Annotated in this window: 107 protein-coding genes, 1 tRNA gene and 1 riboswitch (2 of these 109 cut by a window edge); of the genes, 63 read left to right on the forward strand and 45 right to left on the reverse strand. The window is 37.6% G+C overall.

Annotation, left to right across the window (positions count from 1 at the left end; translation table 11 throughout):
- Both radA and DHW03_RS10820 read left to right on the forward strand, forming a co-directional pair.
- Window positions 1–375, forward strand: partial view of a DNA repair protein RadA gene (radA, locus tag DHW03_RS10815; RefSeq protein WP_109925801.1) — the end only. The gene continues 1,002 nt to the left of window position 1, outside the view; only the last 375 of its 1,377 coding nucleotides appear in the window; its start codon lies beyond the left edge, outside the window; the stop codon is at window positions 373–375.
- A gap of 338 nt (window positions 376–713) precedes the next feature.
- A complete protein-coding gene (locus DHW03_RS10820; RefSeq protein ID WP_109925802.1) occupies window positions 714–1,178 on the forward strand; it encodes a DUF4920 domain-containing protein in 465 nt (154 codons plus the stop codon).
- A 72-nt stretch (window positions 1,179–1,250) separates the two neighbouring features.
- Here DHW03_RS10820 and DHW03_RS10825 read toward each other — a convergent pair whose 3' ends face one another.
- Both DHW03_RS10825 and DHW03_RS10830 read right to left on the reverse strand, forming a co-directional pair.
- A complete protein-coding gene (locus DHW03_RS10825; RefSeq protein ID WP_109925803.1) occupies window positions 1,251–2,315 on the reverse strand; it encodes a branched-chain amino acid aminotransferase in 1,065 nt (354 codons plus the stop codon).
- A 127-nt stretch (window positions 2,316–2,442) separates the two neighbouring features.
- The gene (locus DHW03_RS10830) at window positions 2,443–3,408 is read right to left on the reverse strand and encodes a tryptophan 2,3-dioxygenase family protein (protein ID WP_109925804.1); all 966 of its coding nucleotides are present in this window, start codon (window positions 3,406–3,408) and stop codon (window positions 2,443–2,445) included.
- A 62-nt stretch (window positions 3,409–3,470) separates the two neighbouring features.
- Window positions 3,471–3,533, forward strand: a riboswitch (Fluoride riboswitch).
- 17 nt (window positions 3,534–3,550) lie between these two features.
- On the opposite strand from DHW03_RS10830, the gene DHW03_RS10835 reads away from it, so the two are divergent.
- Entirely contained in the window at window positions 3,551–4,840 is a 1,290-nt protein-coding gene (locus DHW03_RS10835; RefSeq protein WP_109925805.1) for a voltage-gated chloride channel family protein, read from the forward strand.
- A gap of 116 nt (window positions 4,841–4,956) precedes the next feature.
- On the opposite strand, the gene DHW03_RS10840 is transcribed toward DHW03_RS10835, so the two are convergent.
- Window positions 4,957–6,258: an HAD-IB family phosphatase gene (locus tag DHW03_RS10840; protein WP_109925806.1), complete on the reverse strand. Its 1,302-nt coding sequence runs from the start codon at window positions 6,256–6,258 to the stop codon at window positions 4,957–4,959.
- Window positions 6,258–7,220 (reverse strand): NAD-dependent epimerase/dehydratase family protein, encoded by a 963-nt coding sequence (locus DHW03_RS10845; RefSeq protein ID WP_109925807.1) that lies wholly within the window; start codon window positions 7,218–7,220, stop codon window positions 6,258–6,260. The genes DHW03_RS10840 and DHW03_RS10845 overlap by 1 nt, the downstream gene beginning before the upstream one ends.
- Before the next feature lie 172 nt (window positions 7,221–7,392).
- On the opposite strand from DHW03_RS10845, the gene DHW03_RS10850 reads away from it, so the two are divergent.
- Both DHW03_RS10850 and DHW03_RS10855 read left to right on the forward strand, forming a co-directional pair.
- The gene (locus DHW03_RS10850) at window positions 7,393–8,574 is read left to right on the forward strand and encodes a formimidoylglutamase (RefSeq protein WP_109925808.1); all 1,182 of its coding nucleotides are present in this window, start codon (window positions 7,393–7,395) and stop codon (window positions 8,572–8,574) included.
- Between the two features lie 89 nt (window positions 8,575–8,663).
- The gene (locus DHW03_RS10855; protein WP_109925809.1) at window positions 8,664–9,809 is read left to right on the forward strand and encodes a TlpA disulfide reductase family protein; all 1,146 of its coding nucleotides are present in this window, start codon (window positions 8,664–8,666) and stop codon (window positions 9,807–9,809) included.
- A 62-nt stretch (window positions 9,810–9,871) separates the two neighbouring features.
- On the opposite strand, the gene DHW03_RS10860 is transcribed toward DHW03_RS10855, so the two are convergent.
- The 7 genes from DHW03_RS10860 to dcd form a co-directional block, all read right to left on the reverse strand.
- Window positions 9,872–10,378 (reverse strand): SMI1/KNR4 family protein, encoded by a 507-nt coding sequence (locus tag DHW03_RS10860; protein ID WP_109925810.1) that lies wholly within the window; start codon window positions 10,376–10,378, stop codon window positions 9,872–9,874.
- 24 nt (window positions 10,379–10,402) lie between these two features.
- Window positions 10,403–11,674 carry a phosphoribosylamine--glycine ligase gene (purD, locus tag DHW03_RS10865; protein ID WP_109925811.1) on the reverse strand — a complete coding sequence of 424 codons (1,272 nt, stop codon included), beginning with the start codon at window positions 11,672–11,674 and terminating at the stop codon, window positions 10,403–10,405.
- Between the two features lie 76 nt (window positions 11,675–11,750).
- Window positions 11,751–12,632 (reverse strand): SDR family oxidoreductase, encoded by an 882-nt coding sequence (locus DHW03_RS10870; protein ID WP_109925812.1) that lies wholly within the window; start codon window positions 12,630–12,632, stop codon window positions 11,751–11,753.
- Between the two features lie 49 nt (window positions 12,633–12,681).
- On the reverse strand, window positions 12,682–13,446 hold the full coding sequence (locus DHW03_RS10875) for an enoyl-CoA hydratase/isomerase family protein (RefSeq protein ID WP_109925813.1): 765 nt from the start codon (window positions 13,444–13,446) through the stop codon (window positions 12,682–12,684).
- Between the two features lie 104 nt (window positions 13,447–13,550).
- On the reverse strand, window positions 13,551–16,241 hold the full coding sequence (locus DHW03_RS10880) for a carboxypeptidase-like regulatory domain-containing protein (protein ID WP_240618514.1): 2,691 nt from the start codon (window positions 16,239–16,241) through the stop codon (window positions 13,551–13,553).
- Between the two features lie 145 nt (window positions 16,242–16,386).
- A complete protein-coding gene (locus tag DHW03_RS10885; protein ID WP_109925814.1) occupies window positions 16,387–19,140 on the reverse strand; it encodes a carboxypeptidase-like regulatory domain-containing protein in 2,754 nt (917 codons plus the stop codon).
- Window positions 19,141–19,182: 42 nt separating this feature from the next.
- Window positions 19,183–19,719 (reverse strand): dCTP deaminase, encoded by a 537-nt coding sequence (gene dcd, locus DHW03_RS10890; RefSeq protein WP_109925815.1) that lies wholly within the window; start codon window positions 19,717–19,719, stop codon window positions 19,183–19,185.
- A gap of 72 nt (window positions 19,720–19,791) precedes the next feature.
- Here dcd and DHW03_RS10895 point away from each other — a divergent pair, with 72 nt between their 5' ends.
- Genes DHW03_RS10895 through DHW03_RS10905 form a run of 3 tightly spaced genes read left to right on the forward strand, consistent with a single transcriptional unit; the run spans window position 19,792 to window position 22,024 of the window.
- Window positions 19,792–20,442 carry a 4'-phosphopantetheinyl transferase family protein gene (locus tag DHW03_RS10895; protein ID WP_109925816.1) on the forward strand — a complete coding sequence of 217 codons (651 nt, stop codon included), beginning with the start codon at window positions 19,792–19,794 and terminating at the stop codon, window positions 20,440–20,442.
- A gap of 38 nt (window positions 20,443–20,480) precedes the next feature.
- Window positions 20,481–21,254 (forward strand): lipoyl(octanoyl) transferase LipB, encoded by a 774-nt coding sequence (lipB, locus tag DHW03_RS10900; protein ID WP_109925817.1) that lies wholly within the window; start codon window positions 20,481–20,483, stop codon window positions 21,252–21,254.
- Window positions 21,255–21,298: 44 nt separating this feature from the next.
- Window positions 21,299–22,024 carry an SGNH/GDSL hydrolase family protein gene (locus DHW03_RS10905; protein WP_109925818.1) on the forward strand — a complete coding sequence of 242 codons (726 nt, stop codon included), beginning with the start codon at window positions 21,299–21,301 and terminating at the stop codon, window positions 22,022–22,024.
- Between the two features lie 58 nt (window positions 22,025–22,082).
- On the opposite strand, the gene DHW03_RS10910 is transcribed toward DHW03_RS10905, so the two are convergent.
- Window positions 22,083–22,817 (reverse strand): RDD family protein, encoded by a 735-nt coding sequence (locus tag DHW03_RS10910; RefSeq protein WP_109925819.1) that lies wholly within the window; start codon window positions 22,815–22,817, stop codon window positions 22,083–22,085.
- A gap of 96 nt (window positions 22,818–22,913) precedes the next feature.
- Between DHW03_RS10910 and DHW03_RS10915 the strand changes: the two genes are divergently transcribed.
- Genes DHW03_RS10915 through DHW03_RS10940 form a run of 6 tightly spaced genes read left to right on the forward strand, consistent with a single transcriptional unit; the run spans window position 22,914 to window position 28,999 of the window.
- Window positions 22,914–23,867, forward strand: coding sequence for a stage II sporulation protein M (locus DHW03_RS10915; protein WP_109925820.1), 954 nt, complete (start codon window positions 22,914–22,916; stop codon window positions 23,865–23,867).
- Complete coding sequence (locus tag DHW03_RS10920; protein ID WP_109925821.1) at window positions 23,868–24,761, forward strand: hypothetical protein; 894 nt, start codon at window positions 23,868–23,870, stop codon at window positions 24,759–24,761.
- A gap of 2 nt (window positions 24,762–24,763) precedes the next feature.
- Window positions 24,764–25,489, forward strand: a complete 726-nt coding sequence (locus tag DHW03_RS10925; protein ID WP_109925822.1) for a hypothetical protein — start codon at window positions 24,764–24,766, stop codon at window positions 25,487–25,489.
- Window positions 25,486–26,667: a DUF4350 domain-containing protein gene (locus DHW03_RS10930; RefSeq protein ID WP_109925823.1), complete on the forward strand. Its 1,182-nt coding sequence runs from the start codon at window positions 25,486–25,488 to the stop codon at window positions 26,665–26,667. Before DHW03_RS10925 ends, DHW03_RS10930 begins: the two co-directional genes overlap by 4 nt.
- Window positions 26,668–26,669: 2 nt before the next feature.
- Entirely contained in the window at window positions 26,670–27,647 is a 978-nt protein-coding gene (locus DHW03_RS10935) for an AAA family ATPase (RefSeq protein WP_109925824.1), read from the forward strand.
- Window positions 27,648–27,652: 5 nt separating this feature from the next.
- Complete coding sequence (locus DHW03_RS10940; RefSeq protein ID WP_109925825.1) at window positions 27,653–28,999, forward strand: DUF58 domain-containing protein; 1,347 nt, start codon at window positions 27,653–27,655, stop codon at window positions 28,997–28,999.
- A gap of 19 nt (window positions 29,000–29,018) precedes the next feature.
- Here the strand turns inward: DHW03_RS10940 and DHW03_RS10945 are convergent, their stop codons facing one another.
- The 4 genes from DHW03_RS10945 to DHW03_RS10960 form a co-directional block, all read right to left on the reverse strand.
- Window positions 29,019–30,077 carry a nucleoid-associated protein gene (locus DHW03_RS10945; RefSeq protein WP_109925826.1) on the reverse strand — a complete coding sequence of 353 codons (1,059 nt, stop codon included), beginning with the start codon at window positions 30,075–30,077 and terminating at the stop codon, window positions 29,019–29,021.
- 193 nt (window positions 30,078–30,270) lie between these two features.
- Window positions 30,271–30,840 carry a TlpA family protein disulfide reductase gene (locus DHW03_RS10950; protein WP_109925827.1) on the reverse strand — a complete coding sequence of 190 codons (570 nt, stop codon included), beginning with the start codon at window positions 30,838–30,840 and terminating at the stop codon, window positions 30,271–30,273.
- Window positions 30,841–31,046: 206 nt separating this feature from the next.
- Window positions 31,047–31,373 (reverse strand): 2Fe-2S iron-sulfur cluster-binding protein, encoded by a 327-nt coding sequence (locus DHW03_RS10955; RefSeq protein WP_109925828.1) that lies wholly within the window; start codon window positions 31,371–31,373, stop codon window positions 31,047–31,049.
- A 66-nt stretch (window positions 31,374–31,439) separates the two neighbouring features.
- Window positions 31,440–32,450 carry an NAD(P)/FAD-dependent oxidoreductase gene (locus tag DHW03_RS10960; RefSeq protein ID WP_109925829.1) on the reverse strand — a complete coding sequence of 337 codons (1,011 nt, stop codon included), beginning with the start codon at window positions 32,448–32,450 and terminating at the stop codon, window positions 31,440–31,442.
- Between the two features lie 313 nt (window positions 32,451–32,763).
- On the opposite strand from DHW03_RS10960, the gene DHW03_RS10965 reads away from it, so the two are divergent.
- The 5 genes from DHW03_RS10965 (at window position 32,764) to DHW03_RS10990 (ending at window position 38,151) form a co-directional block, all read left to right on the forward strand.
- Entirely contained in the window at window positions 32,764–33,507 is a 744-nt protein-coding gene (locus DHW03_RS10965; protein ID WP_109926031.1) for a UDP-2,3-diacylglucosamine diphosphatase, read from the forward strand.
- Between the two features lie 500 nt (window positions 33,508–34,007).
- Window positions 34,008–35,081: a peptide chain release factor 1 gene (gene prfA, locus DHW03_RS10970; RefSeq protein ID WP_109925830.1), complete on the forward strand. Its 1,074-nt coding sequence runs from the start codon at window positions 34,008–34,010 to the stop codon at window positions 35,079–35,081.
- A gap of 106 nt (window positions 35,082–35,187) precedes the next feature.
- Window positions 35,188–35,261 (forward strand) — tRNA-Asp (locus DHW03_RS10975).
- 593 nt (window positions 35,262–35,854) lie between these two features.
- Window positions 35,855–37,366, forward strand: coding sequence for a 2Fe-2S iron-sulfur cluster-binding protein (locus tag DHW03_RS19630; RefSeq protein ID WP_317046811.1), 1,512 nt, complete (start codon window positions 35,855–35,857; stop codon window positions 37,364–37,366).
- A gap of 17 nt (window positions 37,367–37,383) precedes the next feature.
- Window positions 37,384–38,151: a hypothetical protein gene (locus DHW03_RS10990; RefSeq protein ID WP_109925832.1), complete on the forward strand. Its 768-nt coding sequence runs from the start codon at window positions 37,384–37,386 to the stop codon at window positions 38,149–38,151.
- Between the two features lie 265 nt (window positions 38,152–38,416).
- On the opposite strand, the gene DHW03_RS10995 is transcribed toward DHW03_RS10990, so the two are convergent.
- Together DHW03_RS10995 and DHW03_RS11000 are read right to left on the reverse strand one after the other, a co-directional pair.
- Window positions 38,417–39,271, reverse strand: a complete 855-nt coding sequence (locus tag DHW03_RS10995; RefSeq protein WP_109925833.1) for an EamA family transporter — start codon at window positions 39,269–39,271, stop codon at window positions 38,417–38,419.
- 141 nt (window positions 39,272–39,412) lie between these two features.
- The gene (locus tag DHW03_RS11000) at window positions 39,413–39,760 is read right to left on the reverse strand and encodes a hypothetical protein (protein ID WP_109925834.1); all 348 of its coding nucleotides are present in this window, start codon (window positions 39,758–39,760) and stop codon (window positions 39,413–39,415) included.
- A 120-nt stretch (window positions 39,761–39,880) separates the two neighbouring features.
- Between DHW03_RS11000 and DHW03_RS11005 the strand changes: the two genes are divergently transcribed.
- Together DHW03_RS11005 and DHW03_RS11010 are read left to right on the forward strand one after the other, a co-directional pair.
- Complete coding sequence (locus DHW03_RS11005; RefSeq protein WP_240618515.1) at window positions 39,881–40,414, forward strand: superoxide dismutase family protein; 534 nt, start codon at window positions 39,881–39,883, stop codon at window positions 40,412–40,414.
- Window positions 40,415–40,690: 276 nt separating this feature from the next.
- The gene (locus DHW03_RS11010) at window positions 40,691–41,218 is read left to right on the forward strand and encodes a biopolymer transporter ExbD (RefSeq protein WP_109925836.1); all 528 of its coding nucleotides are present in this window, start codon (window positions 40,691–40,693) and stop codon (window positions 41,216–41,218) included.
- A 106-nt stretch (window positions 41,219–41,324) separates the two neighbouring features.
- On the opposite strand, the gene metK is transcribed toward DHW03_RS11010, so the two are convergent.
- On the reverse strand, window positions 41,325–42,575 hold the full coding sequence (metK, locus tag DHW03_RS11015) for a methionine adenosyltransferase (RefSeq protein ID WP_109925837.1): 1,251 nt from the start codon (window positions 42,573–42,575) through the stop codon (window positions 41,325–41,327).
- Window positions 42,576–42,728: 153 nt separating this feature from the next.
- Between metK and DHW03_RS11020 the strand changes: the two genes are divergently transcribed.
- From DHW03_RS11020 to DHW03_RS11165, 29 genes are all read left to right on the forward strand, one after another.
- The gene (locus DHW03_RS11020; protein ID WP_109925838.1) at window positions 42,729–43,682 is read left to right on the forward strand and encodes a diacylglycerol/lipid kinase family protein; all 954 of its coding nucleotides are present in this window, start codon (window positions 42,729–42,731) and stop codon (window positions 43,680–43,682) included.
- Between the two features lie 26 nt (window positions 43,683–43,708).
- Window positions 43,709–44,059, forward strand: coding sequence for a translation initiation factor (locus tag DHW03_RS11025; RefSeq protein ID WP_109925839.1), 351 nt, complete (start codon window positions 43,709–43,711; stop codon window positions 44,057–44,059).
- 260 nt (window positions 44,060–44,319) lie between these two features.
- Window positions 44,320–45,915, forward strand: coding sequence for a phosphoenolpyruvate carboxykinase (ATP) (gene pckA / locus DHW03_RS11030; RefSeq protein WP_109925840.1), 1,596 nt, complete (start codon window positions 44,320–44,322; stop codon window positions 45,913–45,915).
- A 296-nt stretch (window positions 45,916–46,211) separates the two neighbouring features.
- Window positions 46,212–47,042 carry a MotA/TolQ/ExbB proton channel family protein gene (locus DHW03_RS11035; protein WP_109925841.1) on the forward strand — a complete coding sequence of 277 codons (831 nt, stop codon included), beginning with the start codon at window positions 46,212–46,214 and terminating at the stop codon, window positions 47,040–47,042.
- Window positions 47,043–47,120: 78 nt separating this feature from the next.
- The gene (locus DHW03_RS11040; protein WP_109925842.1) at window positions 47,121–47,735 is read left to right on the forward strand and encodes a biopolymer transporter ExbD; all 615 of its coding nucleotides are present in this window, start codon (window positions 47,121–47,123) and stop codon (window positions 47,733–47,735) included.
- Between the two features lie 3 nt (window positions 47,736–47,738).
- A complete protein-coding gene (locus tag DHW03_RS11045; protein ID WP_109925843.1) occupies window positions 47,739–48,245 on the forward strand; it encodes an ExbD/TolR family protein in 507 nt (168 codons plus the stop codon).
- Window positions 48,246–48,265: 20 nt separating this feature from the next.
- Entirely contained in the window at window positions 48,266–49,087 is an 822-nt protein-coding gene (locus DHW03_RS11050; RefSeq protein ID WP_109925844.1) for an energy transducer TonB, read from the forward strand.
- Between the two features lie 231 nt (window positions 49,088–49,318).
- A complete protein-coding gene (locus DHW03_RS11060; protein ID WP_109925846.1) occupies window positions 49,319–50,221 on the forward strand; it encodes a PstS family phosphate ABC transporter substrate-binding protein in 903 nt (300 codons plus the stop codon).
- Between the two features lie 146 nt (window positions 50,222–50,367).
- Window positions 50,368–52,077, forward strand: coding sequence for a tetratricopeptide repeat protein (locus DHW03_RS11065; RefSeq protein WP_109926033.1), 1,710 nt, complete (start codon window positions 50,368–50,370; stop codon window positions 52,075–52,077).
- Window positions 52,078–52,159: 82 nt separating this feature from the next.
- Complete coding sequence (locus DHW03_RS11070) at window positions 52,160–52,531, forward strand: NADH-quinone oxidoreductase subunit A (protein WP_090984401.1); 372 nt, start codon at window positions 52,160–52,162, stop codon at window positions 52,529–52,531.
- A gap of 209 nt (window positions 52,532–52,740) precedes the next feature.
- On the forward strand, window positions 52,741–53,283 hold the full coding sequence (locus DHW03_RS11075) for an NADH-quinone oxidoreductase subunit B (protein ID WP_029282020.1): 543 nt from the start codon (window positions 52,741–52,743) through the stop codon (window positions 53,281–53,283).
- Window positions 53,283–53,783, forward strand: coding sequence for an NADH-quinone oxidoreductase subunit C (locus DHW03_RS11080; protein WP_109925847.1), 501 nt, complete (start codon window positions 53,283–53,285; stop codon window positions 53,781–53,783). Before DHW03_RS11075 ends, DHW03_RS11080 begins: the two co-directional genes overlap by 1 nt.
- A gap of 3 nt (window positions 53,784–53,786) precedes the next feature.
- Window positions 53,787–55,001, forward strand: coding sequence for an NADH-quinone oxidoreductase subunit D (locus tag DHW03_RS11085; protein WP_109925848.1), 1,215 nt, complete (start codon window positions 53,787–53,789; stop codon window positions 54,999–55,001).
- Window positions 54,994–55,509, forward strand: a complete 516-nt coding sequence (locus tag DHW03_RS11090; RefSeq protein ID WP_109925849.1) for an NADH-quinone oxidoreductase subunit NuoE family protein — start codon at window positions 54,994–54,996, stop codon at window positions 55,507–55,509. Before DHW03_RS11085 ends, DHW03_RS11090 begins: the two co-directional genes overlap by 8 nt.
- A 127-nt stretch (window positions 55,510–55,636) precedes the next feature.
- Window positions 55,637–57,007, forward strand: a complete 1,371-nt coding sequence (gene nuoF, locus DHW03_RS11095) for an NADH-quinone oxidoreductase subunit NuoF (protein WP_109925850.1) — start codon at window positions 55,637–55,639, stop codon at window positions 57,005–57,007.
- A 173-nt stretch (window positions 57,008–57,180) separates the two neighbouring features.
- Window positions 57,181–58,191 carry a 2Fe-2S iron-sulfur cluster-binding protein gene (locus DHW03_RS11100; protein ID WP_109925851.1) on the forward strand — a complete coding sequence of 337 codons (1,011 nt, stop codon included), beginning with the start codon at window positions 57,181–57,183 and terminating at the stop codon, window positions 58,189–58,191.
- Window positions 58,191–59,228 carry an NADH-quinone oxidoreductase subunit NuoH gene (gene nuoH, locus DHW03_RS11105; RefSeq protein ID WP_109925852.1) on the forward strand — a complete coding sequence of 346 codons (1,038 nt, stop codon included), beginning with the start codon at window positions 58,191–58,193 and terminating at the stop codon, window positions 59,226–59,228. The genes DHW03_RS11100 and nuoH overlap by 1 nt, the downstream gene beginning before the upstream one ends.
- Window positions 59,229–59,230: 2 nt before the next feature.
- Window positions 59,231–59,734, forward strand: a complete 504-nt coding sequence (locus tag DHW03_RS11110; protein WP_109925853.1) for a NuoI/complex I 23 kDa subunit family protein — start codon at window positions 59,231–59,233, stop codon at window positions 59,732–59,734.
- Window positions 59,735–59,820: 86 nt separating this feature from the next.
- Window positions 59,821–60,324, forward strand: a complete 504-nt coding sequence (locus DHW03_RS11115) for an NADH-quinone oxidoreductase subunit J family protein (RefSeq protein ID WP_109925854.1) — start codon at window positions 59,821–59,823, stop codon at window positions 60,322–60,324.
- Complete coding sequence (gene nuoK / locus DHW03_RS11120; RefSeq protein ID WP_109925855.1) at window positions 60,324–60,653, forward strand: NADH-quinone oxidoreductase subunit NuoK; 330 nt, start codon at window positions 60,324–60,326, stop codon at window positions 60,651–60,653. The genes DHW03_RS11115 and nuoK overlap by 1 nt, the downstream gene beginning before the upstream one ends.
- 20 nt (window positions 60,654–60,673) lie before the next feature.
- Window positions 60,674–62,566 (forward strand): NADH-quinone oxidoreductase subunit L, encoded by a 1,893-nt coding sequence (gene nuoL / locus DHW03_RS11125; RefSeq protein ID WP_109926034.1) that lies wholly within the window; start codon window positions 60,674–60,676, stop codon window positions 62,564–62,566.
- A gap of 20 nt (window positions 62,567–62,586) precedes the next feature.
- On the forward strand, window positions 62,587–64,044 hold the full coding sequence (locus tag DHW03_RS11130; protein ID WP_109925856.1) for a complex I subunit 4 family protein: 1,458 nt from the start codon (window positions 62,587–62,589) through the stop codon (window positions 64,042–64,044).
- 8 nt (window positions 64,045–64,052) lie between these two features.
- On the forward strand, window positions 64,053–65,426 hold the full coding sequence (locus tag DHW03_RS11135) for an NADH-quinone oxidoreductase subunit N (RefSeq protein ID WP_109925857.1): 1,374 nt from the start codon (window positions 64,053–64,055) through the stop codon (window positions 65,424–65,426).
- 47 nt (window positions 65,427–65,473) lie between these two features.
- Window positions 65,474–66,127, forward strand: coding sequence for a DedA family protein (locus tag DHW03_RS11140; protein ID WP_109925858.1), 654 nt, complete (start codon window positions 65,474–65,476; stop codon window positions 66,125–66,127).
- A gap of 7 nt (window positions 66,128–66,134) precedes the next feature.
- Window positions 66,135–66,686, forward strand: coding sequence for an inorganic diphosphatase (locus tag DHW03_RS11145; RefSeq protein WP_109925859.1), 552 nt, complete (start codon window positions 66,135–66,137; stop codon window positions 66,684–66,686).
- The gene (locus tag DHW03_RS11150; protein WP_109925860.1) at window positions 66,686–68,113 is read left to right on the forward strand and encodes a hemolysin family protein; all 1,428 of its coding nucleotides are present in this window, start codon (window positions 66,686–66,688) and stop codon (window positions 68,111–68,113) included. The genes DHW03_RS11145 and DHW03_RS11150 overlap by 1 nt, the downstream gene beginning before the upstream one ends.
- A gap of 8 nt (window positions 68,114–68,121) precedes the next feature.
- Window positions 68,122–68,826 carry a 16S rRNA (uracil(1498)-N(3))-methyltransferase gene (locus DHW03_RS11155; protein ID WP_109925861.1) on the forward strand — a complete coding sequence of 235 codons (705 nt, stop codon included), beginning with the start codon at window positions 68,122–68,124 and terminating at the stop codon, window positions 68,824–68,826.
- An 86-nt stretch (window positions 68,827–68,912) separates the two neighbouring features.
- On the forward strand, window positions 68,913–69,536 hold the full coding sequence (locus DHW03_RS11160; protein ID WP_109925862.1) for a DUF4159 domain-containing protein: 624 nt from the start codon (window positions 68,913–68,915) through the stop codon (window positions 69,534–69,536).
- A gap of 2 nt (window positions 69,537–69,538) precedes the next feature.
- Window positions 69,539–70,039 carry an acetyl-CoA carboxylase biotin carboxyl carrier protein subunit gene (locus tag DHW03_RS11165; RefSeq protein WP_109925863.1) on the forward strand — a complete coding sequence of 167 codons (501 nt, stop codon included), beginning with the start codon at window positions 69,539–69,541 and terminating at the stop codon, window positions 70,037–70,039.
- Between the two features lie 245 nt (window positions 70,040–70,284).
- Here DHW03_RS11165 and DHW03_RS11170 read toward each other — a convergent pair whose 3' ends face one another.
- Complete coding sequence (locus tag DHW03_RS11170) at window positions 70,285–71,946, reverse strand: SUMF1/EgtB/PvdO family nonheme iron enzyme (RefSeq protein ID WP_109925864.1); 1,662 nt, start codon at window positions 71,944–71,946, stop codon at window positions 70,285–70,287.
- 475 nt (window positions 71,947–72,421) lie between these two features.
- Here DHW03_RS11170 and porV point away from each other — a divergent pair, with 475 nt between their 5' ends.
- Window positions 72,422–73,612, forward strand: a complete 1,191-nt coding sequence (gene porV, locus DHW03_RS11175; RefSeq protein WP_109925865.1) for a type IX secretion system outer membrane channel protein PorV — start codon at window positions 72,422–72,424, stop codon at window positions 73,610–73,612.
- 65 nt (window positions 73,613–73,677) lie between these two features.
- A complete protein-coding gene (gene ispF, locus DHW03_RS11180) occupies window positions 73,678–74,157 on the forward strand; it encodes a 2-C-methyl-D-erythritol 2,4-cyclodiphosphate synthase (protein ID WP_109925866.1) in 480 nt (159 codons plus the stop codon).
- 73 nt (window positions 74,158–74,230) lie between these two features.
- Here ispF and DHW03_RS11185 read toward each other — a convergent pair whose 3' ends face one another.
- The 10 genes from DHW03_RS11185 to DHW03_RS11230 form a co-directional block, all read right to left on the reverse strand.
- On the reverse strand, window positions 74,231–77,638 hold the full coding sequence (locus tag DHW03_RS11185) for a glycosyltransferase (RefSeq protein WP_109925867.1): 3,408 nt from the start codon (window positions 77,636–77,638) through the stop codon (window positions 74,231–74,233).
- 221 nt (window positions 77,639–77,859) lie between these two features.
- Window positions 77,860–78,735, reverse strand: coding sequence for a pirin family protein (locus tag DHW03_RS11190; RefSeq protein ID WP_109925868.1), 876 nt, complete (start codon window positions 78,733–78,735; stop codon window positions 77,860–77,862).
- A 59-nt stretch (window positions 78,736–78,794) separates the two neighbouring features.
- Entirely contained in the window at window positions 78,795–79,325 is a 531-nt protein-coding gene (locus tag DHW03_RS11195) for a YceI family protein (RefSeq protein WP_109925869.1), read from the reverse strand.
- A 229-nt stretch (window positions 79,326–79,554) separates the two neighbouring features.
- A complete protein-coding gene (locus tag DHW03_RS11200; protein WP_109925870.1) occupies window positions 79,555–80,142 on the reverse strand; it encodes a Crp/Fnr family transcriptional regulator in 588 nt (195 codons plus the stop codon).
- 11 nt (window positions 80,143–80,153) lie between these two features.
- Window positions 80,154–80,312, reverse strand: coding sequence for a FeoB-associated Cys-rich membrane protein (locus DHW03_RS11205; RefSeq protein WP_109925871.1), 159 nt, complete (start codon window positions 80,310–80,312; stop codon window positions 80,154–80,156).
- Between the two features lie 90 nt (window positions 80,313–80,402).
- Window positions 80,403–81,590: a hypothetical protein gene (locus tag DHW03_RS11210; RefSeq protein ID WP_109925872.1), complete on the reverse strand. Its 1,188-nt coding sequence runs from the start codon at window positions 81,588–81,590 to the stop codon at window positions 80,403–80,405.
- Window positions 81,591–81,661: 71 nt separating this feature from the next.
- Entirely contained in the window at window positions 81,662–82,489 is an 828-nt protein-coding gene (locus tag DHW03_RS11215) for a type 1 glutamine amidotransferase (RefSeq protein ID WP_109925873.1), read from the reverse strand.
- Window positions 82,490–82,496: 7 nt separating this feature from the next.
- The gene (locus DHW03_RS11220) at window positions 82,497–83,597 is read right to left on the reverse strand and encodes a carboxylate-amine ligase (RefSeq protein WP_109925874.1); all 1,101 of its coding nucleotides are present in this window, start codon (window positions 83,595–83,597) and stop codon (window positions 82,497–82,499) included.
- A 26-nt stretch (window positions 83,598–83,623) separates the two neighbouring features.
- Complete coding sequence (locus tag DHW03_RS11225) at window positions 83,624–84,679, reverse strand: ATP-grasp domain-containing protein (RefSeq protein ID WP_109925875.1); 1,056 nt, start codon at window positions 84,677–84,679, stop codon at window positions 83,624–83,626.
- An 80-nt stretch (window positions 84,680–84,759) separates the two neighbouring features.
- Complete coding sequence (locus tag DHW03_RS11230) at window positions 84,760–85,467, reverse strand: esterase family protein (RefSeq protein ID WP_109925876.1); 708 nt, start codon at window positions 85,465–85,467, stop codon at window positions 84,760–84,762.
- 175 nt (window positions 85,468–85,642) lie between these two features.
- Between DHW03_RS11230 and DHW03_RS11235 the strand changes: the two genes are divergently transcribed.
- On the forward strand, window positions 85,643–86,452 hold the full coding sequence (locus DHW03_RS11235) for an alpha/beta hydrolase (protein WP_240618516.1): 810 nt from the start codon (window positions 85,643–85,645) through the stop codon (window positions 86,450–86,452).
- A gap of 4 nt (window positions 86,453–86,456) precedes the next feature.
- Here DHW03_RS11235 and DHW03_RS11240 read toward each other — a convergent pair whose 3' ends face one another.
- Window positions 86,457–88,220 carry a caspase family protein gene (locus DHW03_RS11240; protein WP_109925878.1) on the reverse strand — a complete coding sequence of 588 codons (1,764 nt, stop codon included), beginning with the start codon at window positions 88,218–88,220 and terminating at the stop codon, window positions 86,457–86,459.
- 44 nt (window positions 88,221–88,264) lie between these two features.
- Here DHW03_RS11240 and DHW03_RS11245 point away from each other — a divergent pair, with 44 nt between their 5' ends.
- A complete protein-coding gene (locus DHW03_RS11245; RefSeq protein WP_165825408.1) occupies window positions 88,265–89,659 on the forward strand; it encodes a tetratricopeptide repeat protein in 1,395 nt (464 codons plus the stop codon).
- A 10-nt stretch (window positions 89,660–89,669) separates the two neighbouring features.
- Here the strand turns inward: DHW03_RS11245 and DHW03_RS11250 are convergent, their stop codons facing one another.
- Both DHW03_RS11250 and DHW03_RS11255 read right to left on the reverse strand, forming a co-directional pair.
- On the reverse strand, window positions 89,670–89,900 hold the full coding sequence (locus DHW03_RS11250; protein WP_109925880.1) for a hypothetical protein: 231 nt from the start codon (window positions 89,898–89,900) through the stop codon (window positions 89,670–89,672).
- A gap of 137 nt (window positions 89,901–90,037) precedes the next feature.
- Window positions 90,038–91,177 carry a retroviral-like aspartic protease family protein gene (locus tag DHW03_RS11255; RefSeq protein WP_109925881.1) on the reverse strand — a complete coding sequence of 380 codons (1,140 nt, stop codon included), beginning with the start codon at window positions 91,175–91,177 and terminating at the stop codon, window positions 90,038–90,040.
- Window positions 91,178–91,490: 313 nt separating this feature from the next.
- Here DHW03_RS11255 and typA point away from each other — a divergent pair, with 313 nt between their 5' ends.
- The 4 genes from typA (at window position 91,491) to DHW03_RS11275 (ending at window position 96,986) form a co-directional block, all read left to right on the forward strand.
- Window positions 91,491–93,296: a translational GTPase TypA gene (gene typA, locus DHW03_RS11260; RefSeq protein ID WP_109925882.1), complete on the forward strand. Its 1,806-nt coding sequence runs from the start codon at window positions 91,491–91,493 to the stop codon at window positions 93,294–93,296.
- Between the two features lie 408 nt (window positions 93,297–93,704).
- Window positions 93,705–94,622: a lysophospholipid acyltransferase family protein gene (locus tag DHW03_RS11265; RefSeq protein ID WP_109926035.1), complete on the forward strand. Its 918-nt coding sequence runs from the start codon at window positions 93,705–93,707 to the stop codon at window positions 94,620–94,622.
- A gap of 29 nt (window positions 94,623–94,651) precedes the next feature.
- Window positions 94,652–95,842 carry a serine hydrolase domain-containing protein gene (locus DHW03_RS11270; RefSeq protein WP_109925883.1) on the forward strand — a complete coding sequence of 397 codons (1,191 nt, stop codon included), beginning with the start codon at window positions 94,652–94,654 and terminating at the stop codon, window positions 95,840–95,842.
- A 100-nt stretch (window positions 95,843–95,942) separates the two neighbouring features.
- Window positions 95,943–96,986: a hypothetical protein gene (locus tag DHW03_RS11275; protein WP_109925884.1), complete on the forward strand. Its 1,044-nt coding sequence runs from the start codon at window positions 95,943–95,945 to the stop codon at window positions 96,984–96,986.
- A gap of 62 nt (window positions 96,987–97,048) precedes the next feature.
- On the opposite strand, the gene DHW03_RS11280 is transcribed toward DHW03_RS11275, so the two are convergent.
- The 3 genes from DHW03_RS11280 to DHW03_RS11290 form a co-directional block, all read right to left on the reverse strand.
- Window positions 97,049–97,609, reverse strand: a complete 561-nt coding sequence (locus DHW03_RS11280; RefSeq protein ID WP_109925885.1) for a type 1 glutamine amidotransferase domain-containing protein — start codon at window positions 97,607–97,609, stop codon at window positions 97,049–97,051.
- A gap of 127 nt (window positions 97,610–97,736) precedes the next feature.
- Window positions 97,737–98,483 (reverse strand): glycosyltransferase family 2 protein, encoded by a 747-nt coding sequence (locus DHW03_RS11285; protein ID WP_109925886.1) that lies wholly within the window; start codon window positions 98,481–98,483, stop codon window positions 97,737–97,739.
- A gap of 88 nt (window positions 98,484–98,571) precedes the next feature.
- Complete coding sequence (locus DHW03_RS11290) at window positions 98,572–99,843, reverse strand: glycosyltransferase family 4 protein (protein ID WP_240618518.1); 1,272 nt, start codon at window positions 99,841–99,843, stop codon at window positions 98,572–98,574.
- Between the two features lie 82 nt (window positions 99,844–99,925).
- Here DHW03_RS11290 and DHW03_RS11295 point away from each other — a divergent pair, with 82 nt between their 5' ends.
- The 3 genes from DHW03_RS11295 to DHW03_RS11305 all read left to right on the forward strand — a co-directional run bounded on the left by DHW03_RS11295 (window position 99,926) and on the right by DHW03_RS11305 (window position 105,501).
- Complete coding sequence (locus DHW03_RS11295; protein ID WP_109925888.1) at window positions 99,926–103,117, forward strand: S41 family peptidase; 3,192 nt, start codon at window positions 99,926–99,928, stop codon at window positions 103,115–103,117.
- Between the two features lie 104 nt (window positions 103,118–103,221).
- The gene (locus DHW03_RS11300) at window positions 103,222–103,968 is read left to right on the forward strand and encodes a class I SAM-dependent methyltransferase (RefSeq protein WP_109925889.1); all 747 of its coding nucleotides are present in this window, start codon (window positions 103,222–103,224) and stop codon (window positions 103,966–103,968) included.
- A gap of 9 nt (window positions 103,969–103,977) precedes the next feature.
- Entirely contained in the window at window positions 103,978–105,501 is a 1,524-nt protein-coding gene (locus tag DHW03_RS11305) for a rhomboid family intramembrane serine protease (protein WP_109925890.1), read from the forward strand.
- Window positions 105,502–105,518: 17 nt separating this feature from the next.
- On the opposite strand, the gene DHW03_RS11310 is transcribed toward DHW03_RS11305, so the two are convergent.
- The 9 genes from DHW03_RS11310 to DHW03_RS11350 all read right to left on the reverse strand — a co-directional run bounded on the left by DHW03_RS11310 (window position 105,519) and on the right by DHW03_RS11350 (window position 113,728).
- The gene (locus DHW03_RS11310) at window positions 105,519–106,421 is read right to left on the reverse strand and encodes a glycosyltransferase (protein WP_109925891.1); all 903 of its coding nucleotides are present in this window, start codon (window positions 106,419–106,421) and stop codon (window positions 105,519–105,521) included.
- Between the two features lie 385 nt (window positions 106,422–106,806).
- Entirely contained in the window at window positions 106,807–107,568 is a 762-nt protein-coding gene (locus DHW03_RS11315; protein ID WP_109925892.1) for a class I SAM-dependent methyltransferase, read from the reverse strand.
- An 18-nt stretch (window positions 107,569–107,586) separates the two neighbouring features.
- Window positions 107,587–108,234: an O-methyltransferase gene (locus DHW03_RS11320; RefSeq protein ID WP_109925893.1), complete on the reverse strand. Its 648-nt coding sequence runs from the start codon at window positions 108,232–108,234 to the stop codon at window positions 107,587–107,589.
- Window positions 108,231–109,559, reverse strand: coding sequence for a flippase (locus DHW03_RS11325; protein WP_109925894.1), 1,329 nt, complete (start codon window positions 109,557–109,559; stop codon window positions 108,231–108,233). The genes DHW03_RS11320 and DHW03_RS11325 overlap by 4 nt, the downstream gene beginning before the upstream one ends.
- A gap of 19 nt (window positions 109,560–109,578) precedes the next feature.
- Window positions 109,579–110,103, reverse strand: a complete 525-nt coding sequence (locus tag DHW03_RS11330; RefSeq protein ID WP_109925895.1) for a DinB family protein — start codon at window positions 110,101–110,103, stop codon at window positions 109,579–109,581.
- Window positions 110,104–110,124: 21 nt separating this feature from the next.
- On the reverse strand, window positions 110,125–110,823 hold the full coding sequence (locus tag DHW03_RS11335; protein ID WP_109925896.1) for a YjjG family noncanonical pyrimidine nucleotidase: 699 nt from the start codon (window positions 110,821–110,823) through the stop codon (window positions 110,125–110,127).
- A 77-nt stretch (window positions 110,824–110,900) separates the two neighbouring features.
- On the reverse strand, window positions 110,901–111,545 hold the full coding sequence (upp, locus tag DHW03_RS11340; protein ID WP_109925897.1) for a uracil phosphoribosyltransferase: 645 nt from the start codon (window positions 111,543–111,545) through the stop codon (window positions 110,901–110,903).
- A gap of 96 nt (window positions 111,546–111,641) precedes the next feature.
- The gene (locus DHW03_RS11345; protein WP_109925898.1) at window positions 111,642–112,898 is read right to left on the reverse strand and encodes a DUF7033 domain-containing protein; all 1,257 of its coding nucleotides are present in this window, start codon (window positions 112,896–112,898) and stop codon (window positions 111,642–111,644) included.
- Between the two features lie 317 nt (window positions 112,899–113,215).
- Complete coding sequence (locus DHW03_RS11350; RefSeq protein ID WP_109925899.1) at window positions 113,216–113,728, reverse strand: DUF6702 family protein; 513 nt, start codon at window positions 113,726–113,728, stop codon at window positions 113,216–113,218.
- Window positions 113,729–113,818: 90 nt separating this feature from the next.
- Here DHW03_RS11350 and DHW03_RS11355 point away from each other — a divergent pair, with 90 nt between their 5' ends.
- Window positions 113,819–114,403 (forward strand): HupE/UreJ family protein, encoded by a 585-nt coding sequence (locus tag DHW03_RS11355; protein WP_109925900.1) that lies wholly within the window; start codon window positions 113,819–113,821, stop codon window positions 114,401–114,403.
- 12 nt (window positions 114,404–114,415) lie between these two features.
- Window positions 114,416–115,343, forward strand: the 5' portion of a protein-coding gene (locus tag DHW03_RS11360; protein WP_109925901.1) for a M1 family metallopeptidase. The gene runs 1,445 nt beyond the window's last position; only the first 928 of its 2,373 coding nucleotides appear in the window; it begins with the start codon at window positions 114,416–114,418; the stop codon falls past the right edge of the window.

The following is a 115,343-nucleotide window of genomic DNA, read 5'->3' on the forward strand; positions in this document are numbered from 1 at the left end:
ATGAATATGCTGTTAGCGGTGCTAGAAAAGCGCTGTGGTTTTAGATTGAGTACACAGGATGTATTTTTAAATATTGCGGGTGGAATTCGGGTGGAAGACCCTGCAATAGATTTAGCGGTGCTTATTGCGATTATATCATCGCATCAGGATATCGCTGTTTCATCTAAAAACTGTTTCGCGGCTGAGGTGGGTTTATCGGGAGAGATTAGAGCGGTAAATAGGATTGAGCAGCGTATTGCCGAGGCAGACAAATTGGGCTTTGAAACCATTTATATTTCGAAGTACAATTTAAAAGGGGTTGATTTAACAAAATATAACTTAGAGATTAAAGCTGTAAGCAAAATTGAAGAGGTTTTCGGCTTGGTTTTCGGTTAAAGTAATTGAGGAATTCGGGGTTTCAAATCAACAAGTTTACCCAATTTGGGGAAAAATATACCCATAATAAAAATTGTTGAAAATGTTGGTACAATACAGGAAGCTTATTAAATATCTATTAATCAATACGTTAACAATGTTTGGCATACCTGTTGGATTTTTGGATTAACATTTGCCTAAGGTAATATGTTGTACATCATGGGATGTGATCTATAACAATAGGGATGATTTTCCTCGTTAGTGAGAGCTAGCGAGGATTTTTTTTGCGCTAACAATTTAAAGAAATTTAGATAACTTTGTTTTAATCAGAACTGGAACAAAAATTAAAATCATAATCAATGAAAAAGATTCTCTTAAGTTTAAGCTTTTGCTTACTTGCTGCAATAGCATTTGCACAATCAGAATATAAAGGTCAAAAATTTGGCGAGGATGTTAAACCTGGTGATGTTAAGCCAGCAGCTAAAATGGAAGTTGCTATGGGTGATAAGCCTGCCGTTGATATGAAGATAGAAGGTAAAGTGGTTGATGTATGTAAGAAAAAAGGTTGCTGGATGACTTTAGAAATGCCAAACGGCGATCCGATGAGGGTAACTTTTAAAGATTATGCCTTCTTCATGCCAATGGATATTGTTGGTAAAAAGGTAGTCTTGGATGGCGTAGCAAAAAAGCAAACCATCTCTGTAGAAACTTTGCGTCATTACGCGGAAGATGCGCACAAATCTGCCGATGAGGTTGCGAAAATCACAGATCCGAAAAAAGAATTGGCATTTGAAGCTAAAGGCGTTGTAATCTTGGATAAATAATTTGCCGCAAATGCAAAAAAAATGCCCCACACTCTAAAAAGGTGCTGGGGCATTTTCTTGATGGATGTATTTTTATAATACCCAGTTCCAGCCAAACTGATCAGGAGCTAAGCCGTAGCGAATATCGTTTAGTTTTTGTGCAATTCCATTTGATACTGTCCTGCTTGCAGAATCGGTTAGGGTATAGATATTGCCTTTATAACCTATTTCGCCGATTTGAGTTACTGTAGCGGCTGTACCTGCAGCAAATGCTTCTGTTAAACTTCCGTTTTCAATACCTTCAATTACTTCTTTAACGGATACTCTGCGTTCTTCAACTTCGATACCGGCTTCTTCGGCCAATTTGATAATGGTATCGCGTGTAACACCATCTAAAACGGTACTGCGTATGGAAGGCGTAACTAATTTGCCATTGATGACAAAAATTAGGTTTGCCGTTCCTGCTTCCTCAATAAATTCATGGGTTACCGAATCCGTCCAGATTAATTGATCGAAGCCTTCTTTTTTAGCCTGCTCAAATGGATATAAAGAGCGAGCGTAATTTCCTGCGGTTTTGGCAAAACCAACTCCACCTTCATCAGCTCTGGTAAATTCTGTTTCGATTTTTACTTTTAATGGTTTGCTGTAATATGGGCCTGTTGGGGTTGTTAGTAATACAAACTTATAACTATCTGATGCTTTAACGCCTAAATAAGGATCCATAGCAAACATCACCGGACGAATGTATAATGAGTAGTTTTCTTGTGAAGGAACCCATTTTTCGTCGATTTGGATTAATGCAGACAAACCTTGCATAAAGATTTCTTCTGGAACGGCTGGCATAGACATTCTATCGGCTGATTTGTTAAAACGCTCGAAATTTTTATTGGCTCTGAAGACACTAATTTTACCGTCTGGCTGGCGATATGCTTTTAAACCTTCGAAAATTGCCTGGCCATAATGTAGTGCAGAAATGGCAGGACTCATCGGAATTGGTCCGTAAGGAAGGACTTGCAAATTTTTCCATTCGCCATTTTCAAAATCGGCGGTAAACATGTGGTCGGTAAATACTTTACCGAAAGGTAACTCTGAAAAATCAGTAACAGCTAAACGGGTTTGTTCTGCTTTGGTGATTTTTATATCTAATGTCTCGGTCATTATATTAAAATTTTGATTTGGGGTTAATAGCTTGTTGTAGTGCGCTAATGATTAACCTCTAAATCCATCTGTAATTATTTTTCGCAAAATAAGCAAAATCGAGCTTTTTTAATAGCTTTTTGTAATATTAATCTTTGTTTTTGAGTGTTTTAAGTACACTAAGAACCCATCCTTTACCCCATTCATTCATTTGTTCTTCGGTCCATAAAAACGGATAAAAAATTCTCTTTTGGAAACGTGGGGGTAGGTACTTTTGCCAGTTTGTTCCGCCTGTTGCGGCAACATCAATAGGGTCTTTCTCCAAATAACGAACGGCCGATTTATAGTGAGATAAGGGCCATTCTACGTTAACGTACAAATCCACTTTTCGGAGTTCTTCTGCTAATATAGAAACGTCACTTCCGCTGGCTTGAAATTGTTGGTAAAGGCTGGCAAAGTTGGTTGAAACCCTTTCTTTTGCCAGTTGCAGAAATTGATCTGCATATTTTTTAATAAATTGTTTTAGGGTTAGGGTTTGTTTTCCTGAGGCTAATTCTGTAGCGCCGAATTTCCAGTAAATGTGCTCAAATTGCGCTTCGATGGTTGCTGTGCTTAATTCTGCTCTTTTGCTTTTGTCTATCAAACGAATAAAATCAGTTGCACAAATTTCAATCATTCTATATTGCCCTGACTGAAAGCCACTTGCTGGGAGTAACGACATTCGGAATTTCAAAAACTGATCTTTTTCCATCCCATCTACCATAACTTCGAAAGAGGTGGTAAGGGCATTGAAATAGGCATTAATTCTTTTAACGCGAGCCGTGAAAAATTCTACTGTTAGGTTTGGATGTTCGGCAATCTGTTTACATTCGTGTAAACTAAGCTTGAAATAGAGTTCTGTAATTTGATGGTACATGATGAAAATTTCTTCATCAGGAAAGGGTGTTTTTGGGCTTTGTAAACTTAACAGTGTATCTAAGTGAATGTAATCCCAATAGGTTAAAAAATCTGCATACAGCAATCCATCAAGGTAGGAGGCCATATCTTGCCCCATTGCGGTATATTTCTCTTGTAATTGACTTATTTTATCTTTGATTTCGGGTGTAAAATCCATTATACGAGGTTAGCTGTACAAAGGTGATAAAGATTTTGGAACAAATGGTAATTTTTATACTTTTGAACAATGGCGATGGGGTGCCGCCAAAACCGCCAAAACAGGCTGATGACTCCTACGATTTTACTTAAAAATTGATTAAATGCCTGTTAAAAAATTAACGGAAGGCTTGCTGTCTTCTACCTACCGCTTTATTAAATTCGACTTTGGCTTAGTATTGTTTAGTACGCTTAAATGGCTTTTCTTTTCTGTAGCGCTCGGTGCTGTTGTTGGTTCGGCTTCTGCTCTGTTTTTAGAAACGTTAAATTTAGCTACCAATTGGCGTGAGGCACATGTATGGATTATTGGCTTTTTGCCCATTGCGGGTTTAATTATTGGCCTATCTTATTACCATTTTGGCGAAGGCGTGGTTAAGGGAAATAATTTACTGATTGAGGAATTGCAAAATCCGAAAAAGGTAATCCCTTTAATTATGGCGCCTTTAATTTTTGCTGGGACTATTATAACTCATTTATTTGGCGGCTCTGCGGGTAGAGAGGGCACGGCAGTACAAATTGGTGGGGCTTTTGCCGATCAATTTACGAAGCTGTTTAATTTTAAGCCCCGCGATCGAAAAATTATCCTCATTTGTGGCATAAGTGCTGGTTTTGCTTCTGTTTTTGGTACTCCATTGGCGGGCGCGATATTTGGTTTGGAGGTGTTTGTGGTTGGAGCCGTTTTTTACAATGCAATTCTACCTTCATTTCTTACGGCTGTAACTGCCGATTATGTTTGCAAAATGTGGGGCGTTGGCCATACGCACTATTCTATTGCTTGGGTGCCTGAAATGGATTCGATTAACTTAATTTTATCGATGGGTGCGGGCATTATTTTTGGGCTGATAGCCCGGTGTTTTTCTGCCTTAAACCATTTTATTTCGAAAATGTTTAGTAACATAAGCTATCCTCCGCTAAGGCCTTTTGTTGGTGGCTGTGTTTTGATTTTAATAATCTATCTATTAGGTACTACGCGATATATTGGCTTGGGGATTCCCGTTATTTCTGAATCTTTTACCCAGCAAGAGCCTTATTATACTTTTTTAATTAAACTTTTTCTTACTGCACTTACTTTGGGTGCTGGTTTTAAGGGTGGAGAGGTTACGCCTTTATTTTTTATTGGGGCTACTTTAGGGAGTTTTTTAAGTTTTTTTATCCCCTTGCCTTTCGGCTTGCTGGCAGGGATGGGCTTTGTTGCCGTTTTTGCTGGTGCTGCTAATACGCCTCTAGCTTGTATTTTTATGGGTGTAGAACTTTTTGGCGTACACTCTGGGCTTTACATTGCCATTGCCTGCGTTACGGCCTATTTGTTTTCTGGACACATGGGAATCTACCGATCTCAAGCCATTGGCAGCCCAAAGCATTTATTGCTAAAAAGGCATCAGTTTTTAAGGTAACAGGGAAGTTTAAAACTTCGAACAAGGGAGGCAATAAAGAAGAAACCTTTGCGCTTTGGTACAAAGATTTCTCCCATTGATTTAAATTAAAGTGTGTTTTAGTATTAAATTTTTGACTAATACAGCACTCTAAATTTAATTGTATTTTCTATTTTTTTGAGTGATTTGAACAACTGCTTGTCGTATTCTGTATTGATGTCTGTAATGGCATAACCAATTTCTGGGTTCGTCATTAAAAACTGGCTTACAATGTTAATGTCGTGTTTGGCAAAAACGGTATTAATTTTAGCCATGATACCGGGTACGTTTTTATGAATGTGAATTAATCTGTGCGACTTATCAATTTTTGGGAGCTGCAAATTTGGGAAATTATTGCTCAGATAGGTTGCGCCGGTATTCATAAAATCGGCAACGCGTTTGGGGATAAAATCGATGTTCCTCGGGTTGTTTTTTGGATCATCAAAAACCACGATGCCTTGTTTGGTGCATAAATCGAAATCGATTTTATTTTTTGCATTGCCTAAATAGCCGATGGTTTTAAGCTTAACGGCACTTTTTAATTGTGCTTTATCAATCTTTTCGCCGTCGGCTAGAATGAGTATGCCAACATCTTTAACATATTTTTCTTCGAATGTGGTTTTTTGTCTGATGGAAAGACCATCATTTTTTAAAATACTAACGGTTAATGGATCCGCATTACCAATTACTAAGCATAAAATCCTGTTTTTTGGATAGGAAATGGCTCGGGGCAGATCATTTACATACAAAAATTCATCAAAACTGGGCGTAACGTGATCTGCTTTTGAAACGATACTTTCTCTTGCGATATTTTCTGTAAAGGCGAAAAACTTATTGATCATTCCGCTTTCGCGAAGCTGAAAATCAGAATAGCCGTCTCCAATGCCAAATAGCTGGCCTTCTAGCTTTAAATGTTGTAGTAATTTTACTTTTCCGCCTTCTTCGCTTAGCGGGTTGGCATGATCGTAATCTATAATTTTCCCGTCGCCTGTGGTTACAAAGGTATTGGCGTAAATGTTTTCTTTTTTAATGTGGTATTGACTTACAACTGGTGTAATAAATTCTTTAAATCCTCCTGATACGATTAAAACTTCATCGGCATGCTTTTTAAAAAATGCTGCGTTGCGGGAGAAAGAGGTTGATACCTTTTTCTTTAAGTGTTTGATAAGTTGTTTTAGGTGTTCTTCGTCGGCCTCTAAAAGTTTTACACGTTGTGCTAAGCTTTCTGAAAAAGATAGCTTGCCTTCCATCGCCAAATTGGTATAATCTTCTATCTTTTGAAAAATTAATTCTTTATCTGGATGGTTTTTTAGTGAAATACGTGCCAGTTCATCTAGCGCTTCCACCTGTGTGAAAGTGCTATCGAAATCGATAATGTAGTAAGCTTTTTGTTTGGGCATTATTTTAAATATTGGGTAATCTCTTTTATACTTTGGGCCACAGGTTTAAATGCAATTCCTGTTTGGGCTATAATTTTTGAGTTGTCGTAATAGCTGTGTACGGTACTACTTTGTGCCGCATCTTTGGTTATGGATGGTTCTGCACTTGTAAATAAGGAGAAGAATTTAAGTGCTCGCCATGCAATTCCGAGCATCCAGGGCTTGGCTTCTTTTGATGGAGGTTTAACGGAAAAGCCGTTTGCAATTTCTGTAAATAAATCTTTGTACTGATAATCGCTAGAAGAAATGATAAAGCGTTCTCCTGTGGCTTCTCCATCCATTAACAAAATCATTGCTTTTGCTACATCTTCAACATCTACCAAACCCGTTGCACCGTTGGTATAAAATGGAAAACCACCTTTTACCAATTTAAAAATTGCTCCACTTCCTTCAAAACCGGCATTTTTACCGATAATAACGGATGGATTTACAATAACAGCGTTTAAGCCTTCTGTTATGCCTCGCCAAACTTCCATTTCGCCTTCATACTTTGATAGGCCATAAGCATGGGCTTTAGAATCATACTCCCAGAAATCTCGTTCGGTAATTTTTTTTCCTTTTTTGGCATCACCAAGTGCTGCAACCGAGCTTACGTGCACGAGCCTGCAATTCCTATCCGTGCAAAGATTCACGATATTTGAAGTGCCATCAATGTTTACATGAAACATTTTCTTTTTGTGCTTGGGGTTAAAGGAAACAAATGCGGCACAGTGATATACTTGCGAAATGCCTTCAAAAGCATCTTCTAAGTTAGAAAGGTCGTTTATATCGGCGGTAAACCATTCTATTGCATCAATATTTTTTATTAAATCGGGGATTGTAGATTTTTCTCGCCTTAACGCCCGTACAACTAGTCCATTATCGGTAAGCTGTTTTAATAATTCAGATCCTAAAAATCCCGTTCCTCCGGTTACCAGTATCATTTTTTTATTGGGCTATTCATTTATTTTCTTGCAACAAAAAAGATAGGTGCAAAAATTTAAAGCTTAAAACGAGTTAATTACAAAGTCCTGTCAAAAAGAAATCAACAGAAATCTTATTTTTATATAATATGTGCATCCAAAAATAGATATTTGAGCCGATAGTTTTAAAAATATGTCATTAACGGATTTCTTTTCCCCAGTAAACCCCGATAGTTTTATTCCAAAGCAAGGTTTTTTTACTAGCCAGCTTGGTTTAAAGGCCGAAATACACACAGAATCATTTCCTGATTTAGAAGAAAATAAATATGATTTGGCAATTATTGGCGTACTTGATGGAAGGAGTGCAATTAATAATGAAGGCTGCGCGCTCGGGCCAGACTATTTCAGAGAGAAATTTTATAAGCTAAATGAGGGTGGCTTTACCAGCAGGATTGTTGATTTGGGGAACATAAAGCATGGTGTTACCCTTGCGGATACCTACATCGCCGTAAAAATGACAGTGTCGGAACTTATTAAGAAAAACATCATACCAATTATTATTGGTGGCGGCCAAGATTTAACCTATGCACAGTATTTGGGTTATGAAGATTTGGAACAGAAGGTAGATTTGGTTATTGTTGATAATCAGTTTGATATTGATGATGATAGCCATGATGGAATTGCAACCCGATCGGACTGTTATTTGAATAAAATTTTTCTGCATCAGCCCAATTACCTTTTCAATTTTAGCAACATCGGCTACCAAACCTACTTTGTTAACCAAGAGAGTTTAACCGTTATGGATAAGCTTTATTTTGATGTACATCGATTGGGTGAGTTTGCGCAGGATATTACTTTAACGGAGCCAATTATCAGAAATGCCAACATGATTAGCTTTGATATTGGTGCGATACGTTCGGCCGATGCCGCTGCAAATGCCAACACTACACCCAATGGCTTTGATGGTGAGGAGGCTTGCCGGATTGCCCGGTACGCGGGGATGAACGATAAACTTACATCAATTGGCTTTTACGAGTTTAATCCAGCTTACGATAACAACGGACAAACGGCTTTCCTTTTGGCCCAGATGGTTTGGTATTTTATGGAGGGATTTTATGCTCGTAAAAAAGATTTCCCATTAACGCCAAAATCTCAGTTTATGATTTATCGCACCAGCCTAAAAGATGGCTCTGGCGAGATGGTTTTTGTGAAAAGCAAGAAATCAGACCGATGGTGGATGCAGGTTCCTTATCCATCTGGTCAATCTAAAAACGAAAGATATCACCTCGTTCCTTGTCGGTATGATGATTATCAAGTTGCTGTTAGCGGAGAAATGCCAGATTTATGGTGGAGGACTTATCAAAAACTATCATAATTTTACCGTGCTAATTACGTTATTAGGCAGACGATTATTTATCTTTGAAATAATCAATTAGCAAAATTTACCATTAAAATTAAACTCTAATGAAAAAAATATTATTATCTGCAATGGCACTTTTGCCGTTTGCGGCGCTAGCTCAGAAGCCATTCGCTTTAAATGGTAATGTTAAAAGCTTAAAAACTGGCGACAAAGTTTACTTGATTTATAACGATGAAGGTAAAAATATTACCGATTCTGCAACTGTTGCAAACGGCGCATTTGCATTTAAAGGCACGGTTGCTGCTCCTGCTCAGGGTAACTTGTTTTTAAACATAAACCCTTATGTAAAACGCCCAGCACCAGGTGAGAAATTTGATGCATTGCCATTATATATTGAGCCTGGAAATTTAAAAGTTGTAGCGGCTGATTCATTAAAAAATGCAACCATTTCTGGATCATTGGTTAATGATGACAATAAAAAACTAAAAGCCTTAACCAAGCCTGTTACCGATAAAATAGCGGCGATAAACGCTGAATTTGCCGCTTATACGCCAGAGCAAAAAAAGGATAAGGCATTAATGGAAGCATTAGGTGCTCGCTATGAAAAAGATGTTGCTGCTATGCCGGCTCTTTTGTTAGAGTTTGCTAAAAGCAATCCAAAATCGTACATCAGCTTATCTGCCATTGGCCAATTGGCTGGCGATCCTGATCAAGCGCTTGAAGCTGAAAAAGCTTTCGTAGCATTATCTCCCGAATTAAAGGCAAGTAGTATGGGTGTTAAGCTTGCGCAGCTTTTTGATGCGGGCAAAAAAACCGCTGTTGGGGCAATGGCCATGGACTTTACACAAAATGATCCAGACGGTAAACCTGTTAAACTATCTGATTTTAAAGGTAAATATGTGTTGGTAGATTTCTGGGCATCGTGGTGTGGCCCATGTCGCCAAGAAAATCCTAACGTAGTAGTGGCTTATAATAAATTTAAAGATAAGGGCTTTACTGTTTTAGGGGTTTCATTAGATCAGCCTGGTAAAAAAGATTCGTGGGTAAAAGCGATTGCTGATGATAAATTGACTTGGACACATGTATCGGATTTAAAGTACTGGGATAATGAAGTAGCCAAAATGTATGGCATCCGTTCTATTCCTGCAAATTTCTTGATTGATCCAACAGGTAAGATTGTTGCAAAAGGCTTAAGAGAGCAAGCTTTGCAAGATAAACTACAAGAATTATTGGGTAACAAATCAAAGTAGAGAAATTCCTAACCATAAAAAAGGCCCAATCTAGATTTTAGATTGGGCCTTTTTTTATAGGATTATGCTGATTTTAAAAAATCGAGTGCGTTGATGAAATAGTTTTCCATCCCTTCATATGGATCTTCGCCTGGAATCCATGACGCAAATTTCCAGTATTCCCATTTTTCGTGCTCTAATAATGGTGGTACCAATAGGAAATATTGTTCTTGATTGATTCCGCCTACCACAATGCTTCTGGATAATTTTATCGCAACTTCCAACAATTCGTCGTTATTGATCCAAATTTCTATTAATTGGGGATCGATGTCTTTCAAAAAACCTACATTTCCTGTGGCTTCAAACGATGGTTCGATGTTTTCGTTGGGTGTGGAAAATCCGTTCGTGATTAACAAAAAATCTTTATAATCTTTGGGTAGCGCAATTTGCAATCGCTCTTCTAGTTGTTTAATATCTTCGCTGGTAGCGGGTGCATTTCCCAACCATTTAGATTCGATCTGTTCGTCGGTAAAAGTAAATTCACCTTGACGGATGGCTATTTCGGAAATCTTTTTGAGTATTTTTTTCACTTTATCTTATTTATGTCCGAGCTGTTAAACCAAATCGAAACCAATATCTTCTCTAAAATATTTGCCATCGAAATAAATACGACCTGCATCTGCTGTAGCACATTGTAAAGCCGTAAATAGATCTTTTTGTAAGCTGGTTATAGCTATAACCCGACCGCCATTGGTTTTAATAACATCATTTTCTACAAGTGTTCCTGCGTGAAATGCGTTTGAATGGCGCAAATTTTCAATTCCAGAAATGGCTTTGCCTTTTAAATACTCGCCAGGGTAACCACCCGCAACAATCATTACGGTGGCAGCCGTTTGGTCTGAAATTTTTAGGTTTACGGTATTCAATTTCTTTTCGGCAGTAGCCATAAATAATTCTACCAAATCGTTTTCTATTCTTGGAATTACACTTTCGGTTTCTGGATCGCCCATACGAGCATTATATTCAATTACGTAGGGCTCTTCGCCCACTTTGATTAGGCCGAAGAAGATAAAGCCAGTGTAGTCGATATGATCTTTCTTTAAGCCTTCAACGGTGGGTTTGATGATTCTTTCTTCAACTTTCTGCAAGAACTCGTCCGTAGCAAATGGTACAGGAGAAACAGAACCCATACCGCCAGTGTTTAAACCCGTATCGTTTTGGCCGATTCGTTTATAATCTTTCGCAGAAGGAAGGGTGATGTAATTTTCTCCATCTGTTAAAATGAAAACCGAAAGTTCGATACCGCTTAAAAACTCTTCGATTACTACTGTTGCTCCTGCGGCGCCGAATTTTCCACCAAGCATGAGCTTAAGTTCCTCTTGTGCTTCAATGGTTTCAGTGCAAATTAGAACTCCTTTTCCTGCTGCTAAACCATCTGCTTTTAAAACGACAGGCAGTGCATGATTTTGAAGGTAAACCAAGCCATCTTCTAAAGTTTCTGGGGTGAAGGATTTGGATGCAGCGGTTGGAATGCCGTGGCGCTCCATAAATTGTTTAGAAAAATCTTTACTCCCTTCCAAAATGGCACCTTCTTTTTTTGGTCCGATAACGGGAATGTGTGCAATTGTTGGGTCTGCAAGAAAAAAGTCGTGAATGCCATTTACTAATGGTTCTTCTGGGCCTACAACAACGAGGTCAATTTTTTCGGTTAAAACTACTTTCTTAATCGAATCAAAATCGTTTACATTAATGTTGATGTTTGTACCATAAACGCCTGTACCACCATTTCCTGGTGCAATAATGAGTTTGTCGCAGTGGGATGATTGGCTCATTTTCCAAGCGAATGCGCTTTCTCTGCCGCCTGAACCTAAAAGTAAGATATTCATATGGGCAAAGATAATATTTTAGTATAAAGTAGTGCGCATGAAGCGGTAAGACTTTAAGCTTTGATTGAATTCTGATTTAGCTCCCTTTGGCACTTCTAGTCATTTGCTCTAGCATATCCCACATCTCGTTTGGAATGGCTTCTAATCCATTCATCTGTCCTGCGCCTTGAAGCCATTCCCCACCATCAATTGTAATGACTTCTCCATTAATGTAACCTGAAAAATCGCTTACTAGGAATGCTGCTAAATTGGCCAATTCTTGATGTTCGCCTACTCGTTTCAATGGCACCCGATTTTTAAAATCGAATTTCTTCGCTAAATCGCCTGGTAATAATCGTTCCCATGCACCTTTGGTTGGAAAAGGGCCAGGGGCTATCGCATTGGTTCTAATTCCATATTTACCCCATTCTACTGCTAGTGATCTGGTTAGAGCCAATACCCCGCCTTTGGCACAGGCTGAAGGCACAACGTAAGCAGAGCCTGTAAAAGCGTAGGTGGTGATGATATTCAATACGGTAGCCTGTTGTTTTTCTTTGATCCAATGTTTACCAAAAGCCAAGGTGCAGTTCACCGTTCCTTTTAATACAATATCGATGATAGATGAAAATGCATTGGCAGATAGCCGTTCGGTTGGAGAGATAAAGTTGCCGGCTGCATTGTTGAGTAAAACATCTACTTGCCCAAATCTTTCTATTGATTTAGCCAATACGTTTTCCACTTGTTCAATTTCCCTAACATCGCAAGCTACTGCTAAAACCTTGCCTCCGGTTTTTTCTTCCATTTCGTCGGCTGTTTTTTGGAGCACATCGGCCTTGCGACTTGTGATGACCAAATTTGCACCCAACTTTAGGAAATAAACACCCATGGCTTTGCCTAAACCTGTACCGCCTCCAGTAATTACAATGGTTTTTCCTTTTAGGGCATCATCTCTTAACATGGGTTGGTTAAATGCGAACATAATATTTGGTTATGGTTAAATTTGAGTAGTTGTTATTTGTATCCGTTATTTATGATTTTCTTTGCAGGCTGGCTATTATGGTCTTTAAAATATGCCGTGTTGCTGGCGACCACCATTGAGCAAGCATTTTTTCTAATGTTGCAGATTGATCTGTGTTTACGGCTGCAATAAGTTCTTCGCGAATATTAAGTTTGCTTTGCGACCAGGTGTTGGTTTCGAGCTCCATGAACTTTTTGATTTTTCTTTCTGCTGCGGTTAGTAAGCTTTCATTCTTAACCACATCATCTACTAAGCCCACTTTTAAGGCTTCCTCTGGGCTATAAAGTTTACCGGTGAGTAAACTGCGGGTTGCTTCGGCTTTGCCAATCCAGAAGGAATACAGTTGGAAAATGCTATTCGGAACAATAATCCCCACGGGAACTTCATTTAAGCCGATAATGTAAGGCCCTTCGGCCATTACACGGTAATCGCAGGCCAAGGCCATTACGCAACCGCCTGCTGGGCTGTGTCCGCTTATGGCGGCAACCATTGGTTTTTTAAATGCGACCAGATTGGCTGTAAAACTCAAGAATAAATACCAAAAAGATTTTGCTTCTTCCTCGTTGTAGTCGTATAGCTCCACTAAATCTAATCCGGCAGAAAAAAATGGGGCTGTTCCTGTTAGGATTACACCACCAACATTTTCATCAGCAGCAATATTTTTAAGCATTTCATCCAATTCGGTTAGCAGCTCGCGATTTAAGGCGTTTGATTTTCCTCTATTTAATGTAATGGTTGCTAAACGATCTTTTACGCTTACTTTTATCGTATTCATATCTTCGGTTCAAAGGTGGAAATTTAAGTAATTTAATTAGAAAGCCAAATAATAGCACATGGTCTGATTATTTGGCTTTCAATATCGTGTTGAAAATTAAATTCCTATTTCACTTCGTAGGTATATACTTTTCTAGCCAAGTGGCCAAAAGCATCTACCCCTTCAATTACTACTCGATAATTTGCAGGTTCATCTGCATTATAGAACTCGAATTTCGCTTTTCCATCTTTATCGGCAACCACTTGCGGATTCCAATAAATGGTTGTCCTTAAATCAGGTTTGTTGCTTGCGTTATCTGCATCATATTTCGGCGCATAAAATTCTCTAGAAATTGATATGCCACTTGGATTGTAAGTAACCACTCCCGGGGCGTAACGGTTGTAATTATTACCCCCATCGCCTCGTTTTGTGGTAATTACCAGTACGCCTCCACCGCCGTTCATGCCATAAATTGCGGTGTTGCCAATCGTTTTTAAAAGTTCAATTGATTCCACATCCATAGGTGCAATGTTGTCTAAGAACTCGGCATCCACAGGCATTCCGTCTACAACAATATGCATTGGCGTGTTCTGACTTCTCATCAAATAAGGCACATTGCCTCTAAAAATTACATCTGGCAAGCGGCCCTGCAAGCACATGGATAGCGTTACACAGGTAGAAAGATCAGCAGCTGTCATGATATAATCTGCTCTGCCGGCTCCATTTAGGTTGGATGAATTTTTTGCTGGATTTTTTTTCTCCGTTATGGTTACTTCTTCGAGTTTAATGGTGCGTTCTAATAAACCTAATCGGGCCATTTCGTTAAAATAATTGTCGCTTTCCTTAATATACTTCATTAGGGTGTTGTTCACATTAATATCTATATCTGCGCCGTTTTTGTTTTTGGTTACAATTTGGCCGGGTATCACATCTAAATTAATATCTACAAACTTACGTTCGGTTTTGGTTCTGGCCTGCACTACAAATTTGGTGCTGTCTCCGAAACTCAGATTATCAAACACAAACCTGCCGTCGGCATTGGTAACAGTATCTATAATAATCATGGTGCCTTTAGTTGCCATCAGCATCACTTTACCCCCTGCTACGGGTTTATTTCCTTTGGTAACAGTTCCGCTTATTTTTAAAGATTCTTCGGGCTTGTAGGTAATGTTTGGGTTAGTGTTGTTGATTGCATTTTTCCAAGTAAACCTTCTCCAGCCTTGGGTAAGCATGAGGTTATCCAACTCTTTTTGTGTTTTGGCATCATCATTTAAGAAATAATGGTTCGGTTTTTCGATATATCCAACCAAATCTGAAGTGAGTAACAACGAGGTTAAAATGTTGGTTTCATTATCTTCATCGGGTACTACTTTTGTTGCATTGGTTACGGCTACAGAGAAACTGCCCAATACAGGTTTTTGCTGGTTGGTGGCATCAAAGCTGAAAGTAGATTTGCCTCGTTTGGTGGTGGAAACCGCACTGCTGTTGATGGCAACGTTGATTAAATCATTTTTCGGACTAATGAAAACGAGTCGCTCGGCAATAGGTTGATTGTCTGCAGAGAATAAAGTAAATTGAACGATTCCTTCGGGTAAGTTTTTTCTCGCGATGTTTGCAATTAAAACTTGCTTATCCATTTTGGCTTTTGAAACATAATAAACATTCCCGCCCTGTTGTGCTACAACTTTTAATTCAGCTCCGTTTAGTAAGCTTTCACTTGCCATGATTTTAACGCCCACTTTTGCGGTGTCGGTATTGTTTATCGCGATGGCGTAACCACTTTTTTGGGCGAGGGGCAATTTGATTTCTTTTGTAGAACCATCTTTAAAATCAATTTTTGCACGATATGTTTTGCCAGATTGCATGTTAAACACAAAACTTCCCATCCCCAAGTAACTGGTTTCAAAAGCTGTAATGGTATTTCCAGCATCATCAAATACAGTTCCTTTCACATCCTCCCCATGTCCGGTTGAATTTACGGCCTTAACGGCTATCCTTTGTGGTAATTCTTCTACTAATGTTCCGCCTTCGGGCATAAACTGAACATCTACATCGTTTGAAGTTGATGTTATGGGGATGGATTTCGTTACCTTTTGTTTATTCTCTAAAGTTATGGTGGCTATAATTTTTCCAGTTTTGTTTTGGAAACTTTGATTGTTTACGAAGCTGATTATGGCATCGCCCGTTAAATTGGTTTTTACTTTTCCTTTTGATACCGACCTGTAATCCAGCTGAACATCATAACTTACCTCACTTTCTTTGTAAGCAATGCCGTTTTTATCTTCAAAATGTACGGTGGCGGTTACTTTGTCGGTATTATTTTCCTTTTGAAAATCATATTTTGTTTGCGTAAATACTTTGTTTGCCCAACTATTGCCAATTTTTATGGTTTTGTCGAAAAAGAAATCTGTTCCAAAGTTGCGCATGTAGGCAGTGTAAGCTCTTATTCGATAATTGCCTTCACCAAGCGAATCGGTGAGTTTAAAATCGCCCCAGGTTATGCCAGCCATTAGAGGCAACCTAAGTTGTTTTTTTACTGAATCCTTTTCGTTAATAAGCTCTACATACAAGATTTTACTAATGTTTGATGGAGCGGAGGTTTTGGTATTAAACACATAAGCTTTAAGCCAAATATCATCGCCAATGGCATAGTAAGGCTTATCGAGGTGAATGTGTACTTTTTCTTGCGGATATTTTGAAGTATATTCTTCGAGTTTCTTCAGCAATAAGCTAAATGGATCGTCATCCATTTTGAAGGCCGTAAAACCTAAAAGGATAAATAACACACTTATTGGGAGGATAATTTTGAGTTTCATGTGTGGCTAGATAAAATAAAATATGCCTCAAGGTACAAAACATGAGGCATATTTTAATGAAGTTAGTATGAATATTACCATTTGATTTGATCGGTAACAAATCCGCTTTCAATCTGGTAATGTTGTAATTAGAGTAGTTAGATAACTATTTCACCTTGTATCTGTAAACACTTCTTCCGATTAATCCAGAACCATTAATGCCTTCTACCACCACCAGATAGTTCCCTGTTTGATCGGAGTTGTAAAAACTGATTTCTGTTTTGCCTTCCTTACCTGTTATAACAGATGGATTCCAGTAAACGGTACTTCTAAGATCAGGCAAGTTGGTATTCTGACCATCGTACTTAGGGCTGTAGAATTCTTTCGCATTATCGTAGCCTTTAGGGTTATAATCGAGCACAGATGGGTCGTAACTTCTTCTAAAATTTCCTGTTCTGGTAAAAACAGCCATAATTGGGCCTTCGTTACCCCCACTTGCCTTTGAGTTTACGCCCTTACTTTCGTGAAGGAAATAAATCTTATCAATATCGGGCGGATTTTCGCCCGTGAAAAATGTTTGATAATCACATGGATCAATGGTCATACCATCTATGATAACGGTGTATCGTACTCTTTTAAACATCGGAACATACATTTGCCCGCATTCATCTTTCGGCGTTCCGAAAACGTATTCAAAATTTACCCTGCTTCCATCCATTCGCGAAATACACTCCATTAAACTACTGCAAGGAGGACGTCTGCTATCAGGGCGATAAATTTCATCAACCTGACTTTCTTTAATGGTGTTTCCATAGGCCATTTTTTTGTTGGCTCTAATTTTAACTTCTTGCAGCTGCTGCACGCGGCTGAGCATCCCGCTTTTTTCCAGTTGCTGATCCAGTTCTCTACTGCTTTCCAGCGATTTTTTAACCAATTGCTGGATGTCTTGATTCAACTCGCCCATGTTCGGATTTGGCGTAACCATTTGTTGGTTGGGCTGATCAATAAAAGTGGTAACCAGCTTACTGCCTTTTTCATTTCTACCCTGAACGGTAAATTGCATGCCATCAAGTATTACCAGATTATTAAAACTATACCGCCCTTGTTGGTCGGTTAAGGTATCTCTAATCAGCCCGAACTTATTATTCAGTAGAGTTACCTTTCCGTTAACAATTAGTTTTTTACCCAATGACGTTATTTTTCCCGAAATGGTACTGGTTATCTTTTCCGGACTAAAGGCTGGTGCAACTTGTTGTGGCGAAAGTACATCCTTCCAAACAAACCTTCTAAAGCCTTGGGTAAGCATAAGTAAATCTAAATTTTCTCTGGTTGCGGCGCTTGGGTTGCTGAAATAGTAATTTGGTTTCTCTACAAAGCCTTTAATATCTGCACTGAGTAAGAGTTGTGAAAAGATGGTGTTGATTTTTGTTTCATCGGTCGGAACAGCATCCTCACTAATTACGGCTACAGATAGGTTTCCACTTACGGCATCTCCAGATGGGGCTGAAGAAGCTATTTGTAAAGCAACCTTTTCCCTAACGCCATATTCTTTTGGAGAAACTTCACTGATTTTCACTTGCAGCGCATCGTTTCTTTGTAGAAAGAAAACCCTTTCATTAAGGGCTATGCCACCAGAAAACAGCGATATTTGCACGATGCCACTTGGTAAATCGTTTAACGGGATGAATACAGAAGTTGTTGGTTTAGAAACTGTAACCTGCACAGCTGAATATACTTTGCCTCCAGATTGAGCAACTAGGCTTAAGGATTGTGAGCCCTTTTTTAAAGTTTCTGCATTTGTATTAATGCGGACTAAAACCGTATCTGACTGTTGCCCACTAAGCTCATTCTCTCTTGGATAAACAGAAAGGGTTTGTCCTTCGGCTTTTGCAAGAGGTAATTTAATGAGCAATTCAGCGCTATCTTGCAATTTAACTTTGGCGGTATAAGTTCTTCCTTCTTCGGGCATCAGATTGAAAAATCCCATGCCTAAATGCTTGGTTTCTATGGTGGCTACTTCCTTTTGTTGATCGTCTATGACAATGCCCTTTACATTTGCGCCAAGTCCTGAAGTTTCTGTTGCTTTAAATGCTATCCTGCTCCACACGCCATTAACCAAATAACCACCTTCTGGAAACAACTGGAAATCGGTTTTCAGCAATGCTGTTTTCAAGGGAAATGTTTTTGGGATGGACATATCCTCATTTAAACTAAAATTTGTAACTAGATAGCTGGTTTGGGCTGCCTCTGCCTTTGGAGTTGGAATATTCACGATGATTTGACCGAGCGCATCGGTTTTACCCCTGCCAGCAGCAAGAGTTTTATAACTTTCTTTTAAGCTATAACTTACATTGTTATTGGCGTAAGGTTTGCCACTTACATCTGTAAATTTAAGTACGGCCTTTATTTTAGTTTTGTCGCCATCCTTCTCGTAAATGTAATCGATTTTTGCAAAAACCGTATTGGCTACGGAATTGCCAACACTAAAAGTATGATCGTAAAAATACTGTGGGCCAGCATTTCTCATCCATTGAGTGTAGGCTCTTAATCGGTAATTTCCCTCCTTCATTGTACTATCATTTAATAAAAAATCACCTTTTGCCATGCCGCCCATAAGTGGGAGCTTAATTGTTTTAGTGGTAGAATCGCCTTCGTTGAGGAGGTCTATATAAACTGCGCCACTAATTTGAGAGGGCTTATGGTCGTAACCGGAAGTTACATAAGCTTTAAGCCAAATGGTATCTCCAACGAGATAGTAAGGCTTATCGGTATGCAGATAAATTTTTTCTTGTGGATTTGTGTTGATCCATTTTTCTAAAGAAGTTACAATGGGGGCGAAGGGTTCATTTCCTTTTTGGGCGAATGCTAAAAGAGAAAAGAAACACAGGCCCAAACTAAAGAGAGTGCGTTTAATTAACATATTTGGTTAGGTATTTGTTAAACGCAATTTAGAACAAATTTGTTAAAATTTGTTCTTCCACATCATACTTTCTACTGGGCGTGTTGTTTTGTTATTGTACTTGGCGTTTCCCTTGGTGTTGTACATCGTTTCAATATTTCCTTCTACTGCGAAGTAAATAAGTTGACCAATTGGCATACCGGCATAAATTTTAACCGGTTGTGCTACCGATATTTCCAGTGTCCAAGTGTTGCAAAATCCCACATCGCCTTTCCCTGCGGTAGCATGGATGTCGATTCCAAGCCGACCGGTACTGCTTTTGCCTTCCAAAAAAGGAACGTGCGCATGCGTTTCCGTGTATTCTAAAGTTACGCCTAAATATAAAGTTCCGGGGTGGAGGATATAACCATCCTTAGGAATTTCAAAATGCTCAATTTCGTTATGGGCTTTGGCATCAAGCACACGACTTTTGTATGTAGCCAAATACTTACCCAAATGCACATCGTAAGAGTTTGTACCTAAACACTCGCGCTTAAATGGCTCGATAATGATTGTCCCCTTATCAATTTCCTCCAAAATCCTTTTATCCGATAATATCATTTTTATGCGTAATTTTGGCCTAAATTATCATTTATTTAAGATAATTTTGCATGTAAATCTCCAATTTTATAAATGCCAATAGTTTATAATAAAAATATCGAAGATCATTCTGCTCTGGCAATCTGGAAAATTGAAGAAACGGAAGAAGAATTGTTTGCCGGCCTTCAGCTTAAACAGCATGAACTGGATTTAATTGCTTCCTTTAATAATGGTAAGAGACTGTTGCACTGGTTAAGTACTAGGCTTTTACTGAGGACAATGCTGAACACCAAAGATTATATCGATTGCCAATTTGATGAAGATGGTAAACCCTATCTGGTTAATTCTGAATATCACATTTCATTAAGCCATTCGTATGATTATGCTGCGGTAATGATTAGTAAAGATTTTGCGTGTGGTGTGGATATCGAACTCATTAAGCATAAAATAAAGAGCATTAAACATAAGTTTTTGAGTGATGTAGAGCTTGCCCAAAAGCAAATTGGCGACAATACAGAAGGCTTATATGTAGCTTGGTGTGCCAAAGAGGCCATATACAAATGGCATGGTAAAAAAGGCTTAGAGTTTAAACAGCACATTCACATCAAACCCTTTAAATTAAAACCAGAAGGATGCCTAAATGCGCTGGTAGAATTGCCGACCGGAACAAGAGAACTAGCCGTTAATTATTTCAAAACTAAGGATGGATACATGCTTGGTTATGTGCTCTCTACCCCAGATTAAAACCTGTTTAACGCTCAGCTTAATTTTAATTCTACTGTATGCAAAACGAAATCAATATTGGCTGTTCGAACGTTGCCGGATTTAATGGCAAAGCCGATGAATTGCCTAAACCCACCAAAACCGTTCCTGTGCAATTTATGGATTGGGGCTTAACCGATTATCAGCAAGCGTGGGATAGGCAAGAAGCCCTGCTCAATAGTACAGTTGCTGTTAAAACCAAAAACCGAATCGAAAATTCGAAGCTGCCTACTCCCAATTATTTGGTTTTTTGCGAGCATCCACATGTTTACACTTTAGGCAAAAGTGGGCATCCGGAAAATCTATTGTTAGATGATGAAGGCTTAAAGGCAAAGCAGGCCACCTATTATAAAATTAACAGAGGTGGAGACATCACTTATCATGGGCCAGGTCAGATTGTGGGCTATCCCATTTTAGATTTGGAAAACTTTTTCACCGACATTCACTTATACCTCCGTACGCTGGAAGAAGCTGTAATTTTAACCTTAAAAGATTATGGTATAGTTGCAGGGAGATACCCCGGTTATACAGGTGTGTGGTTAGATGCAGAGCAAGACAGTGCCCGTAAAATTTGTGCAATGGGTGTGCGTTGTAGCCGATGGGTAACTATGCACGGCTTTGCTTTTAATGTAAACGTAGATTTAGATTATTTTAAAAATATTGTGCCTTGCGGGATCGACGATAAGGCCGTAACTTCATTGCAGCAAGAGCTTGGTTATCAACTTGATTTAGATGAAGTAAAAGATAAATTGAAAAACCACATTGCCCATTTGTTTCAAATGGAACTGATTTAGTTTTGCCATAAATCTATTAGGCTAATTTTATCGTAAATTGAATCATGAAAACTTTATTTGCAGCCCTTTTATTTTCTTTATTAACTTCGGGATGTACAAAAGAGAAAGATATGTCTGTTGCTAAAGATCCCGATAATTCATTCGTTGCCCCAAATCAGAAGACTTCATTTACTTATTTGGCGCTTGGCGATTCTTATACCATTGGCGCATCGGTAACAAAGGCAGAATCTTTTCCGTATCAACTCCAAAGTGCGTTAAAGGCTCAAAACACTACCCTTGCTGATCCAAAAATTATTGCAGTAACTGGCTGGACTACAGACGAATTGAAAGGAGCCATAAAGCAAGCGAAACTGACAGAAAGATACGATTTTGTAACCCTTTTAATAGGTGTAAACAATCAATATAGAGGGTACCCTCTAGATACCTATAAGAAAGAGTTTTCAGAATTATTGCAAACCGCAATTGATTTTGCCAATGGCAGTAAACGCAGAGTTTTTGTGATCTCCATTCCCGATTGGGGCGCTACTCCATTTGGAAAAAACGCCGCAAAAGGCCCTCAAACCATAGCTGCTGAAATAGACGCTTTTAATGCGGCAAATAAAGAAATAACCCTCGCTGCAGGCGTAAGTTATACAGACATTACTCCGGGTTCTCGCAATGCTAAAACAGATCCTGCATTAATTGCAGCAGACGGTTTACACCCTAGCGCGAAAATGTACGCAGAATGGGTTAATGCATTACTTCCAAAAGTTACCGAAGTATTAAAGTAATTTAAGATTTTACCCTTTTGCGTTATCTAATGAAAATGTTTTCTAGCGAATAGAAAAGCTAATCTACTCTTGACGTAGCAAAATTATAATCAGCCATTATGGTTTCTAGAAACTTCAGTTCGTGCATTCCCTCCGGAATAGCAATATGAAGATGATTAGAAATTCTTGCCGCCATCTGGTAAATCAGCGTATGGTTGCCCGTTTTATAGTAGGTGCTAATCACTTCGTGAATCAATTCAATATCTCTATCGCTCAATAGATTTACCTCGTTAAAAATTGGCGTATATTCCTCATCAACGGGATGAAAAGCAATTTGATTCAACTGTGTTTGGGGTTGGGTTTTGATCAGTGTTGTGCCTGCAACGAGGTCGCCTAAACGTTGCTTATTTTCGGTAACAGCAACGAAAATTAAAGCACCCAGCCACGATGTTAGCGTAAAATCTACAATCCTAAAAACCCAGCGCATAAAGTACTGCCCAAGGCTTGCCTGAGAACCATCTAAGCTAATTACCCTGATTTTAAGTAAGCGCTTACCAATGCTTTGGCCATTCATAAATATTTCGCAAAGCAAATCGTAAAAAACAAAGCCAGCCCCATAAATAACCACCAAAACAATAAAGGTTATGCTACCTGCCTGTAGCAATCCTGTCATCGCAAAAAGGAGCAGAAAAACCAAAAATAAGCCCACAAATAAGCCAAAGTCAATTAATCTGGCCGCAACCCTTTCGCCCAAGCCCGCAACAGCGTAATCTATATCAATGTGTTGGCTCGTACTTACTTTTATCGTTTCCATGTTATTCAAATATATAATATGCTTTTTTATTTTTTGTTGACTAATAAAAATTTTGTTTTATTTTAACGGAAAATTAAACGCGACACAAGTTATTTTATGAGAGAGGCGCTTTTTGTAAAGCAAAATTCTGAGAAGTGGAAAGATTACGAAACTTTACAGACTGAAAATCCAGATGAATTGGCGCATCGTTTTATCGATATCACCAATGATTTGGCCTACTCTAAAACATTTTACCCAAAATCTAAAACCACTGCATACCTAAATGGGATTGCATCTGTACTGCACCAAGCCATCTATAAAAATAAAAAGGAGGAGAAAGGGCGCTTCATAAAATTTTGGAAATACGAATTGCCAATGCTTTTCTTCAACTATAGAAAGCAGCTATTGTATTCGATGATTTTCTTTGTGATTTCTGCCGCCATCGGCGTCATTTCCGCGAAGTATGACGATTCTTTCCTTAGAATGTTTTTTGGCGACGACTACATCAACATGACCAATGAAAACATTGCAAAGGGCGACCCCTTTGGTGTTTATAAGCAACAAGGCGAGATTATGATGTTTATTCAAATTGCCTCAAACAACGTATTTGTAATGTTGATGATGTTTGTGTCGGGTGTTTTCCTGTCCGTCGGCCCGATTTTTTATTTGCTAAGAACAGGAATTATGATCGGTGCTTTCGAATATTTCTTCTATAGCAAAGGTTTGGGCACACAATCCATATTGGTTATTTGGATTCATGGCACCTTGGAAATACTTTCGGCAGTTATTGCAGGTGGAGCGGGCTTGATTTTAGGAAATGGAATTTTATTTCCGAAAACGCTGTCCAGGATGGCTTCCTTTAAAAATAGTGCAAAAGATGCTTCTAAAATTGCAATGGGCATTGTTCCCATTATTTTATTGGCCGCATTTTTCGAAAGCTTTGTTACCCGCCACACCGAAATGCCAATTTGGCTGAGCTTAAGCATATTAATTGGCTCATTCATTTTTATGGTTGGATATGTAATAGTTTATCCGGCCCAATTATTTAAACGCACTCAAACACAACTATAAATGGCAGAAAAAATAGAATTCAAAAAGATACGAGAATTCGGAGAAATTATTGGAGATACCTTTTTGTTCATCAGACAAAATTTTAAGCCCTTAATGAAGGCTTTTTTATACCTCTGTGGTATTTTTATTCTAGGTGGAATCCTTACCATGATTATGACCCAGTTGCAAGTAGGCGACATGCAAGAGAATTTCAGGAATAGTTATAATTTTTCGGGCGAATCGGTTTGGAGTAGGCTATCAAAATTTGTAATTCAATATCTCTTTATGATGATGTTTATGATGTTGAGTTATACGTCTGTTTACGTTACCGTTTTAAGTTATGTTGCGCTCTATATTCAGAAAGGCAATGTTGCACCGAATGTTGAAGAGGTTTGGAGTTACTATAAATACTATTTCTTTCGCATGTTTGGTAGCGGAATCGTGATTTCCATTTTTTTAGTATTCTGTTTTGCATGTTGTTTCTTTCCAGGCGTATATGTTTTTCCAGCCGTTTCCATCATGTCAGTTATCATGGTTATTGAAAATGCAAGTTTGGGCTATTCTTTTAACCGATCCTTTAAACTTTTGCGCAACGAATGGTGGGCCACGGCTGGTGTTTTAATTGTAGTCTCCATCATCACTTACGCTTGTACCCTATTAGTACAATTACCGGCTACAATAATTGCAATGGTTAGTGCATTTACACATGCAGAACAACGCATCACAAAAACCTATGCCATTGTAGCTTCCATTTCTCAGTATTTATCTCAAATCTTTTTAATTATTCCAATACTAGCGGCAACATTAATTTATTTTAACCTGGTTGAGCGTAAAGAAAGTACAGGGCTACTAGATCGGATTGATGGACTGGGAAAAGGCCCTGAGCAGTTTAATTCTACTCCAGAAGAATATTAGAAATGCGTTTATTGCTTGCCTTATTTCTGTTCTTATCTGCCGCGTCGGTTCATGCACAAACTGGTCAAAAAACCATTGTATATAAGAAACCTATTGCTGTTAAAATTTACAGCACTAAGGTTGAACTGCGCAAAATTGACAGGGAAGCCATTAAAACCTACAGCAAGCAGAAAGATTTTATTTATGAGGATGCAGCACCAGAAACTTTAACTTGGTGGGATAAATTCTGGAATAAGTTTTGGAAACTGATAGATAAACTTTTAGGCAATAAAATTAGTGGAAGCGTTTTAAAGGTTGTATTAATTGCAGTAGCCATTGCTGCGGTGGTTTTCATCGCAATTAAACTTATTGGTTTAGATTTTAGACTTCTGTCGGGCAAATCGAAATCGTTAGAAGTGCCCTTCGAAGAAAGTTTGGAGAACATCCATGAAATTGATTTTGATGACCAAATATCGAATGCCTTACAAACCCAAAATTATCGATTAGCCGTTCGTTTGCTCTACTTAAAAACACTAAAAAACCTAAGTGATAAGCAACTTATAAACTGGTTACCCGATAAAACAAATCAGGCTTATGTTTTAGAAATTGCTGATGAGGGCAGGCGAGACGAATTCTCTAAGTTGACCAATCAATTCGAATACATTTGGTATGGGGAGTTTTTTATCGATAAAACCACATTCGAAAATGTGAACCAATCTTTTCATGATTTTAACCTGAAAAAAGCATGAGGGGAATAAAAAAATATTTAATTATTAGTGGGATTTTACTGGTAGCGTATTTGGTTGCACAGTATTATAAACCAAAGCCAACCAATTGGTTTGCAAGCTATTTAACAGAAGATAAAATTCCTTTTGGAACCTATATTTTACATCAGCGAATTCAGGATATTTTTCCAGGAACGGTTGTTAGAAAAAGCAAAGACCCAATTTACAATACACTAAAAGCAAATGCAGCCACAAACACAAATTATTTAATTATTGCATCAGGTGTTAAGGTAAATAAATTGGATTTTAAAGAAATGGTTCGCTTTATGCAAAGGGGAAACAACATATTTGTTTCTGCTTTTCAAATGCAAGGGATGCTTTTAGATACCTTAAAGCTTAACATTAGCGCCGATTTTGATTTTAGTAAAAAGCGAAAATCGTATGTAAACTTTTCCAATCCGAATCTGCGAGTGGCAAAGGGCTACACTTTTGAGAAGAGCATTAGCGAACAATACTTCAGAAAGATAGATTCCTCAAAAGCCATTGTTTTGGGTAATAGAAATAACAAAGAGGTTAACTTTGTTCAATATAAATTTGGCAAGGGCTCGCTTTTCCTTATGCCCAATCCGCAGTTGTTAACCAATTATAGTTTACTTACAGCTAACGGAAGCGAATATGCATCGAAGGCATTATCTTACTTGCCAAAAGCAAAAACATTAATCTGGGATGAGCATTTTACCCGTCCGAGCACAGTTGACACCTCCCCACTCCGACTAATTTTCAGATATGACTCCCTACGTTGGGCTTATTATATTTCCGTTTTTGGATTGCTCATTTTTGTGCTCTTCGAAATTAAAAGAAGGCAAAGGATTATTCCCTCCATTAGCAGATTAACCAATACATCGGTAGAATTTGTAAAAGTAGTAGGCAGGGTGTATTACCAACAAAGAAATAATAGAGACATTGCCGAGAAAAAGGTTAAATATTTACTCGAATACATCAGAACGAAATATCGGCTAAGAACGATTGATCTGAACCAAGAACTCAAAGAAAGTTTAATTCATGTTTCTGGCGCATCAGCCGAAACGATAGAAAGCCTTTTTATTGAAATTACACATTTAAAAAGAGGACAAATGGTTCATGATAAACATTTGATTGAGCTGAACAAAATTATAGAACAATTTTACAAGGAAGACCAATAAATATGGAACAGGAAATGTTTAACCAACGCACCGATTTAACGCAACTAAGCGCCGCGGTAGATCATATTAGGCAAACATTAGGCAAAATAATCGTCGGGCAAAAAGATGTAATTGATCTTTTAATTGCTGGCCTCTTGGCCGATGGGCACCTTTTGTTGGAGGGCGTGCCAGGTGTGGCTAAAACTTTGAGTGCAAAATTGGTTGCTAAATGTATTTCAGCCAGCTTTTCTCGTATTCAATTCACACCAGATTTAATGCCATCTGATGTTTTAGGAACGGCAGTTTTTAGCCCCAAAACCGCCGAATTTCAATTTAGGCATGGACCCATTTTCGGCAACATCATTTTGGTTGATGAGATTAACCGAGCACCGGCAAAAACCCAATCTGCGCTTTTCGAAGCGATGGAAGAACGCCAAATTACAGTTGATGGAAATACCTACAAACTCGAAGAGCCCTTTATGGTTTTGGCTACTCAAAATCCAGTAGATCAAGAAGGTACCTACCGTTTGCCAGAAGCACAGCTCGATCGTTTTTTGTTTAAAATCGAAGTCAAATACCCATCATTAGAAGATGAAATCCAGATTTTAGTTAATCAGCACCAGCAAAAATCCGACGATCAACTGTTAAATATTGTACCAGTTTTATCGGTAGAACAGGTGAAAGCAGTTCGTTCTACGATAAAAGCATTGTTTGTGGAGCCAAAGCTGTTGGCCTACGCAGCACAAATTACACACGAAACCAGAAACAATAAATCATTGTATCTAGGCGCATCGCCGAGGGCTTCTTTAGCAATGATTAATGGCGCAAAGGCGATAGCGGCAATGGCAGGAAGAGATTTTGTTACACCTGATGATATCATTAAGGTAGCAATACCCGTATTGGCGCACCGCATCATGCTAAGCCCAGAAAAGGAAATGGAGGGCTTAACCCCTGCCGATATTATTACACAAATCATTAAGAAAATAGAAATTCCTAGATAAAAGAAATGATGCGCCTTTTTGGAAAATATTATACAGATTTATTTTTGAATAAGCGATTATTCATAGGACTTGGCCTATGCGTAAGCCTGTTTGTATTTTCCTTCTTTCTTTCCTTTTTGGGCGATTTGCCGTACTTTTTCCTAGGCGCATTGGTGCTGCTCGTTTTTATCGATTTATTCTTGCTATACCGACATGAAAAGGGCGTTTTTTTGCGTAGAGATGTGCCAGAACGATTGAGTAATGGAGACGATAATGAAATCAAAATCTACTTAGAAAATTTTTATCCTTTTGAAGTGAAAGTTGGGATTATTGATGAAATCCCGTTTCAATTTCAGAAAAGGGATTTATGGTTTAGCACCACACTTGCATCTAAAACCCAAAAAAGCATTACGTATGCGCTGCGGCCCACTAAACGAGGCGAGTATGATTTTGGTCAAACACGTCTCTATGTTCAGTCGCCTTTACGATTCATTAGCAGAAGATTTAATGTTGGAGTGCGCAAATTGGTGCCGGTTTATCCATCCTTTCTAAAGTTAAGGCAGTACGAATTAATGGCCATTTCTAACCGATTAACTGATTTTGGAATAAAAAAAATGCGCAGAATCGGTCATAGCATGGAGTTTGATCAAGTTAAAAATTATGTTGCTGGTGATGATTACAGAACCGTAAACTGGAAAGCTACCGCTAGAAAAGGCGACCTAATGGTGAACTCCTATACCGATGAAAAGGCTCAGCATGTTTACTGTGTGATAGATAAATCGCGAGCCATGAAAATGCCATTTGAGGGATTGAGTCTGCTCGATTATGCCATTAACGCCAGTTTAATTTTGAGCAGCGTAGCCTTAGTAAAAGAAGATAAAGCAGGCTTAATTACAGTAGCAGAAAAAACAGGTAGCATCATTCAAGCAGATCGCCGACCGGCACAGCTCAATAAAATTATGGAGGTTTTGTATAAAGAAAAAACCCGCTATCTGGAAACAGACATGGAAGCTTTATACATCAGCATTCGGGCCACATTAAAGCAAAGGAGCTTGGTGGTGTTTTTTACCAACTTCGAAAGCATGTCGGCCTTAGAAAGACAACTTCCCCACCTTAAACGAATTTCAAAATTTCATTTGTTGCTGGTTGTTTTCTTCGAAAATACAACCCTTAAAACTTTAAGTGAAGAGCCAGCAAAAGATATTGAAGGAATTTACATTAAAACCATTGCCGAAAAATTTGCTTTCGAAAAGAAATTGATGGTGAAAGAGCTTGCCAAACATGGCATTTTAAGTTTGCTTACCGAGCCGCAGAATTTAACCGTTAATGTTGTTAATCAGTACTTGGCATTAAAAGCCCAGCAGCGAATTTAATGTACAAAATAGAAATTCCCTATTCTTCCTCTCTAAAGTAAACTTTATAGAAATTCATCGATTTATCATCATCATAACCCTTTTCAATCATGTCCTTATTTCCATGAATATAGATGTGGAAGTTCTTATCCAATTTTAAAACACTTTTATAAGCTCTGGCCTGTTTCTTAACGGCTGATTCGGCAATTTCAAATTGATCTGCAATTGGCGATTCGTATTCCTCTTCGTAGTTTTTCTTGTAGTTTTTAAACGATTCAATTCCCTCAGCGTTGCCAATTACCTCGTTTCCAAACTCCTCAATATCAAAGGATTCTTTCTCTTTAAAATATTTCATCGAGCGGTTCAAGAGGTCAATTTTATCCGCTTTGCTAATTTCATAATCACTATCAAGCTTTTGCGTTACAAAGTTTTTATATACGCCTAAAACATTATTGGTTTGGTTGTAACTGTCGTTTCTGATTTTCAATTTCAGAAACTCGTCTTTCCAATATACAGCACTTTCATTGCTGCTTTTTGCCTGATCGAGCACAACCACTTTATAGCCTTCTTGCTGATCCACATTAAAAATTAAACAGCCCTTATCGAGTTTGTTAATACTGATGGCGTCTTGCTCATAACTCATGTTAAAGCCATCCTGCTCTGGGTAAACCTTTAAGTAAGTATCTTTTGTTTCCGATTTGAAAATGCCAAGGGCATCCAATTGCTCCCCTTCAATCTGAACTTTTTCAAAATAGGCAACATATAACTCCCCCGATTTTATTTTGGGGTGATTGGCTACATCGTATAAATATTTAGCCAGCTGTTGAGAGTCTTCATGGAAAAGATCGTTATTTTCAAAAATCTCATTCGCAAAATGGAAAACTTCGTTGAGCTGAAGATTGTCGTTTGGATGATAGAAACGGTAAACCTCATTTACTTTTTCGAAAGGCTTTAAAAAATATTGCATCAGCAAATTGCCCAGAGTTTCGTCCTCAATCTTTAAAGGTGCATCAGATAATTTATAATATTCTTCAAGCAACTTATTGCCTGTATGGTGGATAGAGAGTTGTTTAAGGGAAGCCTCGAAAAATGAAATCATAGGCGCAAATTAAGTAAATAATCAGCTTAATTAATTGTCAAGTTTTAAACAGAAAGTTTGTTAGAATTTGGGCGATGCGTGCGGTTGTTTAGGTGGATTTAGATTAGTCGGGATTTGCAATCCCGTCTTTTTGAGCTAACGATTTGTAATCCTCGAAACAATTGCAAAATCTATAGCCCTCGAAGTATCTAAACTACATTGATTTAAGCTTTTCAATAAAATCTATAAACTTTTGGTCTGAATAATCGGCTAAACCCTCATGTTTAAAGCTTAGCCTGCCCTGTTTATCAAATATCACTGTAGTAGGTAACGAACTTTTAAATATTTGTTCTGGAATGCTGCTTTCTGCCTTATAAATAGGCAATTCAAATTTCTTATTGAGCATAAACTGGCCAGCCTTCGGTAAGTCTCCATCTGCATCAGCGAAAATGAAGATTACATTTTTATCATTTTTAAATCGGCGGTAAAGCGTATTGAGCGAAGGCATTTCAGCCCTACATGGCGGACACCAGGTAGCCCAAAAGTTTAAAAAAATTACCTTCCCCTTCAAGTCACCCAAATCAATTATTTTGCCTTTTTCATCCTTAAATCTAATCCCTTCCAAGCCAACGTTTACAGGAGCTGCAACCTCAGTTTTTGGAGCATACAAACCAATTTCCATTAAGCCTCTCAATACAAATGCTTTGGCATCTGGCACTAAAACGATCACTAAAAGCAACGTGATGACTATAATATTGAAGATGTTCTGCTTAATTAATTTCATATAGCTAAGATTGATTCATTGATAAGAATTACAACGGATTTACTGCATAAAAATTCCTTTGAGCAATATTGTGGCTTTAATCTGAAATGGCGATTGTTAGCTTGAGAGTAGATTACAAATCCCCATTCAATTTAACGATCTCTAAAACTACAGCAAACAAAAAAGGCGATACTCTTCAGCATCGCCCTGTGTATGTTGTTTACATGTTAGCTTACGCCATGTAATTTAACTTTCAGGCCATCCATGTTGCTGTTCAATTGCAACTGGCATGATAATCTCGAATTTGGAAGTAAGTCAGGCAGTGTATCAAGCATTGCATACTCATCGTCCGTCATTTCATTCAGTGTTTCTTCACCTTCCAAAACATCTACACAACAGGTTGCACAAAGTGCCATGCCACCGCAGGTAGCCAAAATATCGTATTCAGAAGCCTTTAAAAATTCCATCAAACTTAAGCCCATATCAGTAGGTGCCTCGTGAGATGTAACTGAACCATCCGGTTCTTGCATGTGTATTGTAATGTTGTTTTCCATTTTGCTCGCTTATTAGCGCAAACTTAGATAAAAAGTTTTCTTTTAAAAACTATTTTAACTTAAAGCTTAAAATTCTGAAACGCCGTTAACAGTAGTGTATTTCATGGTGTACTTAACACCAGGATTCATGTAAGAATAGGCACTATGGCTCATCAAGGCCGCTTCGTGGAACCCACACAAAATCAATTTCAATTTATTGGTGTAAGTATTTATATCGCCAATAGCGTAAATGCCTGGTATATTGGTAGAATAATCATCCGTATTTACTTCAATAGCACTCTTGCTGATGTTTAAATTCCAATCCTCAATCGGACCTAATTTAGGGCTTAAACCAAACAAAGGAATTAAATGATCGGCCTCAACTACCGATTTTTCCATGCTGCGGTTTTGTACAATTTCAACTTGTTCAAGCTTATCGCTGCCATGTACTGCATGCAAATTGCTGTTTAAAACCAAATTGATTTTTCCGCTTTCGGCCAAAGCCATTACTTTAGCAACCGAATCTGGAGCACCACGGAAGCTCTCACTTCTGTGTACCAAAGTTAATTCAGAACAAACATCAGCCAAATAAATGGTCCAATCCAAGGCAGAGTCGCCACCACCAGCAATAACCATTTTCTGATCACGATATTTTTCTGGATCAAGAATCATATAATTTACGCCCTTACCGTTCTCGAAATTTTCTAGATTTTCAACAGCAGGCTTACGAGGTTCAAAACAACCCAATCCGCCAGCAATTACCACAACCTTAGCTTCGATAATGGTACCCATATTGGTAGTCAAAACGAAATCGGCTTCTCCGCGTTTCTCTAAGCCCTCAATACGCTCGCCTAAAGTAAAGGTAGGATGAAAGGGTTTTGCCTGCTCCATCAAATTATCTACAAGTTCCTGAGCCAAAACAGAAGGATAACCCGGAATGTCGTAAATCGGTTTCTTAGGGTAGATTTCAGAAAGCTGTCCACCAACTTGTGGAAGATAATCAATTAAATGGCAACGCATTTTTAATAAACCGGCTTCAAAAATGGCAAACAAACCAACCGGACCAGCGCCTATTACGGCTATATCAGTAGAAATCATTCAAAAAAATTTGACGCAAAGTTACAAAATAAACTATTATCTATTCCTCTATTTAGAAATATTCTAGATAATTCTGTAATGCCATTGTAATCAGTATTTTATATGCTTTTATGCCACTTAAAACAAAATATATTAAAATTTAATGTCAAAAGGCAAATTATAATTGGTCTATGGGCTTAGTCGATATTGAATTTTTACTTTCAGATCCTCGATCTTTTTATCCAGAAGCACTTATGGATTATGGGTTCTATAAATTCCAAGCCATTGCCGTATTTTCTCCTTTCCGCTTTTTGAACTACCTTTGATGTTGTACATGGCAAAAAACATTTATTTCGCTTCCGATTTTCACTTAGGCACACCAAATTATACAGAAAGCCGTACCCGCGAGGCACGCATTTTAAGGTGGTTAAATTTTATTGAGCCAACCTGTGGCGAGCTCTTTTTAATGGGCGATATATTCGATTTTTGGTTTGAATACGCCAAAGTTATCCCAAAAGGGTTTATCCGTTTGCAAGGCAAATTGGCAGCAATGGCCGATTCAGGAATTAAAATCTACTTCTTTAAGGGCAATCATGATATGTGGGTTTTCGATTACTTTAAACAAGAAATCGGGATGGAAATTATTAGTGATGAGTTAATTATTGAGCGAGGAGGCAAGAAATTTTATTTGCACCATGGCGATGGCTTGGGCCCGGGCGATAGAAAGTACAAGTTTCTCCGCAAGATTTTTAGAAGCAAAATTTGCCAATGGCTTTTTGCCCGCCTACACCCAAATTTAGGTATTGGCATTGCAAACGGCTGGAGTAGAAGCAGCAGGGCAGCAAGCAATCCAGAAGAAGTTTTTTTTGGTTTAGAAGGCGAATGGCTCGCCATTTACGCACAAGAACAACTTAAAAAAGAGCATTTTGATTACTTTATTTTTGGTCACAGGCATTTGCCAATGGATCTAGATCTCGGCAACGCGAGTAGGTACATTAACACTGGCGAGTGGCTCAGATACAACTCTTATGCCGTGTTCGATGGCATAAATTTGAAGTTGGAATACTTTAAACTTTAATTTTTATTGTTTTTGAAAAGCAAAACCAACAACCCGGTTTAACGTTCGCCGGGCTTTACATTGTAGCGCCAATAAAAAATTGGCGGCTGCCATTTCAATCCCGTTTAAACCAATCAGTCCGTACAACTATCCACGTTTAAAACCCAAAGCCTAATATTTCCGCCTTAAAGGCTTGCTCACACTTCCAATTTTAAGCCAGGCAAGCGAAATTATTTCTTAATGGAGCTAGGCTTCTACTAGGGTTAAAGCGCTGTTTATAAACGTGATGGAACGGAAAGCCCGCAGCTAGCAAATGGCAATTGTGCTTTTGGGCAAGCGAGGACTTGCAGAGAGAGCAGGGCTGCCCGCCGCCACAAGCACATGTCCCATCATTTCCAAAAATCAAACAATAAAAACCTAAGGCGCTCTTTCAAAACTAATTCAGCTTTTTTCCTTATTTTTGCATTTCCTAAATTTTAGAGAGAAGCTAAGGATCTAGGAATTTCAATACGAATATTATTATGTTAGATAAACTAGAGGCTATAAAGCAGCGTTGGGAAGATGTAGAGGAGCAATTGAGCAATCCGGATGTAATTCAGGATATGAAACGTTTTGCTGCTTTAAACAAAGAATATAAAGATTTGGGCAAAATTGTAGATGAATATAAAATCTACAAAAACGTGATGAGTAATATTGATGCCAATAAGGAGATTTTAGCAGCAGAGAAAGACCCTGAAATGCGTGAAATGGCAAAAGAGGAGTTGGATTTGTTGCTGAAACAACAAGAAGAAATGGAAAGCAATATCCGTTTAATGTTGATTCCTAAAGATCCGGAAGATGCTAAAAACGCAGTTTTTGAGATTAGAGGTGGTACGGGTGGCGATGAAGCCGCATTATTTGCCGGCGATTTGTATCGTATGTACACCCGCTTTTTCGAAACTAAAGGCTGGAGAGTAGAAACGGTTGACGTTACCGAAGGCACCGCCGGCGGATATAAAGAGGTAATTTTAAAAGTAAGTGGCGATGATGTTTATGGTCAATTAAAGTACGAAAGTGGCGTACACCGTGTGCAACGTGTGCCTGATACAGAAACACAAGGCCGTGTACATACCTCTGCCGCTTCAGTTGCCGTTTTACCAGAGGCAGAAGAAATTGATTTGTACATAAACCCTGCAGATATTGAACTCCAAACCTCACGCTCGGGTGGTGCAGGTGGACAGAACGTAAATAAGGTTGAAACGAAAGTTCAACTAACGCATAAACCATCGGGTTTGGTAGTTGTATGTCAGCAAGAACGTTCACAATTGGGTAACCGCATTATTGCAATGGAGATGTTGCGTAGCAAATTATACGATATAGAGTTGCAGAAGAAAAATGGCGACATTGCTGCGAAGCGTAAAACAATGGTATCAACAGGAGATCGCTCAGCCAAGATTAGAACTTACAATTACCCACAAGGCCGAGTTACTGAACACCGCATCGGTTTAACCTTGTACAACCTCCCTTCGATCATGGATGGAGACATTCAAGAGATTATTAGCGCCTTGCAATTTGCCGAGAATGCAGAGAAGATGCAAGAAGGTGCTGTAGGTTAACGAGTTATAATTATTTTAAAAAAAAGTTTGCGAATAAGGATAATGTCTCTATATTTGCATCCTCGAAAGGGGAAAGAGGTTTAAACTTTTAAAAAGCAAACAAAACGGAGTGGTAGTTCAGCTGGTTAGAATGCCTGCCTGTCACGCAGGAGGTCGCGGGTTCGAGTCCCGTCCATTCCGCTGAGAACACAGATCAAATCATTTAAAAGCCTAGAACATATATTGTTTTAGGCTTTTTTTTGCTCAACTATAATCTCGCTTTTTTAGGGATTAAGGGGGATCAAGGGGCAAGCAGAAAAGTTAGGGGAAATCGAATATTTCTTAGTTCTATGCATTATGAGAACTTCATATCCCGTAATTCAAACCGTACAAGCTTCAATAAAAGTAGAAAACCTGTTGCATTCGGCTTCAAATTCGTTGTCGGGAACTCTAGTGCAGAATATGGATAGTATCTTCCTGGATTCATATATTCATTTTTTTTTATGATCTGGATTTTTAATAATCCAAGAATTCCAAAACCTGTAAGCATTCGCATCTCGGTTAAGATAGTATAAAATAAATGACTCATTAGATACGAAATCTGCTTCTGAAGGTTCTATGTATTTCATTTTCATTTTAAATCGAGGAAGTTTTAAATGTGTTATGTTAAGTTTTTCAATTAGCATGCTCAGTTAATCGGTAATGGCACTAACATAAGTAATTATTCCAAAAAGTTGTAAAAGTAGGAATTTTTCAATAGTATTGTCGTATAACTAATATTTAAATGTAAGATAATGGGACACAAAATTAACCTTTTTATTGCCTTGCTTTTGTTCTTGCTCTCAGGCTGTGCAAAAGAAACCTTGAACAAAAATCAAATTAAGCCGGAAGTGCAATCTGCCTTTGAAAGAAAAAAAACAGTTTCCAAGTTCGGGAATTTGCTTGATAGAGTTGAGTATTTGTATTACTCTAATGACGACAAACTTAGTTCGATTAATCAATTTGTCAAACTAGTTGCTTCTGACCAGAATATCAAAGATTTTTCGACCATTAACCAGAATTTTATTTCTCTTAAAGGGCAGCAGGCTGTGGCACTTGAACTTACAAAATCCATTTACTCAAACTCATATTTAAATAATAAAACGGACTCTAAAACTGTAAACCATCACCGTACTATTGTGGCAGAATTCAGGCAAATGATCCTTCAGAACTTCATAGAAGATCAAAAATTCGATATCGCCAAGGCGGTTGGTACTTATGCTAAAGCAGTTTATGGTATCAAAAATGGGGTAGCCGAATACTCCCAAATTAAAGCAGTAGAATTTCCTATAACCTCTAGAATTTATCAAAGTGATTATGAAGACAGATCATCTTTAAAAAGTAAACTAAAAGCTTCAACAAGTGCAGGAAAAAAATATAAAGTTCAGCTTGCTTTCCCCAATAATAGTGGTGAGGTCTCTTTTGATTGCCCCGAAGATGTATATATTTTGGATGCCGCTTTAGCCGAGGGTATAGACCTACCTTATTCAGGACGAGTTGGCGTTGATGGAGCATCAGCCTGTAGGTTAATAACTGGATCGGTCGACCAATCAGAACAGAGTTTTCTATCAGACTGCTTAATCAACAATGGTTTTATTCTTTTGGAAGTTGCATATGCTAAGTCCGACGTAAGAATACTCGTTAATCAACAGGAGGAGCTTAGTACCAACTGTTTGGACGGGGTAAACATTTATCCTAACCAACTAGTCACGGATTGGACACCTCCCCTCATACCTCCCTTCACCCCTGCGGGACCTTCTAGCCCCCCAACTGGAGGAGGAGGCCCTGTAAATCCCATACCTAGCCCACCCACAAACCCACCAGCTACACCTAGTGAATGTGAACTCGCGGCCACTGAACAGGCGGGTGAACCAATAACCGATAATATTTCTCCCGTAACAGAAATCTTTAGAATTTCAACAACCTCAACAACCAGAACGAATCATTACCGATGGCCATTTCATAAAGACAAATTCGGGATGTGGTTTTTAAGAAGTACTGAAGTAGGAAAGCATAAAAAAGTGGATGGAGAATGGGTTTGGGATTCTATCGAGCATATTCCAAAATCAGAAGAAGTTCGTGGAACTATACTACCTGGTGGAACTATAGAAATTGTATTAAATGCCTATCCAGCAAAAGGGAAAAAAGTTGCAGGGGTTTACTTGGATTATTATTTAAATATGCATATTATTTGTAAGGGTTTGCAACTAATGCCATTACAAACAACTGACTTTACTAACATTGCATTTTGGACCGTAGATAACTAAATCAAAATTATAAGATCATGAAAACTTGGTTATGCGTTATACTCGCAACTGGCATCTTTTCGTTATGCTATTCTAACATCGAAGTTCAAGACGAAAATATCGTCGCTATTGACATAAAAAGTAAAATTGAGCTTGTGCACCTACCAGACGGGCAATTATTGAAATATGACTTTGAGTATCAGCATTTGTATCTTGATAGTTTAAATATTGTCAGAGAAATAATAACCAGAACTACCCCAACGGAAATAATGAAGATTACTGATTCTCTAGTGAATGAAAATTCATTAATAGTTGATACACTTTACAAGTACTTCCTCTTTAATCAATCCCGAAAACATGGCCTTCTAATTGATTCTTTAAGATCAATAAATGGCAAAGTGTTTTCAGTCGATTCGCTAAGGAACGTCAAACGGTGGGGTAATTTTAATCTGGATAGCTTTAAGCTGGTTGCAGTAATAAATAACCCCAATTTACATCAAGTAATCGCTGAAAAATATCACAAGCCAAATAAAGACTTATCGGATGAGAATGACCCTGATTCTCTTTATCTATTCTACGATAAATCCCTGAACAACATTCCATTCTCATTTTCATCGAAAATTGATGAAGAAAAAAAAGCTAAACTTTCAAAAATTCAAGTTGTTTTTAACTCTAGAAAGTCTGATAAATTTATGCTTACGCTGCCCAGAAGAGCGTACTCTTTTGAAATTGTTAGAGCGCAAATTAAAGATCGAAAAAAAATTCTTGATTTTTTTAATTTAATTAGAACCAAGAATTTGGATTAACAATTTTTTTTAAACATTTGTTATAAATCTTAATGAAAAATAAGATGCACATTGTTTTTAGAGGAGGCTGTGTACATAACTCAATTTGACCTTTAAGCCACCAAATGATTCTTTTTGCGGCGAACATAATCAGGATTAAAAATGGCAATTTTCATGAGCGAAAATTGCCGTTTTTTTGATCTTAAATTTTTTAGTTGATTCAAAATTAAACTTGGTTCGTTTAAAGTGATTTTGATGTAATTAGACACCTTCTTTCTTGGCCCAACTACAACCTTGCTCTTCTTGCCGTAATTGCCGATCCGGCTGAAGCAATAACAACAAATGCAACGGCTAAACATTCTTGTATGGATAGAAATTCTTGAAGGAAAACAAAAGCGGCCAATGAAGCCACGGCTGGCTCTAAACTCATTAAAATACTAAAGGTTCTTGCAGGAAGTTGCTTTAAGGCTTTAATTTCTAAAGTAAAGGGTATCGCACTAGAAAGCAATGCAAGTGCGGTGCCTAAGCCCAACAATTGAGGGGTTAAGCGCATCAATCCGCCGCTGAAAACACCAAAAGGCAAAATCAATAGAGAAGCAAATAACATTCCAACCGCTACAGCCTCTCCACCATTCATAATTTTTGAAATTCTACCACCAAGAATAATGTAAGCAGCCCAGAATCCGCCTGCAAGCAATGCAAGCAAAACACCAATTAAATCCAATCCATTATGGCTTGTCCAGGGCGCAATTAGGGCAATTCCAATAGCAGCCAATAATACCCAAATAAAGTCTATTGCCTTTTTTGAAGAAAAAATGGCCAAAACCAATGGTCCAACAAATTCAAGCGTAACGCCCAAGCCAATTGGAATTCTCTCAATTGCCAAATAAAAAACCATGTTCATGGCCCCTAAAGCAAAGCCATATAGAATGACATATTTCCATTGCTTTGCGTTGAGCTTAGCCAAATTCGGCCTGAAAGCAAGCAATAAGATGATTGCAGAGATTCCGATTCTTAATGATGCAGTAGTTGCTGCACCCAAAGCAGGGAAAAGTCCTTTGGCAATAGCAGCTCCACACTGTACACTAATAATAGATAATATAACTGCTGGAATGGGTGGGATATTAAACTTGCTTTTCATACCGAAGGATCAATGAATTAGCCCGCGAAGTTACAAAAATGAAATCCATCACAAGTTTAATTTAACAGGCTAAATTCTGACTCAGATTTGGCAAAATCGAGCATAAAAAAAGGGCTTGAAATTTTTCAAGCCCTCATGTTTTTAAGCAAATAACTCCTGCTCGTCTCGATCAGCAGTTGGTATTTTTTTCAAGAAGTCATCAAATGCAGGTCCGTCGTTATCCGAATATATTCCATAAGCATCCAATATGTATCCGATGTTTTTATCCTGATCTTCAACTAAATATAAAACTGAATTATCTGCTGGATCAGAATCTCCCTCAAAACGGTAAGTTTTCACGATCGTTAAATCCTCAGGCTTGTAAATTTTCGAAAGGGTTTTGCTTTGCATCTTCCCATGATCAGAAATTTTTAATTCGTTATCTTTTCCTTTCAGCCTCAATTTCTCCAAAATTTGGCTCAAAGTGTTCATCGCAATTGGCTGTTCCATAGTTATAATGATTTTATACCTTTTAAACACCCTGTAATTGAAATGGTTTTATAATCCAAAATTTAAGGGGAAACTAAATGACTTTCAATGTGTTCTAAATAAAACAAAAAAATGAATACCATGAAAAACTATCTTTTAGGATTAGCCATTGCTAGTATGGCAATTGTATCTGCCTGTACATCAAAAGCGGATAAAGAAATTGCCACTGCCACCTTAAATGAAACAGCAGATAACACCAAAACCATTGGAACAGCCAAGTTTTATCAGCAGAGCGATGGTAAAGTTAAATTGGAATTGAATATTGATTTTCCATCAAAGGCAGATAGTACCGTTGCCGTGCACCTCCACGAACATGGCGATTGTGGCGATATGGGCATGAACACCCATGGGCATTGGAACCCAACCAAAGAAAATCATGGTAAATGGGGCTCTTCAGCTTACCACAGTGGAGATATAGGCAATATCCAGTTAGATGGCAAAGGAAAAGGAAGTGTTACGGTAGCTACCGATAGATGGAACATTACTTCTGGAGATTCAAACAGCATAGTAGGAAGAGGTATAATCGTTCATGGCGGAACAGATGATTACACAACACAGCCAACGGGCAACTCTGGCCCACGTGTAGGCTGTGGCATTATTGAAATTGTTAAATAATATAAAATATTTACAATACTGAAAAGAGATTCAAGGCGGTGTATCATTCATTTGGTCGCCGAATAGTATTCTACATCATCATAAATAGTTTTAATGATAAAACGATAATGATGGGTATAGTTAAAGAAGGCAATTTTCGCTTATGAAAATTGCCTTTGTTTTTTATTGGGTGGTTCAGAATTTAATTTCTTCTGCTGGAAATAATTTTATTAAATGTGATGCCACTTTTTTATGCAATTGCGCTCCCGTTGTCATCATATAAAAAAATATAAAACTATGGCAACTTTAAACGAATCTCAAAGCAGCAAAGCCGTTAAAGGCAGAAGTCAAAAATCTACACCTCGCGTGGATCTTACGGCAATGGTAGATTTAATGTTCCTCTTAACTACATTCTTTATGCTCACCACCACACTAGGCGATTTAAATGTAGTTGATGTCGCAAAGCCCGAGCAATCTTTGTCGCAGGGACCTTACCCAGCATCCAGAACCATGACCATTTTATTGGGAAAGAATGGCGAAACAGCCTATTACATGGGTGAGCCAGATCAAGCTGAAATCAAAACTTCCCCTCTAAAAAATATCGAAGGTAAAATCTTGTCCTCCAAATTGTTAATGGCTAAAACTCATAACAACAATCCTTTAAAGCACCTAATTGTAATCATCAAGCCTACCAAAACATCTACTTACAAAGATTTTGTTGATGTGCTGGACGAGATGAAAATCACCAATGTAAAGGCTTATGCTATTGATGATGATCACATTACCCCTGCTGAGCAGGCCTTTATAAAATTGAAAGGAATATAACGCTATTAAATTTGAATTTAGAGCATCCGAATAAGTTCTGATGGGATAGCTTTCAAAACAAAAGTCCCGATTTTTGGTCGGGACTTTTAAAATATTGTGGCTGGAATTAAATTCCGAAAGCAGTTTTAACTTGATCTGTATAATCTAGTTTTTCCCAGGTAAACAACTCAACGGTAACACTTTTTTCCTCTCCATTTGGAGTTCTAAAAGTTTTGGTAACCGTTTCTGGAGTTCTGCCCATGTGGCCGTAAGCAGCAGTTTCACTGTATATCGGATTTCTAAGTTTCAAACGCTGTTCAATAAAGTATGGGCGCATGTCAAAAATAGATTCAACCTTTTTGCTTATTTCGCCATCAGTCAATCCAACTTTGGCCGTTCCGTAAGTAACCACATTTATTGATGTTGGTTTTGCAACCCCAATCGCATAAGAAACCTGAACCAAAACCTCATCAGCTAAACCAGCAGCAACTAAGTTTTTAGCAATGTGGCGTGTAGCATAAGCTGCACTTCTATCTACCTTACTTGGATCTTTTCCAGAAAATGCACCACCACCGTGAGCACCTTTTCCACCGTAAGTGTCAACAATTATCTTTCTACCAGTTAAGCCAGTATCTCCATGAGGACCCCCAATTACAAATTTTCCAGTCGGATTGATGTGATAAGTAATCTGATCATTAAATAAATGAGCATATTGAGGGTATTTCGCCTTAACCCTCGGAATTAAAATAGAAACCAAGTCCGATTTAATCTTCGCCAACATAGTCGCTTCTTCGTCAAAATCATCATGTTGGGTAGAAATTACAATGGCATCAATTCTTTGAGGCTTATTATCGTCAGAATATTCAAGCGTTACCTGAGATTTTGCATCTGGGCGCAAATAGGTAATTTCAGAATTTTCTCTCCTTAAATTAGCCAATTCCCTTAATAAAGCATGAGACAAATCTAAAGCCAATGGCATATAGTTTTCAGTTTCGTTGGTTGCATAGCCAAACATCATACCTTGGTCGCCAGCACCTTGCTCCTCTTTGCTGCTTCTGTCAACACCCTGATTAATATCTTGAGATTGTTCATGTATCGCAGATAAAATACCACAAGAATTGGCCTCAAACATATAATCGCTTTTGGTGTAGCCAATTTTCTTGATTACATCACGGGCAATTTGCTGTACATCTAAATAGGTTTTGGATTTAACCTCTCCGGCCAAAATTACCTGTCCAGTAGTTACCAGCGTTTCGCAGGCAACCTTAGATTCAGGATCAAAAGCAAGGAAGTTATCAATTAATGCATCCGAAATTTGATCGGCAATTTTATCTGGGTGGCCTTCAGAAACAGATTCTGATGTAAATAAGTATGACATTTATTAAAATTAATAAGGGTAAATAAACAATTTAATATTTGCCAAAACCCCTAGAAAACAGGTTTTAAAATGATTGTAGAAGGCATTAGCAATTTTTTTAAGTGGTTGCAATCCGGTCCCGAAGATTCGGGATAGCAAATCAATCCACTTTTAATGATTGCAAAAATAGTATATTTTCTTTATTTCAAAAATTATAGATTATTTTGTACCCTCATTCTTTTCAACTTGCAAAGTAAAAACAACATTCTCTTTATCATCAACCCAATCTCTGGAGGAAAGGGCAAATTGCGCATTCCCGACTTTATAGATAAGTATCTGGACAAGGAAAAATTTAGTCCAAACTTTATTTTTACGGAGTATATTGGACATGCAGGCGAGCTCGCAGACGAAGCCTCACTTAAAAATTTTGACATAATCGTGGCAGCTGGTGGAGATGGAACCATCAATGAAGTAGCCACAAAAGTTTTAAAACACAATAAAATTTTAGGCATTCTTCCTCTCGGCTCGGGCAATGGCTTGGCCAGATTTCTAAATATTCCTAAAAATTTAAGGCAGGCCATCTCGTTAATCAATAATCTAAAAATAGAAAAGATAGATTCTGCAACGTTTAACAACAAATCTTTCTTTAATCTCGCAGGTATGGGTTTCGATGCACATTTAAGTGCTGTTTTTTCGAGCGATAAGAAAAGAGGATTAAGCGGTTATGTGAAATTAGGTTTTAAAGAAGTATTCAACTATCAACCCCAAGTTTATACCATAAATATAGATGGTGTAGAACATAAACGAAAAGCATTTGCAGTTACCATTGCTAACTCCTCTCAATATGGTAACGATGTTTTTATAGCGCCTTCAGCCTCTGTAAAAGATGGCCTACTGGATGTTTGCATCATAAAGCCCTTTTCGCTTTTAAAATTACCTGTGCTGAGTTATGTCATGTTGAAAGGAAGAGCAGAAACCTCGGATATGATTGAAATCATCAAAGGCAAAAACATTAAAATTACTCGACAAGAAGCAGGAGCGGTACATGTAGATGGCGAACCATTACAAATGGGCGTGGAGATAGAAGCCCTAGTAAATCCATTATCTTTGCAAGTAATTGTTCCCTAATTCACCAGCACTCATAATTTGTTAATATGAAACCAAAGAAAAATAGTTTAAGCGATCTTGGCGGCATCATGTATTCTACAAATCCAGAATTTGAATATGAAGAAGAAGTGGATGATACTGTAACCGCACCAAACCAACAACAGGATTTACGGGTGATGCTCGATAAAAAAAATCGTGGTGGCAAGGCGGTAACACTCGTTACTGGTTTTAGAGGAAAGCAAGAGGATTTAGACGTACTGGGCAAAATGCTTAAAACCAAGTGTGGCGTTGGTGGGTCTGTTAAGGATGGAGAAATCATGATTCAGGGTGATGTTCGAGATAAGGTGATGGGAATCCTTCAAAAGGACGGATATAAGGTTAAAAAGGCTGGCGGTTAACCTGTTTAGGAAAGCGTCCATGCTGCGAATGCTCAAAATAATTTCAGTTTTTCGCTTTCGGCTACGCCAATACCTCAAAATCCAAATCAACTTAGTGTAAAAAATCCAATTTCTTTTGAGTTCAAAAACCTATTTATATTACTGATTATCAGTGTTATATGCAATAGTGTATTTGATACAATATGTAAATAATTAGCTCAAAATACTCGCTTTTTTGAATGATAAGTCAGTACATTTGCATCACTAACTAACTTATTGTTATGAGCAAAAAGAAACTGCAAACGCCAGATTTAAGCTACTTAAATCTAGGCGGTAACATTGCTGTAAAGTACCAACTAACATCCCCAGAATTAGTTGAAGAAGCGTTAAAAAATAATGAAGGCACGCTGGCCACTTCAGGAGCTTTAGCGATTGATACCGGAAAGTTTACCGGCCGTTCACCAAAAGATCGATTTATTGTAAGTGATGAAATTACAGCAAGCACCGTTTGGTGGGGCGATGTAAACATCAAGATTAGTCCCGAAAAATTTGATGCCTTGTACCATAAAATTACCGATTACCTAAAAAAAAAGGTCATTTATGTTAGAGATTCATCCGCTTGTGCCGATACCGACTATTCCATTTCCATTCGGGTAATTACAGAAACGGCCTATCAAAATCTCTTTGCCAACAACTTATTCATCCGACCAGAGGAAAGCACTTTGGGCGAAAATCCGGAGTGGACCATCATAGCCGCACCAGGTTTTTTATCCAATCCGGCAGAAGATGGAACGCGTCAGGAAAATTTTTCAATCCTAAACTTTACCAAAAAAATGATTTTGATTGGCGGAACAGGTTATACGGGTGAAATAAAAAAAGGGATATTTTCTGTATTGAACTTTATTCTGCCCATCTATAAGAAAACACTTTCCATGCATTGTTCTGCAAATGTAGGCGAGGCTGGAGATACAGCAATATTTTTTGGTTTATCTGGAACGGGGAAAACAACCCTATCCGCCGATCCAAAACGAGGTTTAATTGGCGATGATGAACACGGCTGGGGAAACGATTCCGTTTTTAATTTCGAAGGTGGCTGTTATGCGAAGTGTGTAGATTTAACCCAAGAAAAAGAACCACAAATATTTAACGCCATTAAGTTTGGCTCACTGCTCGAAAACATAAATTACTTTCCAAACACGAGAGAAGTAGATTTTTCAAATATCGAAAAAACAGAAAACACGCGCGTGGCTTACCCAATTGAGTTTATTGACAACGCAATTTTACCCTCAGTGGCACCCATTCCTAAAAATATATTCTTTTTAACAGCCGATGCTTTTGGGGTGTTACCACCCATTTCGAAATTGAATGTAGAACAAGCGATGTTCCACTTTATGAGTGGTTATACAGCTAAAGTTGCAGGTACAGAAGCCGGCATAACCGAGCCGCAGTTAACCTTCTCTGCTTGCTTTGGCAAAGCCTTTCTTCCGTTGCATCCATCTCAATATGCCGAATTACTTGGCGAAAAAATGAAAAAACATCAAGTAAATGTATGGTTGGTAAACACCGGTTGGACAGGGGGCGCATACGGTGTGGGTAAGCGTATGAAATTGAGTTATACCCGAGCGATGATTACTGCGGCATTGAATGGAGATTTAGATCATAATCAATATAAGAAGCATCATGTATTTAAATTAATGATGCCTTTACATTGTCCTAACGTTCCGAGTGAGATTTTAGACCCTTCAAAAACATGGGATAATGAAGAAGAATACTTCCTAAAAGCTTACGAATTGGATAACGCCTTTGCCGAAAATTTTAAGCAGTTTGACAAGGCAAATACCCAAAAGTTACACGAGAAAGCGTTAAAATTGTGTTAAATGCACTTTAAAATGCATTTTTTGCGCTAAAAATTTGCAATTAGATTTTTTTTTAGTTTTTATTGTGAAAGAATTGCCTCTGGCTGAGGCAATTTTTTTGTTATACACCCTTTGTGATTACCGTAAACTAAATCTTAAGTAACGATTTAATTGTTTATTGATTTATTAATTTGTAATTTAAATCAAAGTTATAAATTTGTTTTTCGCAACAAAACCAGATAAGAAACGTTGTGTGTATTACAAAAGAAAACAGCTAAAAATTAAAAACAAGAACTAAAACTAAAAATTAAAAAAAAATGGCAAACGCACCAAAACCGACAACTGTTAAAAAAGAGAGCTCTTCAAGTGCTTCAAATGTATTTGCAACATTCGTTATTCCAATCTGTATTGTAATTGGATTCTGTGTTTGGAGATTCGTATTCGGAGAAGGAAGTAACTTTATTGATGGTGACAGAGAAAAATTACCTTTAGCAGGAAACTATCTTGGAACAGCATACAAAGGAGGTCCTATCGTAGCGATCTTAGTAGGATTACTTTTAGTAGTTATTGTATTCTCAATCGAGCGTTTCATCGTAATTGGTAAAGCAAGTGGAAAATCAAGCTTAGATACTTTTATCCGTAAAGTACAAGGTTTGTTAAGCGCAGGAAACATCGATGCAGCTAAAGCAGAGTGCGACAAACAACAAGGTTCTGTTGCTAACGTAATTAAATCAGGATTAAAAAAATATAGCGAAGTAGAAGCAGATACCAATATGGATGTGGAGCAATCAATCGTTGCAATCCAAAAAGAGGTAGAAGAAGCAACTGCTTTAGAAATGCCAATGTTAGAGCAAAACTTAACTGTAATTGCAACCTTAGTATCAATTGGTACGTTAGTAGGTTTATTGGGTACAGTAACAGGTATGATCCGTGCATTCGCCGGTTTAGCAAATTCTGGTGCTCCAGATCAATCAGCATTAGCGGTAGGTATCTCTGAGGCATTGATTAACACTGCAACAGGTATCTTGGTATCAACAGTAGCAATTATCATGTATAACGTATTAACTTCTAAAATCGACAAGTTAACTTACGCTATCGATGAAGCTGGTTTCAGCATCGTTCAAACATACGCTAGTTCGCATAAATAAGAATTTTGAAAAAATTTTTACCGGCTTTATGGAAAACCGGAAAAAAGAACATCATTATTAAAACTAGTAATTTATATTATGCCTAGAATAAAAGTTAAAAGAACAAGTACCGTAACAGATATGACCGCCATGTGTGATGTGGCTTCATTGTTACTTACTTTCTTCATATTAACTGCAACTGCAAGGCAACCAGAACCACTAGCTGTACAAACCCCCTCATCAACATATGAGTTTAAGGTGCCAGCAGAGAATAACGCAATTTTAACAATTGGGCAGGGTAAGGTTTTCTTTGAAGTAGCAGGAAATAAAGTAAGGGCTAAAACCTTAGAGTTAATTGGACAACAATATAACATTAGCTTTACTCCAGAAGAAATACAACGTTTTTCAGTAATCTCAACTTTTGGTGTACCAGTTTCAGATCTGAAAAAGTTTATTGCAATGTCTGGATCAGATAGGATGAAGCCCGGAGTACAAACCGGAATTCCAACGGATTCAACTGACAATCAGTTAAATTCATGGGTTTTGCAAGCGCGTACCGCAACTGCTGAGATTAATCAACAGCCAATGCGTGTAAGTATTAAAGGCGATGCCAAAGAGGAATATCCTGTAATTAAAAAGATTGTTGATGTACTTCAGAAACAAAAAGTGAATAAATTTTTGTTAGTTACAAACTCTGAAGCTAAAAAGAAATAAGAAATGGCAGAATTAAACACAGGCGGGAAGAAAGCCACGCCAAGGGTTGATATGACTCCGATGGTAGATTTGATGTTTCTTTTGGTAACATTCTTTATTTTAACAACATCAATATCTACGCCTCAAGCAATGGATATTGTAAAGCCAGATAAAGACGACAAGAATTTGGATAACAGATTGGAGTTAAAAGCATCTAAAACGATGACTATTTTATTGGGTAAAAAAGATAAAGTAGCGTGGTATATGGGTGAGGCTGGTAAAACAGCTCCAACTTATGAAAACTTATCACAAGTTGATAAATCTATTATCGCAAATAGAAAAGTTGCTGATGCATCTGGAATAAAAGGAGAATTTGTTGTCTTGGTAAAACCAACCAGCGGATCTACATTCCAAAACTTTGTTGATATTATGGACGAATTGGAAATATTAAAGGTTAAAGTTCGTCAAATCGATGATGACAATATCCTTGATGCCGAAAAAGAGTCGATGAGATCACAAGGTATTTTATAATAAAGTTAAACTCAATAATCATGTCAAAATTAGATATATTTAGAAGTGAGTGGCTTGAAGTAGTTTTTGCTGATAAAAACAAAAGCTATGGTGCTTACCAATTGCGTAAGACCAATGGAGCCAATACCACTAGGGCGTTGATTATCGGTTCAGTAATCTTTCTTATCTTGTTTTTCTCTCCAAAAATCTATAGCCTAATCAAAGGTTCAATAGATAATCAGGATGAGCAATTAAAAGCACAGGAAGTAATTATCGCTCCGCCGCCCCCAGTTGATCCAAAAACACCTCCACCCCCACCGGTAGAGCCACCGCCACCAAAAGTGGATCAGGTAAAAATGCCACCTCCAATCGTTAAGCCAGATGAGCAAGTACGTGATGAGGAACCACCTACAGTTGAAAAGCTGAAGGAAGCAGATCCTGGCCAAAGAGATATTAAGGGTGATCCAACCGCAGATATTCAGATTGCTGAACCTGTTGGTGAAGGTCCAAAACGTACTGAGGCTGTTGCTGTAGATGATAATAAGGTTTATGACTTTGTTAGTATCGAGAAACAACCAGAATATCCAGGAGGTATTGCTAAGTTTTACGGTTATTTAGGTAAAGCAATTAAATACCCGCCAATGGCACAAGAAAATAACGTACAGGGTAAAGTGTTTTTATCTTTCGTTGTTGAAAAGGATGGTAAATTAACTGATATCACAGTTACACGTGGCTTAGGTAGCGGTACTGATGAAGAAGCTATCCGTGTACTAAAGGCCAGTCCACGTTGGAACCCAGGTATCCAAAATGGTAAGCCTGTAAGGGTAAAATACAACATCAACGTAAACTTTACATTGAACTAATAGTAAATGTTAAATTTTGATATTTTTAAGCAAAAATCGCCTAAACAGCGGTTTTTGCTCATTTTAGGCCTTATCATGTTTGTTTTTTACGTGATCTTGGGTTTGGCATTTATCTTTTGGAAAGGCCTTAATCTAAATATTCCTTACTACGGTAAGGTAGCTATAGGAATCTTCCTCATTATTTATGCTTTTGTACGACTATTAAGCCTGGGTAGGCGAGACTAATCATTGATGAGAAATATCCTTTTTATATTTATGTTGCTCGCTTTTGTTTCTTGTAAACGTAAAGCAAAAACTGAAGCGGTAAAAGAAACCCGAACCAGCGGTACTTTAAAAATATTGGTTGATGAAAGCGTAGGCCCAATTGTTCAGGAACAAATTGGTATTTTCGGCTTGGATTATCCGCAGGCAAAATTTGAAACTATAATAAAGCCTGAAGAAAAATTATTGCCAGCCTTCTTAAACGACAGCGTTAGGGTAATTGTTTTGCCTAGAATGTTAACCAAGCAGGAAGAAAAATATTATAATCAACGCAACATAAAGATTAATACCTCGCGCTTTGCGGTTGATGGAATCGCTTTAATTACAAATCAGGGCAATATTGATAGTGTAATTACCGTTAAAGAAGTTATAGATATATTACAAGGGAAAAGTTCAGATAAAAAATTGGTCTTTGATAACGCTTATTCAAGTACCTTCCAATATTTTAAACAATTGGCAAATATTAGTCAATTTCCAGCTAAAGGTGTTTATTCGAAAAATTCTAGCAATGAAGTCATCAAGCTTATAGCTCAGGATAAGAATTTTATTGGTATTTTAGGTATGAATTGGATTACCGATCGCAATTCGAAGATGACAGATTATTTGAGCCAGGTAAAAGTTTTAGGTGTAAAGAATTTAAAGGGTAAAGTTGGCGACGATCAGTTTTATAAACCTACACAAGATAATCTTATAAACGGAATCTATCCTTTTCTTAGAAACGTAAATATAATAGATTGTGAAGGGAGAGATGGTTTAGGCACAGGATTTGCAACATGGTTAAGGAGCCAAAGGGGGCAATTGATTGTACTTAAATCTGGACTGGCACCACATAAATTAATGCCGAGAGAAATTAACTTAACAAAAGAAAAATAATTTATAAATTGAACCACGAAGTATTTAAGAGAATGCTTCACATTTAGAGATAGGAATTACCGGTGAAGGTTGAAAAGGCAATTAGAAGAGAAAAGAACCATGGCTTAATCAACTTCATTACCATTAAAAAACAAAAATTAAATCCAATGAAAATTTCAAAGAAAGCAATAACCTTAAATGTAGGTTTAGTGTTGATGGGTTCTGCAGTTTTTGCTCAAAATTTAAACGACGCGAAAAAAGCCATTGACGCTGAACAGTATCAGAAAGCATCATCAATGCTTAAATCATTGGTGAGTTCACAAGCAACAAATGGTGAAAATTATTATAACCTGGGTTTGGTTTACTTGAAAACCGGTTATATTGATTCGGCTAGAGCAGTTTTTACGAAAGGTGTAACAGCTGATCCAAAAAGTAACCTAAACTTAATTGGCTTAGGCGAAGCGGATATGTTATCCAACAATCCAACATCAGCTAAAACCAATTTCGATAAAGCGGTAGCATTAGCGCCAAAAGACTACAAAACATATTTAAATATCGGTAAAGCTTATTTAGCTCAAGATAAGCCAAGCGAGGATGTATCTAAACCAGATTTCACCAGTGCTTTGGCTAATATCACTAAAGCTGATGAGTTAGATTCTAAAGATAAAGATGCCGATGTTTTCTTAGCACAGGGTGATGCCTACGCATTACAAAAGAAAAACTCTGAGGCATTAGGCCCATACATGAGAGTTGGTGATGTTGATCCAAACAACAGACGAGCCAAAACTCAAATTGGTAAAATGTACAAAGAATCTAGAGCTTTTCCAGAAGGTGAAAAGGAATTACAAGATGTAATTGCTGCAGATCCAAACTACGGCCCTGCTTACCGAGAATTGGGTGAGTTATACTTACAATGGAGTAGTTTTGGTACCGATCAAGAAAAAGCAAAAAAAGGTATTGAGAACTATAAAAAATATATGGATTTGACCGACAAATCTTTAGAGTCTCAATTGCGTTATGCTCAATTCTTATTTTATGCAAAGGATTTCCAAACCTTGGAGCAAGTAGCTTCAAGCATGCAAGTTCCTGCTAATGATCCAAAAGGTATCATCGTATCTCGTTTAAAAGGATGGTCTGCTTACGAAAACAAAAACTATCCTCAAGCATTAACTTATTTAACTGAGTTCTTTGCGAAGGAAAAAGATAAAACCAAAATTTTAGGTAATGATTACCTTTATTTAGGAAAATCTCAGTTAAAAGCTGGTCAAGACAGTTTAGCGGTAATGAATATCATTGAGGCAGCGAAAATCGATTCGAACAATGCTGATGCCTTGGCAGAAGCAGGTTTGGCATTGATGAAAGCAAAAAAATATGCTAAGTCTGCTGAGATTTATAATCTTGCAATTAAATACAATCCTAATGGTAAAGGGTCATTAACCAACTATTATTACTTAGGTCAAACTCGTTTCTACGAGTCGTATTTCTTGCAAAAAGACAAAAAGCCGTTAAATACAGCTGGTTTAGTTGAGGCAGATTCTGCTTTGAGCCATTTGAATAAAGTATCTCCTGAGTTTGCTTTAGGATATTTTACAAGAGCAAGGATCGCAAACCTAATGGATGATAAAACAAATCCAAAGTATGCTTCAATTCCTTTCTTTGAAAAATACATTAGCTTGGTAAAACCAGAAGAAGCAGCAAGCAATAAAAATAACTTAGTAGAATCTTATGATTATTTAGGTGCTTACTATGCTGATAAAGATAAAGCGAAAGCGGTTGATTTCTTAAACAAGAGTATCGCACTTGATCCAGCTGGCCCATTTGCAACAGCTAAATTAAAAGAGCTTCAAGCTCCAGCTGCAAAAGGAAAAGGTAAATAATAAATCTAATTAATAATTTAGGAAAGGCAGAGTTTGGTTACTCTGCCTTTTTCTTTTACTTTTGCATCAGAAAACAGAAATTATGCAAGCGCAAAGTTCAGCTATAGATTTTTTACCAATTATATTTCAAGTAATTGTGGCTTTAGGTTTCGTTGTAACCACATTGGTGGCAACACATTTCTTAGGCCCAAAACGAAAAACCAGCGATAAGCTAGAAACTTTTGAAGCAGGTGTTAAATCTATTGGTAATGCCCGTCAACCCTTTTCCATTAAATACTTTGTAGTAGCCATACTATTTGTGTTGTTTGATGTGGAAGTTATTTTTATGTACCCATGGGCGGTTAATTTCAGAGCATTAAAGATGGATGGAATGATTGAAATGTTCATTTTCATGGGCACGTTATTACTTGGTTTTATCTACGTAATTAAGAAAAAAGTTTTAGACTGGAATTAATCAACTTAGCATTGATAAAAGTGCAGATAGAAGTTGATTTTCGGTTAACATTTTAGTTAAAAATGGAAGGTGTATCGCACACACTAACCGCATCATATATTGTTTATTTAGAAAGGTTCTAAATCGAGTTAACCTAGTTTATTTGCCTTTAAAATATTGTAAATTTGTTGCTCATTCTGCAAAGGGATGAGCATTTTTTGTTTATAAACATGAGTGAAATTAATATAGTTGATGCGCCTCCGGGAATAGAAGGATCTGGTTTCTTTGCCACTTCAATGGATAAAGTTATTGGTTTGGCTCGTTCAAATTCGTTATGGCCATTACCGTTTGCAACATCATGTTGTGGAATTGAGTTTATGGCAACCATGGGTTCTCATTACGATTTGGGTCGTTTTGGTGCAGAACGTTTGAGTTTTTCTCCTCGTCAGGCAGATGTTTTAATGGTAATGGGTACAATCGCTAAAAAAATGGCGCCTGTATTAAAGCAAGTTTATATCCAAATGGCAGAGCCCCGTTGGGTGATGGCCGTTGGTGCTTGTGCAAGTAGTGGCGGTATTTTCGATACCTATTCAGTTTTGCAAGGTATTGATGAAGTGATCCCTGTGGATGTATATGTTCCAGGTTGCCCGCCAAGACCAGAAGCAATTTTAGATGGTTTTCAAAGAATTCAGGATTTGGTTAGAAACGAATCGGGTAGAAGAAGAAACTCAGATTATTATAAAGAACTTTTAGGTCAATACGGCATTAAATAATGGAAGAAGCGACTCTAAATAACAATATCCTAGCAAAACTTAGCGATAAGTTTGGCGAAAAAGTAACAGCTGTTTCTGAGCCTTATGGCTTACTATCCTTTGCAACCACCAAAGATGTTATTGTAAACGTGTTATCATTCTTAAAAAACGAATTAAAATTTAACTTTCTAACCGATATAACGGCAGTCCACTATCCTGGCAAAGATCACGGTATTGCGGTGGTATATCATCTCAACAACATGGTAGAGAAGGTTAGAATAAGAATAAAGGTTTTCATTTCTGAACAAAACCCAACCATCCCAACTGCAACAACAGTTTGGAAAGGGGCTAACTGGATGGAGCGAGAAACTTATGATTTGTTCGGTGTTAGATTTGAAGGTCACCCGGATTTACGACGTATTTTAAATATGGATGATTTAGGTGTGCACCCGATGTTGAAGCAATATCCATTGGAAGATCCGAACAGAGTAGATAAAAAAGACGAATTTTTTGGAAGGTAAAATATGAATCATAACCATCCGGTATTTACAGATAACGACCCGCAGAGTGAATTGGTAACCCTAAACTTAGGTCCAACCCACCCCGCAACCCACGGTGTTTTTCAAAACGTTTTGCAGTTAGATGGCGAGCGGATAGTGAGCGGCGTTTCTACTATTGGGTACATCCACCGTGCATTTGAAAAAATTGCCGAGCATCGCCCATTTTATCAAATTACCCCACTTACCGATCGTTTAAACTATTGTTCTTCGCCTATTAACAATATGGGTTGGCACATGACGGTTGAAAAGTTGTTAAACATCCAAATGCCGAAACGTGTGGATTATCTTCGCGTAATCATTATGGAGCTTTCAAGAATTTCCGATCACATCATTTGCAATACGATTATTGGTCAGGATACTGGAGCTACAACCACTTTCCTTTACCTTTTCCAATTCCGTGAGCACATTTACGAAATTTTCGAAGAAGTTTGTGGCGCACGTTTAACCACAAACATCGGGCGTATTGGTGGCTTCGAGAGAGATTTTAACGAAATTGCTTTTGCTAAAATCAATAAATTTTTAAAAGAATTTCCGGTGGCATTAAAAGAGTTTGAAAACCTTTTAAGCCGTAACCGTATTTTTATCGATAGAACAGCAGGTGTAGCAGAAGTAACTAAAGAAACTGCTCTGGAATATAGCTGGACAGGCCCACTTTTACGCGCCACTGGTGTGGATTATGATGTTCGTGTGAGTGATCCTTATTCATCCTATCAAGATTTTGACTTTGAAGTGCCTGTTGGTACAAGTGGTGATATATACGACCGATATTTAGTAAGAAATGAAGAAATGTGGCAGAGTGTTCGAATTATCGAACAGGCTGTTGAAAAATTGAAATCAGAACCAAAAGGTATTTTCCATGCCGATGTACCTGAATTTTATCTTCCTCCAAAACAAGAGGTTTATAACAATATGGAAGCATTAATCTATCACTTTAAAATTGTAATGGGTGAAATTGATGCGCCTAAGGCTGAGGTTTATCACGCAGTTGAAGGCGGTAACGGCGAATTGGGTTTTTATTTAATTAATGATGGCGGACGGACACCTTATCGTTTACATTTCCGCAGACCAAGTTTTGTGAATTACCAAATGTTTGCTCCAATGAGTGAAGGGATGTTGTTATCCGATGCCATTATCAACATGAGTAGTATGAATATTATTGCAGGAGAATTAGATGCTTAAAGTAGAAGAACAAACACCTGTAGTGTTCTCATCAGAATTGCTTGCCAAATTTGATGAGGTAATCACCCGTTATCCGGCAGATAAAACAAAATCGGCTTTGCTACCCTTATTACATTTGGTGCAAGCGGAGTTTTTATGGGTAAGCACTTCTGCAATGGATCAAGTTGCAGATTACTTGAAAATTCAACCTATTGAGGTTTATGAAGTAGCTACTTTCTACAGTATGTACTTTTTAAAGCCTCAAGGTAAATATGCAATGGAAGTTTGCCGTACCGGACCTTGTTGTTTGGTAGGAGCAGAAAAAATATTAAATCACTTAGAAAGTAAGTTGGGTGTTAAAGAGGGTGAAGTTACTGCAGATGGTTTATTCAGCTTTAGAGGAGTTGAATGTTTGGCAGCCTGTGGTTTTGGCCCGGTTTTACAAATTAGCCCTGAATATACCTTCTATGAAAACCTAACTACCGAAAGCGTAGATAAATTGATTGAAGATTTAAAGAACAAGATTTGAGAAACTAGATATGGGATATGAGATTTGAGAAATTAGATAAGAGAAATGAAAAAGACAAGAGTCTAATCTTCATCTTTCATTTAAAGGCTCACATCTTATATCTCACATCTCACATCTAAAAAGATAAATGAGTCGCAAATTATTACTTGAGCATATTAACGTACCAGGCATCAATACACTTGAGGTCTATCGCCAAAAAGGTGGGTACCGTGCCGTAGAAAAAGCTCTTAAAACTTTAACACCCGAGGAAATTGTTGAAGAAGTTAAGAAATCTGGATTACGCGGTCGCGGGGGTGCAGGTTTTCCTACGGGGATGAAATGGAGCTTTTTGGCTAAGCCAGAAGGCGTTGCACGCTATTTGGTTTGCAATGCAGACGAATCTGAGCCAGGGACTTTTAAAGACCGTTATTTGATGACTCATATTCCTCATGCATTGATTGAAGGAATGATTGTTTCGAGCTTTGCATTAGGTGCGAAGGTTTCCTATATCTACGTTCGTGGAGAGATGATGCCCCAAATCCGTATTTTGGAGAAGGCCATTGCAGAAGCTAAAGCAGCTGGTTGGTTAGGCAAAAACATTTTAGGTACAGGTTACGATCTAGAATTATATGTTCAACCAGGTGGTGGTGCATACATATGCGGCGAGGAAACTGCTTTGTTAGAATCACTTGAGGGTAAAAGAGGTAATCCTAGAATAAAACCACCTTTCCCTGCTATTGCAGGATTGTACGGCTGTCCAACAGTGGTGAACAATGTAGAATCTATTGCTGCAGTGGTGCCAATTATCAACGATGGTGGTGATGAGTATGCTAAAATTGGAATTGGTAGAAGTACAGGTACAAAATTAATCTCAGCTTCTGGAAATTTAGTAAAACCAGGTGTTTATGAAATAGAATTGGGTTTACCTGTTGAAGAATTTATCTATTCAGACGAATATTGTGGAGGTATTGCCAATGGTAAAAAACTTAAAGCAACTGTAGCTGGTGGCTCATCAGTGCCTATTTTGCCAGCGAATTTGACTTTAAAATACGCAAATGGCGAACCTCGGTTAATGAGTTACGAATCCTTATCGGAAGGTGGATTTGCTACAGGAACCATGTTGGGCTCTGGTGGTTTTATCGCTTTTGATGAAGACCAATGTATTGTTAGAAATACCTGGAATTTTGCTCGCTTTTATCATCACGAAAGTTGCGGACAATGTTCGCCTTGCCGTGAAGGAACGGGTTGGATGGAAAAGGTTTTGCATAAAATTGAGCACGGTCATGGTAAGATGGAAGATGTGGATTTGCTATGGGATATTCAGCGAAAAATTGAAGGCAATACCATTTGTCCTTTAGGTGATGCTGCTGCCTGGCCTGTTGCAAGTGCGATTAGACACTTTAGAGATGAATTTGAATGGCATATTAAAGAGCCAATCAAAAGTCAGCAACAAAATTATGGTCTAGCAAACTATGCTAATCCGATAGCGAAAGCTGAAGAAGTAAAAAATCCAAATTAAAGAGTAAAAGCGCCTGTTAAATTGGCTATACTTTTCAATTATAGATTAAAATTATTAAAAGGAGTGGATTAAATATGAATGATTTTGGCTTCTATAATAATGAACATGAACAAGGAATAAAACTAGGAATGTTAAAGATTTTCAATTTTTAATTTTCACTTTTGACTTATAAAATGAGTGATAAAGTAAAAGTAACAATAGACGGGATAACAGTAGAAGTTGACAACGGTACCACCATCTTAAATGCTGCGAGGCAAATTGGAGGTGACATCGTTCCGCCAGCCATGTGCTATTATTCTAAGTTAGAGGGCAGTGGTGGTAAGTGCCGTACTTGCATCGTAAAGGTGACGAAAGGCTCTGAAAAAGACCCTCGCCCAATGCCAAAGTTGGTCGCATCTTGCCGTACAACCGTAATGGATGGTATGGAAGTACTTAACATTACCTCTCCAGAAGTTTTGGAAGCAAGAGCCGGTGTTGTAGAAATTCTATTAATTAACCATCCACTAGATTGCCCAGTTTGTGACCAGGCTGGTGAATGCGACTTGCAGAATTTAGGCTACGAGCACGGTTTACAAAAAACTCGTTACGAGTTTGAGCGTCGTACTTTCGAAAGAATTGACATAGGTGATAAAATTCAATTGCACATGAATCGTTGTATTTTGTGCTATCGCTGTGTTTTCACTGCTGATCAGATTACAAATAAGCGTGTACATGGCATCTTAAATCGCGGCGATCATTCCGAAATTTCAACTTACATTCAAACAGCTGTTGACAATGATTTCTCAGGAAATGTGATTGATGTTTGCCCTGTTGGTGCTTTAACAGATAGAACCTTCCGTTTTAAAAACCGCGTTTGGTTTACCAAACCCATTGATGCACACCGCAATTGCGACCATGAAAAATGCAATGGAAAGGTAACACTTTGGTATAAAGGGGAGGATGTTTTGCGTGTAACGGCTCGTAAAGATCAATTTGGTGAGGTTGAAGAATTTATCTGTAATACCTGCCGTTTTGACAAGAAAGCAACTTCAGATTGGGTGATTGAACATCCAACCCATATTGATGATACATCTGTAATTGCATCAAATCATTATGAAACATTGAAACCTTTGCATGTTATTCAGCCAAATCAGGCTTTACAAGATGCGAATGAAATTGAATTACATAAAACAGTAAAATACTAATGGATACAGGTTTTATCATAGAAAAATTTATTCTGGTAACAGTAATTTTTGGTATCAGTTTGGTAATTGCCATGTATTCTACCTATGCGGAACGTAAAGTTGCCGCCTATCTTCAAGATCGCTTGGGTCCGGATAGAGCTGGCCCTTTTGGAATTTTACAACCCTTAGCAGATGGATTGAAGATGTTTATGAAGGAGGAAATTATTCCGACAACATCAAGCAAATGGTTATTTATCGCTGGGCCGGGTTTAGCATTATTGTGTGCATGTATTGGTACGGCAGTTATCCCTTGGGGCAGCCCTGTATTAATCGCCGGAAAGGTCATTCCACTTCAAGTTTCTGATATTAATGTGGGGGTTCTTTACATTTTTGGAGTGGTTTCTTTAGGTGTGTATGGTGTTATGATTGGTGGATGGGCGTCCAATAACAAGTATTCTTTATTGAGTGCAATACGTGCGGCATCACAAAACATCAGTTATGAAATTGCAATGGGGTTATCCATCATCGCCCTGCTTTTAATGACTAATACCTTGAGCTTAAAGCAAATTGTTGAACAGCAGCATGGCTTTAATTGGAACGTTTGGTACCAACCAGTAGGTTTTATCATTTTTATGGTATGCTCTTTTGCTGAAACCAACCGTGCACCATTTGATTTACCAGAATGTGAAACGGAGTTAATTGGTGGTTATCACACGGAATATTCGTCAATGAAACTTGGTTTTTACCTGTTTGCGGAATACATCAATATGTTTGTCTCATCAGCGGTAATGGCAACATTATACTTTGGAGGATACAATTATCCGGGGATGGATTATATTGCTGCACACTGGGGGCCAACATGGGCGCCATTGTTTGGAACTGTAATCTTATTTGCGAAAATATTCTTTTTCATCTTTTTCTTTATGTGGGTACGGTGGACAATCCCGCGTTTCCGTTACGATCAATTGATGAATTTGGGTTGGAGAGGATTAATACCTTTGGCTATTGCCAACATTATAATAACTGGAGTTGTGATTGCGATTATTGAGAAGTTTTAATTATGGAATCATTAAGTAACAAGAAAAAAGTACTGGAACAAAAGCCTCTGAGCTTTATGGAGCGCATGTACCTACCTGCAATTATGAAAGGTATGGGCATAACCATCAGCCACTTATTCAAAAAAGAGGCTACTATACGATATCCAGAAGTAGAACGCGAATTTTCTGCCAACTTTAGAGGTATGCACTCACTTAAGCGTGATGAAAACGGCAAAGAACGTTGTACCGCTTGTGGTTTATGTGCTTTATCATGCCCTGCGGAAGCAATTACCATGATTGCAGCCGAGCGTAAACCCGAAGAGAAAGATTTATACAGAGAAGAAAAATATGCAGCAACTTATGAAATTAATATGCTTCGCTGTATTTTTTGCGGATTGTGTGAAGAGGCTTGCCCTAAAGAAGCAATTTATTTAGATGGGCCAATTGTTCCTGCTGATTACCTTCGTAAAGATTTTATTTACGGGAAAGACAAATTGGTAGAAGCTCCATTAGAAATGAAAAAATAATAACGTCAGCTAAATTTTCAGCACTCAATAAAAAGGAACCTGAAATTAGTTTAGTTGAGCGTAAACAAATAAACAAATATAAATTAATGAGTACACAAGTATTCTATTTCGTAGCCACATTAAGTATCATCTTTTCGCTGATGGTGATTTTTGCAAAAAATCCAATCCACAGTGTATTGTACTTAATTCTTACCTTTTTTACCTTTACCGTTCACTACGTGCTATTAAATGCACAATTTTTGGCCGTGGTAAACTTTATTGTTTACATGGGGGCAATTATGGTTCTGTTTTTATTCGTATTGATGCTCCTTAATTTGAATAATGAGACTGAGCCATCAAAATCGCCACTAATTAAGATTGTAGGCGTAATTGCAGGAGGCTGTTTAATTGTAACCTTAATTGGTTCACTTAAAGCCACAGCCATTTCAAGTCCGTTAATTTTGAAAAACCAAGGATTGGGTTTGGTAGAGAATTTAGGTAAGGAGCTTTTTGGGCCATTTTTATTACCGTTTGAATTGTCATCTCTATTACTATTGTCGGCAATGGTTGGAGCCGTTTTATTATCTAAAAGAGATGAGGTAGAAGCATAATGGAAAATTTAACAACAACAATGCAAGGCGTTCCGCTAAATCATTACATCTATTTAAGTGCTATAATTTTCACAATAGGTGTAATTGGCGTTTTAACACGCAGAAACGCAATCGTAATTTTTATGTCGGTAGAGCTGATGTTAAATGCTGTTAATTTGCTTTTAACTGCTTTTTCAGTTCACAGTAATGATCCATCAGGACAGGTTTTCGTATTTTTCATTATGGCTTTGGCTGCTGCAGAAGTAGCAGTAGGACTCAGTATCATTGTAATGGTTTACAGAAATACAAAATCGATAGATATTAATGTTTTAAATCGCCTTAAGTGGTAGTTATATAGTAATAAATGAAAATAGAACAATTGATCTGGCTGGTTCCATTACTTCCTTTTTTAGGTTTTGTAATTAATGGATTGGGCAGAAAATCTTTATCTAAAGGACTAGTAGGTGTTATTGGCAGCGGGGTTATCCTTGCTTCATTTATCATCAGTTTAGTTATTTTCTTTAGTTTACAAGGCGATGCACAAAAATCTCACGAAGTCTTTTTGTTTGATTGGATTAGTGCTGGCACATTACACATTCCTTTATCTTTTCTGGTTGATCCTTTGAGTTCAATTATGCTTTTAATCATTACTGGAATTGGATTTTTAATTCACCTGTATTCTACCAGCTACATGCATGATGATGAAGGATTCGGCAAGTTTTTTAGCTACCTAAACCTGTTTGTATTCTTCATGCTTTTATTGGTGTTGGGATCAAACTATATCGTAATGTTTATTGGCTGGGAAGGTGTAGGACTTTGCTCTTATTTATTGATTGGATTTTGGTACACCAATTCTGCTTATGCTTCGGCAGCAAAAAAAGCCTTTGTAATGAACCGTATAGGTGATTTAGGCTTTTTGTTGGGCGTTTTCTTATTGTTTAACTTTTTTGGAAGTGTTGAGTTTTCTAAAATATTCCCTCAAGCCATTTCGATTTCGAAAGATAACAACACGATTGTTTTAATAACCATTTTGTTATTTATTGGCGCCTGCGGTAAGTCGGCCCAGCTACCTTTATTTACTTGGTTGCCTGATGCAATGGCTGGACCAACGCCCGTTTCGGCGTTAATCCATGCTGCAACGATGGTAACCGCTGGTATCTATATGATTGCGCGCTCAAGTGTATTATTTGATCTTGCGCCCATTACACAAAACATCATTGCGATTGTTGGTGCTGCAACGGCGTTGATTGCTGCAATCATCGCGTTAACTCAAACCGATATTAAGAAGGTATTGGCTTATTCAACGGTATCTCAACTGGGATATATGTTTTTAGGTTTAGGTATTGGGGCTTATACTGGATCATTTTTCCATGTAATTACCCACGCATTCTTCAAAGCATTGCTGTTTTTAGGAGCAGGGTCAGTAATTCATGCCATGCACCACGAGCAGGATATGCGCCACATGGGTGGTTTGCGGAAAAAGCTTCCAATTACGTTTTTTACCATGATGATTGGTACCATTGCCATTGCAGGTTTGCCACCATTTTCGGGTTTCTTTTCTAAAGACGAAATTTTAGCCAATGCTTTTGAACACAATAAAGTGCTTTGGGCAGTTGGAGTATTTACCGCCTTCTTAACCGCATTTTATATGTTTAGAATGATGTTCCTTACCTTTTCTGGTCAATACAGAGGAACACATCACGAAGAAAGCCATGTGCACGAATCTCCAAAAGCTATGACTATTCCGTTAATTATCTTAGCTGTTTTAGCCGCGATAGGCGGAGCCATTAATGCACCGGAAATTTTAGGTGGCCATGATTGGTTGGCCCATTGGTTAGCGCCAGTTGTAGCACAACATGAATTAGGCTTAAACCACTCTACAGAATTTACCTTAATGGGAATTTCGGTAGGTGCAGCTGTTATCGCGTTGGTTTATGCTTACACGAGATATGTAAAAGGCGCACGTGTACCTGTTGCTGACGAAGCACCACGCACTGCCTTGGCTAAGCTATCTTACAATAAATTTTATTTGGATGAGATTTATGATTTCTTAATTACTAAGCCTTTAGATGGACTTTCCAAATTCTTCTACAAAGTAATTGATACGAAATTTATAGATGGAATTGTGAACGGATTAGGGTGGAGTACAAACGAGGCCAGTAAGGGCGTCCGTTTATTACAAAGTGGAAACGTAGGTTTCTACATATTTATGATGGTATTTGGTATCGTCGCATTGTTATTATATACATTTTTATACATATAAAAAGGGTTCAAAATTAAATAATGGAACAACTTTTACTACTCATATTTCTTCCGCTTATAGGTGCAATTATTACGGCATTTACAGGGAAGTCAGCTAAAATAATTTCTACTGTTTTCGCAGTAGCTTCTTTAGGCTTGGCATTGGTTATCGCATTCACTTTTATTCCTGATGCAAGCACACAGTTTGAAGCCAATTTACCATGGATTGCAGATTTGGGCATTCGTTTCCACGCAGGTATAGACGGCATTAGTCTGCTTGTAGTGTTGCTTACCAACCTTTTGGTGCCGATTATTATTTTATCGAGTTACAATCACGAATATAAAAACCCAGCGGCCTTTTATGCTCTAATTCTGTTTATGCAAAGCGGACTATTGTTGGTTTTTACAGCAATGGATGCGTTCTTATTTTACATCGGATGGGAAGCGGCGTTAATTCCAATTTATTTCATTTGTGCCGTATGGGGAGGCAAAGACCGTATTCGAATCAACATGAAGTTTTTCGTTTATACGATAGCGGGTTCACTGTTTATGCTGATGGGGATAATTTATTTATATCTTCAAAACACAGCTCATAATTTCGACCTTCAAACTTTGTATTCCTTAAACTTAAATCCTACACAACAAGGCTGGATTTTCTGGGCTTTTTTCATCGCATTCGCCATTAAAATGCCAATATTTCCTTTTCATACTTGGCAACCAGATACTTATACCTCAGCACCAACACCAGGTACTATGCTGTTATCGGGTATTATGTTAAAGATGGGTATTTATGGTTTAATCAGATGGTTATTGCCAATTGTTCCTCAGGGCGTTCAAGAATGGGGTAATCTTGTCATTATTTTATCGATTATCGGAATCGTTTATGCATCGCTAATTGCTTTTACACAGAAGGATGCTAAACGTTTAGTTGCGTATTCATCTATTGCACACGTTGGTTTAATTTCTGCAGGTATATTTGCCTTAAATCAACAAGGTATGCAGGGTGCAATGGTTCAAATGTTAAGTCACGGGATCAATGTGGTGGGCTTATTTTATGTGTTAGATATTATCTTCTCTCGTGTTAAAACCAATAAAATTGAAGAGTTGGGTGGCATTGCCAAAACTGCTCCACAATTAGCAATCGTTTTCTTAATTATTGTTTTAGGTACGGTTGCATTGCCAGGCACCAACGGGTTTATAGGTGAATTTTTACTGCTGTTAGGCGTATATAACTACAGCATTTGGGCGGCTGCCGTTGCAGGTTTAACCATCATATTTGGTGCAGTTTATATGTTAAGAATGTACCAAAATGTTATGCTTGGACAAACCAACAGCTTAACGATCACTTTTACAGATATTAAGGGAACCGAGAAATTAGTTCTTTACACCATTTGTGTATTAATTATTGTTTTGGGTGTATATCCAAAACCACTATTGCATTTAACAGAGGCATCTGTGCAACATTTATTAGAACAGGTAAATCAAAAATTAAAACAGTAACATAAGCAATGAATATTATTATAACCATTAGTATAACAGCTTTTTTGGTGCTTTACGCAGGTTTGTTTAAAGCAAATAAGGCATTACTACCGCTTACCGTTGTTGGTTTACTTACTGCATTAGGATTTACCTTTTACGCATGGGATGGCAATGCTGTACATTATGGAATGATGCAAACAGATAATTTTGCCTTGGCATTTTCTGCCGTGTGTATAGTGGGTACATCATTGATTTTTCTCCTCACACAAAATTACTTTCATGCTAAAAGCGATAACATTGCTGAATATTATACCTTAATACTATTCTCCCTTGCCGGGATGATTATGATGGTATCTTACAAAAACATGGCGATGCTTTTTGTTGGATTGGAGATCATGTCTGTGAGTTTATACATTCTTGCCGGAATTAGAAAAAAGGATTTTGCAAGCAATGAAGCTTCATTGAAATACTTTTTAATGGGGGCATTTTCAACAGGTTTCTTATTATTTGGGATCACTTTAATTTACGGTGCCACAGGCTCATTTGATTTAGATAAAATTCAAGCCTATTTAGTATCCAATCCACAAACAATTTCCCCAATATTTTATCCTGGGGTTATATTAATGATGATTGGTTTAAGCTTCAAAGTTGGAGCTGCTCCTTTCCATTTCTGGACACCGGATGTGTATGAAGGCTCGCCATCTTTAATTACTACTTTTATGAGTACGGTAGTTAAAACGGCAGGTTTTGCAGCATTCTTAAGATTGTTTGCTGGTGCTTTTGCCCCGCTTCACGATTTTTGGGTTGTGCCCCTAATCGTAATTGTATGTTTAACATTATTTATCGGTAACGTTACCGCTTTGTTCCAAAAGAACTTTAAACGCATGTTAGCCTATTCGAGTATTTCTCATGCAGGTTACCTATTATTTTCGCTTATTGTTTTAAGTAAAAACTCCGAAAGCAGCGTATTGGTGTACGCTTCGGCTTATACCTTTGCCTCTATTATTGCTTTTGCAGTGTTAATCTTGGTTAAACAAAAAACAGGTAGCGATCATTTTGAGAGCTTTAACGGCTTAGGTAAGAAAAATCCTTTGGTGGCTTTATGCTTAACAGTGGCGATGCTATCACTAGCAGGGATACCATTAACAGCAGGTTTCATTGGCAAATATCTGATGTTTTTAAACGTAATGGGTGAGTATCAAACGCTATTAGTTGCCTTTGCAATCTTAAATGCTTTGGTCGGTTTTTATTACTATTTCAAGGTTATTGTGGCCATGTGGTTCAAAGATGGAGCTGAAGTAGAACTTGCCACACCAGCACAATATAAAGTTGTTTTAATCATCTCTGTAGCCATTACGATAATTTTGGGTGTTTATCCTGCAATTATTTTAAACCTAATATAGGTATGCAGTTGTTTAATAATTATTTGTAGTTTTACGAATAATTGAATATGCACGATTTTTGGAATAACCTGCATCAACTAATTGATCCCGAAAAATTATTGAGGGAGGGCGGTTTCTATCTTGTAATATTTGTAATCTATGCAGAAACTGGTCTATTCTTTGGCTTCTTTCTTCCCGGTGATTATTTATTGTTTTTGGCGGGTATGTTTGTTGCTACAGGTAAGCTGGATGTTAACATTGCCGTACTCTTAGCTGGCCTATGTATAGCCGCCATAATGGGCAATTTTACTGGCTATTGGTTTGGACGTAAAACAGGACCAGTGTTGTACACCAGAAAAGACAGTTTCTTCTTTAAAAAGAAATATTTAAAGGCGGCAGAAGATTATTATAACAAGCAAGGAGCGTTTGCACTCATAATGGGCAGATTTGTTCCGATAGTTAGAACTTTTGCACCGATTTTTGCTGGTGTAGTTAAACTGGATGTAAAAAGATTCGCATTTTATAATATTGTTGGCGGCGTTTTGTGGATTACATCGTTGACATTACTAGGCTATTTTCTAGGCAAACGTTTCGAAAAAGAAATAAACGATTATTTATTATATATTATTATTGGGTTTATCTTTATAACAACTATTCCATTATTAATTACCTTTGTAAAAAGTAAAGTAGTGAAAAGTCCCGAAGAGGATAAACAGATTTAAATTAAAAATGGCAAAAGACGATCATCACGCATGGCATAGCGTATCTCCTGGTTCAAACCTTCCAGAAGTTGTAAACGCAATTATTGAAATTCCAAAAGGTTCAAAAGCAAAATACGAAATAGACAAAGAATCTGGTTTAATCAAGTTAGACAGGGTTCTTTTTTCATCAGTAATGTACCCAGCAAATTATGGCTTTATCCCACAAACGTATTGTGATGATAAAGATCCATTAGATATTTTGGTGCTTTGTTCTGTTGATGTTTACCCAATGACCTTAATCGAAGCTAAGGTAGTTGGTGTAATGCACATGGTTGATAACGGCGAACAAGATGATAAAATTATAGCGGTAGCTGCTCATGATATGTCTGTTAATTATATTAACGATTTGGACGAGTTGCCTCCACATCAAATGAAAGAAATTGTACGCTTCTTCCAAGATTACAAAGCATTAGAAGATAAAAATGTGACTATCGAGCATTTATTAGGTGTTCGTTATGCACATAAAGTAATCAGGGAAAGTATAGAATTATACAATACAACATTTAGAGAATTAGCATAATGGATTTACCCACGGTCTGTTTGTTTTTAAATTTTAAATTAAGCGCAATATTATCATCCCCTACACTTGCTGTTGCAGCTTTAGAAGAGCCTGATACCGGCTCAGTTGGTTGGAGGTTATTTTTTGCCTTATTTTTGGTGCTATTGAATGGATTTTTTGTTGCGGCAGAGTTCGCAATCGTAAAAGTAAGAGCATCACAAATAGAAATTAAAGCAAAAACAGGCAGCAGAGTAGGTAAAATGGCGAAAGGCATTATCCACAATTTAGATGGATACCTTGCCGCAACCCAGTTAGGTATAACGCTTGCATCACTTGGTTTAGGCTGGGTGGGTGAAGGCGTTATGCATACCATTTTCAAAAATCTCTTTGATAGCCTGCATTGGGGATTTAGTGATGCATTCATTCATTCCGCATCAACGGTAGTGGCATTCTCCGTTATCACGATTATGCACATCGTTTTTGGAGAACTTGCACCAAAATCATTCGCCATACAAAGGCCAGTGGCAACAACCTTGTTTGTTTCTGTTCCACTACAAATATTTTATATTGTTTTTAGGCCTGCAATCTGGACATTGAACAGTTTGGCAGCAGTAATTCTTAAACCATTTGGTATTGATACTGCAGGCGGGCACGAATCACTTCACAGTACCGAAGAACTTCAGTATTTACTAGATCAAGGGAAAGAAAGTGGTGCTTTAGATAATAACGAGCACGAATTAATTAAAAACGTTTTTGATTTTAATGAACGTGTAGTTAAAAACATCATGGTGCCACGAACCAAGATTTCAGGGATTGAATTAACGGCCTCCAGAGAAGATGTGATCGATACCATTATCAAGGAAGGTTACTCTCGTTTGCCGGTATATGATGAAATCATGGATAAAATCGTTGGGATTATTCATGCTAAAGATATTTTGCCTTTGGTCATGTCTGGCAATCAAAACTGGACATTGAGCGATATCATCCGAAAGCCTTACTTCGTTACAGAAACCAAAAAAATTAACGATTTGATGAGTGAATTGCAAAGCAATCGCATTCAGATTTCTATTGTTTTAGATGAATTTGGTGGTACTGCTGGTATGGTAACGCTAGAAGATATTGTAGAGGAATTGGTGGGTGAAATACAGGATGAGTACGATGAAGAGAAGCCGTTGGTTGAAAAGGTGTCGGATAATGAATTCATTGTGAATGCCTTTGCAACCGTTTATGATGTAAATGAGCATTTGCCACACGATTTGCCTGAGGATGAAGATTTCGATACCATTGGTGGATTAGTTTCTCATGTTTTTGAAAGAATTCCTGAAGTTGGTGAAAGCAATGAATCTTATGGTTACCTATTTACCATCCTAAAGAAAACCGATCAAAACATCGAAACGATAAAATTAGAATTGGTTATCAATGAAGCTGATATGGTTGATAATCACTAAATTCAACTATGCATATTTTCTATACGCCAGATATTACCCAAAATACCTATACCCTAAGCGAAGAAGAAAGCAAACATTGTGTAAGGGTTTTACGCTTGTCTATTGGCAGCTTAGTTAATCTTGTTGATGGTAAGGGTGGGTTTTATACCGCTGAAATTACATCTGACAATCCCAAAAAGGTACGACTCTCTGTTCAAAAGGTCGAATCGGAGTTTAATAAGAGAAATCATTATCTGCATATTGCCGTAGCACCAACCAAAAATATTGATCGTTTAGAGTGGTTTTTGGAAAAAGCCACCGAACTCGGGATAGACGAGATTACACCAATCATAACGGATCGATCTGAAAGAAGAGTCGTGAAGGAAGATCGTCTAATCAAAGTAATCACCTCAGCCGTAAAACAATCCATAAAGGCTTATCATCCAAAACTAAATGATGCCATCTCTTTTGATGCATTTTTATCACAATCTTTTGATGGGGACAAATTAATAGCGCATTGTATAGACAGTGGTAGTAAGAAATACATTTCTGATCTAATACACCCGCATGGGAAGTATTTGGTATTAATTGGTCCTGAGGGAGATTTTACCCCAGAAGAAGTAAATGAGGCTTTGAACAAAGATTTTAAAGCTTTAACTTTAGGGAACAACAGGCTTAGAACGGAAACTGCCGCACTATCTGCCTGCTTCGAGATCAATTACATTAACCGATAGCCAATTTGAAGTTTAGCATTTTCAATATTCCATTTTCAAAATTACGAAACTCGGTCTTGGGCATCTGCTTGTTGGTTTGTAGTTTCATGTGGTCCGCTTTCAGTATCTTTCCGCCGTCATACAGGATGGCTAAATTAAAATATAATGGTGGCGGAGATTGGTACGCAGACAGAACGGCTTTGCCAAATTTAATTGCTTTTTGCAATGCAAACCTCAAAACGAATTTTTACCCTGAAGAGAGTATTGTAGAGGTTGGAAGCAAGGAAATTTTTAATTACCCATTTATTTACATGACTGGGCATGGGAATGTGGTGTTCAGCGATCAAGAAATAAAAAATTTAAGGCAATATTTAACTGGAGGAGGTTTTCTTCATATCGATGATAATTACGGTTTGGATAAATTTATCAGGCCACAGATGAAAAAGGTGTTTCCTGAGTTATCTTTTGAAGAATTACCAGCCAACCATCCACTTTATAATCAGAAATATAAATTTGTTGGTGGATTGCCTAAGATTCACGAACATGATGGCAAGCGGCCTCAAGGCTTTGCGCTAATTTACAAAGGCAGAGTAGTATGCTATTATACCTTTGAGTGCGATTTAGGCAACGGCTGGGAAGACTTTGGCACCTATCCTGAAGATACACAAGAAACCAGAACGAAAGCCCTTAAAATGGGCGCAAACTTAGTTCAATACGCCTTAACCCAGTAACTATGCATCAAGTAAAAGTTAATGATCGGTTCGATTTCGAAATCGATAATAAAGGGAATGAATTATTTATTAATCATGACTTAGTACACCTGGATTTAAGTGCGATTTCGGACAATACTACTCATGTAATTTATAAAAATCAATCTTTTAACACCGAGCTTGTAGAAATCAATCAAGCTGAAAAAACCTGTACCATTAAAGTAAATGGCAACACTTATTCGGTTAAGGTTGAAGATCAATTTGATCAGTTATTAAAGCAATTGGGATTAGATAATTTGGCGACGGCTAAAGTGCTTGATGTAAAGGCACCGATGCCGGGTTTAGTGCTTAAAGTTATTGTAGAAGAGGGAACGGAGATTAAGAAAGGCGATAATTTGTTAATTCTGGAAGCGATGAAGATGGAGAATATTCTAAAATCGCCCTCTGATGGCATTGTGAAGAAAATTAGTGTTAACCAAGGGGATAAAGTTGAAAAGAACCAAGTATTGATTCAATTCAAATAACTGAAGTTCACTATCACGCAAATATCTTTTAGCAGCGGATAAGACCCTAAAATAAATTTGGGCTGACAACACCTTATAACTGTCTTTTAGCCCCCCCCCCTCTAATGCTGAATACATTTTAGCGCTTTGATGGATGTTGATTGGCTTAAGTATTGCCCTTTGGTATTGAACAAAACCAGGTCAAACAATAGCATTTTTTCCAAAAGAAAAGGCCTCGATTTTGTCGAGGCCTTTTCTTTAAAAAGTTATCTTCCTTTGCTTACCCTAAAAGGTTTTGAAGGCGGGTTTTTGAATTGTCTTTTACCTTGAGTGCTAATTTCTGGCGCACCAAGCATGGTCATTGCACATCTGAAACCTACTTCGGCTGATGATTCATCTTGTTGCATAAAACGACGTGTTGCTGGGTTTAACCAATATGCCATATCGTTCCATGAACCACCTTTATAAACTCTTGATTTATCGTTAACTAAAGTAACGCCTTCATCATTTAGCAATTTGTTCTGTTTATCGCGGTAGCCTCTTTCATCCGCTTGGTAAGAAGTAACCTGTGCTGTTGGATCAGGAGATTTAGCAATTGAATCTGCTCTTTTCGCTAGTGCTTGCTTATCCGCCCAGCTTAATTTCTTTCCAGAATAAGCATTCTGTTTGATTGGCTTACCGTATTTATCTAAGGCAATTTTTCCATTGGCAGCGTCCGAAAGTTGTTTGTCTTGAAACTGGTTACCACGATATGGATTAAATGCGTCTGCATTAGTAAATGTACCGGTACGATAAACATCATTTACCCATTCGTTAACGTTTCCAGCCATATTGTATAAACCAAAATCGTTGGCAGTGTAAGATATTACTGGAACAGTCAAATCACCTTTATCATTTAAAGATCCGGCCACACCCATGTAATCACCAGGAGCTCTCTTAAAGTTGGCTTGAATCATGCCACGAGTTTTTTTCTTCGCAGAACTTACACCCAAACCATTCCATGGGTAAATTTTATTCTGATTGATGTTTTCGTATTCTGTATTTCCGATTAATCCTAAAGCAGCATATTCCCACTCAGCCTCTGTTGGGAGACGGTATGGTTGCATGATTACGCCATCTTCTAATGTTGCATTTCTGGTTGGTAATCCTTTTCCACCTCTTCCACCAGCAGCACCAACTGATGCACCGGCTTTTGCATTATAATCAACTGGAGCATTTTTTCCCTTATCATCATACTGCCCATTTAAATAAGCATCCGTATTGAAGGGTTTATCTGGTCTAGCCGTTGCAGCAGCAGTTGTAGAATTGTTTCCCTTACCCGATGTTCCACCAGCAAGCGTTTTGTAATCTGTTAAGATTCCTTTTTCACGAAGAATAAATTCGTTTGCTTGAGAAGTTCTCCATTCGCAATAGCGAGATGCCTGCTCCCAAGAAACACCAACTACCGGGTAATCGCGGTAAGCTGGGTGACGTAAGTAATTATCTACGTAAGGCTCGTTGTATGATAAAGCACTCCGCCAAACCAATGTATCTGGTAATTCATTGTAGTAATACTCGCGATCTTCAGGATAGCTTACTCTAATCCAGTGTAAATATTCTAACCAATCGGTATTAGAAACCTCAGTTTCATCCATATAAAAAGAGGGTACAGTAACCTGTCTTTTGTAGTTGTAGATGTTCGGTTCTACACCAGCTACTTCAATTGCACTACCGCCAACAACCAAAACTCCACCTTCAATTGGGATTAAGCCTGGCCCTGGGGCACGTTTGTACTTTGTAGCTACAGCAAAACCCCCTGGAGTTTTACTTTTTCTATCCGCATAGGGAATACCTGTTTTGCTTGAGGCGTTCCCTCCTTTCGAGCTACAGCCAGAAAGCAGGCCTACAAGAGATAAACAAGCAAAAGAATATAGTAATAGTTTTTTCATATATGCTTAGTAATATAGCCCAAAGGCCATTCAAATGATAAAATTACGTAAATTAAAATGAATAATAAAGTTTGTTGTAACAAAATTGCGAATATATTTCTCTTGCATAACGTATTATTATTTAACCTATTGTGTGTGTTTGGGTTTTGGGTATTTATTTTCTTAAATAATTAACATTCAGACACATAAATTTTCACGTATTTAATATTCGCATTACTTTGACTGAACTTAGAAAGAAGGAATAAATTATGGGGATAAATTTTTAAATGAATAAAATTATGCGCTGCGTTTGCTGTAAATCGTTTAAGAACTGTGGATCAATTGTAATAATTAAAGCGATGAAGAAACGTGTCTATTTAATCAGTAATATTTTTTCACTTTTGTAAGCGTTATTAAAATATTAATTCTGATTTTGCGTTATTAAATTATTCCAAAGTTTTAATATTCCGAAATCTAAATTACGTACCTTTAAAGGATGAATTTCAAGTACCTCAGTAAGCTTGCTTTTTCTGCACTCTCTGTAGTTTTAGTGTTTGGTAAAACAAATGCTCAAGTTACTATATCTGGTACCCAAACCAATGGGAGCGAATCAAATAATATTGTAACTGCTGTACCTTTTTTATTGATTACACCCGATGCTAGAGCTGGCTCAATGGGCGACGCTGGTGTAGCGGTTCGCGGAGATGTAAATGCGGCAAGTATCAATGCGTCTAAATTGGCATTTCTGGATAAACCTTATGGTTTCGCACTTTCTTACAGCCCTTGGTTGAAAAGCTTAGTTCCTGATATTAATTTAGCCTATTTAGGTGGTTTTTATAAGCTGGACGATCGGAATACAATTGGTGCATCTCTAAGATATTTCTCTCTAGGCTCCATACAATTAACAGATGTAAATCAACAAGATTTAGGGATTAGCAATCCAAATGAATTGGCTCTGGATTTCTCTTTTGCCAGAAGTTTTGGTGAAGAATTTGCACTTGGCAGTACACTCCGGTATGTGTATTCAAATTTGGCCTCTGGACAGTTCTCCTCATCAGGGCAAGTTCATGGAGGTAATGCAGTAGCGGTTGATGTTTCAGGTTTGTATAAAACCTCAACTAGATTATTTGGAAAGAATGCCATTTTATCCGCAGGTGCAAACATTTCAAATATTGGTACAAAAATGAGCTATTCTGATGGTGGCGAAAGCTTTTTTCTACCCACTAACTTTAAACTTGGTGGTGCCTCAACTGTGAGTATTGATGAGATGAGCACCTTTACCCTCGCTTTAGATTTTAATAAACTATTGGTTCCAACTCAACCCATTTACGATTCCAACAACAACATTGTAAGCGGAAAAGACCCTAACCGTTCTGTTCCAGCAGGGATTTTTGGCTCATTTAGTGATGCCCCCGGCGGTTTTAGCGAAGAACTAAAAGAAGTGGGTATCTCTACAGGGTTAGAATATTGGTATAATCAACAATTTGCTTTAAGGGCGGGCTACAATTATCAAAGCCCCATGAAGGGTGATAGCCGATATTTCACTTTAGGTGCAGGTTTAAAATACAATGTTTTTAATATTGATTTTGCTTACTTAATTGCAAATGCGCAAACAAGCCCATTGGCAAATACCTTACGTTTTAGTCTTTTGTTTAACTTTGGCGAAAAAAAGTTAATTAAAAGATAAAACCTCTGTGTAAGGCCCCCCCTGAACCTCAAGATTCCACAGCAGTCAAAATAATTTAGCACACAATGAAAATCAGAGTAGGATTTGGATTCGATGTCCATCAATTGAAAGATCAGCACCCTTTTGTAGTGGGAGGAGTTACTTTAGAACATCACAAGGGTGCCTTCGGGCATTCGGATGCAGATGTTTTGCTCCACGCCATTTGTGATGCACTTTTAGGCGCTGCAAACCTACGCGATATTGGTTTTCATTTCAAGAATACCGACGACCGTTGGAAGGGTATTAGTAGCATTATTCTTCTTCAAGAAACCGTTAAATTGCTCACCGAAAAAGGTTGGCAGGTAGGAAATATTGATGCTATGCTGTGTTTAGAAGCGCCAAAAATTAACCCGCATATCCCTGCGATGCAGAAAAATATAGCCGAAGCGATTGGCATTTCTACAGAGGAAATTTCGATAAAGGCCACTACTAATGAACTTATGGGTTTTATAGGCAGAGAAGAAGGTGTTGTAGCTTATGCTGTTTGCTTGATCGAAAAAATATAGGCTTATATTATTTTCGTTTGAAAAGCATTGATCCCTTCTCATATTGCTAAAAAGGATCAATGCTGATGGTGAATTAAGCCCTATTTTCTTTCACATTTCCAGTTCTTTTTAAAGTTCCCCAGGTTTCCAATTCTCCTTTAATTGCCCGCCTTAGTGAGCGAAAAAGTACTACGTACATCAGCTGTCTCCAGAAAAATCGCTGAGGGAAGATGTAGAGTAAATTTTTGTAATTCTCTTTTTCCATTTTGAAGGCCATTCCTGCAAAAACTAAATCAACAATGATGAAGATGATGTAATAGAATAGCACTTGGCCGAAACCATTGTGCAAGCTCAAAATGCCAGAAAAGCCAGTGAGTGTTAAATTGTTAATTGCACTCAAGGAGAATAATCCAGTTAGCAGTGAAATCAGCATAAATAAATCTGCCAATGGCGAAAACAGCGGTAAAATAATTTGATAGATTAGAATATTGGGCATGCCAACCATCCCGAAATAACCGTATTTTTTATTCAACAAGGTTTTACGGTTTTTCCAGAAACTTTGCATTACGCCAAAACTCCAACGGAATCTTTGTTTCAATAACATGGAAACCGTTTCTGGCGCTTCGGTATAGGCAATGGCGGTATCGCAATTTTTCACCTTGTAACCTGCTTTCAAAATTCGCATGGTTAAATCGCAATCTTCTGCGAGCGTATCGATGGTAAAGCCCCCAATTTCCAATACCACATCTTTTCTAAATGCACCTATCGCACCCGGAACTACCGTAATGGTATTTAAGAGATCGAAGGCTCTTCTGTCCATGTTTTGGGCGGTGATGTATTCTATTGATTGCCATTTTGTTATAATGTTATCTGCATTGCCCACTTTAACGGTACCAGCAACCGCTGCAATTTTGGGACTGTAGAAATAGCGCATCAACTCCGTAACAGCGTCGGTTTTTAATTGGGTATCTGCATCAATACAGATGATAAAATCTGCGGATGCTTTAGCGATGCCATAATTTAGAGCAGATGCTTTGCCCCCATTTTCTTTTCTGTAAACTTTTATTTGGGGTTGGTTTTCAAAGTGTTGATTTACAATTTCAAAGGTTTTGTCTTTTGAGCCATCATCCACAAAAATCAATTCGAAATTTGGATAGGTGGTTTTAAGTAAACTGTTTAAAGTTTGTATGGCGGTTACTTCTTCGTTATAGGCAGGAATAATGATACTAACTTTTTCATTGGGGTTTTCAATTAATTTGTAGGCATTTCTTTTTGATCTTTTCCGTTGGCGAATGGCTAAGTAGGCGATAAATAGGGTTCTAAGTATGGCCAATGCAATGGCTACGGTAAAAACTGCGTTTAAGATTAGGTTGCCATAATAGAAAAAGTTTATGAAAAAATAATCTCCAGACCCAGTAAAACCACTATTGGCTGTAGATGATACCGCAGGCATTAATTCTGACCTTTTCTTGCCCATTAAATTGCCAACGGTGGTAAAGGTGTAGCCTTTCGCTTTAAAAAATTTAATAATTCTTGGCAATGCTGCTACAGTTGCTTCTCGATTACCACCTGCATCATGAAGCAATAAAATGTTGCCATTGTTTTGCTGTTTTACAACCTCATTAAAAATCTGATCAGCGGTTTTGCCGGGCTGCCAATCCTCAGGATCAATATATTCTCCAATATTAATGTAGTTTTCTTTCCTACTTTGTGCCACCGGCAAAATTTCAGAAATGTTTTGTGGCTCTGCATCGGCATTAAAAGGCGCTCTAAATAAAATGGTACTGTGTCCGGTTACGGCTTCAATTAATCTACGGGTGGCGTTCAATTCAAATTTAACCCTTCTTGGGCCAATGGCCGACATGTCTGGGTGGAAAAACGTGTGGTTTCCAATTTCATACCCATCATTGTATTCCTGCCTAAGCAACTCCATGTTTTGCTCGGCCATAATACCGACCACAAAGAAACAACCTGGTACTTTTTCTTTTTTTAAGATGCTGATAACCTGAGGGGTATAAACAGGATCGGGTCCATCATCAAAGGTTAAAGCGATTTTTTTATCTGCTTCACCAAATCTTTTAATTACATATTGCGACGGTAGGCGGGTAAATTGCTGATCGGCAATGGTAAAGCTGCTTTTGTCTAATGTGAAATGTACACTTCCTGGGTTGGGAGTAGAAACCAAGTCTAAAATTTCTCCATCACCGATATAGGCGATTCCGCCCATGGTTAGTGCAGAAATTTTTCTTAAATCAATCGGTTTTTTCTTCAACGAATCTAGGCTCAAATCTTCAGAAATGAAAGACCATAGTCGTTTATCTTCTGAGCCTAGTCTCCACAAAGCAATACCGGCAATATCCCAATCATCTGCTTTGCGAATTAAATTAAAGTTAGTTGCGGCATCGGTGAAGTAAACTTGATGTTTTATTCCGCTTCCATCATTATAGCTGTAATTCAGATTAGCGGATGCGGGATTGAAGTTTATTTTACTTTTCAAATCAACCGCTTGGGTCATGGCATCTTCGTAGGTGATGGGTTTTCCAATGCTGTTTTCTGGCCAATCGTAGCCATAGCAGGCTAAGGCTAAAATAACTTTGCTGGCATCCATTTTATTACAAATATCATCGAGCTTTTCCTCCACCCATTCTTGGTGAGAAATGTCACCGGCGTTACTTTGATCGGTGTGTTGATCGTAAGCCATCAATACAATATAATCGTTATAGTGCTGAAGTGTTTCGGGTTTGTAATCGTCGTTTTCTGGGGAAATATCTTGAGAGACGATTAGTTTTTCAGCATGAAATTGGGTGTACAGGTTTTTCATAAACGCGTTGAAGCGATCTCCGTTTTCCAAATTCAGTTCTTCAAAATCTATATTTATGCCTTTATAGCCATGTTTTTTAGTGATTTTAATAAGGTCGTAAATTAGCTTTTGTTGCGCAGGCTGGTCTGCTAAAAGCCTCCTTACAGCTTGCCCATCCCAATGGTCTTTATTGTAGTTGGATACCACTGCAATTGCCGATTTTTTTCCTTCCTTAATTACTTTAAGGGCTGCTGTATCTGTTTTATCTACAATAGAATCGCCATTTAAAAAGAAAGATTCTGTTGCCACCATATCTAAATGACCGATGTTTCTTTTCAAATCAGAAAGAGATTTGCTTGCCGTGCCGGCCCAACTTACGTAAAAGGCCATGTTTATGCGCTTTGTATAATTGCCTTTACGGGATAAAATCCGCTGTTCTCGGTCTTTTCTAATTTGTTGAAGTTTGGTCTTCTGAATGGAGAAAGCTTTGTACTGCTGCGATTTTTTTAATTTCTCCAGCTGCTTTTGCGTTAGAGGCGTATTGGTGTTTATAAAAGGTAAATCTGGATATTGTACTGATGATAGTGTATAAGCAACGCAAATGACTGCGATGATGAAAACCAAAAAGAATGAGCGACTTATCCAAGTGAAAGTATTCCAACGTTTTTTGTTTTCAGTTTGAAAGATTTGTTTTCCGGACATTTTTCTGAGCTGATTTATGTAACAAAGATGACGATTGAATATGAAGATTGTATGAAACTCATTTTTGAAGACAATATGCTCGTAATTGTCTGATTATAAGTAGTATGTTTGTTTAGTATATAGTGATTGTGCTCAGATTTAATTTGTTTTGGTCATTTTTGGGCACAAAAAAGCCGACAATTTTTTTAAGATGCCGGCTCAAAATATATGATAAACCTGTTTTATTCTTCTATGTAACCAAATTTGCCCTGATTGTAGTCGGATATGGCTTGGTTGATTTCTTCATCTGTATTCATCAAAAATGGGCCGTATTGCACGATAGGTTCATGGATGGGTTCGCCACTTAAAATCAAAACAACGCTGTTTTCCAATGCCTCAATTTCTATATGCTCCCCTTTGTTTTTGAAGTGCGTAAACGTATCTTGATTGGCAATAACTGAATCATTTATTTTAATTGACCCTTCGATCATCATAAAACCAGTATTGAATTTGCTATTAAAATTGAAGCTGATTTTTGCGCCTTGATTTAATCTTGCATTGTAAAGTTCAATGGGTGTAAACGTGCTGGCAGTACCTTTTACATCGTTGTAATTGCCTGCGATAATTTCAATATGCCCACCGTCATTTGGCAAAATATATTTGGACATATCAGCCTGTTTTATAGCCTGATATTTTGGTTTGCTCATTTTATCTTTAGCGGGTAAGTTAACCCACAATTGTACCATTTGAAATGCGCCTCCTGCTAGGCTATAGGCTTCTTCATGGTATTCTTTATGCAGAATTCCGCTAGCAGCCGTCATCCACTGCACATCACCGGGGTATATGATGCCACTATTGCCAGCGCTATCGTGATGGGCTACTGCGCCATGATAAGCAATTGTAACCGTTTCAAAACCACGATGAGGATGGATACCAACGCCTCTTGGTTCTTTCCTTGCAGAAAATTCGATTTTCGAGCCATAATCCATTAAAAAAAATGGACTCATGTCAATCTCATATCCGCTGGGGAAAAAATTATGCACTCTAAAACCGTCGCCTACCATGTGCGGGGCTGGGGCTTTGAGTACATGTTCTACTTCTCTTATATTTGTTTCCATTTTACCTCCATGGAAAAATTTAGTTCAGCCTGCAAAATGCAGGCTGTAGTGCATTAGGCTTATGCTTGTTTTACAAATTGCAATTCGCCTAAAATGCGTACTTCTTCGCTAACCATTACCCCACCAGTTTCTAATGCGGCATTCCAAGTTAAGCCAAAATCAGAACGATTAATTTTACCACTTAAAGTAAAGCCAGCTTTGGTATTTCCCCACGGGTCGGTAGCAATGCCACCAAATTCTGCAATAAGTTTCGCAGGATTGGTTTTTCCTTTGATGGTTAAATCGCCTTTAACGATATAATCACCACCATCTTTTTCTACAGAAGTTGATTTAAATTCGATGTGTGCAAATTGTTCTGCGTCAAAGAAATCAGCACTTTTTAAGTGTGTATCACGGTCTGTATTTCCGGTATCTAAAGAGTCAATATCGCCTTTGAATGAGATTTCAGCATTTTCGAATTCATCACCTTCAGAGGTTAAATCTGCGGTAAATGATTTCAGGCTACCGGTTACAGTAGTAATCATTAAGTGTTTTACTTTAAATTGTAATTCGCTGTGGGTTGGATCTAAGGTCCATTTAGTAGTTGCCATATCTTTTGTTTTTAGGATGTTTAAAATTTACAATACAAAAGTACGGCAATGGCTTGAGGTAGAAATTGATGTATGGTAATAAATGAATTGACTTTCAGATGGATAGATTGATGTCTATTGAGAAATGCCCAACAACACTCATTCAAAACTTAGGCGGTCACTCATTCAAGAATTCAATCATTCACTCATTCAATAATTCAATCATTGAATAACCAGTCATTCAAAAGATCTAGGGTCTAAAGTGTTTGTTGGCGAGTTCTTTTCTAACGCGACTTAGGGATTCTGGTGTGATGCCTAAATAGGATGCGATCATCCACTGAGGTACCCTGAGGGTAAGGTTTGGATAAAGTTTGATAAAGTCTAAATATCTTTCTTCGGCGGTTGCGCTGAGCAGCATATTAATCCTTTTCTGCATAAAGCGAATAGAATTGTTAAGCAAACGGGTATGCATGGGTTGTAAGCAAGGCACTTTAATGGCCGCTTGTTCTATAAAATCGTTTGGCATCACCACCACTTCTGTCACTTCAATTGCATCGATAAAGAAAATTGAAGCTTCGTTGTTCATGTTATTTCGATCTGAAATGAGCCAGTTTTCTGGTGCGAACTGAAGAATGTGTTCTTTACCTTTGGAATCGATAGAATACGTACGCATTAAACCTTTGCAAACAAAAAAGCCATGTTTGCTAATGTCGCCAGTGTATTGAACGATTTCGTTTTTATCGAATTTTTTAATCTTTAAATCGGCAGAAATGCTGTCGAATTGTTCATCAGTTATTTCAATTTTTTCTTTTAAATAATTTTTAAACTGATTGATCATAAAAAGAGGGATTACTTTTTAAGAGGCTTAATGTCTGAAAAATCTACACCGCATTTGCAGTTGCCCCCGCAGCCATCTTTCTTAACTTGTAAAGATTTATAAACCAATCGGCCAACATATACCAATGCAACCGCAAAAAGTAAAAAGACTAATATGGTTTGGATGTTCATGTTACAAATATAAGTTGCTTTTGCGGTTTGGGTTTCAGTTTAATGTAAAAAGGTTATTTGTGTGGTTTAGCTAAATGCGGTGCTGGTAAATTATTCTTCCATAAAGCCTACCGTACCGCCCACCCAATCAAAGTCTGCATTGTAGCGCACGCCAATCATTTTCCCTCTGCTCAGTCTTGCCAAATTTATGCAAAGCTGAGGTTCGCCACCATCTGGCCACAAATACATCATTCTAATTTCTGCCTTTACACCACCATCGGGTGCTTGCACAGCAGGTTCATAATTTACCTTTTTTTGCAAGATCCAATTTTCTGGATCGGGAATACTTTTAATATCACTTTCGGTTACATCAATGATTACGCCCATCCCTGCGAAGGAGAAAAGCGGCTTCAAAACATAGTTTTCTAAATCCGTCGGGATGGATTGTACTTCTTTTAAAAAACGTGTTTCCGGCACAAATTCGCTCTTTAAAAACGGCATGGTGAATTTGCTAATCCTATAGAACCAATTTGGATGCGTTACCCATTCAATATCTAATTCCTCCCTCGGATCGAAACTGCTGTCAAAAATTGTTGTATCGTTGGCTACCTCATCAAAAATTAGGCGATTATAAATTCTTTTTAATTGAATTTGTTTTCCACCTTCTTCATAAAATAAATGCTTGCCCACTTTCTTAATGTCTTTCAGTGCAAGAATTTTAATACCAAGCATTTTTTGTGTTACAAAAAAATCTATGGCTGTTTTTTGATTTGGAGCATCAACATCCATCAACGCAACTTCATATGCCTGATGTTTGCCAATAATGACGTCTTTAAGTAATTGAATGTAACTTTCCTCATTAAAGCCATTTAAGAAGTGATTAACGGAATGATCGATTTCATAAACTTCACGGTATGTATTGGAAAGATGATTTTGAAAACCATATAAAGATGGAAAGCCCTGCATTTCAATTAACATTGGTGTAAGCTCACTTGCTTCATTTTTACAAATTCCGAAATCAAATGTTAAGAAATGTGGATGATCATTTTCATTAGGGACATTCCAGCCCTCTGGAATGGATTTTTGAGTTAAAGCCTTAAAATTGGGCTGTTTAATGAGATCTACAATTTCGTTGCTGGCTAAAATTAATTTTTCTTTTAAAGCATTAGGAACAAAAATAGGCGTTTCTGCAACCCTGAAAGGTATTTCTAGATAGCCATCTTCCAATTTTTGCATAAAAATTTTGTATTTCTCTACGCTAAATTGCTGATTAAATTTATGTCTTTGCGCTGGTATCATATTCTATGGTGCATTTTGCTCAGCCCGTCATCTTTGCTTGCAAATCGGAGATGTATGGCCATTTTGGATTGCTAAGCCTCTTGAAAATTGCCGATTGCCTTTTGTAAAAAGTTTGGGAGTATTATATTTTGGGTAAGCACAATCCTAGCCGGGTCATCTAAACTATTTAACATATCTAAATATTTGGCTTCGCCATGTGTATCTATTATTGCCTTTTTCTTTTCATCTTGAAGGAGATACATTTTCATGCCGATTGGATCTGCTTCGGGATGGAACTGTGTGCCTATAATTTCATCAGAAAAGCGGATGGACATCATACAGCGCTCTAAATCAACATGTTTTCGTTCTTTCTCGATGGCTAAAAGCTTTGCGCCCTTGGCAACGAAAGCGTCAAAATCAGGCTCAATAACTTGCCAATCTCTGCTATCGACCGAGAAAAAAGGATTTGTAATGCCTTTAAAAATCTCATCTTTTTCGCCATTTTCGGTTAGTGTAATTGGGAAAATCCCAAAAGCATTTGATCTTCTTTCGGTTACATTGCCTAAACCGTATTTACGGCAAGCCAATTGAAAAGAATGGCAAATTAGAAAAGCATATTTCTTTTTGTTTGTATGTGTGGTGTTGAAGTTTTCAATTTGATCTAAGAGATTAAAAAAATCGTTTTCCCACTTTTCGCCTTTGCTTTCAATGGGGCTACCAGGTCCGCCGCTAGAGATATAGGCATCATAGTCTATCGACGGGATTTCTCCTTTCTGTCTTAAATCAAAAATATCAAATGACAGATCTATTTCTTGTTGGGTTTTAAAACGCGATAGAATTTCTTGAATTCCACGCATGCCCTGGTTAGGCGCACCGTTATTCATATCGATAACGGCGACCTTCAAACTACTTTTATTCATTTATAATTTACTTTGCACCAATAAGTGTTTGAGTGGTAATGTAATCAACCACCGATTCAAAGCTACCAGTTTGGGCGTAAACAGCCAACTGCCGATCTGCTCCTGTACCATGCTCCAGTATCTTGTGCACGTAATTCAAATCGTTTCTACAGCCCAAATCATCCACTACATCATCTACAAAATCCAACAATTCTAAAACCAGATTGCGGCAATTCACTTCCATTTCTTTTCCAAAATCGATTAAGTTGCCGTCAATTCCGTAGCGTGCTGCACGCCATTTGTTTTCGTTGATTAAGGCTCTTGAGTAACTGATAAACTCCATGTTTTTTAAACGGAGCTTATACAGTTTTGCACACAATGCCTGAAATAATGCAGTAAAGGCCATTGTTTCGTCGATTAACATTGGGCAATCGCAAATGCGAAATTCTACGGTATCAAAGAAAGGGTGCACTCGAATGTCCCACCAAATTTTCTTAGCATTATCCATGCAATTGGTTTTGATGAGTAGCTTTACATAATTGTCATAATCTTCAATACTGTTAAAAATATCGGGGATGCCAGTTCGAGGGAACTTATCGAAAATTTTAGTTCTAAAAGATTTATAACCCGTATTTCTGGATTCCCAGAATGGAGAATTTGTGGATAAGGCAAACACGTGTGGTAAAAAATACCTTACTTGGTTTGCGATGTGTATGGCCAACTCTCGCGATTGAAAGCCAACGTGAACGTGCAGACCAAAAATTAGGTTTGAACGGGCGGCTTCTTGTAATTCGTTAACAATTTCGTTGTAGCGGGGATGTTCCGTTATCAATTGTTTTTCCCAATGCGAGAATGGGTGTGTGCCTGCAGCGCCGATGCGCAAACCTTGCTCGCCAGCGAGTTCTGAAACGGTGTAGCGAAGTTGAGAAATCTCTTTCCGAGCTTCTTCAGTTGTTTTGCAGATGCCTGTACCCACTTCTACCACAGCTTGATGCATTTCTGCTTTAACTTGGTCTTTGTGAATTTTTTGTGCGGCTTCTACAATTTTTTGGTCGTGCGAGGTGAGTTCTCTGGTAACGGGATCAATTACCATGTACTCTTCCTCTATCCCAAGCGTAAATTCATTCATCCTAATCGTATTTAGTTAGATCCCTTTTATTTTTTAGCTGCGGTTTTTTTTGGTTTCGCAGCAGCTTTTTCTGATGTTGTTTTTGTCGAAACTTTTTTAGCGGTTGCAGGTTTTGCAGTGGCTTTTGCCATTAATGGTTTGCCAGCAACTGATGCTTTAATGTATTCGCCCCAGGTTAAATTGTCTTGCCCTTCTTTTTGCGCTTTGGCCCGTTCTATGGCATAATTTGCAGTGGTTTCTACCACCCAATCAAAATTTTCCTGTCCAACACTTTTAAGGTCAGCATCCGGTGCAGGGTTACAAAAATCAATAGCGATTGGAACTCCATCTCGTACGGCAAATTCTACTGTATTAAAATCGTAGCCCAAATAATTGCATAACTTAAGGGTGTATTCTTCTACAGTTTTTAAAAGTTTTTCGCTTGATGGTGCTTTATCAACCGCATAGCGTAAGTGGTGTGGATTGCGTGGATCGTATTGCATAATGCGAACATGCTTACCACCAATGCAATAACATCTAAAATACTCTTCGAAAATGATTTCTTCTTGTAATAGCATCACCAATTGCTGGGTTCCGCTGTGTTTATCAAAAAAATCTTCTTTATCGTGTAATTTGTAAACATCTCTCCATCCTCCTCCATCGTAGGGTTTCATATAGGCAGGGAAACCTGTGTATTCAAAAATGGCATCCCAATTTAGGGGCATTGTTAAATTGGAGAAGGATTCTGCGGTTGTGCCTGTTGGATGTTCTCTTGAAGGAATTAAGGCCGTTTTTGGCACGGGCACGCCAATTTGTTCTGCTAAAGCGTTGTTGAAGAATTTCTCATCTGCACTCCACCAAAAAGGGTTGTTAATAACTGCGGTTCCAGTTATGGCTGCGTTTTTTAAAGAGGCGCGGTAAAATGGCACATCTTGAGAAATACGGTCAATAATTACGGCATAATCTAAAGGGGCATTTTGAAATATCTTTTCGATTTTAACGGCTTCGGCAACAATACCTTTTTCGGCCTTTTGGTTAATTCGCTCAATCACGGCTTCAGGAAAAGAGCGTTCCTGGCCAAATAAAATCCCTATTTTCTTCATCGGTAATTTCTTATTTAATTGTGTAATGGTTAATCTGGTAACTGATTAATCTTTAAAATTGTTTTATTCTAAATTGCCAACTAAAGTTGTGCAATATAATTTGGAAACATTTCTCTCCATATTGGCCAATCGTGGTCGGCATTTTGCCTGATATCTAACCAATGATTAATGCCTTTTTGATTTAAAATGTGCGATAGGCGTTCGTTGTCGGGTCTGCACATATCTCGATCTGTGGTGCCCAAAACAATTTTCAGGTAATGTAATTCTGGGTTACTGTTGTGCAGTAGATAATCAACCGGGTTATTGAAATATACATCGTCGTTGTAGAAACCATCAAGTTGCCCGCTAATGTCAAACGCTCCACTCATGCTAAACATGTGGCTCACCAACCATGGGTGCCGAAAGGCAAAATTTGCAGCATGATAGCCGCCAAAACTACAACCAGCGGTAATAATTTTGCTGTGACCGGTTTCATGCCTAGCTAGGGGTGCTACTTCTTCTAAAAGGTATTTATCATACCAGATGTGGTTCTTCACCCGATCTGCTGGGTGAACGCTCTTATTGTACCAGCTTAATTTGTCGATGCCATCGGGACAATAAATTTTGATTTTTCCTTCGTTAATGAAACCCTCAACAGAGTCTATTAATTTGAAGTCCTTATTTTCAAAATATCTGCCCATGCTCGTAGGAAACAGCAGAATAGGGATACCACCGTGGCCAAAAATGAGCATGTCGATTTCAGCACTCAAATTGGGGCTGTACCACTTTTTATGTTCTTCTTTAACCATATTAAAAAAATGAATGTTTTAAGATAGAAATTAAATTTTACAAAAAGAACGCAATTCATCTAAAATAAAAGCCTAGTGTAAAAAATGATGGCTTACAATTAATAGTTTATCAAGATTTGTACCTTTGCCCCGAATACTGAACGATAAAACGTTGTGATAAGGGGATTCAAACATTATGTATAGTACAATTTTATCCGTAAAAGTTAACACCATTAATTTTAAGATTCCTTCTGCTTTTTTAAAGCATGAGGTTGAAATAGATATTTACGTGCCTGACGGTATTTTAGGCAATGAAAAAATAGAGCTTCTGTTGTTGAACGACGGTCAGGATGTGGCCAAAATGAATTTTACAACAATCTTAGAAGAAGCACACCATAATAAAAGGAATCATCGATTAATTGTAGTGGCGATTAAGGCTTCTGGCGATCGTGTAATGGAGTATGGCGTGGCTGGCGTTCCAGATTTTAAGGGTAGGGGTGCTAAAGCCGATTTATATACAGATTTTGTGATTAAAGAGCTTTTGCCTTTTGTTAAAAAGAAGATTGCAATGCCCATTACAGGTAGAGTTGCTTTTGCAGGGTTTTCTTTAGGGGGTTTATCTGCCTTCGATATTGCTTGGAATAATCCATCTGTATTTAATGCAATTGGTGTTTTTTCGGGCGCTTTTTGGTGGCGTAAGAAGGATCTGGCTGATGGCTATACCGATGCCGATCGCATTATGCACCATTTGATAGATCATACCTCTACCCGATCGGATATGAAGTTTTGGTTAATGACGGGTACTGAGGATGAAAAGGCTGATCGCAATAAAAATCTCATCATCGACTCTATTGATGACACCATAGATGTGGTGAAAGGATTACTTAATAAGGGCTACAAACGCCCAGAACATGTATTTTACTATGAAAAAGTAGGTGGTAAACATGATGTGCCCACTTGGGAAACCGTAATGCCTGCTTTTTTAAACTGGGCATTTGAGGTTTAAAGAATTATCTCTCAGGATAACCATTAAACCAACTGCTTCCCTTGTTTCTGGCTAAGCTATACGTAACTTCCTTTATTGATTTTTTCATTGTAGCCATTTCTGATGGGTTGAGTGTTAGCTGCTGCAATTTTACGTAGGATGTTGAAAATTTACGCATATCAGAGTTTCCAGATAAAGCATTACGATAAGTGATTACAAAACAAGGGCTTATGTTGTTTTTAGATTGAGCGGCGTAATTTAGATATAAAACCTTATCCGCTTCGGCTGCAGTGCCAACAAGTTTTATGCTTTGGTTTGTTTGAAAAACTTGTTTTACCTGCATTGCCAAATCTTTGGGCAAGGGAAGCAATACCGCAAATCGTTGGTTTTGGGCATCGTCTAAAATTTTAATCCCCGCCCCAACCGATAGCGACGAGAAATAGGTCGGGCTTTTAGGATCCCCGTACCAGTTAAAATAATCTACATAATTTGCTTGCTTACTCAAAGGTAAAATCTCCTTGTTAAAGCTAGCCATAAAGGCAGGCGTGTTGGCATCCGCTGCTTCAATGTATATTTTTAAAATTGGCTTAGAAATTCTGTAGGTATCTTTAAGCACAAATGCTGCTCCCTTTTTAATTTGATGCCCCGTTAATGCAATTGCAATTGCGCTATCGCGATAAACTTTGTTGATGGTGATCTTATCACCTTTGTTGAATAGCACGTTCCCGTTTGCAAACCCATCAATGTAGCCTGAATTAAGTGTAATGGAGTTTTTATGTACCTCAATGCAAGTTGCTGTGCGCGGATTTGTTTGTGTTTGTAAAGGGAGTCCGATTAAGTTATGGGTATTTCTTTTGCCATCGTAGTGGAAAGTGGGCTTTTGTTTAAGTTTCTGATTGATACTAATTTCTGTTGTTATCGTTTTTAAAAGTGTGGCGAGGGAAATGTCTTTCGAACTTTTTTCATAAGCGCTTAATATGGCTTTGGTTAATGCGCCGTGTGGAACGCCGGATTCATCCCAAATCTCACTGGCTTTTTCATCATCCTTACATGCAGAAATGGCTACAAAATTTGAGTTTTGGGTTTCTGAAGGACGAGCAATAATTTCCTGATCAACAATTATTGGCATTACGTTCATGTCAATGTCTCGAGTCATCCGATCCAGCTCATCGATATACATTGACTTTAAAGAGGATGTGTCGGTAATCCCATCATCCACATAAGGATTAGGTTCCATAAACCCGGAAGACAGTGTCATAGACATGTTTCCACTGTAACAACAATCGAATATGGTGGTTAGCGTTACTTTTTTTGCTACAAATTGGTTGAAAATTTTCTTCAGGGTATTGTCTTTAAGTAAGCAATTGTATCCAGGCGAGTATAAATCGCTCATAATTAACGATTGGTTATACCCTTTTTTAATGGGATCGTTATTGAGCGCAACATTATCTATGTAAATGCCATGCCCACTAAAATAGAATATAACAACATCCCCTTCCTTGCTTTTATTTAAGGTGCTATTAAGGGCACTGATAACTTGTGGTTGAGTGGCCATTTCGTTAAGGATGACATTGACATTGGTTTGATTGAAATTGAATCGACTTACCAAAAGTGATTTTATACTCAAAGCATCGTTTACACAGCCTTTTAACGAATGAAAACTTTTTACCATAGTTGATTCATAATAATCATTGATGCCAACCAAAACTGCATATTTGTTTTGGCCGAAGCCGGTTAGGGTTATGAAGCACAATAGGTAAAAAAATAATTTTGTAGGTGGTTTGTGCATAGAGATGTTTTTTTATATTAAATTTAATGTTTAAATCCCTGATAATGAAATTTATAGCGCTGAGTTTTTTGTGCATTCTAACCGCCCTTAACGGCGCCGCTCAGAAAAGGGTAATTGATAGTTTATATAAGGATTTGCGCTTTAAGAAAACCGATACCGACCGGGCGGTTGCGCTCTATAACCTCAGTTATTATTATCAAAATTTTAAGCCAGATTCTGCCATGTTTTTGGCTAAGGAGGCGTATAATCTTTCTAAAAAGCGTAAATTTTTGCGGGGAGAATCTTGGGCATTAAGCAGTATGGCTAATGCTTTCCATGCCTTGCACAATTACCCAAAAGCGATTGAATATTTTATTGAGCAATTAAAAATTGAAGAGAAAAGAAATATCCCAGAGAATATAGGTAGTACCTATTTGAGTATGGCACTGGTTTATAATAGTGAAAAAGATGTTAGAAAAGCCTTGTTTTATGCTTTGAAAGCCGACTCCATTGCTAAAGTAAATAAACTCCCAGAGCTGGCGCTATTTGCCAAACTGAATATTGGCGATATTTACGAAAAGGCAAATCAATTGGGTTCGGCAATGGTTTACAGCCATAATGCTTACGAACTTTCTTTGCTTCAAAAAAACGATCAAATTACTGGCGTTGCCTTAAATAATTTAGGAAATATATACTTTAAGCGAAGTGAGTATGGGAAGGCTAATGATTATTATAGGAGAAGCATTCCTTTTCTGAAATCCAGTGAAGATTATAACAATTTAGCGGAATGCTATGTTGGTTTAGCCAAAGTATTTAAGGATCAACATAATCCAGACTCTGCTATCTATTATGCGAAAAATGCTTACAAACTGGCGAATGATAACGAATTTTTTGCTAAAGCGGTAGATGCAAGTGCATTATTGATCAAGCTATACAAAAGTAACGGCAAAATTGATAGCGCTTTTGTTTATCAGGAAATTATGATTACGCTTACGGATTCTATTGACAATAAGGAGCGGGCAAAAGAGGTTCAAAGCATTACTATTGCTGAAGAACTGCGCCAGAAAGAAATAGTTGAAGCACATGAAAAAGAAATGGAAGAAAGAAGACAAAAATTGCAATTACTTGCCATCGGAATTCTGATTCCCATTTTCTTTTTCATTAGCATTTTTTTGAGTAGAAGAAAGGTTAATAAGAAAGTAATTGAGTTTTCGGGTATAATTTCTCTGTTGATGCTTTTTGAATACCTAACCTTATTTATCCATCCTTTTGTTGCTGAAAAATCGCATCATTCACCCTTTATCGAAATTGTAGTTTTTGTAATCATTGCTGCGCTACTTACGCCAACGCACCACAAGGTTGAGCATTGGTTGATTGGTAAATTAAGTAAGATTAGAGAACGCCACATTGAAATGCGCCAAAGGGCGATTGATGAACTTGAAACGGATAAAGAAGATTAAAACGCCTTTCCTACTTTTTTGGTGGCGGTGCTAATGTGCCTTTTCCGCCAGTATCAACCGAATCTTTAACGGATGAGGACATCACTTTTGTTGTATCCACTACGTTGCTGTCTGTGGTAGTCGTGGTGGTTACTGTTGTAGTGTCAGCGGTGTCTGCTTTTTTCTCGCTGTTGCAGCTTTGTAATGATGCAGTGCCGACTAAGGCTGCCACGAAAGCGCCTGTTAAGATGATTTTTTTCATGTTGTTTTAAGTTTGATTTAATTTGAAGTTACAATATTTTTTTGTTTTAAACTATTGTAAATCATTTTGTTAATTCATATCAAACCTTGTATTTCTAATAAAAAAATGGATGCAGCTTAGCACATCTTGAGCATTTCTTATTGCAGGTAATTTACGCGTTCTACTGTTATTTTTTCCCCACTTAATTTTTCTAACAGCAGTTGGGTTTTGTTGCTGTTTTCTCGTCGCCATTGAATAAACTCACATAGGGTTGCGAATGTATTAGCTGTTCTGCCCTCTATACTTTTAATTTCTTCATTTATGGTAAGTTTATTTGCAATGTTGGTTACAGACAGGTTAATGCCAACAATCTTGAGTTTACCGTCAACCAGATAAACATCTGCTGCGGGGCCTAAATTTTTCTTTGCAGATTTGTTTTTAGGTAAGATCCAGTATTTAAGTTGGTTGGTATTGAATATAAATTGTTTGGTGTTTTCCATAAAGAAGCCTAGTCCTACTTTACTTCCAACACCCTCTCGAAGATTAATTTTGACTGGATTGAATTGATGATTTGCGAAGCCGACATTGGCAAACACGATGGAAACTTCTGCGCCAACGTTTGCGCTATTTAAACCTTGCGCAAATATTTTAGCGGGATAAACGGTGCCATTTTTTTGGTTTTCTGCCATTAATTTTTTGAAAGTTGGTTCTTTCATATTGCCATCAAAAACGCCTGCAAAGCCGAAATCGATTAGGCAAGATTTTAGGGATTCGCCTCCAATAGATACGTCTGCAAAATGCCTGTTGTTGATGAATTTAACATTGGTTTCTTGCATGTTGGGGCTTGGTTGGAAAGGACTTGCCGATACATAGGCTTGCTGCTTTTCGAAGTCGAATTTCCAATTAAGCTTGTTAATTACATCGGCACCAAGCAAGTATAAATCATTGCAGAGCAAGAAAGGCATATCTGTAATGACAGTATTTTGGTTTTCGAAGATGCTACTGCCAATTTGTATGGTTTTTATGCTGCCATGCCCAACAGATTTGGAATTTTCTTGGCTGTCTTTAACCTTTCTATTCTTATTTGCGACGATTCCTGTTGCTGCGGTGGTTGTAGAATTGGCAACACCTGTATATGCGCCTGTATCGAACGCGAAGTTAGCGGCTACCCCATTCATTTTTCCTTTAAATACCAGCAAACTTGTATTGGTTGTGAAGTTAAGTGTATCTACACGGCTTTGAGCTGCTAGTAAAGTTGGGATGGATAAAAATAGGATGATGAATAGTTTTATTTTCATTAGGAGCGTTTAGCATTAACATTAGGGTTGTACCGATCAATTATAGTTAAAAATATGAAAATATTTGGGGCGAGGGGTGTGAACTTTAATTTTTGCAGAGGCTTTGCAAACTAAACCCAATGGAAGCGGTAGCCCCGAAATGAAATGAGGGCTTTAGCGAACTGTGGGGCTGTAGTTAAAAAAATGCTTCTGCACTTGCTTTTCTATTTATAAATGAGATAATTACAAGGTTAACCTCGCATTAAATAGTGAGACATATAGTAGAAAATCCATTTCTAAACACTATCTTTGCGCCAAATTTGAGGCGCATTTTATGCAAAAGATTAGAAATATAGCTATTATAGCACACGTTGACCACGGTAAAACTACATTGGTTGATAAGATTTTACATTCTTGTTCTATTTTTCGTGACAACGAACAAACAGGAGATTTGATATTGGATAATAACGATTTAGAGCGTGAGCGTGGTATCACAATCGTATCTAAAAACGTTTCAGTTCAATACAAAGACGTAAAGATTAACATTATTGACACTCCTGGTCACGCGGATTTTGGCGGTGAGGTAGAGCGTGTGTTGAAAATGGCCGATGGTGTACTTTTACTTTGTGATGCTTTTGAAGGTGCAATGCCTCAAACGCGTTTTGTAACCCAAAAAGCTTTGGCCCTTGGCTTAAAACCTATTGTGGTTGTAAATAAAGTTGATAAAGAAAACTGTCGCCCTGAAGAGGTTTACGAGCAAATTTTCGAATTGTTCTTTAACCTTGAAGCAACAGAAGAACAACTGGATTTCCCTGTAATTTACGGTTCATCTAAACAAGGATGGATGAGTACAGATTGGAAAGTGCCAACTACTGATATTTTTGCATTGTTGGATGCTGTAGTGGCAAACATTCCACCTGCACCAATTAACGACGGTACTTTACAAATGCAAATTACTTCGTTAGATTATTCATCTTTCGTAGGTCGTATTGCAATTGGTCGTGTACACCGTGGTACAATTAAAGAAAACCAACCAGTTACGTTAATTAAACGTGATGGAAGAGTTGTAAAATCAAGAGTTAAAGAACTTTACACTTTTGAAGGTTTAGGAAAAATTCGTGCTACGGAAGTAAGCTCTGGAGATATTTGTGCTGTTGTTGGTATTGATGGTTTTGATATTGGTGATACCATTTCTGATTTCGAAAATCCAGAGCAATTACCTGTAATTAGTATTGATGAGCCAACAATGAACATGTTGTTTACCATTAACAACTCACCATTTTTTGGTAAAGAAGGTAAATTAGTAACGTCTCAACGTATTAAAGAACGTTTGTACAAAGAGATGGAGAAAAACTTAGCTTTAAAAGTTGTTGAAACGGCATCTCCAGATTCTTGGTTGGTTTATGGTCGTGGTATTCTCCATTTATCGGTATTAATCGAAACGATGCGTCGTGAAGGTTATGAAATTCAAGTTGGTCAGCCACAGGTTATCATTAAAGAAATTGATGGTAAAAAATGTGAGCCAATTGAAACTTTAATTGTTGATGTACCTGCAGAAGTTTCTGGTAAGGTGATTGAATTGGTAACTCAACGTAAAGGTGAGTTGTTGATTATGGAGCCTAAAGGCGATTTACAACACTTAGAATTTGAAATCCCAGCTCGTGGAATTATTGGTTTGCGTAATAACGTATTAACAGCAACTGCTGGTGAGGCTATTATGGCTCACCGTTTCAAAGCTTATGAGCCTTGGAAAGGAACAATTCCTGGTCGTTTAAATGGTGTGTTGGTTTCAATGGATAAAGGTATGACTACTGCTTATTCGATTGATAAACTACAAGATAGAGGTCGTTTCTTTGTTGATCCAGGTGTGGATATTTACGAAGGACAAATTTTAGGTGAGCATATCCGCGATAACGATTTGGTTGTAAACGTGGTTAAAGGAAAAGCATTAACTAACATGCGTGCTTCTGGTACAGATGATAACGCTCGTATTGCTCCTGCTATTAAATTCTCTTTAGAAGAGGCTATGGAATATATTCAAGCTGATGAGTATATTGAAGTTACACCGCAAAGCATGCGTTTACGTAAAATCTTTTTAACTGAACAAGAACGTAAAGTTAAAGGAAAGCAGTTTGCTTAATTTTTGATTCCTTTTTAGGAATTTTAATATAGGAAGGCCTCGATGTAAATCGGGGCTTTTTGCTTTTAAGTGGTTTTTATCAATAGCCACTACGGCACTACACTTTGGATTGTATTCCGTGCATTTTGTTTTTCCGTGGCAAAAATGCAAAAGGTAACGCAGTAATATCAAAATAAAATTTTGGATGCCTATACTCCCTATTTATTCTAGGATAGAAAAATAAATCGCCAAAGAGTTGTTTGTCAAGCTAAATTCAAAACAACTATTGGGAATAGAAATCTAACATTTTCATGGCAATTCATTTTCTGTACGCGCCTAAATTTGAGTTTTTAAACCAAGCTGAATCAGCTAAATTTCTTGTTTGCTAACTACCTGAATTTTACTTTTTTTGCGTTTATTTTTATTGATATGATTAAAAAGGGGTTTTCCTATTTGGGAATATTTTTTTTAGGCGTATTATCCCTATTGCCATTATCCGTATTGTATTTCATTTCAAACGGCGTTTATTTCTTGCTTTATCGTGTTTTTGGTTATCGAAAAAAAGTAGTTAGAGAGAATTTGCTTCAGGCCTTGCCGGAGAAAAGTCTGGACGAAATTTTAGCGATTGAGAAACGCTTCTACAGATATTTATCTGATCTAATATTCGAGATTGTAAAAATGAACAACATATCAAGCGCTGAAATAAAAAAGCGATTTGTTTTTCACAATAAGCAACAAATAGAAGATTATTTTGCTCAAGGTAAAAGTGTTTTGATTTGTTCGGCGCATTATGGAAACTGGGAATGGGGAACTTTGGGTATAGGGTTAAATTTTTCTGCAAATCATTACCCAATTTACAAACCACTGAGCAATCCTATTTTTGATGATTGGTTTAAAAGGGTGCGCAGCCGATTTGGAAACAACCTAATTGCCATGCGCCAAACCTTAAGAGCTTTACAAGCCAGTAAAGATGGGCCGAGCATGTTTAGTTTTGGCAACGATCAGGCGCCTTCCAAAGATGAATCGCACTATTGGACGACCTTCATGCATCAACAAACATCCATTCAATTGGGGATTGAAAAAATTGCAAAGAGAACCAACCAGCCAATCTTCTATTTGAAGGTTAATTGCATTAAACGAGGGTATTACGAGGTAGATTGTGTTCCCTTGTGCTTAAATCCTGCTGACACAGTAGAATTTGAAATTACAGAAATGCACACCCGCTTTCTGGAAAACATCATTAGAGCAGAACCGGCATATTGGTTGTGGAGCCACCGCAGATGGAAATATAAACCCAAAGGGTTAGAGATCATTTCAACCGAAATGGAATCGCTGATACAGGCTTAATCGCTTATATTTGTCTTTATATTTTCTTGATGAAGACTCTAAAAAAAATCCTGCTCTATTTTCTTCTTCCTATTTTACTATTTTTTGGAGGCTTATTTCTTTGGCAACCTTATTTGATGCGGGTAATTTATTATAGAAGTCCTAGTGCAAATACTTATAAAGCTTTTCCTCAAGCCATTTCTCATAAAAGTGATACTGCCTTTCGGTTTTTTCGCTTGCCAAAAGGTAGAACTGATGTGGATACCCTGCATGTCTTTGATGGGAATAACCAATCTATCCCCTTTGCTGATTATTTTAAAAACGGCAAACTGAATGCATTTCTAATCATTCGAAATGATACGATATTGTATGAGAAATACAGTGCAGGATATAGCGATAGTACATTAACAACCGTATTTTCTGGCGCAAAGAGTATGGTTTCGATTGTGCTGGGTGAGGCCTTGGCTGATGGAAGTATTAAAAATCTTAATGACAAGGTAACCCGATATATTCCTGAGCTTAAAGCTAATGTGGCGTTTAATAACATCAGTGTGAAAGATCTTTTGGATATGAAATCGGGGCTGGAGTTTAAGGATGCCCTGGGTGGGGTTGTTCAGGCTTTCTTTTCTGATGAAGCCAAATATTATTACACCCACGATATGAAGGCCGAACTGATGAAAGTTAAGTTGGTTAATAAACCCGGAACGGTTTGGCAATATAAAAGCATCGACCCAATTTTGCTGGGTTGGGTGATAGAGCAGGCTACAAAAAAACCAATAGCACAATATTTCGATGAGAAAATTTGGAAGCGTGTTGGGGCAGAATATCATGCAACTTGGGGGCTGGATCATCCAAACGGTTTGGCAAATACGGCAAGCCGATTTCAAGTTACAGCAATTGATTTTGCAAAAATCGGTCGTTTATATCTTAACAAGGGCAAATATAATGGCAAGCAGATTGTGACCGAGCAATGGGTAAACCAGTCCATATCATTAGGTGACGAAATGCCGGCATCATCAAAAGGTTGGCAAAAATCGGCGCATCATTATCTTTGGTGGATTCCGCAAGAAGGTGAAAAGGGTGATTACGCGGCAGAGGGCATGCTTGGGCAACGGCTTTATATGGATTCGAAAACCAATACCATTATTGTTCAATTTGCAGAACATGGGGCTGGCAATTATCCTTACCGAAAAATAAGTAGATACATGGCTGGGTTGCCATTTCAATATCCTAAGCAGTAACTTATACCCTAAAAAAGCGAAGATATTATTTTGTGTAGCGTTCTTCATGGGTCTCTATTTTCTTTGCGGTTAAATTTTTAAAATACTACATTGCTTATCCATGGAAAATCAAGACGTAAAGATTTCGAAAAAGAAACCAATTTTTCCGGTTACACCAGCCTTGCAAAAGTATTTGCGCAGCTATCAGCGTGAAGCGAAATTGCCCATCAAGTACAACGATTTGATGCAGTTTAATGAAGCTTTCCCTCTGATGGATAAGTTTGGTAAAGATTCGCTGTGGGAAGGGCCAATTTATGCTCAAGATTTGATCGAAAAGCTACATAATGGGCTGAAAGAGATTTATGCCAACCTAAAAGCATCAGGCAATCTCCGTATTGTGGAGCATAAATACATCGATAAGATTGAATATTGCACTTTCGGCAATACTCATCCTTTCAGAATTAGAATTGTAAACCGCTTGAATGATGTTTATGATTATTTCTACATTAAAAAGGCAGATGCCTCTAGGATTTATGGTTTAGAATTGGAGGAAATTTTATCGCCCAATCAGGTAAACTATTTGGTTGATGGGGACACATTGGTTGAGGAACATATTGCTGGAATCCCTGGCGATGTTTTTACCAAGGGGCAACTTTATACGCCTGAATTTAACCCCACCAGAATTGCTAAGGAATTTGTGAAGTTTAACGAGCGCTGTTTGATTATGCTTTTGGGCGATATGAGGGCTTATAATTTCGTAGTTCAGATCACGCCAGATTTTGATGATATTCAGTTCAGAATCAGGGCGATTGATTTCGATCAGCAGTTTTACGAAGGAAATTTGAAAGTTTATTTACCTCAGTTTTTTAAAGAAAATTTGCCTTATGTAAAAATGAGTATGGAGCAACTTACCGAAAAAACAGTGCTTCAATATCAGCAGGAAGAAAGATCATCAATTGTGCATCGGGTTAGAAGCGAGCGCCACCGATTAACGGATTTACGCGATGTTTCTAATAAGGAAGCCTTAACAACGCCTGCAAACATTGCTTTGCTTAAACAAAGTATGGCTGATTATTTTAAAGATCCACATTACCTAAGCTGCACTACAATGACCGATATTATCGAATTGAACATCAAAAATATCATTCGGCAGGTAAAACTTTAAACAAAAAACGGCTGACCAAAGTCAACCGTTTTCGAGTGATTTAGAAAGAGCGTTCAAAGCTTTTAGGCGTGTTGTCCTTCGTGAACACCTTCTGCAAATTCTTCAACAATTTTATCGTTAAAAGCAGGCAAATCTTCTGGAGTTCTGCTGGTTACCAAACCTTGATCTACTACAACTTCCTCATCAGACCAATCTGCTCCTGCATTAATTAAATCTTGCGAAATGTTTTTTACGGATGTCATTTTTCTACCCTTAACCACATCGGCATTAATCAGCGTTTGCGGACCATGGCAAATTGCCGCAACTGGTTTACCCGCTTCAAAGAATGCTTTCACAAAGTTCAAGGCATTTTCTTTAACTCTTAACTGATCTGGGTTGATAACGCCCCCCGGTAACAGCAAGCCATGATAATCTTCGGCACTTACTTCATCAATGGTTTTATCTACATCCACTTCTATCGACCAATGATCTTGATCCCAAGCTTTTATTTTTCCGCTTTTAGATGAGATCACATGAACGGTGGCCCCTTCTTCTTTTAGCCTTTTTACTGGTTCTGTTAATTCAACTTCTTCAAATCCGCTCTCTGAAAGTACAGCTATTGTGCGGTTACTTAATTGTCCCATAACTTAGTTTTTAAATAGGTGATATATATTTAAAGACAGTTTGAGAAAATTATTGTTTTTAAAACTTTAGATTTCTGCCTGCGGGTTTTGTTTGGGCGCGATTTAAGCGGAAAGGAAGGGGACAAAACTAATCGTTAGTTTTTCGATGCCTCAAAAAATAGGTGACCAAATGGCCGGCAATTATGATGTGATTAAGCATATTGGGAATTAAGCCATAGTAATGACTAAGAATTTTGAAGCGTTCTTTTAAACTCTCGAGGTGTTTTTTCTTACTTATACCGCCTACTAAATATTTGGCTACATAGCGATGAACATTTACAATACTAGATGATTTTTTTGCTGCTCTTAAAATCCAATCAATGTCTGAGCTGTACTTGTATTTTAAATCGTATGGGCTTGCAATGCTTCTGCGAACGTAAATCGCCTGATGGCTAATGCTCATCCCATATTTGAAACTTTTCCAATCAAAAACTTCTGGGGCTTCGTGTCTTCTGCGCCCTTGGCTTTCCCATTTATCGTTAAACATTTCGGTTTCGCCGTAATAAATATCTGCCCCTGGAGAAGATTCGAAAACATCCTCAACGGTATGCTCATCATAAATTTCATCACCAGAATTCATAAACAAAATGTAATCGCCCTTGGCCATTGCTAAGCCTTTATTCATGGCGTGATAGATGCCTTGATCGGGTTCTGAAATAACTTTTGAGATTTGATTTTTATACCGGTTAATTACCTCAAGCGTGCCATCGGTTGAGGCGCCATCAATTACTAGGTACTCAATGTCTTTAAAAGTTTGATGAATTACTGAATTTATGGTTCGTTCAATATCTCGAACGTTGTTGTACACAATGGTAATTACGGTTAATTTGGGCAAGGCTAGCGGGTTTTGGGTTGCAGTAAATTTAACAAAGATTGCTCGATATTTATTCTGAATTTAAGAAAATTAGATTTTGCAAACACAATTACTTGGGTTGTAAATCCATCAATGTTTCATATAAATTTAGATGCTGCTCTGCAATTACCTTTTCCGAAAAATGATTAAGAATGGTTAACCGTGCTTCTTTTTGAATTTCATCTTTGTTGGGTCTGTGGTATAGCCACTCTATGCCATTAGCTAAATCTTCGGCATTTTGATATGCTGCCAAATACCCATTTTGCATGTGCTTTACCATATCTGGTATTCCACCTGTTGTGAAAGCAATTACTGGCGTTGCACAGGCCAGGCTTTCCATTACGGTGTTGGGTAAATTATCTTCTAACGAGGGGGTTATGAAGGCATCGGCGGCTGAATAACATTTTGCCAAATGTTCATCTTTATTTATGGTGCCCAAGAAAGTTGTTTTAAAGGGGAAGCTAGGCATCTCTGCATTTTCTTTATTGCCGAAAATAACCAGCTCAATATTTTCCTTTACAATTCCACTTCTTCTGGATAAGATTTGTAGGGCTTCAATTAAATAGGGCGTTCCTTTATGTTTATCGTTTTTGGAGGGCATGAAACCACTCATTAAAACAAATTTATCCGGATTTATTTTTAAAATTTTTTTAGCCTCTCCCTTAACATATGGCTTAAAAATTTGGGTTTCTATTGTGTTTGGAATTACAGTTGCCTTTCTCGTACCCAATAAACTGCTAAACTTTACGGAGTTGGCCATCCATTTACTTGGCGCTACAATATGAAAGTTTAAAGCGGTGTAAGCCTTTTGTTTTCGTAGCCAGGTTTTGTGTGATACATCATCGTTGCCGCTGATTTTTAAAATTGGGCAGTTGCCACATTGATGGTGAAATTTTTCGCAGCCGTAACGTACATGGCAACCACCTGTAAAGGCATTGCTATCGTGAAAGGTCCAAACAATGGGTTTTTCAAGCTCATCTAGTTCTGCTAAAAACTTAGGGGTTAAAAAGCCGTGGTTAATCCAATGCAAATGAATAATGTCGGCACGCTTAACTTCTGGGTGGTTTTTAATTGATTTGCCAAACCACTGTAAACTGAAAGGCGTTTTAACGGATTTGCTAAGCCATTTTGCAAAGTAACGTTCTGATAAAATATTATACACCGCCTTGGCTTTCTGAAGTGGCGATTTGCTGAATGTATCTATTTTCGGATTCTGACCGAATTTGTAATACACCAAAACTTTAGAATCTACGCCACTCGCATTTAAGGCATCGCTCAAGCGCAAGCAAGCCCTTCCGGCGCCGCCGTTTCCATCGTAAGTATTTAGGTGTAAAACTTTCAAATCGATCAAAAATACATTAATTGTTTACGATTATAAAAACTGTTGCGTATTTTCATGCATCCAAAGCCAAACAAACTAAATCATGATCAAAATCATCCTAAAAACGCTCATGGCAGGCGCCCTGTTATTGCCTTTTGGTGCATTAGCACAAAATCAAACGTACTTCACCGCTTATCCTGCTTTAACGCCAGATGCCCAAACAATAGTATTCAGTTACGACGGTGATATTTGGAAGGTTGCAGTAAATGGGGGGCAAGCCTCTCGAATTACGGCAATGCCCGGCGAGGAAATTAACCCTAAAATCTCGCCAGATGGAAAATGGATGGCTTTTTCTTCCAATCAATTTGGCAATTATGATGTTTATGTAATGCCTGTTGCTGGAGGCGACATTAAGCAACTCACTTTTAACGATGCATCAGATGAAGTGGACAACTGGAGTTTAGATTCCAAAACAATCTACTTTACCTCCGGGCGTTTCAACTCTTTTTCGAGCTATAGGGTGGGCGTAAATGGTGGTACCGCAATTCGCCTTTTCGAAAACTATTTTAACACCACACATCATATTGCAGAGGCACCAACTGGCGAATTGTTTTTTAGCGATACTTGGGAAAGCATGCGTTTCGCCAATCGAAAACATTACAAAGGGGCTTACAATCCAGATATTCAATCCTATAACCCCAAAACAAAAACCTACAAACAATACACCAATTACATTGGTAAAGATTTTTGGACTAGTGTTGATGCGAAAGGTCAAATTTATTTCGTTTCTGATGAAGGTAATGAAGAATACAATCTGTACACATTTATCAATGGTGAAAAAACTGCCTTAACAAAGTTTGATACCTCAATAAAACGCCCATTTGTTTCTGCCAATGGAAAAACTGTGGTATTTGAAAAAGATTATCAGCTTTATACCTACGATGTGGCTAGCAGAAAAACCGAGAAGGTAAACATCAGCGCATCCCGTAACCAAGTTTTGACTAAAGAACAGGAGTATGATGTGCGCGGAAACATCTCTGCTTTTGATGCTTCTCCAGATGCTAAGAAAATCGCTTTTATATCAAGAGGGGAATTGTTTGTAAGTGATGCTGATGGGAAATTTATTCGTAAAATAACCAATAGTGGTGAACGAGCTTTACAGTGCAAATGGCTGGCCGACAATAAAACCATATTATTTAGCCAAACTGCCAACGGCTATCAAAACTGGTTTACGTTAACGGGCGATGGGAAAGGAACGCCAAAACAAATCACCAAAGACAAAGCGAATAACCGAGATCTTACTTTAAACAAGGCCAGAACTTTAGCGGTGTATTTAAGTGGGCGAAATGAATTGAGACTGTTGGATTTAAAAACCATGGAGAGTAAAACCATCGTAAAGGATGAGTTTTGGGCGATTCAGAATTCTACACCAAGTTTTTCGCCAAACGACCAATATGTGTTATTTACTGCTTTTAGAAATTTTGAGCAGGACATCTTGGTACACGAAATTAAAACGAACAAAACCATCAACTTAACCAATACAGGAGTTACCGAAACGAGTCCAGCTTGGTCGCCTGATGGAAAATACATTTTCTTTACCAGTTCAAGAACGGAGCCTTTTTATCCATCGGGCGGCGACCATGTACACATTTATCGCATGGCTTTAAATAACTATGATAGCCCTTTCCGTTTTGATAAATTTGACGAACTTTTTAAAGAGGAAAAGCCAGAGCCAAAAGATGTTAAGCCAGGGGTATCAGACGTGAAAAGCAAAAAGCCTATTGATACCGCTAAGAAAAAAGCTGATGCGAAACCAACGCCAAAACCAGCATCGATAATCACCGTTAACACACAGAACATTTTAGATCGGGTGGAATTGGTAAGTTCCGATTTCGGGAATCAGTATGGAACAGATGTTTTTGCTAAGGGAGATAAAACCTATGTTTTTTACACCTCCAACCAAGATGGGGGGAAGCCAAGTTTATTCAGAACAACCATCGAGCCTTTTGAAGCGAACAAAACCGAAAAGGTAGGCGATGGCGGAGATTATTCAATTATTCAAGTTGGAGATAAATTTTTTACCTTGATTGGAGGGGTAATTAATAAATATAATCTGGAAGGAAATAAGCAAGATAAAATTGATCATGGATATAAATTCGCAAGAAATTTAAATGCCGAATTTAACCAGATGTTTTACGAAACCTGGGTTGGCTTAGATGAGAACTTCTATGATGAAAACTTCCATGGTGTGGATTGGGAGAAAATGAAAACTCGTTATGCGGCTTATTTGCCTTACGTAAATAATCGGAGTGATTTACGAATTTTATTGAATGATATGCTGGGCGAGTTAAACTCTTCGCACATGGGCTTTAACAGTTTCGGAGCAGAGGAGCGTAAAAATCTAAACTATATTACCAACCAAACTGGTATTATGTTCGATAACGAAAACCCACTGAAGGTAGAGCGAATTGTAGCGAGAAGTAATGCAGCCTTTTCAAGCATAAATATTTTGCCAGGGGATATTTTAACAAAAGTGAATGGCACAGTGGTGGACGAAAAAATGGACCGGGATTATTACTTCAGTAAACCATCGCTCGATAAAGAAATGAGTTTAAGCTTTATGCGCAATGGCAAAGAAATTTCAGTTAATGTACACCCCGAAAGTTCTGGTTTGCTGAGAAATAATTTGTATGATGAGTGGATTGCTAAGAATCGCCAAAATGTAGATAAATGGGGAAATAACCGAATTGCTTATTCCTACATGAAAAACATGGGTACTAGTGAACTTGAGCGCTTTTTGTTGGATATGGTTGAGCAAGAGGAAAACAAGGATGCCATCATTTTAGATTTGCGCTACAATACAGGTGGAAATGTGCATGACGAGGTTTTGAAATTCCTCTCCCAAAAACCTTATTTGAAATGGAAATATCGGGGTGGTAAAATGGCTCCTCAAAGTAATTTCGGGCCAGCGGTAAAACCGATTGTTTTATTAGTGAACGAACAATCGTTAAGTGATGCTGAAATGACGGCAGCCGGATTTAAACAATTGAAGCTTGGCAAAATTGTAGGAACGGAAACCTATCGTTGGATCATTTTTACCTCGGCAAAGGGTTTGGTAGATGGCTCATCATACCGCTTACCATCTTGGGGATGTTATACCATGGATGGCAAAAATATTGAGAAAGAAGGGGTTACGCCTGATATTTTTGTGAAAAACACTTTCGTGGATCGTTTGACCGACAAAGACCCGCAATTGGAAAAAGCTGTGGCAGAAATTTTGAAGGATTTGAAATAGAAGTTTTGAATTTGGGCTTGGTAAGGAGATTGGTAAATTTAAACGATAACTATTTCTCCATTCTGCGCTTTTTCCGTTTCTTTGGGATTGAATTATTTTAATACATGGCAAATTTATTAACAGATAGAGCTTTTTGGGTAAATTATTGGGAGCGTAAAAAAGGACTTGCTGTTGAGTTGCCATCGGATTACGTTTTTCATCGCCAATTGGCTGAGGTTATTAAAAGAGGTGATGTGAAATCGGCTATCGAACTTGGTGGCTTCCCAGGTTATTATGCGGTTTTTTTAAAGAAATATTTCAAACTTGATGTTACGCTGCTAGATTACTTTGTACATCCACCTGTGGTAAATGAACTTCTTCAAAAGAACGGTTTAACTGAAAAGGATATTCACATCATCGAAACAGATTTATTCAATTACACACCAGAAAAGCAGTATGATTTGGTACTTAGTTGCGGTTTAATTGAGCATTTTAACGATACCGAAGATATTATTAAGCGCCATATTGAGTTTGTAAAACCAAACGGTACGCTCTTTATTACACTCCCAAATTTTAAAGCCGTTAATGGCTGGTTTCAAAAAAACTTCGATAGAGAAAATTACGATAAACACAATATCAATAGCATGGATCCCGCTTTACTGAGATCCATTTGCGAGAAAGCAGGGCTAAAAGACATTAAGGCTGGTTATTTCGGGCATTTTAGTGTTTGGTTGGAAGACGAGAATCAAAAACCAGCAGGACTGCGGTTGTTTAAAAAATTGGTTTGGTTGGCTGGAAAGATTTTTACAAAAATTATTCCCATAGAGAGTAAAAATTTATCTCCTTATATTATCTTAGAGGCTTCAAAATAATAGCACTCTATGTCAATAAGTTGGGGGTATTCGCCCAAAATTGAAAAATATATCCCCTTGGCCGATTTTCCGGCAGATAAGTATTTGATAATTGCCCAACAGGCAATCGAAAATTTAGGATGGAATTTAAGTCACATTTCAGAAACCGGAATCATTGCCTACACTTCTGTATCCTTCCAATCATATAGTGAAGAAATTTCCATAAGAATACATGGTAATTTTGCTGTATTTAAGAGTGAATGTGTCGGCATCCAGATGTTTTTTAACGATTACGGGAAAAATGATGTTAACCTAGATCTTTTTTTTCACGAATTTGAATACATTCAATATCACCTTAAAGATATTTGGGACGAAAAATTATTGCATTTTCATCAACTTATTGCAAATCAAGATGATACCTATTTTGAAAAGGCTCCTTTGACAGCAAAGAACAGGATAAAAAATTTCCTGTATTTATTCTTACCACAAAAGGGCTATTTGGTAACTCCGATCTTGATATGGCTGAATGCTTTTTATTTTATCTTTTCGATTCTATTTATCGCAATAGTATTTGAAAATCGATCAGATCAAAGCCTTATAAGTGAGGTAATTACCAATGCATACCTAAATCTTGGTTCCAATAGCAGAGAATTGGTTTTGGAGGGTCAATATTGGAGACTCATTACCCACCAATTTATTCATTTAAGCATATCGCATGTGTTTTTTAATATGTATGCATTAGTGTATATCGGGCTTATGGTAGAGCATAAATTGGGTTCTAAAAATTTCATATTGCTTTACATTCTAAGTGGAGTTTGTGGAGGCTTACTGAGCTTGATGTTTCACCCAATAGGTATAATGGCGGGCGCTTCGGGCGCGATCATGGGTCTTTTCGGTGCCTTTCTGGCAATGGTTTTGAGCAATGCTTTTGAAAGAAGTGCAAACAAAGCTTTATTGTTAAGCACTATATTGGTAACAGCTATTATGCTTTTAAATGGGTTTGTTGGCGAAAGGGTAGATAATAGTGCACATCTTGGTGGATTGATTTCTGGGTTTACCTTAGGTTATCTATTGTTTAACGAAACCATACTCAATAAACACTGGACGTTAAAACTGCGGTACACATCTGTTGCGGTAATTACGTTGATGGTTGCCGGACTAATACTATGGTTTACACCAAATTATCAAATAAGAAGGTTTAACGAACTTCAGTTCGCCTTCGAACAGAATAGCTTCGATTTTAATAAGGTGTATAATATCCCATATGACCTTTCTAAAGAAGAGAAAGTTCTATACATCAAAAAATATGGAATTAAAATTTGGCAAAAAAATAAAGTAATTGTAAACGAAATGCGCAAGTTGAATTTACCAGCCAAAGAAAATTACCGAAGAGATTTTGATGATAAAATCGCCAACCGAGCATCTAAAATCGCCTTACTTTTGTACAAAGAATACGTTGAAGATACAACCCGTTACCGCAATGAAATGGAACAGTTAACCGATGAAATTAATACCATTAGGTTAGAAGCTGGTTCGAGTGAATACAAGTGGTGAGGCTAAGGTTTGAACAGCTATCTACTAAATTTTTGAATAATGAATCTCTTAATTCGATCTAATAAGCTACCTTTTCTATTGGCTAAGAAGTTCTTGATGGTTTGGTAGGCTTTTGGGTTTTCTTCAATAACATCGGGAAACTGGCTAATGGGTTTCGGATTAATAACCACATTGTAAATATCATTTATGCCCGAGTGTACGCCAGTACCATCATGCCCAATGTTATTTACTAAAGATTGCGCTGGATTTAAGGTAAGCCCACCTTTTAAAAAGATTGATGCATACCAACGGATTGCCCAGCTGTTGTTTTTTCCTTTTTTAAATTCTTGCATTTGCTTCCAGAAATTCATGCTGTGATCAATGGAAAAAGCCGATTTTTTCTTTTTATCAAATTGATTTAAGAGGGTGTCGATATCAGGTTCGAAATTTTTCCAAGCCCTTTCCCAAGTTGCCCAACCCCAGCTGGTGGCGGCTCTGTAAAAAAAAGCTTGTGGTAAATGATCCGTTTTTAATGGGTACATGTATGCACCAATGTGCATCACTTTTTCTTCCTCACGGTAACGATTCAGTGCATCGTTAAAATACGTAAGTGTATGTGGAGAGGTAATTAAATCGTCCTCGAAGACGATCACTTGCCCATAATCGTTGATTAATTGCGTTACACCCGCGATAACCGAGTTGGCTAAGCCCGAGTTTTCTTTCCTTTCGATGATTTTAACCGTTTTGAAGCCATCGATTTTATGTATGATGGATCTTACCTCAGCAACTTTTTCTTCATCGGCAGGCGTTTTTGCCGCATCAGAAAATATGTATAAACGGCTATCGGCAGCCAAATCGTTTTGTTGCAAAAATTTTAAGGTACGTTTGGTGTGCTGCGGACGATTATATACGAAAAGCGCAATTGGAGCAAGTTTTTGCATGTTATTATCTATTGTTTAACATATAAGAAATTTAAGTTGCATATAAGCTATCGTGAGCTCGGGATAAAATATCTTTTAAAACCAAAAGGCCCTAAAATAAATTCAGGGTGACGAAGCCTCATGGTTATCATTTTAATCCCTCCGTCATGCTGAATTTATTTCAGCATCTTAATGGATTTTCAATTGCTTTTTCTTCTCAACCTCAACTCCCTTTAAGCTAGAGATTGATTCTTATAGTTCATTAATGAAAGTTTTTGCACCAAATTAAATATGTGTGATCAATTAAAATGTAATCATCAATCCTATTGGTTGTTTCAATAATTCTTTGTTACCATATAACAAGTTTGATGAGCATATAAACTAAAATATTCTTATAGGTTAAATTCTAAAATATATGCAAGTTCGAATCTGATTTTTTTGTTAAAACAGTATATGCATTGGCAAACTGTTCTTTTTTCTTATCGCCGAGCAGATTTCCTAAAGTTTTTTTTATATGATATTCCAACTCAATTTTTAAGCTTTTTGTAAAAGTTTTTGGTGCCTTTCGGTTTACAAATTCATTAAATTTAACTGTTTCTGGTGCGGTCATCGAAACCTTATCTTCAATAATTTCTAAGCCCTCGCTTTGCAATAAAAACCTTAATGATGTTGGCGTGTACATGTTAATATGGCCATAATCCAAAAAGTGTTTCATTCGTTTATCAACGCCAAAGCGGTAATCTTTTGGCACTTCTACAACGATGTATTTTGCAACTCTTTTCAGTTCTCTAATCAAAATGCGTTCGTGTTCTACATGCTCGAGCACGTGTGCTAAAATAATCAAATCGAAAGAATCGTCCTCGTAAGGAATTTTATACCCATCAAAGGTTTGAGCTTCTTTTAAGTTGGAAAGTTTTCTATCGTTTATTAAATCTACACCGCTTTGCGCAATTTCTAGCGCATAAAGTTGGGGGGCAAAATTCCATTCGTTTAAAAAATGAAGTATGCTTCCATCGCCAGCACCAACTTCTAAAACTTTCTGCGGTTTGATACTTGTACAAACCTCAACAATGTTTTTCGCCTTATATTTCGCGCCAAGCATTCGCCAAGCCACATCGCTATTGGTATAAAAATTATCGTAGGCTGTTTTTACTTCTTCGCTAAGCATAAAATTAAATCATGGTGTTTATATGCCCAAACAATTATCTGCCTTGTAGAAAACGGAAGTGGCTTTCTCATAAAATAAGCCTGGCGAAATCCCGCTAAAACTTAATTCTTTAAAGCCTTTTTCCTTTAGAAATATACGTGCAGGATGGTAAACCTCACGCTCGCTATCGTCTAAAACAATTACGCCATTGCTACTTAACGCTTCTACGCTGTATTTGCAACAATTTACCCGATCACGCCCATCAACAATGATGATGTCGAATTTTTTATTTATCAGGGAAGCTTTTTGAGCATATTCGCCATTTTTTTCCAGTTTACAAAAGATCATTTCAGCATTTGGAGGACTGGTGCTTTTTACCATATCAAACCAGCTTTTATCGTGTTCTACAGATGTTACTGAAGCTGCTTTTTTGGCGTAAAAGATGGTAGAACTTCCAGATCCATATTCAAAAATATGCTGTTCTTTGTTAATTCGATCCTTTATAAAATCGATAAATGAATAGGTTACCCAAGGTAGGGCATCACCTTTGCCATCAACAGCTTGTTTTTTATCAAAAGCGGTAAACCAGCCGATGCTGTTTAAATAGCCTTTATGCCCGTAAGATAATAATGCTTTTAGCCTACTTGGCTTAGCAATTAGAGTGGTTAGTGCTTTAAGAGTACTCAATTTTTAAATATTTTTTGAAATGCTGTAATCAAAAATAATGATTTTAACATCATTATACCTTGTTGCCTTGTTTTTGGAATTAATAATATGAAAAAGGTTGCTGTGAAATAAGCAATAAGTGTTGCAAGCGCTGCGCCCATTATTCCGTATTTAGGTATCCAAATGATGTTTAAAATGATATTTACAATCGCCCCCATGCCAGTTCTCAACATAGATAATTTTGTGTAGCCCTCTGCAATTAAAAATTGTCCGCTGGCACTACCCAAGAAAACGAAAATACCTGCCCACACGTGTACCGATAAAACAGCTGCGCCATCCCAATATTCGGGTGTGTACACAATGTGATAAATAATTGGAGAAGCAAATGTCATAAATACAGCAACGCTTAGGCTTATCCAAACCATAATATCGTACATATTTTGTAAGCGTTTCATGTACCTTTCAGGATCATCTCTTTTTGCATTCATAATGGCTGGAAATATCGATGTAACGATGGCAACTGGGATAAAATACCAACTCTCGCTCAAGGAGACTACCGTTGAATAGATCCCCAGCGCCCCTGTGCCCAGGTAATTTTCGACCATCAATTGATCTATTTTCATATAAACCGAAACCAGTATGGCAGAGAATGCTAAAGGCCATGAATGTTGGAGTAAATATTTAGCAAGTTTAGAATCAAAAATCCATTTGAATATACTGCCAACCTTTGCCTGATAAAAGTAAATGTATCCTACGGCGAGAATTATGGTATCCAATAACAATGCAAAAACAAACCATTTTACTTCTAGTGCAAGAAAAATAAAGGTCAACTTTAAGCATGCGGATAGGATGTTTCCAATAACCTGAACACGCATTACATATTTGGCCTGTACTTTAGATTGAAAGTAACTATCCGTGATGTAGAATGCTTGTGTAATACCTGTTAAACCCACAATTAAAATGTAACTGATGGGGGTTTCAATTGATTTTTGTGCATTCCATAGAATATACGTGAAATAGATTAAGGGAATGATGATGATCCCACCCATTAATTTGAGCCAAAATGCCGTGCCCAAAATTCTGTCTCTTTCTTCTGGATTGCGAAGAAGCTCTCGGGTTGTAAAGCCATCTAAGCCGAGTGCAGCTGCGGCAACAAAAAAAGTGGTGAATGCGGCAGGAAAATTTAAAATTCCATTTAAGTTTTTTCCTAAGTAATTAGAGATTTGGAAGCCTACAAGAATTTTGATGACTAAACTACCTACTCTAGCCAACATCAGCCAACCCGTATTTTTTAAATACTTGTTAAATGCTTCTTCATCAAAACCTTTTATGGCGGGTAGTTTCATTAGCGCAAAGATGTAAAATTTAAATGCTTTGCTGAAAACTCTTTTCTATCCGCACGAGCTGTTTTAAATGGTGTTTCAAATGAATTTCTATAAATCTGAACCATTGCTTTGCATTTAAATAACCTAAGCGAGGATGTTTGGTTTTGGAGTTTGGTTTTGCATTGGAAATTAGAGGATATGCTACCTCCAAAGCTTTTTCAAACTCCAAAATGAAATCTAAGGCATCTGTTTTACTTATTTTTTTTACCCGGTCGGCTAACCTTTTCGGCACTTTATATTTCTTTGCAGGAGGCAATGAGCCAAAAAACAGAATCAGTTTAACAGCAAAGTGCGTGGGTTTATCCTCTCCTTTCCCATTAATGCAGTTTTCCATAGCCAATAAAGAAAGTAAACTCGAATCGAAAATATGCGCATAAACCTCGCTATAACTCCAGCCATCAATTGGTGGCGTTGTTTGGAAAACATCATCACTGTATGCAGCAAGTTTAGCCTTATATGCATTCGTAATTTGGTGTATGGAAGTTTTAACCTTGCTCGTGTTCATAAATAAAGATAGTAGATTGGCTTAAAATAAAGTGAATAACTCCTTTAAATGTGTTATTTCCTTTTCCACATCTTTTGGCTTTTCTTTTTTGGTTGGATTAAAAAAAATCGCCTCCATCCCAAAGTTTAAAGCACCATAAATATCCGCTTCCAAGCTATCGCCAATCATAATGCTTTCTGTTTTATCTGCTTTGGCTTTTTCTAAAGCGTATTCAAAAATTACCGGATTGGGCTTGTTTACTCCAACATCTTCAGAAATAATCACATTGGTGAAGTACGGGTTTAGATTGGATAAATCCATTTTCGTTAAAGTAGTTTCTTTAAACCCGTTGGAGATAATATGTAAAGTGTATTTCTGTTGTAGGTAAGCTAAAACATTTTCGGCACCATCAAATAAATTGGTTTTGGTTGGCGAGATGCTCACATAATCATCCTCAAATTGATCGGGAACCACATCCGGGTGAACACCCAGTTGAATGAAGGTTTTGCTAAATCGCTCGGCCCTTAAAAAATCTTTGGTAATTTTACCTAGATGATAATCTGCCCAGAGCTGATGATTGTTTTCTGTATATGTTGTAATGAAATCTGAACAAGAGCTGAGCCCTAGATCATGCAATTTGTAGGTATGATAGAGTTCTTTCAACGTTTCTTCGGCATTCCGATCGAAATCCCAAATGGTATGGTCCAGATCGAAGAAGATGTGTTTTTTTTGTTTTTGCAATGTTTTAAGGTTGAGTGTTTGCGTGTAAAGGTAATTAATTGAGCAGATTATAAGTACATAGAAAAAGCGATTCAGGTTTACACTTTTTCTCCGTAGGCTAAGTCCCCGGCATCGCCCAAGCCTGGTACGATGTACGATTTGCTGGTCATTTCCTCATCAATTGCACCCAACCACAGTTTGGCTTTTGGCAAATTCGCTCTAACGTGCATCACCCCTTCGGTACTGGCAATGGCAGCTACAATATGCAATTCGCTAATCTTATAACGGTTAATTAGTTCTTTACAGCACATTACCATGCTTTGTCCGGTGGCTAACATGGGGTCGGCCATAATTAACACCCTTCCGTCCAAATCGGGGGTAGAAACATAATCCATTTGAATAATGAAATCTCCACTTTTTTCAACTTTTCTATAAGCAGAGATAAAACAACAGGCTGCCTGATCGAAAATATTGAGTAAACCCTGTTGTAAGGGAAGCCCCGCTCTCAAGATCGTTGCTAAAACGGGTTGGTTTTCTAATACTTCGCAAGGCAATGAGCCTAATGGCGTAGTGACCTCTTTGGATTGATAGGTTAAGGTCTTGCTGATCTCGTAGGCGAAAAACTCCCCAACACGCTCTAGGTTTTTGCGAAATCGCATAGCATCTTTTTGTAACTCTTCATCGCGAAGTTCGGCGATAAAAGTATTGGCAATGGATTTTGTTTTGCTGAGGTTAAAAATCATAATAAGCAGTACTTGCAGTAAAAATTGCCGTTTATTTTTTCTTCTAATTTAACATTTTATAAGAGAATATTTTCTTTCCATAGCTAAACTTCCCTGCTAATTTCCTCCCGATTTCAGCATTTCTTCAAATACGGATTTTAATTTTTTGTATTTGTAAAGCTTGGATAGGCTTCGCAATTGCCAGCTACTGTAAAAAGAGCCATTAACAACTTTTACGGAATTTATATAATCATTGACCGACTTTTTTGCCTCTTGTAAATGCATGTTTTGCAGTACAGTATCGCTTATGCAATATGATTTTACATTTAAGGGTGTTACCTTTTCCAGTTGTAAATCATACCAATTAAATGGCGTGCAGGTTCCGGCCCTAAAGCCTGCTGTGTCTGCGTAACCCATCGAATAATCGGATGTAATACCAGCGTTCAATAAATTAAGATAGCAAATCGGGAAACGTAAAACCTCCAATTGCTGACTCATTAAATTAACTTGATTTGGAAGGATTTTCTTAAGTTTTGCAATAGCTTCTTTAATTTCTTTAAACTTTTGACTTTCGGTGACACAGGGCCTTAACAATCCAACTGTTTTTTGGGCGAGCAAGGTTGAAATGCCATTCTTACGGATATATTCGTTTGGCACATTCGGAAAATTGATAAAATAAATTGGGTTGCCTGCAAACTGCTCCAACTCGGCAAGCACAGCGGCATTATCTATGCCCAAGCCCGTAAGTCGATCTAATTTAGAGGTTAAATAAACGTTATCTCTTTTAAAAACCGAGCTGACAAAAAATTTTGTTTTAGATAAAAATCCATCAGGCACATTGGGTACAAGGGTAAAATTTATGGTTGGTTGCTGTACAAATTTTTTATCGAAAAACTTAAATCCAGAATGTTTCTTTAAGATTATGTTTTTTAGAATAAGCGCCCATTCGTCAATAATCGGACGGTCTAAAATTTTCCATTTAAGCTGATGGCTTTTGCTGACACTGAAATCATCACTCGATGTTTTTTGGTGAAGATATTCTTCATATCTGCTCAAAATAAAAAAAGAAGCGGCAAATACATCGAAAGGAAGTAAGGAATCTTTCACAGGGAATGGTACCTGATATTCTCCAAACAAAGTCGTTTTTAAACTAAACTCCTCAATCTTATTCGATAGAAGTAATGATGTAGCTTTGAAAAACAATTCATCAGCCAATGGCTCGTCTCCATAAGTAATCTTAACATGCTCACTTTGCAAAAAATATTCGCTGTTGCCCGTAAATTCTACTTCGGCTTTTAAAATATCCTTAAATATAAAGTTGAAGATATACTTTATCCGAGGCGTTAATAAGGTAGAAAAGATGATTAAATGCATAACTTATTTAAACAAATTGGTACTGTATCACTAAGATCACAAACAATTTCTCCCAGCGAAAAATCGCCTCTTCAACATTTCTTTTCCGTTATTGGGATGTTGAAATTAAATCTTTTTCAACCCTCAATTTAATATTTAAAATAAAGCCGGGATAACTAAACATATCTTTAAAGCCATCTAAAACCGGGATATAAATTCAAGGTAATGCCCATCTATAAACATCGTTTAAATTTGTCCCGCCATGGCTATTAATTTGCTTTAGGCTTTCTCCCTTAGGGCGTAAACCGACCTCAGTTTATTTAATACAAACATTCCCATCAAAAGTTTGCTGTAAAGCTTTTGTCGGGGTAAAGGATTTTCGTGCTTTTTCTTACAGAAGCTTTTACAATGTGAACGATACTCATTTGATCTTCAAACATATCGTACAAAATTGTATCATTCACTTCTACTGATTTTAATGCAGGAATTTTCTCTACTTCCAAGTAAATATTGGTGGCTTCATGGTCGATTTCAAAACCAATATAATTTAATGCCACGGGCTTTCCATTGGCCTTCAACTGTAAATGACTGATTAGATACTTTTTAACCAATTCATCCATTTTTTGCTTAATTGAGGGGTTTGAAAGATCCGTTTTCTGCTTGTAAAGCTTAACCAAAACGGATTCAAAGTCATCAGTAAAAATTTTAGCACTTATTTCTAAGGTTTTATCTTTTGCGTTGAAGTTTACTTCAGTTGTGCTCACATGTAAGGGGTGTTTACTGCTTTTGAAAAAACCGCTTAATGCAAAAGCAAGAAAAATGGTAACAAATTTGGTATTTAAGAGATGCATTTATAACAATTTTGCCTTTTTAACAATTAAAACTTTAATTTTAAGCTTTCAAAAGTACTAAAGCATACTGCATAAAGCTAATTTATTATAATGCCATTACAAGATTTCGTATTCTACTTTAAACTTGGCTGGGAACACATTATTAGTGCCGATGCGTTAGATCATCAATTGTTCATTTTGGCTTTGGTTGCCATTTACAGTTACAAAGATTTTAAACAAGTTCTCATTTTAGTTACTGCTTTTACCATTGGACACTCTTTAACCTTGCTGTTAAGTGTGTTAGACATTATCCGTTTTGAAAGCAAATGGGTTGAGTTTTTAATCCCTTGTACCATTGTCTTAACCGCTTTGAGCAACTTATTCAGAAAGGAATTTTCGCTTAAAGCCATTAGAATAAATTACTATTTAGCCTTGGGCTTTGGTTTAATTCACGGTATGGGCTTTGCAAATTCCATTAGAATGATGTTGGCAAAAGACCAAAATATTGGCTGGGGGCTTTTTGGCTTCAATTTAGGTTTAGAAGCTGGGCAAGTTTTTATCGTGGCAATTATTTTGGCCATAACCTGGTTTATTTTTAATTATACCCACATCAAACGCCTAAGTTGGGTGTTATTTGTTTCAGCAGCCGTGTTTAGCCTGGCTTTAAAAATGGCTTTAGAAAGAATTCCCTATTAACAAAATATAAACATGAATAAACTGTTTACTTTAACCGGCCTTCTGCTTTTTACAGGCAGCTTGGCTATCGCTCAAAACATTCAAAATAACCCGGGCAGCAACCACGGAAATAAGTTTGAGCAATTGGGTACAATTTTACCTACGCCAAATGAGCAACGTACCGCAAGTGGTGCTCCAGGCGTAAAATATTGGCAACAACGTGCCGATTACAATATTAAATGCGAGTTGGATGAAAAAAATCTATTGCTAACAGGTTCTGAAACCGTAACCTATACTAATAATTCTCCCGATCCTTTAACATACATTTGGTTACAGCTCGATGAAAATGAGCACAGTACCGATAAAAGTGCCAACTATCAAGATGCAACTAGGCTTCCCATGATGGGAACCACGCAAAATATCGATCAATTGAGTTCAAAAACCAATAATGGATATGGCATCAACGTTGTAAAATTAACAGATGCAACAGGTAAAAAACTCGCTTACACGGTTAATAAAACCATGATGAGAATTGAATTGCCTTTGGCTTTAAGAACAGGGCAGAAATTCATTTTCAATATAGATTGGAATTACAAAATTACCGACAGAATGAGCGTTGGCGGTAGAGGTGGTTACGAATTTTTCCCTGCCGATGGAAATTATTTATTTACCATGACGCAATGGTACCCACGTCTTTGTGTGTATAGCGATTTCCAAGGATGGCAAAATCATCAATTTACAGGTAGAGGCGAATTTGCCCTAACCTTTGGCGATTTCAAAGTTCAAATGACTGTACCTGCCGATCATTTAATTGGATCAACTGGAGAATGTATTAACTACAGTGCAGTTTTAAATCCAACGCAATTAAGCAGATACAATACCGCAAAAACTGCCGCTGCTCCAGTAGAAATTCAAACTTTGGCTGAAGCTAAAACGGCTGAAACCAAAAAAGCAACAACCA

The sequence above is a fragment of the Pedobacter yonginensis genome, assembly GCF_003173595.1.
Classification (GTDB): domain Bacteria; phylum Bacteroidota; class Bacteroidia; order Sphingobacteriales; family Sphingobacteriaceae; genus Pedobacter; species Pedobacter yonginense.

Bases quoted from the DNA above. Each gene is read 5' to 3' on its own strand.
- DHW03_RS10820 (WP_109925802.1), top strand. From the start codon at position 714: ATGAAAAAGATTCTCTTAAGTTTAAGCTTTTGCTTACTTGCTGCAATA.
- DHW03_RS10825 (WP_109925803.1), bottom strand. From the start codon at position 2,315: ATGACCGAGACATTAGATATAAAAATCACCAAAGCAGAACAAACCCGT.
- DHW03_RS10830 (WP_109925804.1), bottom strand. From the start codon at position 3,408: ATGGATTTTACACCCGAAATCAAAGATAAAATAAGTCAATTACAAGAG.
- DHW03_RS10835 (WP_109925805.1), top strand. From the start codon at position 3,551: ATGCCTGTTAAAAAATTAACGGAAGGCTTGCTGTCTTCTACCTACCGC.
- DHW03_RS10840 (WP_109925806.1), bottom strand. From the start codon at position 6,258: ATGCCCAAACAAAAAGCTTACTACATTATCGATTTCGATAGCACTTTC.
- DHW03_RS10845 (WP_109925807.1), bottom strand. From the start codon at position 7,220: ATGATACTGGTAACCGGAGGAACGGGATTTTTAGGATCTGAATTATTA.
- DHW03_RS10850 (WP_109925808.1), top strand. From the start codon at position 7,393: ATGTCATTAACGGATTTCTTTTCCCCAGTAAACCCCGATAGTTTTATT.
- DHW03_RS10855 (WP_109925809.1), top strand. From the start codon at position 8,664: ATGAAAAAAATATTATTATCTGCAATGGCACTTTTGCCGTTTGCGGCG.
- purD (WP_109925811.1), bottom strand. From the start codon at position 11,674: ATGAATATCTTACTTTTAGGTTCAGGCGGCAGAGAAAGCGCATTCGCT.
- DHW03_RS10870 (WP_109925812.1), bottom strand. From the start codon at position 12,632: ATGTTCGCATTTAACCAACCCATGTTAAGAGATGATGCCCTAAAAGGA.
- DHW03_RS10875 (WP_109925813.1), bottom strand. From the start codon at position 13,446: ATGAATACGATAAAAGTAAGCGTAAAAGATCGTTTAGCAACCATTACA.
- DHW03_RS10880 (WP_240618514.1), bottom strand. From the start codon at position 16,241: ATGAAACTCAAAATTATCCTCCCAATAAGTGTGTTATTTATCCTTTTA.
- DHW03_RS10885 (WP_109925814.1), bottom strand. From the start codon at position 19,140: ATGTTAATTAAACGCACTCTCTTTAGTTTGGGCCTGTGTTTCTTTTCT.
- dcd (WP_109925815.1), bottom strand. From the start codon at position 19,719: ATGATATTATCGGATAAAAGGATTTTGGAGGAAATTGATAAGGGGACA.
- DHW03_RS10895 (WP_109925816.1), top strand. From the start codon at position 19,792: ATGCCAATAGTTTATAATAAAAATATCGAAGATCATTCTGCTCTGGCA.
- lipB (WP_109925817.1), top strand. From the start codon at position 20,481: ATGCAAAACGAAATCAATATTGGCTGTTCGAACGTTGCCGGATTTAAT.
- DHW03_RS10905 (WP_109925818.1), top strand. From the start codon at position 21,299: ATGAAAACTTTATTTGCAGCCCTTTTATTTTCTTTATTAACTTCGGGA.
- DHW03_RS10910 (WP_109925819.1), bottom strand. From the start codon at position 22,817: ATGGAAACGATAAAAGTAAGTACGAGCCAACACATTGATATAGATTAC.
- DHW03_RS10915 (WP_109925820.1), top strand. From the start codon at position 22,914: ATGAGAGAGGCGCTTTTTGTAAAGCAAAATTCTGAGAAGTGGAAAGAT.
- DHW03_RS10920 (WP_109925821.1), top strand. From the start codon at position 23,868: ATGGCAGAAAAAATAGAATTCAAAAAGATACGAGAATTCGGAGAAATT.
- DHW03_RS10925 (WP_109925822.1), top strand. From the start codon at position 24,764: ATGCGTTTATTGCTTGCCTTATTTCTGTTCTTATCTGCCGCGTCGGTT.
- DHW03_RS10930 (WP_109925823.1), top strand. From the start codon at position 25,486: ATGAGGGGAATAAAAAAATATTTAATTATTAGTGGGATTTTACTGGTA.
- DHW03_RS10935 (WP_109925824.1), top strand. From the start codon at position 26,670: ATGGAACAGGAAATGTTTAACCAACGCACCGATTTAACGCAACTAAGC.
- DHW03_RS10940 (WP_109925825.1), top strand. From the start codon at position 27,653: ATGATGCGCCTTTTTGGAAAATATTATACAGATTTATTTTTGAATAAG.
- DHW03_RS10945 (WP_109925826.1), bottom strand. From the start codon at position 30,077: ATGATTTCATTTTTCGAGGCTTCCCTTAAACAACTCTCTATCCACCAT.
- DHW03_RS10950 (WP_109925827.1), bottom strand. From the start codon at position 30,840: ATGAAATTAATTAAGCAGAACATCTTCAATATTATAGTCATCACGTTG.
- DHW03_RS10955 (WP_109925828.1), bottom strand. From the start codon at position 31,373: ATGGAAAACAACATTACAATACACATGCAAGAACCGGATGGTTCAGTT.
- DHW03_RS10960 (WP_109925829.1), bottom strand. From the start codon at position 32,450: ATGATTTCTACTGATATAGCCGTAATAGGCGCTGGTCCGGTTGGTTTG.
- DHW03_RS10965 (WP_109926031.1), top strand. From the start codon at position 32,764: ATGGCAAAAAACATTTATTTCGCTTCCGATTTTCACTTAGGCACACCA.
- prfA (WP_109925830.1), top strand. From the start codon at position 34,008: ATGTTAGATAAACTAGAGGCTATAAAGCAGCGTTGGGAAGATGTAGAG.
- DHW03_RS19630 (WP_317046811.1), top strand. From the start codon at position 35,855: ATGGGACACAAAATTAACCTTTTTATTGCCTTGCTTTTGTTCTTGCTC.
- DHW03_RS10990 (WP_109925832.1), top strand. From the start codon at position 37,384: ATGAAAACTTGGTTATGCGTTATACTCGCAACTGGCATCTTTTCGTTA.
- DHW03_RS10995 (WP_109925833.1), bottom strand. From the start codon at position 39,271: ATGAAAAGCAAGTTTAATATCCCACCCATTCCAGCAGTTATATTATCT.
- DHW03_RS11000 (WP_109925834.1), bottom strand. From the start codon at position 39,760: ATGGAACAGCCAATTGCGATGAACACTTTGAGCCAAATTTTGGAGAAA.
- DHW03_RS11005 (WP_240618515.1), top strand. From the start codon at position 39,881: ATGAAAAACTATCTTTTAGGATTAGCCATTGCTAGTATGGCAATTGTA.
- DHW03_RS11010 (WP_109925836.1), top strand. From the start codon at position 40,691: ATGGCAACTTTAAACGAATCTCAAAGCAGCAAAGCCGTTAAAGGCAGA.
- metK (WP_109925837.1), bottom strand. From the start codon at position 42,575: ATGTCATACTTATTTACATCAGAATCTGTTTCTGAAGGCCACCCAGAT.
- DHW03_RS11020 (WP_109925838.1), top strand. From the start codon at position 42,729: ATGATTGCAAAAATAGTATATTTTCTTTATTTCAAAAATTATAGATTA.
- DHW03_RS11025 (WP_109925839.1), top strand. From the start codon at position 43,709: ATGAAACCAAAGAAAAATAGTTTAAGCGATCTTGGCGGCATCATGTAT.
- pckA (WP_109925840.1), top strand. From the start codon at position 44,320: ATGAGCAAAAAGAAACTGCAAACGCCAGATTTAAGCTACTTAAATCTA.
- DHW03_RS11035 (WP_109925841.1), top strand. From the start codon at position 46,212: ATGGCAAACGCACCAAAACCGACAACTGTTAAAAAAGAGAGCTCTTCA.
- DHW03_RS11040 (WP_109925842.1), top strand. From the start codon at position 47,121: ATGCCTAGAATAAAAGTTAAAAGAACAAGTACCGTAACAGATATGACC.
- DHW03_RS11045 (WP_109925843.1), top strand. From the start codon at position 47,739: ATGGCAGAATTAAACACAGGCGGGAAGAAAGCCACGCCAAGGGTTGAT.
- DHW03_RS11050 (WP_109925844.1), top strand. From the start codon at position 48,266: ATGTCAAAATTAGATATATTTAGAAGTGAGTGGCTTGAAGTAGTTTTT.
- DHW03_RS11060 (WP_109925846.1), top strand. From the start codon at position 49,319: ATGAGAAATATCCTTTTTATATTTATGTTGCTCGCTTTTGTTTCTTGT.
- DHW03_RS11065 (WP_109926033.1), top strand. From the start codon at position 50,368: ATGAAAATTTCAAAGAAAGCAATAACCTTAAATGTAGGTTTAGTGTTG.
- DHW03_RS11070 (WP_090984401.1), top strand. From the start codon at position 52,160: ATGCAAGCGCAAAGTTCAGCTATAGATTTTTTACCAATTATATTTCAA.
- DHW03_RS11075 (WP_029282020.1), top strand. From the start codon at position 52,741: ATGAGTGAAATTAATATAGTTGATGCGCCTCCGGGAATAGAAGGATCT.
- DHW03_RS11080 (WP_109925847.1), top strand. From the start codon at position 53,283: ATGGAAGAAGCGACTCTAAATAACAATATCCTAGCAAAACTTAGCGAT.
- DHW03_RS11085 (WP_109925848.1), top strand. From the start codon at position 53,787: ATGAATCATAACCATCCGGTATTTACAGATAACGACCCGCAGAGTGAA.
- DHW03_RS11090 (WP_109925849.1), top strand. From the start codon at position 54,994: ATGCTTAAAGTAGAAGAACAAACACCTGTAGTGTTCTCATCAGAATTG.
- nuoF (WP_109925850.1), top strand. From the start codon at position 55,637: ATGAGTCGCAAATTATTACTTGAGCATATTAACGTACCAGGCATCAAT.
- DHW03_RS11100 (WP_109925851.1), top strand. From the start codon at position 57,181: ATGAGTGATAAAGTAAAAGTAACAATAGACGGGATAACAGTAGAAGTT.
- nuoH (WP_109925852.1), top strand. From the start codon at position 58,191: ATGGATACAGGTTTTATCATAGAAAAATTTATTCTGGTAACAGTAATT.
- DHW03_RS11110 (WP_109925853.1), top strand. From the start codon at position 59,231: ATGGAATCATTAAGTAACAAGAAAAAAGTACTGGAACAAAAGCCTCTG.
- DHW03_RS11115 (WP_109925854.1), top strand. From the start codon at position 59,821: ATGAGTACACAAGTATTCTATTTCGTAGCCACATTAAGTATCATCTTT.
- nuoK (WP_109925855.1), top strand. From the start codon at position 60,324: ATGGAAAATTTAACAACAACAATGCAAGGCGTTCCGCTAAATCATTAC.
- DHW03_RS11130 (WP_109925856.1), top strand. From the start codon at position 62,587: ATGGAACAACTTTTACTACTCATATTTCTTCCGCTTATAGGTGCAATT.
- DHW03_RS11135 (WP_109925857.1), top strand. From the start codon at position 64,053: ATGAATATTATTATAACCATTAGTATAACAGCTTTTTTGGTGCTTTAC.
- DHW03_RS11140 (WP_109925858.1), top strand. From the start codon at position 65,474: ATGCACGATTTTTGGAATAACCTGCATCAACTAATTGATCCCGAAAAA.
- DHW03_RS11145 (WP_109925859.1), top strand. From the start codon at position 66,135: ATGGCAAAAGACGATCATCACGCATGGCATAGCGTATCTCCTGGTTCA.
- DHW03_RS11150 (WP_109925860.1), top strand. From the start codon at position 66,686: ATGGATTTACCCACGGTCTGTTTGTTTTTAAATTTTAAATTAAGCGCA.
- DHW03_RS11155 (WP_109925861.1), top strand. From the start codon at position 68,122: ATGCATATTTTCTATACGCCAGATATTACCCAAAATACCTATACCCTA.
- DHW03_RS11160 (WP_109925862.1), top strand. From the start codon at position 68,913: ATGTGGTCCGCTTTCAGTATCTTTCCGCCGTCATACAGGATGGCTAAA.
- DHW03_RS11165 (WP_109925863.1), top strand. From the start codon at position 69,539: ATGCATCAAGTAAAAGTTAATGATCGGTTCGATTTCGAAATCGATAAT.
- DHW03_RS11170 (WP_109925864.1), bottom strand. From the start codon at position 71,946: ATGAAAAAACTATTACTATATTCTTTTGCTTGTTTATCTCTTGTAGGC.
- porV (WP_109925865.1), top strand. From the start codon at position 72,422: ATGAATTTCAAGTACCTCAGTAAGCTTGCTTTTTCTGCACTCTCTGTA.
- ispF (WP_109925866.1), top strand. From the start codon at position 73,678: ATGAAAATCAGAGTAGGATTTGGATTCGATGTCCATCAATTGAAAGAT.
- DHW03_RS11185 (WP_109925867.1), bottom strand. From the start codon at position 77,638: ATGTCCGGAAAACAAATCTTTCAAACTGAAAACAAAAAACGTTGGAAT.
- DHW03_RS11190 (WP_109925868.1), bottom strand. From the start codon at position 78,735: ATGGAAACAAATATAAGAGAAGTAGAACATGTACTCAAAGCCCCAGCC.
- DHW03_RS11195 (WP_109925869.1), bottom strand. From the start codon at position 79,325: ATGGCAACTACTAAATGGACCTTAGATCCAACCCACAGCGAATTACAA.
- DHW03_RS11200 (WP_109925870.1), bottom strand. From the start codon at position 80,142: ATGATCAATCAGTTTAAAAATTATTTAAAAGAAAAAATTGAAATAACT.
- DHW03_RS11205 (WP_109925871.1), bottom strand. From the start codon at position 80,312: ATGAACATCCAAACCATATTAGTCTTTTTACTTTTTGCGGTTGCATTG.
- DHW03_RS11210 (WP_109925872.1), bottom strand. From the start codon at position 81,590: ATGATACCAGCGCAAAGACATAAATTTAATCAGCAATTTAGCGTAGAG.
- DHW03_RS11215 (WP_109925873.1), bottom strand. From the start codon at position 82,489: ATGAATAAAAGTAGTTTGAAGGTCGCCGTTATCGATATGAATAACGGT.
- DHW03_RS11220 (WP_109925874.1), bottom strand. From the start codon at position 83,597: ATGAATGAATTTACGCTTGGGATAGAGGAAGAGTACATGGTAATTGAT.
- DHW03_RS11225 (WP_109925875.1), bottom strand. From the start codon at position 84,679: ATGAAGAAAATAGGGATTTTATTTGGCCAGGAACGCTCTTTTCCTGAA.
- DHW03_RS11230 (WP_109925876.1), bottom strand. From the start codon at position 85,467: ATGGTTAAAGAAGAACATAAAAAGTGGTACAGCCCCAATTTGAGTGCT.
- DHW03_RS11235 (WP_240618516.1), top strand. From the start codon at position 85,643: ATGTATAGTACAATTTTATCCGTAAAAGTTAACACCATTAATTTTAAG.
- DHW03_RS11240 (WP_109925878.1), bottom strand. From the start codon at position 88,220: ATGCACAAACCACCTACAAAATTATTTTTTTACCTATTGTGCTTCATA.
- DHW03_RS11245 (WP_165825408.1), top strand. From the start codon at position 88,265: ATGAAATTTATAGCGCTGAGTTTTTTGTGCATTCTAACCGCCCTTAAC.
- DHW03_RS11250 (WP_109925880.1), bottom strand. From the start codon at position 89,900: ATGAAAAAAATCATCTTAACAGGCGCTTTCGTGGCAGCCTTAGTCGGC.
- DHW03_RS11255 (WP_109925881.1), bottom strand. From the start codon at position 91,177: ATGAAAATAAAACTATTCATCATCCTATTTTTATCCATCCCAACTTTA.
- typA (WP_109925882.1), top strand. From the start codon at position 91,491: ATGCAAAAGATTAGAAATATAGCTATTATAGCACACGTTGACCACGGT.
- DHW03_RS11265 (WP_109926035.1), top strand. From the start codon at position 93,705: ATGATTAAAAAGGGGTTTTCCTATTTGGGAATATTTTTTTTAGGCGTA.
- DHW03_RS11270 (WP_109925883.1), top strand. From the start codon at position 94,652: ATGAAGACTCTAAAAAAAATCCTGCTCTATTTTCTTCTTCCTATTTTA.
- DHW03_RS11275 (WP_109925884.1), top strand. From the start codon at position 95,943: ATGGAAAATCAAGACGTAAAGATTTCGAAAAAGAAACCAATTTTTCCG.
- DHW03_RS11280 (WP_109925885.1), bottom strand. From the start codon at position 97,609: ATGGGACAATTAAGTAACCGCACAATAGCTGTACTTTCAGAGAGCGGA.
- DHW03_RS11295 (WP_109925888.1), top strand. From the start codon at position 99,926: ATGATCAAAATCATCCTAAAAACGCTCATGGCAGGCGCCCTGTTATTG.
- DHW03_RS11300 (WP_109925889.1), top strand. From the start codon at position 103,222: ATGGCAAATTTATTAACAGATAGAGCTTTTTGGGTAAATTATTGGGAG.
- DHW03_RS11305 (WP_109925890.1), top strand. From the start codon at position 103,978: ATGTCAATAAGTTGGGGGTATTCGCCCAAAATTGAAAAATATATCCCC.
- DHW03_RS11310 (WP_109925891.1), bottom strand. From the start codon at position 106,421: ATGCAAAAACTTGCTCCAATTGCGCTTTTCGTATATAATCGTCCGCAG.
- DHW03_RS11315 (WP_109925892.1), bottom strand. From the start codon at position 107,568: ATGCTTAGCGAAGAAGTAAAAACAGCCTACGATAATTTTTATACCAAT.
- DHW03_RS11325 (WP_109925894.1), bottom strand. From the start codon at position 109,559: ATGAAACTACCCGCCATAAAAGGTTTTGATGAAGAAGCATTTAACAAG.
- DHW03_RS11330 (WP_109925895.1), bottom strand. From the start codon at position 110,103: ATGAACACGAGCAAGGTTAAAACTTCCATACACCAAATTACGAATGCA.
- upp (WP_109925897.1), bottom strand. From the start codon at position 111,545: ATGATTTTTAACCTCAGCAAAACAAAATCCATTGCCAATACTTTTATC.
- DHW03_RS11345 (WP_109925898.1), bottom strand. From the start codon at position 112,898: ATGCATTTAATCATCTTTTCTACCTTATTAACGCCTCGGATAAAGTAT.
- DHW03_RS11350 (WP_109925899.1), bottom strand. From the start codon at position 113,728: ATGCATCTCTTAAATACCAAATTTGTTACCATTTTTCTTGCTTTTGCA.
- DHW03_RS11355 (WP_109925900.1), top strand. From the start codon at position 113,819: ATGCCATTACAAGATTTCGTATTCTACTTTAAACTTGGCTGGGAACAC.